The sequence below is a fragment of the Paenarthrobacter sp. NPDC057981 genome (assembly GCF_042886835.1).
In the GTDB taxonomy this organism is placed as follows: Bacteria; Actinomycetota; Actinomycetes; order Actinomycetales; family Micrococcaceae; genus Arthrobacter.
In genome coordinates this window covers 1-89,481 of record NZ_JBHVQI010000018.1, presented here as the reverse complement: position 1 = coordinate 89,481, position 89,481 = coordinate 1, and the positions used below count along the sequence as shown (strand labels likewise).

Here is an 89,481-nt window from a genome sequence, read left to right as displayed (position 1 = left end):
GGCGATACGCACACGCACGAACTGACCACGGCAACTTCTTCTTCACCATGACACCCTCCAACTACAGGGCGTTGCACTGGCCACCTGAAACCGCCCCGCTTTTAGGCGCGTTATGTGTACAAAAACTCAACCGTTGAGGACTTTATGGGCGAGGAACTCTCCTACGTGACCGATTTCCTGCTGGTTGATGCCATGCCACATCCCCGTGTAGAGCACCTTGGTGAGGTCCACGTGCTTCCGGACCCAGCCCATCGTGTATTCGATCTTGTCAGGGGTGATCACAGGATCCTGCTGGTCACGGCCCCAGAACAGCGGCACAGAACCGTCCAGTTCGTCGTCGCGGAACGCGGCGTCAGCACCGGCGTCGACCACAAAGCCTGAAAGCCCGACGACGGCCGTGAAGTCCGCGGGACGGTAGCGCAGCATGGTGGTCGCCATGGCCATGCCCATGGAGAATCCGAGCAGCGTCACCGAGGAGTGGTTGGCCTTGACGGTGTCCAGCCAGTCCAGGGCATATTCGGCGGCGAGCTTGACCGCGTCCAGGGAGTAATCAATGGACGCGGTCAGCGGAAACCACGTGAATCCCGGACCCGTGGGCATCGGCGCGCGAAGGGCAGCCACCACGAAGCCATCCGGGAGGAGTCCTGCCAGGCTGAAGAGGTCCTCCTCATTGGAACCGTAGCCGTGCAGCAGGACCAGCAAAGGTTTGCCGGCGCGCTCGGCTTCGTTGTGGGACCACAGGACTACGGGTGCGGGAAAAACGGGGGCTTCAGTCATGCCTCCATTCTTGCAGTTACCCCCAAGTAACAACCTACGGTGGCGTAGGTCGGGCGTCAGGGGGCAGGATATGAGCGTGAGTGAGAACAATCATTTAGTGGAACCTGGCGAACCTGTTCAAACGCACCCTTGGAGCCGTTATGTGGCGCTGGGTGATTCGTTCACAGAAGGCATCGGCGATCCCGAACCTGCAAATCCTGGTGGCAACCGCGGCTGGGCAGACCGTGTAGCCGAAGAGCTGGGGCGTGGACACGAGGATTTTGCCTACGCCAACCTCGCCATCCGCGGGCGGCTTCTGCAGCAGATCGTCGATGAGCAAGTGGGGCCCTGCCTCGAGCTGCAACCGGACCTCATCTCCATCTCGGCCGGGGGCAATGACCTCATCCGTCCCGGCGGCGATCCCGACCTCCTGGCCGAAAAACTCGACATCGCTGTGGGCGAGCTGAGCTCCGGCGGCGCCACGGTGGTGCTGTTCAATGGACCCGACACGGCTTCCTCTGTATTGGGCCGAATCCGGGGAAAAGTCGCCATCTACAACGAAAATCTGCGGACAGTCGCAGCCCGCCACGACGCCATCATCGCAGACATGTGGTCCCTGCGGCAGTTGTCCGATTCACAAATGTGGGATGCCGACCGCCTGCACTTTTCACCCCTGGGCCATCACACGATCGCCATGATGGTCCTGGACGCACTGAACGTTCAACACACCCTGGAGCCGCTGATGCCCAAGCCCCTCCCTCCCCGGACGTGGCGTGAAGCGCGTTCCTCGGATCTCGTCTGGGCCCGTGAGTACTTTGTTCCGTGGGTCATCCGACGGTTGAGGCACCAGTCTTCCGGCGACGGCATCACGCCAAAGCGCCCGACGCCGGGACCCGTCTTCGGCGCCGGCGGCACCTTGATGCCGCGCAGCTAGCGTGGAAAAGACAGGTACGGCAGGCAGCGTGGCCACTAGTCCTTCCCCGCGGCTGCAGCAGATCCGTCAGCTGCGTCTCAGGCTCCAGCAGTTAAGGCCACCCCTGGCTTTCAGCCCGGAGGACGCCGTGCGAAACCTTCTTGCCGTCCAGGCGCAGGAATTTCCCTATGCCCGGTGGACTGTGGCGCAGCGGACACCGGGGAGCACTGCCGCCGGCGTTGAGCAGGATGTGGCGGACGGCACCATCCTGCGAACTCACATCCTCCGGCCCACGTGGCATTTTGTTCACCGGGACGATCTCGGCTGGCTGATGGGACTCTCCAGCGACCGGCTACATATGGGCAACCGAGGAATGTATCGCCGGACCGGGGTGGATGAAGAAACTGCGGCGCGCAGCGGCAGGATCCTCGCTGCAGCGGTTGCGGGGGGCGCCCATAAGACCCGCGAGGAGTTGGCAGAGGCACTGGACCAGGCAGGCTTGCCCAGCAAGGGTTTGGGATTCATCTACCACCTCATGCACGCGGAAATCAGCGGCATCCTGGTCAGCGGTGCTCCTGTGCGTTCGGCGGGCGGTGCCCTGAAGCAGACCTACGCCTTGTTCGAAGAACGCGTGACCGGTCGGTTTGACGGGCCGCTCACCGGCGCGGAGCGGGAGCAAGCATTGGGGCAGTTGGCCCTGCGGTACTTCAGCAGTCGGGGGCCTGCCACAGTGAAGGACTGCTCGGCCTGGTCCGGGTTGACCATGAAGGACGTGAAGGTGGGCCTGCATGTCGCCACGGACGTCTCACCCGGCGCTTTGGCGGCGGTGTCCGTTGACGACATGGCCTTTTACGTGCCTTCAGCTGATGCAGAGGCTCTTAGGTCACTCCCAGGACCCAACGGAACCGCACCGCCCCGTGTCGACCTCATCCAGTGCTATGACGAGTACGTGATGGGCTACTCGCAGTCACGCCACTACCTCGGCGGAGCCGCCCCGTTTCTTCCCGAGGACAACGGTCCCATGCACGTGGTTCTCCTCGACGGAAGATTGGCCGGGTGGTGGCGCCACAGCTTCACAGGTGGCACCTGCGAGCTGGACGTCCGGATGAACACGCCCGCCACGAAGGAAGAACAGACGGCGCTGGAAGCGGAGGCAGAACGCTATGGCGTCTTCCTGGGCATGGAGACGAAGCTGGTGTGAGGCGGCGGGGCTAAGCTGGGATTGAGACTTGGGAGGCCTGCACTGTGAACAATCTGTTCTTTTGGATCATCGTCTGCTCGTGGCTGATTCCCATGGGAATCCGCATGTACAACCGCTCCAGGGCACGCCGCCTGCAGAACGGGAATTTCCCGGGTCCGGACTATCGGCAGCAGGGCTACCCGCCACAGAACTACCCTCCCCAGAACCACCCGGGCTACCCAATGGAGCCGCCGGTCATCCGGCCCGCGGAAGAGGCACCGCCGGCCGCTCCGCCGTCGAACCCTTCCAACCCGGGCGGTTCATACCAGCAGAGCGGTTCATACCAGCCAGAGGCCCCGACACCTGCGTCCCTCCCCGACGGCAATTCCGGCCCGCAGGGCTACCGGGCGAAGAAACTGGCCGAACTGGATGCGAAGTTCACCAACGGGCGGATCGCCATGGAGGACTACATGAAGCAGCGCCAGGAGATCATGAACGGCTGACCTCCTGGCGCACTGGACCTGCCGCAACCGAAACCACGGTGGATGCTCAGGAGAAGAAAGCCCCGCGAAGCTGCTCGGACAGCTGGCCGATTTCGGTGAGGAAGCCGTCGTGGCCGATCGGTGCGTCGATGGTGTGGACAGCAACATCACCCGGAAGCGCAGCCGCGAGTTCGTTGGACTGGGCCGGGAAATACAGCCTGTCCGTATTCACGGCAGCCACGAAGAAGTCGGCGGTGGCGCGGGAAAGAGCCTCCTGCAGCGTGCCCCGCCCACGGGTGACGTCATGGGACATCAGGGCTTCCGTAATGGCGATGTAGCTGTTGGCATCGAAGCGGCGGACAAGCTTTGTGCCTTGGTGGTCAAGGTAGCTCTCCACTTGGTAGCGTCCGCGCTCCCCCAGCACCGCAGCGGCGAGCGGGCTCTCCTGGCGCTGGGCCTCCCTGCCGAAGCGCAAATCCAGTTCCAGCGCGGAACGGTAGGTGATGTGGGCGATCCTGCGCGCCAGGGCCAGTCCATGCTCCGGTGCCTGGCCGTCGTAGTAATCACCGTTGTTGAAGTGTGGATCCTGTCGGATGGCAAGGGTTTGGGCCTGGGCGAACGCGATCTGTTCGGCAGTGCTGTAAGCCCCGACCGAGATGACCGCACACCGGTTGACCCGTTCCGGGAAAGTGACGGCCCATTCAAGCGCCCTGGCCCCTCCCATGGACCCACCCAGGACAGCGTGCCAGGCGTCGATCCCCAGGAGGTCCGTGAGCCGGGCTTCGGCCACAGTGCTGTCCCGCAGCGTGATCAGCGGGAAGCGGGAACCCCACGGCCTCCCATCGGGCGCCTTCGAGGACGGGCCGGTGCTGCCGTAGCATCCGCCCACAATGTTGATGGAAACCACGAAGTACCGGTTGGTGTCGATGGTGGCACCAGGCCCGACGAGTTGCTCCCACCACCCTTCCTCCTCGGTGGCCCCGCGGGCAACGTGAGTGCTGCCGGTCAAAGCGTGCTGGATGAGCACAGCGTTTGAGCGATCCGCGTTGAGCTGGCCCCACGTCTCGTACGCCAGCACGACGTCGGGCAGATAGCCGCCGGCTTCCAGGGCCAGTGGTCCTACGCCCGCGTACTTGACTGTTCCGTCGGCTTCACCGGATTTGGGAAGGGCTGTAGCAGTGATGGTCATTCCTTTGATACCTAACCTCGCGCTTGCCTGTCGCCTTGCGTGCGAACAGGCCAGGTCCTCACCCGGGGCACCCCACCGCGGAAGGAGGGTTGCCGGCCAGCAAGCCGGGGCTATCTGCTGGCACTCATGACCTAATACGTAGAGTCTAGGAAAAACTCCACTGTTCTGGCGAAGAATGTGACATCAGTGTGACGTTGGGTGCCGTTTTGATTCACCAAACAGCACCCGGGACTGCCGTCCGGCGAATAATCGTCGATCCGGACGGCAGTGCCGATGTATCAGCCCGTCGTGGAGGACGCCGGCTCAGGCGCCCTTGGCCGCCCGGAAGCCAGCTTCGAGGTCGGCGATGATGTCGTCGACGTGCTCAATGCCAACGGACAGGCGGACCAAGCCCGGGTTGACGCCCGCCACGAGCTGCTGTTCCGGAGTCAGCTGGCTGTGCGTGGTCGACGCCGGGTGGATGACAAGGGAGCGGACGTCACCAATGTTGGCGACGTGGGAGTGCAGCTCCAGCCCGTCCACGAACCGTTTGCCGGCTTCGACGCCACCTTTGATGTTGAACGCGACGATTGCACCCGTGCCCTGGGGTCCGTACTTTTGTCCGCGTTCGTACCAAGGGCTGGACGGCAGACCAGCGTAGGCGACCGATTCGACGTCGTCGTGGGCTTCCAGCCACTGAGCAACTTTGGTGGCGTTGGACACATGGCGTTCCACGCGAAGGCTCAAGGTCTCCAGGCCTTGGGCGATGAGGAAGGCGTTGAATGGTGCGACGGCGGATCCGAGGTCGCGGAGCAACTGGACGCGGGCCTTGAGGATGTAGGAGAGGTTGGCGCCCAGAGCCCCGTCCTTGCCAAGGTCGCGGGCGTAGACCAGTCCGTTGTAGCTGGGGTCCGGCGTGTTGAAGCCTGGGAAGCGCTCCGGATCCTTACCGAAGTCGAAGTTGCCGGAATCCACGATCACCCCCGCAATGGCTGACCCATGTCCACCCAGGTACTTGGTTGCAGAGTGGACCACGATGTCCGCGCCCCACTCGATGGGACGGATCAGGTACGGGGTGGAGAGGGTGTTGTCGACAATCAGCGGTACGCCTGCTTCATGAGCCACCCCGGCAACGCCTTCGATGTCCAGAACGTCCTGGCGGGGGTTGGAGACAACCTCGCCGAAGAAGAGTTTGGTGTTCGCCTGCACGGCGTCGCGCCACTGCTCAAGGTTGTCCGGGTCCTCGACAAACGTCACCGAAATCCCGAACTTCTTCAAGGTGTGGGCAAACAGGTTGTAGGTGCCGCCGTAGAGGCTGGGGCTTGCCACGATGTGGTCCCCCGCTTCTGCGATGTTCAGGATCGCAAAGGTCTCTGCCGCCTGGCCCGAACTGAGCAGCAGCGCACCCAGGCCGCCTTCAAGGCTGGCGATCCGCTGTTCCACCGCGTCCTGCGTGGGGTTGCCGATCCGGGTGTAAATCGGCGCGAGCTCAGCCAGGGCGAAGCGGTTGGCGGCGCTCTCAGCACTCGGGAAGACGAAGGACGTGGTCTGGTAGATCGGCAGCGAACGCGCCCCCGTGGCGGCATCCGGCTCCTGGCCTGCGTGGATTTGGCGGGTTTCGAAAGACCATCCTTGGGACATGGAGTTCTCCTCTTCGTGACGCATGTGATCGGCGGACTATCAGTGGGAAGCAAACTGCGGCCAGTCTAGGAAGTGTCCGGGCGGTTGGACAGCTTTATGACGCCACCTGAATTTTTGGGGTCTTTTGCGGAGATTCATGACGCCCTCGACAAGATCCCATCTTGGTTAGGCTTGACTTAGCTGAGACACCGATCACAAAGTGCCAAGATGAAGCCATGCGCATGGATCACGTCTCTTACGCCTGTGAACAAGATGGCCTTTTGGCCACTACCGAACGAATTTCCGCGGCACTGGGAGTGGACGCGGTCCGGGGTGGAGTGCACCCCCGCTTCGGCACCCGGAACATGATCATTCCCCTGGCGGACAACAAGTACTTGGAAGTTGTGGAGGTCCTTGACCACCCCGCTTCCGACAAAGCACCCTTTGGCCAAGCAGTCCGTGCGCGTTCAGCAGCCGGCGGCGGCTGGATGGGCTGGTGCGTGGCCGTTGACGACCTCGCACCTTTTGAGGAACGCCTCGGCCGGGCCGCAGTCCCCGGCAACCGCAAGTTCCCCGACGGCCGCGAACTTGTCTGGCAGCAGATCGGCATCCTCGGCTTGATCGCCGACCCCCAGGTGCCCTACCTGCTCAAGTGGGAAGGCGACCCGTCCCTGCACCCGTCCAAGGTGTACGAGAGCGACGTCAAGATGTCCAGCCTCACCATTGCCGGCTCGGCAGAACGCGTCACTGAATGGCTGGGTGAGCCGGTAGAGAAGCCGCTTGAGGACGTTGCAGTCCAGTGGATGGCTCCCCACGGCACGCCGGGAATCATGGCAGTCACGTTCGAAACCTCCTCCGGAGCAGTCACTATCTGACGGTTCCCTTGATCCGGGGTGATCCCGGCTTCGGACATCGTTGTCCGCACAAAGCTTCGGCCGCCATCAGCGGGTGCCAATGACGTCACCCACCGATGGCGGCCGAATATTTTTAAGCACCCACTCAGCCAAGCCCAACGGCCTTGCCAAACAAGCTGAATCCGACGAAGGCCACAATGTCCAGCAGGGCGTGCGCGATGACCAGCGGCATCACCCGCTTGGTCTTGGTATAGAGCCAGGCGAAGACCAGCCCCATGACCACGTTGCCCACGAATGGCCCGAAGCCTTGGTAGAGGTGGTAGCTCCCCCGCAATACAGCACTGACCAAAATCGCGATCGGAGTGCTCCAGCCGAATTTGCCGAAGCGGTCCATGAGGTAGCCCACCACTATCACTTCCTCCACGATCGCGTGACGTATCGCGGAGAGAATCAGGACAGGAACTGTCCACCAATAGGCGTCCAAGCCGCTGGGCACAATGGCCGTGGTGATCCCCAGTGCCCGTCCGGCGGCGTACAGGCCCAGGGAAGGAATACCGATCAGGGCCGCAAGCCCCAGCCCTTGGAGCAGGTCCTTGCCGGGCCGGGCCAGGTTGAAACCCAGCCGGGTGAAGGCCGAACCACCCTCGCCGTCACGGTTCGCATGGATATGAAGCGAGAGGAAATAGAACACCAATGCCACTGGCACCAGGGCGAAGAAGATGTCCAGGAGCTGGTACGTGAGATCGAAATACTCCCGCGTGCTCTGCGATCGGTTCAACGTCGAGGTGGCTTCAGATAGCGGCGCACGGCTCAACTTGTCCAGTAGTTGAACCACCGAGTAGACGGCCGACTGGCCCAGTGACAGGCCCAGCACGATGAGCACTTCGGCACGCAGGCGCCGACGGGAAGCAAGGAACATGTACCCACCCTATGCTTGGTGGGATGGGTGCCCCAGAGAGAATATTCATGATCCGGCACGGACAGTCCGCCGCGAACGCAGATACGTCCATTTACAACCGTGTGCCGGACTACCGGATTCCGTTGACGGAGCAGGGCGTGGAGCAGGCCAGGATCGCCGGGGAGGACCTGCGGCGGAAGCTCGACGGCCAGCAGGTCTGCGTGTACGTCTCCCCCTACCTGCGCGCCTACCAGACCCTTGAAGCCCTCAACCTGGGGCCCTTGATCGAGCGGGTCATCGAAGAACCGAGGCTCCGCGAACAGGACTGGGCCAACTTCCAGATCGCCGGAGACATCGAGGATCAGAAGGAGTTGCGGAACCTGTACGGCCATTTCTTCTACCGGTTCCGTGAGGGCGAGTCAGGCTCCGACGTCTACGACCGGGTGTCCTCGTTCATGGAGACGCTGTACCGGCACTGGCAAAAGTCCACGTATGCCCCCAACACGCTGCTGGTGACGCACGGGCTGACGATGCGCCTGTTCTGCATGCGCTGGTTCCACTGGACGGTGGAGTACTTCGAGTCTCTAAACAACCCTGACAACGCGGAGTTGCGCACGTTGATCAAGAACGACGACGGCCAGTACAGCCTGGATCTGCCGTTCAGCCAGTGGGTGCCAAGGGATATTGACGATTCGGTCCTTCACGCGCCGAGGATGCGCTTCTAGCCCCCGCCGTCAGCTTGCGGGCGCGACGATAACCTCGGTCCCCTTGGCTTCAAACGCGGCCTTGTCGTCCGGGCTGATCCCGGAATCCGTGATGAGGTGCCTGAAATCGTATCCGGCCATGGCAGCAAAGGACCGCCGACGCACCTTGGAGGAGTCGGCCACCACGTAGGATTCAGTGGCCCTGCGCGCCATGACGGTGTTCACCATGGCTTCGCCTTCGTCAGTGATGGTGGGGCCGAGGTCCGGATCCACGCCGTTGACACCGATGAAGGCGATGTCCAAAGCAACCTTCTGCATGATGACGTCTGTGTAAGGTCCCACGAGTTCGTAGGACCGGGGATTCAGGATGCCGCCGGTGACCATGATCTTGATGTTGGGGCGGACAGCCAGTTGGGAGGCGATATTGATCGCGTTGGTCACCACGGTCAGCGTGGGCCTGTTGGACGGGGCGTTGAGATCTTCACGGGTGGACAACAGCTGGGCGAGAGCCGTGTTGGTGGTCCCTCCGCTCAGCCCGATGACCGCACCGGGACGGATGAGCGCCGACGCCGCCACAGCGATGTCCTGCTTGGCCTCCGCGTGGTCGTCCCGGTTGTACCGCCCGGGAAGATCGTAGGCCACCGATCCTGTCGTGGCGCCGCCCCGGGTCCGGCTGAGCAACCGCTGCTTGGCCAGGCTGTCCAGGTCCCTGCGCGCCGTGGCAGGTGACACACCCAAGCGCGTCACGATGTCCTCTACTTCCACATGGCCGGACTCAGCCAGGAGATCGAGGATGGCGGTCAGCCGATCGGTGCGGGTCATGACTAGCCTTTCGCGGTTTCGACGCTATTTCGCTTTGGCGAACAGCGTCAGCATACGTGCCGACTCCAACACCAGGGCCTCCCGGCCGGCCTTGATGTACTTCCGGGAATCCACCACTTCAGGGTTGGCATCGAGGTACTCACGGACGGCGCGGGTAAAGAACCCGTTCAAATGTGTGGATACGTTGATCTTAGTCATACCAGCGCCGATAGCAGCTACGAGCATGTCGTCTGTGACACCGGAGGAGCCATGGAGGACCAGCGGTTTACCGACGGCGGATTTCAGCCGGGCGATCAGATGCAGGTCCAATGCGGCGCTGCGTTCGGTCATGGCGTGGGAGGAACCAACAGCCACCGCGAGTGCGTCCACTCCCGTGGCTTCCACGAATGCCTTCGCTTCAGCCGGGTCGGTGCGGACTCCCGGTGCATGGGCTCCGTCCTTGCCACCAACCTTCCCCAGTTCGGCTTCGACGTAGACGCCGCGTTCGTGGGCGTAGGCGGCCACGCGTCGGGTGACCTCAACGTTCCAGTCATACGGCAGGTGCGCGCCGTCGTACATCACCGAACCAAACCCCAGATCGACAGCGGCGAGCGCAAGGTCTTCGGACTCTGCGTGATCCAGGTGCAGTGCAACAGGAACCGAGGCCGCCCGCGCAATGGCCAGTGCCGCCGACGCAATCGGTTCCAGGCCGCCGTGGTACTTCGCGCAGTTCTCGGAAACCTGCAGGATCAGTGGAACGCCCGCGGCCTCAGCCCCGGCTACCAGGCCCTCAGCAGTTTCGATGTGGATGACGTTGAACGCGCCTTGGCCGATGCCCGCGGCGGCGGCCTTGTCCATGAGTTCCCGCGTATTGACCAGGGTCACCGGGTCTCCTTCCATGTAACGATCAGTTGGTCCTGGAGCTCCTGGTACCGCGGCGAAATCTCGCCCGCGGCCGGCATCAGCACCGCAGCAGCGGACCAGGCGGTGGCCCTCCTTAGAATTTCCCGGGGTTCGGTGATGCCTTCGGCGAGTGCGACGGCGGCAGCCGCCACACCGGCGTCGCCCGCCCCTGTGGGGTTGCCGGTGAGAGCCTCCGGCAAGCGCGCACTCCAGTAGCCGCCCGGGGCGGCGTGGTCGAAGGCGAGCATGCCGTCAGCTCCGGCGCTGACCAGCACCGTGCGGGCACCCATGTCGATCAAGGAGAGCGCCGCTGCTTCAAGGCTGGGCTCCCCCGTTGCCTCGGCCAGTTCATGATGGTTCGGCTTGAGGATGTCGGCGCCTGCTTTGGCTGCAGCGACGATCCCGGGGCCGGAAGTATCGATGATGGCGGGGACACCGGCGTCGTGGGCCATGCGCACGAGCTCCGGGTAGAAATCCGCCGGTGCGCCTTGCGGCAGGCTCCCTGAGCCCACCACAACGGAAGCGGGCAGGTTGGGGTTTCCGGTGACGGCCTCACTCACGGCGGTCCTGAGCGAACGCCATTCGTCGGGGAGCAGCGCCTGGCCCTCCTCGTTGAAAATAGAGGTTTCCCCGCCCGCTGTGTCCACCAGGGCGATGCTGCGGCGCGTCTCCGCCGCAACGCCCACCAGGATATGCGGCACACCGCTGGTCCAGAGCTCTGCGGCCAGCGTCTGGCCGGCGGCACCTCCCGTCGGTGCAATGGCGAGGACGGGGTATCCGAGTTGGTGGGTGACCCGCGCAACGTTGATCCCTTTGCCCCCTGCGCGGCTGATCGGGGTGGGAACACGGTGGCTCGCACCCTCAGTGATGCCTCGGACCGTGTAGGTCATGTCGATGGCCGGGTTGGGCGTCACAGTGATGATGCGGTTGAGTTTGGCCCGGTTCATCGTCCGGCTCCCAACAGCATCCGGGCGTTCAGCGCGGCACCTAGGAGGCCGGCATCCTGGCCCAGCTGGGCGCGGATCAGCCGGGGGCGGCGTTGGAAGTCAAGGATCTGCTCGACCCTTGCCCGCAGCGGCTCCAGGAGTTTGTCGCCGGACTCTGCGAGTCCGCCGCCGATGACCACTGCTTCGGTGCCGATGATGTTGACGCACTGGCAGATAGTGAAGGCGAGCGCATCGACGGCTTCAGCCCAGATACGTTGCGCTGCCGTGTCCCCGGAACCGGCGCGGGCCAGGACATCGCGGGCACCCTGTACGGGGTTGCCTGTTGCCCGCTGGTAGCGCTTGGCTATGGCCCCGGCCGAACCGACAGCTTCCAGGATGGTGGCAGCGGTGGTGCCGGGAACGGCGTCGGGGTCCGGAACCTGGGCATGGCCCAGTTCGCCGGCGAAACCACCCGCCGTCACGGCCTTGCCGCCTGAGAAGACCGCGGCCGCGATTCCGGTGCCCACCACCATGACCACCACTTCGCTGAACTCTTTCGAGCCACCCAGTGCGTGCTCAACGGCAGCGGCGGAGCGGACATCGTGGTCGAAGGCCACCGGAATGCCCAGACGCTTTTCGGCTTCCGCCGTGAAGGGAAAGTTCCGCCATCCGAGGTTGGCGGAGTAAACGCCCACCCCTGCCACCGAGTCGACTATGCCGGGGACGATGATGCCGGCGGCTTTGGCAGGGGTGTCCGGGAATTCGGCGGCCAGCTCGAGGGCAAGTTCGGCCAGCCGGTCAACGACGGCGTCGCCGGGCCGCGCCGGGTCCAGGGGCGTGGGAACCCGGCGCATGCCCAGGACAACTCCTTTGGCATCCACCAGGCCCGCTTTGATGTCCGTCCCACCAACGTCGAAGGACAGGACCGGTGATTCTGCGGCTCCGAGAACCATTGCGGGGGCCTAGGCGGAGGCGTCGAGAATGACCGAACGGGTCAGGTTGCGTGGCAGGTCCGGATTCAAACCGCGGACCCGTGCACGCTCAAGCGTCACTTTATGGACCCGGGCCAGTTCGGCCAGGGGGTGCTTGTCCGTCTGGATGTACAGGGCTCCGGTGGCCGCCATGTCCTGGTCAAGGCCCTCGGGCTGGGTGCCGAACAACCACGTGACCCGTCCCGGGGCAGCAATGGAAATCGGTCCGTGGCGGTACTCCATGGCGGGGTATGACTCGGTCCAACCTTGGACAGCTTCACGCATCTTCAACCCGGCTTCATGGGCCAGACCAACGGTCCACCCTGTTCCGAGGAAGGTGAACTGCTCGGCATCCAGGAGTTCCTGGGACACCGGGGCGCTCACGGCTTCACGGGCGTCCTCGATGGCCTGGCGCACATCGATGCCGAGGCTGGCCAGCAGGTAGACCAGCGCCGTGGTGGCGAAACGGGTCTGCACAACGGAGCGCTCATCTGCATATTGGAGACCGATCACCGTGTCTGCAAGTTCGATGATGGGCGAGGTTGTATCGCCGATGATGGCAATCGTGGGAACAATGCCCTTCAACCCGGCCAGGATCTCAAGCACCTCTGTGGTGGTGCCTGAGCGGGTGATGGCCACAACGGCGTCGTACTGGCGGTCGGCGCTGTTGCTGTTGAGGAAAGCCTCGGAGGCTGCGAAGGCGTCGGTGACGCCCTTGCCGGCGGACTCGCGGGCGGCAGCGTAACTCTGGGCCATGAACCAGGACGTGCCACAGCCGATGACCGCGATGCGCTTTCCATCGGCGGGAAGCAGCTGCTCGGCGTTCGCCTGCTCCACGGCGCGCTGCCAAACCGCCGGCTGGGAGAGCAGCTCTTCCTCCATGAAGGCGCCCAGTGTGTTCTCGCTCATCGTGTGTTTCGCTCCCGCTCATGTAATGACGTTTTTTGATCTATAGAAACACTAAACGATCATTTTCGATCTCACAAGGATCATCTACTGGAGAAGATCGCGCATTGGCGCCGTCGTGAGTGAAGCGCAACGATCACGCCGCTTTGGTGTTCCGCTATGTGCTTTTAAGTTAACTCTCTGTTAACTCTTGTCATCTTCTTGTTCGTGCAGCAGTCTTGAACAAGTCCGCAAGAAAGTGATTATTACTCCATCAGAATAATCAATAAGGAGCATCATGCCCCGCTCTACATCCCCTGGACGCCTTGCCTCGCTGAGCTTGGCATGCGTCGTCGCTTCGTCCTCGCTGGGACTGCTGGCCATCGAGCCCGCCGACGCAGTCCCGTTGTCCCTGCCCACAGATGTCGTCACCGCCGGCGACACCGCCACTCTCACCTCCGGCGCCCTCCGCGTAGATGTCGCCACTACGTTCCCCCAAGTTCTTGGCTACACCGACACCGCTTCCTCATCCCGCCTCGACGGCACCACGGCCCGGTTGAACACCGTAACCCTCAACGGAGTGGAGTACGGCGTCACGGGATCGTCCACTGCCAACGGAAAGGACGCACGCGACTACGTCCTCACCGTGCCCGACTTCGGCAACACCGTGATCAAGGCCCGGCTCTCCGTCACAAAGAGTGTGGTCTCCTTCAACGTCACAGAGATCAAGGACTCCGCAGAACACCTCATCAAGACCTTGCAACTCCCCCGCCTGAACCTGGTCACTGTTGGCTCCACACAGCCAGGCGCCCAAGTCTCCACGGCCAATCTGTCAGTCGACCGCAGCGTCAGCGGGGACGAATTCACGCCGATAACCGCCGCGACGCCCCTGGATACTGCACCCAAGAGCTCCGCGTACGCGCTGGCCAACACCGCCGCACTGGGTGCCGCCGTCGAATCCAACGCCCTTTACGACACCTCCTCCGGCCCAGGCGCAAAGGACAGGGGCCGCTTCTGGCGCCAAGCCGTCAGCGATGGCGCCGGCGGGGTGGCCATGGGCATTGCCAGCGGCCAGTGGCTGTACCGCGCCGATGGTTCCACCACCACGGAGGAACTTCCGTGGACCAGGGTTGCCATCACCGCAGACGCGAATGCCGATGGCGGCGTGGACTGGCAGGACGCAGCGATAGCCATGAGATCCATCCAGGTGTCCGCCAACAAGGGCGAACAGACCCCGGACAACGTCATCACCCACATCCCCTTCAACTTCGCATCCCAGGCAACCCACCCGTTTCTCCGCACGCTCGATGACGTCAAGCGCATCTCCCTCGCAACGGATGGGTTGGGCCAGGTGGCCATGCTCAAGGGCTACACCAGCGAAGGCCACGACTCTGCCAACACCGATTACGGGAACAACTTCAACACCCGTGCAGGCGGGCTGGAGGACCTCAACACTTTGGTGAAGGAGGGCAAGGACTGGAACGCCAGTTTCGGAGTCCACATCAACGCCACGGAGATCTATCCCGAAGCAAAATCCTTCAGCGAAGACCTGCTGCGGGCCGACAAGGGTCTCGGCTGGAACTGGCTGGACCAGTCGTACTACATCAACCAGCGCCAAGACATTAACTCCGGCAAGCTCGCCCAGCGCATCAAAGAACTCCGCGAGGCCACGGACAAGAACCTGGACTTCGTGTACGTGGACGTCTACTACGAATTCGGCTGGCTTGCCGAGCGGCTGCAGCAGGAACTGGTCAAGAACGGCTTCCGCGTGGGATCGGAGTGGGCCGACCACCTGTCCCGCAACAACACGTGGTCGCATTGGGCCAACGACGAAAAATACGGTGGCTCCACCAACAAGGGCGTCAATTCCCAAATCCTGCGCTTCATCAACAACACCCAATCAGACGTGTGGAACCCGGACCCCAAGCTCGGCGTGAGCCACATTGTGGAGTTCGAAGGCTGGACCGGCCAAAACGACTTCAACGCCTTCAATGAGAATGTCTGGACAGCCAACCTCCCGGCGAAGTTCCTGCAGCACCACCAGATCACCAAGTGGACACCCGACCGGATCGACCTTGCCGATGGCGTATCGGTGACGGGCAACACCGCCGAAGAACGCAACATTACTGTCGCCGGAACCTCCGTGCTGCAAGGCGGAAGGTACCTGCTGCCGTGGTCGTCAAAGGAAGACGGCAAGGCCGACAAGCTCTACCACTACAACCCCGCCGGTGGAGCCAGCACCTGGACGCTCACCCAGGAGTTTGCCAAGTCACGCTCGCTTGAAGTGTTCAAGCTGACCGACAACGGGCGCGTCAAGGTCGCTGACGTGCCGGTCGTCGACGGCCAGGTAACTGTCATCGCCGACCCGAAGCAGCCCTATGTTCTCACCACAAAGGACAACCCGCTTCCCAAGAAGGCAGGCTTCGGCGAAGGCACGCCCTTCAACGATCCCGGGTTCAACGGCAGCGACCTCTCCCCCTGGAACTCCACGGGCAACGTCACCCAGGTGCGCGACGACAAGGGGCGCCGCTTCGCCGAAATGGGGGCAACGCCGTCGTCGATCAGCCAGGAAGTAAAACTCGACGCCGGCACCCAATCGGTCAGCGCGTGGCTTGAAATCCAACCCGGCAAGGTCCGGCCCACTACCCTGTCCGTCGACATCAACGGCAAGACCGAAAGCATCACCGTCGATTCGTCCAACGCAGAAAACTACGTGGCCGGCGACGAGAAGCACGGGACGGCCTTCCAGCGCGTGCGGGTGTTGGTGGACGTGCCACGGAACAACACCAAAGCCACCGTTTCGGTCACAGCAGCCGACGGCGATGCCACCGTACGCGCGGACGACTTCAGGGCGGTGAAGACCACCCGCGTTCCCACCACTGGCGTGCTCAGCGAAGACTTCGAGAACGTCGACCAAGGCTGGGGACCCTTCGTCAAGGGCAACGCCGGCGGCTCCACGGACCCCCGGACCCACATCACCGAGCGCAACGAGCCTTTCACGCAGAAGGGCTGGGACACCAATGTGATCGACGAAGTCCTGGACGGCAGGTGGTCTCTGATCGCCCACGACGAAAACACCGCCCCTGACGGCGGACCGGGCATGGTGTACCGCACCACCGAAGCCACGGTGCCCTTCCTGGCAGGACACAAATACAAGGTGTCCTTCGACTACCAGAACTCGAAAGCCGGGCAATACGCCTGGGTTTCCGGTTACGACTCCCAGGCAGGCCCCGCTGTGACGGGCAGCCAGCCGACTGATGCAAAAACCACCACCGCCCGGTTCGAGCAGATCCTCGATACCGGATTCTGCGGAGACTACTTCGTGGGGCTGCAGCGCACGGGCAGCGCAAACGGCTCCGACTTCACCCTGGACAACTTCCTGGTGGAGGACCTCGGCGCCTCCGACGCCGTCCCGGCGTGTGGGCAACTCTCCGCCGAACTTCAAGGCGACGTGGTCCAGCAGGGCAAGGCGCAGGACTTGGTCACCACGTTTGTCTCCGACGAACCGGCGGCCATCAAGGATGTGTCCGTGGAACTCGCCCTCCCCGAAGGCTGGACGGCGACGCCGGCCACACCTGCCACTTCCGGCACCCTGACCGCCGGTGGAAGTCTCGCCACCACCTGGAAAGTCACTGCACCCGCTTCGGCGGACGGCGATTACCCCCTCACGGCGACGGCAAAGTACACCACCACCACGGACCCCACGGGCAGCCGCACCATCAGCGCCGCCACCACTGTCCGGACGCTCCCCAAACCGCCGCAGACAACGGTCTACGCGAGCGACCACCCCTGGGTAAGCGCAACGAATGGCTGGGGACCGGTTGAAAAGGACCAGTCCAACGGCGGAACCGGGGCAGGCGACGGCACCCCGCTGACGGTCAACGGCACCGTCTACGCCAAGGGCCTCGGCGCCCATGCCAACAGCACCATCCGCTACTTCCTGGGAGGCCGCTGCACCGCTTTCAACGCCACCGTTGGAATCGACGACGCCCAGCCGACGCGGGGCAGCGTGAAGTTCTCCGTGGTGGCTGACGGCACCACCAAGCTCACAACCCCGGTGCTGGGAGCCACCAGCGCTCCCCTGCCGCTCACCGTTGATGTCACCGGAGCCCAGTACGTGGAGCTCGTAGCTGACGACGCAGGCGACTCCAACGGAAACGACCACGCAGACTGGGCCGACGCGAAATTCACCTGCTCATAAAGCAACGCGGGGTCACTTATGGCCCATCCCACGAGGGATTTCCGGCCATAAGTGACCCCGCGTTGCGTTAACTAGACCGCGCGTACGCCCGCCCGCCAGACGGAATGCGTCATCGGGATCCCGGGGCGGTACGCCAGGTGGGTTGCCGACGGCGCCTTGAGCATGTGAAGGTCGGCACGATGTCCGACGGCGAGCGAACCCACCGCCCGTTCGCCGTCGACGTCGTTCCCGGACTCACGGCCCAACGCCAGGGCGCCGCCGTAGGTCGCCGCCCGAACGGCTTCGTGCACGCTCAGATGCATCTGGAGCACGGCCGTGGTCACGCAAAACGCCATGGAGCTGGTGTATGAAGTGCCCGGATTGCAGTTGGCTGCCAGCGCGACCTGGACGCCTGCGTCGATCAGTTCCCGGCCGGGCGCCAGGGGCTGGCGGGTGGAGAGGTCGCAGGCAGGCAGGCACGTAGCCACCGTGCCGCGCACACCCGCGCCAGTGGCGGGATCCCAACCGGCCCACGTTTCGGCGAGCGCCGCGACGTCTTTGTCCGAAAGGTAGTTCACGTGATCCACGCTTGCAGCGGCGAACTCCAGGGCCAGAGCCACACCCGGACCTTCGCCCAACTGGTTCCCGTGAACCCTCAGACCCAATCCGGCGTCACGGGCTGCCGTCAGGACACGGCGTGACTGGTCCTCGGTGAACGCACCCCGTTCACAGAAAACATCTGCCCAGCGGACGTGCGGGAGGACGGCATCGAGCATGGCGCCGCACACCAGGTCTGTGTACTCTTCCGGATCGGAGCCTGCGGGGACCAGGTGCGCGCCGAGGTAGGTGACCTCGTCCACTTCGGCTGAGGCAATGCGGGCGCTGCGGGCTTCGTTCTCCACATCCAGCCCATAGCCGGTCTTGCTCTCGAGGTAGGTAGTTCCCTGCGAAACAGCTTCAGCCACCCGGTCCCGAACGAGTCGGGTCAGCTCGTCGTCGCTGACGCTCCTGGTCGCCCCGGTGGTGACGGCTATGCCACCGGCACTGTAGCTCTGCCCGGCCATCCGGGCCTCAAACTCGGCGGTGCGGTCCCCGGCAAACACGAGGTGGGAATGCGAATCAACCCAGCCAGGCAGGACGGCGCGGCCTTCGGCGTCGATCCGGTTGTCTGCTGCCGGCGCCTCTGCAGTCGACCCGATCCAGGAGATACGCTCGCCCTCAAGGACAATCGCCGCATCCTTGAGGACCCGGTGCTCCAGGTCCTGGGTCATCAGCTCGCCGATGTTGGTGATGAGTGTGCTGGGTGGTGTGATTCCGCTCATAAGGCTATTGTTCAGCGCCGGATGGACCAGCGGGTGGCCGCCAGCTGCTCCGCTGTCCGGGATTCCGGACTCTCGGCGTCGACGGTCCCTAGAATGAGGGCCGCAGCCAACTCCGCAATGGCCGAGGACGTCTGGAAGCCGTAGCCACCTTGACCGGCCAGCCAGAAGAAGCCGGGTGCTTCGGCATCAAATCCCACCACGGGGATCCCGTCCGCTGCTTCGGTCCGCAGTCCGGTCCAGGCCCGGTCCACGGAGCGGATGCCCAGCGTGGTGAGGTGGTTGAGGTTGCCGATCAGTGTGTCGATGTCCCCCAGGTGGGGCTTGGCGTCCTCGGGCCCGCTGGGCACATGTTCCGACGGCGAGATCAGGACCTGGTTGCCTTCGGGCCGGAAATAGAAGGAATCATCGGCGGCGCACACCATGGGGGTTTGCAGCGGGAGCGGGTTGGCGACGTTGACGATCGCCGCCGTGCGGCGGTAGGGCTGGAGCCCAAGCTTTTCCACGCCGCTGATGACGGCCAGTTCGTCCGCCCACGCACCTGCAGCATTGACCACGACGCCGGACTGGAAGCCTTCGGTGCCTGCCCCCACCTGCCAGCCGCTTCCCAAGCGCTGGGCAGAGTGCACCTTCGCACCGGTGATGATGTCCACGCCCGCAACTGCGGCGCTCTGACGATGGTCCTCCAGCAAGAGCGGTGCGTTGCAGCCAAAGGAACCGTTATCAAGACCTGCTGCCGTGAAGGAACCGGGGTTGAGGGCGGGGCAGAGCTCCATGGCTTCTGCGTGGCTGATGAGGTGCATGTTTCCGCTGGCTTCGGCCCGGACAGTTTCCTCATCGCCCACCAGCATGAAGCCGCGCGGAGTGAGAATCGGCTCTGATGCCTGGGCGTCGCGGGCAGCAAGCAATTCCAGCGTCCGCACGGTGAGCTCCTGCACCACGGGTGGCCCATAGCTGGGGATCAGCTGCCGGGCCGACCTCGAGGAGGTGTGGAAAGCCAACGACTGCTCGGCCTCGACCAAGGCCACGGTACATTTGCCGGCCAACGCCGCCGCCAAAGACAGCCCTGCTATGCCGCCGCCAACGATTACTACGTCATAATTCGAAGCCATGGGTCCATCCTTCCAGACGCTCTCTCACCAAACAGCCCCTTCCCTGTGTCGCTCGCTCACATCCCAACCGTTAAACCCAAACGCTCGCTCACTCTCCCCAGGAAAGTGAGCGAGCGTCAGGCTCAAGCACGCGGGACGTGAGCGAGCGTTGGCCTTAGGCGACCGCGGCGCGACTCTTGACGAACGCCTGGACGCACGCTTCGACGTCGTCCGTGCTGTGGGCGGCCGAGAGCTGGACGCGGATGCGCGCGGCACCCTTGGGCACCACGGGGTAGCTGAACGCCGTGACGAAGACGCCATGGGAGAGCATCTCGTCGGCAACCTTCGCCGCAACAACTGCGTCACCAAACATCACCGGGATGATGGCGTGTTCGCCGTCGAGCAGTTCGAAGCCTTCTTCGCTCATGCGGCGACGGAACAGCGCAGCGTTCTCGAACAGGCGGGTGCGCAGTTCACCGGATCCCTGCACGAGCTCCAGTGCCTTGATGGTGGCTGCGACGATCGCCGGAGCCAGCGAGTTGGAGAACAAATACGGACGGGCCTTCTGGCGCAGCATCGCGACGATCTCGCCGCGGCCGGAAACATAGCCACCGGAAGCGCCGCCCAACGCCTTGCCAAAGGTACCGGTGTAGATGTCCACTCGCTCAGAGACTCCGGCGTGCTCGGGCGTTCCGGCACCGGTGGGGCCCATAAAGCCGACGGCGTGGGAGTCGTCCACCATCACCAAAGCATCGTGCTTCTCGGCGAGGTCGCAGATCGCCTCCAGGGGTGCGAGGTAGCCATCCATGGAGAAGACGCCGTCGGTGACGATGATCTTCCGGCGAGAACCGGAGGCCTCAACAAGCTTGGCTTCGAGGTCAGCCATGTCCTGGTTGGCGTAGCGGAAACGCTTGGCCTTGCTCAGACGGATGCCGTCGATGATCGAGGCGTGGTTGAGGGAGTCGGAAATGATGGCGTCGTCCGGGCCGAAAAGGGACTCGAAGACTCCGCCGTTGGCGTCGAAGCAGCTGGAGAACAGGATGGTGTCCTCGGTACCAAGGAAGGCCGAAACACGGGCTTCCAGCTCGAGGTGCAGGTCCTGGGTGCCGCAGATGAAGCGGACAGAGGCCATGCCGAAGCCGCGCTCGTCCATGGCGGACTTCGCGGCGGCGATGATCTGCGGGTGGTCGGCGAGGCCAAGGTAGTTGTTGGCGCAGAAGTTCAGGACCTGGTTGGCCGGCTGCCCGAGCTGGCCTGCGGCGATGTGGCTTGCCTGCGGGGAATCAATGTGGCGTTCGGTCTTGAAGAGCCCGGCACCGCGGATCTCCTCGAGTTCGCCTTGGAGTTGGTCTTTGATGGCTGAGTACATTGAATTGCTCCTGGGGTTCCTAGAGTTCAGTCCAGTCAAGGACCACTTTGCCGCCCACGCCGTTGCTGGCGATCTCGAAGCCCTTCTCCCACTCGGTGGCGGGCAGCTTGTCGGTGACGACGGCGGAAATGTTGCGGTGCAGCACAGGGTTCGAAGAAAGCATGGCGCTCATGGCGTACCAGGTCTCGAACATCTCACGACCGTAAATGCCCTTGAGCGTGAGCATGTGCGTAACCACTTTGCCCCAGTCGATGTCGATGGACTGGCTGGGCAGGCCGAGCATGGCGATGCGGCCACCGTGGTTCATGTTCTCGATCATCTCAGGCAGGGCCGTGGGGTGTCCCGACATTTCCAGGCCGATGTCGAAGCCTTCACGCATGCCCAGTTCCTGCTGTGCCTCGCGAACGCGCATCTTGGAAACGTCGACGGCGAGGTCCACGCCCATCTGCTTGGCAAGTTCCAGACGGGGCGCGGAAACATCCGTGATGGCGATCTTGCGGGCACCGGCGTGGCGGGCCACGGCGATGGCCATCAATCCGATCGGACCCGCACCCGTGATGAGCACGTCCTCGCCGACCAGCGGGAAACTCAGCGCAGTGTGTACCGCGTTTCCGAAGGGATCGAAGATGGCGCCGAGTTCGGGCGTGACGGATTCGTCGTGGTGCACCCAGACATTGGTCTCGGGGATGACGACGTATTCGGCGAACGCACCGTCGCGCTGCACGCCGACGGAGACCGTGTGGATGCACATCTGGCGGCGGCCGGCCCGGCAGTTGCGGCAGATCCCGCAGACCACGTGGCCTTCACCGGACACGCGGTCCCCCACCTTGACATCGCGCACGTCTTCGCCGATTTCCACCACTTCGCCGTAGAACTCGTGCCCGGCGATGAGCGGGGTTTCGATGATGCTCTGCGCCCAGGCATCCCAGCTCTGGATGTGGAGGTCGGTGCCGCAAATGCCGGTGGTCATCACACGGATCTTGACGTCGGACGGGCCTGTTTCAGGCTCGGGACGGTCGACGAGTTCGAACCCTGCGTGTGGTCCGGATTTGTAGAGAGCCTTCATGGGGTTCCTCACTGGCTTGGTGCTGCTTCGCTGCTGCTGACTTCCATTGAAAGCCCGACAACGATTTAGCACAACTAGATTCTTCTCAATCAACGATTTAGGATTTGCTAATGGAAATCCATCAATTGCAGATGCTGCGGGAACTCGGCGACCTCGGCAGCGTCAAGGCCGTGGCTGAGACCCTCATGGTCACCCCCTCGGCCGTTTCACAACAGCTCGCACTCCTGCAGAAATCAGTGGATGTTCCGTTGACGCGAAAAGAGGGCCGCGCCCTGGTGCTGACCGATGCCGGCCGCGTGCTCGCCGAGGCGGGTGCCGCCGTCGTCAACGCCATGGCGGATGCGCGGGCGGCCATCGGCGCGTACCACGACGCTCCAGACGCGCCGGTCAGCGTCAGCGCCTTTCACAGCGCGGGGCAAGCGCTGTTCGCCCCTTTGGCGGCGCTGTTGGCACCCGGAAAAGCGTCCGACGGCGGCACGTCGCCGGGGCTTCGCCTCTCCGATGAGGACGTGGCCCAGGAGGACTTCCCCGGGTTGGTGGCGCGCTACGATCTTGTCCTGGCGCACCGGATGGACAACAGCCCGCCGTGGCCGGAGGACAAGGTCGCGGTGATACCCCTGGCGGATGAGCCCCTGGACATCGCACTGCCCGCGGCGCACCCCTTGGCGTCCCGCGCCGAACTGGAGCCGGACGACGTCGTGGATGAACCCTGGGTGACCAGCCGCGATGGCTACTCCCCCGCTGACGTCCTGGCCGCCGTCGTTGCCGTCAGCGGGCGACCGGCGGAAGTGCTGCACCGCATCAACGACTATTCGACGGTGGCGGCGTTGGTGTCGGCCGGGGGCGCGATCGGCCTGCTGCCACGCTTTACGGCGCGGCGGGTGCTCGACGCAGGCGTGGTGCTGCGGCCGTTGGCGGGCGTGAACTCCGTGCGCAAGATCGACATCCTGGCCCGGCCCGAGACCCTGAAACGGAAATCGGTCATGACGGTTTGCGAGTCACTTCAAACCGTCATGACCGGGCTTACCTCACCCAACTAGGGGACAGCACATGCTCTACTGAGGGCTCAATGGAGCGTTATCTGTCCCCCAGTTGGGTCAGCGGCAGCGGGAGGTGCCGCCAGTCGGGGTCAGTCGCGGACCAGGGCGGGCTGTCCGGCGTCGAAGTACTCCACCAGTTCGGCAGGCAGCTCCGGGACCTCCCTCGCCGAACCGTCTCCGCGCAGCGATTCCGCGGCCAGGATTCCCGCAACTACGGCCTGCCGCGCCGCAATAGGGCTTGTCTGGGTAACGCCGCCCTCCGAAGCGAACCGAAGGAACTCCTCGATCAGCCTCGGATCGGCGCCACCGTGGCCGCCCTCTCCGTCCAAAATGGTGATGACCCGGTCCGGTTCCCCGCGCCCCGACGTCCGCGAGGTCCAGACGTTGATGGCCTCCCCCGGCCCGTCGCCGAAGTTCTCGATCCGGCCCTTGGTGCCGATGATGGTGTAGTTCCGCCAGTAATCCGGCGTGAAATGGCACTGCTGGTAGGAGGCCAGCACCCCGTTATCCAGCACCATGTTCATCATGGAGATGTCCTCGACGTCGATCACCTCCGCCAGGTCCTTCTGTTCAGTCGGCGGCCAGTTCTCCAGGGAGAACCAGTCCCCCATGCGCTTGCCAGCGTTATCGGAACGGTTGGCTACGTCGCCGTAGACGGCCAGATCGCCGACGGCGGCGACCCGCTTGGTATAGCCACCCGCCAACCAGTGGATCACGTCAATGTCGTGGGCACCTTTTTGGAGCAACAGCGACGTGACATTGGCCCGCTGCGCGTGCCAGTCCTTGAAGTAGTAATCCCCGCCGTGCCCCACGAAATGCCGGCACCAGATTGCCTTGACCTCGCCGATGGCGCCTTCTTCGATGAGTTGGCGCATCTGCACTACAACGGGCATATGGCGCATGTTGTGGCCAACGTACAGGCGTGTACCGGTGTCGTAAGCGGTTTTAAGGATCAGGTCGGCGGCCTCGACAGTGATGTCCAAAGGTTTCTCGCAAAATGTCGGAATGCCTGCCTTCAGGGTCCGGACGGCGACGGCGGCGTGCTGGCTGTCGGGGGTCAGGACCAGTACGGCGTCCAGGCCGCTTTCCAGCAGCTCCTCAAGGTTGTCCGTGATGCGGGCCGTCGGAACGCGCTCGGCGGCATCGGCGCGCCCGCGTTCACTGAGGTCGCAGATGATGGTGACCTCCGAGCCCTGGCCAGGCTTGTGGGCGTGCTTCCACAACCCCGCGCGCAGGCCAAAACCTACGATGCCGACCTTCAAATCCTTTTCCATGGTGTGCATGTTCCTTTGCTGGTTCTTATCTAAGTCTGGTGGCGGCGCTGCGGTGCGGCGCGGATTCGCGCACAAACAGGTGCCAGGGGAAGTCAAGGACGGCTGGCTCTACGTGACCGGTGGCCCGCTTCAGGAGCCGCCGGGCGAGCTTGTCGAAGAAGTCCACGGGACCGACAGTGCTCAGCGAAGGCGACATCCGCTCGCCTTCGACGGTGTTGCCCACACCGATGATGTCCACGTCCGAGCCGACCCCCAGGCCCAGGCGTTGGGCCGCGTTGATGGCGCTGACGGCGGCGTAATCCGTGGTGGCGTAGATGGCGGTGGGCCTGTCCGGCATGCTGAGGAGCCGCGTGGCAGCGGCATAGGCACCGGCGCTCGTACCATCGAACAGTCCGATGTAATCGTGCCGCTCCGTGATGCCCGCCGCAGCCAACGCCTCCGAATAGGCCCGGTAGCGCGTGCCGCCGGAAGTGCCGGCAGCGGTGGCAGGCGTCAGGCAGGCCACCTTTGCATGGCCGTGAAGCAGATGCTCCACGGCCATGCGGCAACCGGGGCCGGCAATGGAACGGACCACATCAAAACCGTCGGGTTCCACCTCTTCGTCAAAGACCACCAAGGTGGTCCCACGTTCCGCCAATTTCCGCAGGTCCTCCCGCTGGTCATGGCGGACAGCATCGACGAACACGGCGTCCGCGTTGTGCGTTCCGAGCACTTTGACCCAGTCCGCATCGCCGAGGATCATCGGGGTGATCCCGAGTGGTACGGCAGCCTTCTGCACGGCCTCGATGACGGACAACGACCAGGGATCCGAGAGCATGGTCAACGACAGGATCACTGTGTTGGTCCGGCCCGTCCGGATGGCCCGGGCTGCCTGGTTGGGGCGGTAGCCGAGCCGCTCCGCAGCGGCCTTGACTTTCTCCGCCGTCGGATCCGAAACGCCCGGTCCGCCATCGCCCCGGCGGCCTGAGAGCACGTACGAAACCGTGGCCGTTGACACGCCGGCCAGCTCGGCCACCATTCGGATGGTGGGCCGGATTCCGGTGCTGCCTGCTTTGGCCATGCTTCCCCCTGCTGGTTCCTGTAGTGCGTCGCGTTCTTTTGCTCGATCGTATTGCGTTGCGGGGCCTGCTTTGCGTGTTTTCGGCGAGCCAAAGTGCGCAAAGCGGGCCTCACAACGAGAGACTTAGCTCCGGAAGACTGGCGCGTTGGGGTCCAACGCGGCCTGGTACTCATCGCGCATCTTGTCCCCGCCTTCGCTCTTCCAGCGCTTGACGGCATCCTTGAGCTCGTCGATCTTGGCGCGGCCGGTGATGATGTCCACTACCTTGTCCCGGAGCTGCTTGGTGATCTTGGCGCCCACCTTGGCATTGGTGTCCGAGTAGGAGCCGTTGGTGGGGTTGCGCCAGGCGATCTCCAGGAGCTTCTTCTCCTGCTCACTGACGTAGCGTGTGTCGTCGTCGAATCCTGGGTTGAAGATGACGTTTTCGGGGCTGGCCATGATGTTCAGCGCCGAGACCAGGCCCGGGGCGTTGGTGCTTCCTGTGTCGGTGCGGGCCGGGTTGCCGGCGGCGTCGATGGTGTAGTCCTGCCCGAGCTCGCCGAAGTTCTTCTGCATGTACTCCACCGTGCCGAACGGCGCTGACAGGTAGTTGATGAGTGCCAGCAGCTCGCGGATCTTGCCTTCTTCGGCCTTCTTGAACGGTGTGAAGCCCACGGTGCCGTAGCCCATGTCGTAGGTGGGCTTGACCTTGCCGTCGGCACTGAAAGGAATGAGAACGTCAAAGCGGGCGGTCTTGTTCAGGGCACGGTAGCTCCGGAGGTCGTGAGGGCCCACCACTACCTGCGCCGCAACGCTGCCGTTGGCCACACGGGAACGGATGTCCGTGGCCTTGGAGTCCGGATAGAACACACCCGCAGCGAACATCTTTGCCGTGAACTCCACGCCGGCCATGTACTCGTCGGTCTCATACAGGTGGGTCAGCGTCCGGTCCTTGTTGACGGCCCAGCTGTTCGGCGCACCAAACCATTCGGTCACCATGTGCAGGGCGTTGATGTAGGCAGGTTCCAGGGCGTACTGCTGGTCACCCGGACGGGTCAGTTCCTTGGCTTTGTCCAGGAATTCATCAGCGCTGGAAGCCTCGAAGCCGCCCACTTTGGCCCACATGTCGTGGTTGCCCAGGTACACCTGGCCGAACGGGGTACTCGGGATGGGCGCTCCCCAGATCTTGCCGTTCACGACGGCGGTCTTCCAGGAATCGGGCTTAAGTGCGGCCAGGTTGGGGTACTCAAGGACGGCGTCGCCCGAAAGGTAGGGCGTCAGGTCCTGGAACTTTGCCTCCAGCATCGGACCCACGTTGGGAATGCCTTGGTTCGGCGGAACCCACATCATGTCCGGGAGATCATTGCTGGCCAGGACGGTGGCGAACTTGGCCGGGTAGCCATCCCCGATGTCCTCGGCGATCTGCAGTTCCAGGTCTCCGCCTAGCTTGGCATTGAGGCGCTGCCAGAAAGGGTTGTCCTTCAGGCCCGGGCTCATGGTGTCGAACGTTTCGGTCAGGCCAGTGACTTTCCCCTTCAGCGGGGGCGTCTTCACGGACTGCACAGGAGTGGGCAGTTTGAAATAGCCGGCCTGGAGGCCCTGGGCGTTTCCTGCGATGTCAGGAGTGACGCCGGTGAATTCCTTGTAGGTGGGCAACTTCACAGAGGCGGAGGCTGCGGCGCCTCCGTTGCTTCCGGCGCCGCCACCACCGCAGGCGGACAGTCCGACGGCGGACACGGCCAAGCCTGCAAGGCCAAGGAAACCGCGGCGGCTGAATCCAGCCTGTGAGGTAGTGCTCGTCATGGCATAACCCTTTCTGGTTACGTGCTTTGGTGTAGGTGGTTGTCGGGCTTAGCCCTTGACGGCGCCGGTGATGACGCCCTTGGCGAAGTGCTTTTGGAGGAAGGGGTAGACCATCAGGATGGGAACCAGCGCCACCACGACGACGGCCATCTGGATGGACTGCGGCGGGGGCGTTGTGGTGATGCCGAGCTGGTCTGCGGCCCCGCTCCCCTGCACCACGAAGTTCCTCAGCAACAGCTGGATGGGCCATTTGCTGTGGTCGTTGATGTAGAGAAGCGCGTTGAAGAACGAGTTCCAGAAGCCCACCGCGTAGAACAGGCCCACGACGGCGATCACGGCTTTGGACAGCGGCATCACGATGCGCCACAGAATTTGCCAGTCGTTGGCACCGTCAATCCTGGCGCTCTCGATGAGTTCACCCGGGATGTTCATGAAGAACGAGCGCATGACCACAAAATTGAAGGCTCCAAAGATTCCCGGAAGGATCAGCGACCACAGGGAGTCCAGCATCCCCAGTTGACGGATCATCAGGAACGATGGAATCAGCCCTGGCGCAAAAAGCAGGGTGAAGAGGACTGCCAGGATGACCGGCCTGCCGAACAGCACCGAACGGCTGGTGGCGTAGGCCATGGTGATGGTCACGAAGAGCGCCAGGATGGTGCCAACGGCGGTGATCAGAATGCTCACCCCGAGGGATTGCAGGACCATGGGGCCCTTGAAGATGGTGGCGTAGGCCTCCAGTGTTGGCCGCTCGGGCCACAGCACGAAACCGCCGGCTTTGACCAGTTGCTCCGTGTCCGCCAGGGACGTCGATACGACCAGGAGGATCGGCGTGAGGATGGACAAGCTGAAGACGATCAGGACTACTGCTTTGACCGTTTGGTAGAGGGCGGAAGGCTTTTCCTTCCACACCGGGCGCTTGGGGTTGTACGTCAGCTCCCGGGGCTTTCTTGCAAAAAGTGTTGTTGCCATGGGGTTCTCCTTGTGCGGCGGGCGCGCGGCTCAGCGTGGCTTTCAGCGCACTTGTTTTGCGAAGATTCCGTCTTCGCCGAAGCGGTGGGCAAGTTTGTTGGCGCCGTAGATCAGCAGGGCGCTGACCACACCCTTGGCCAGTCCGGCCGCAGCTCCCGAGCTCCAGCCGCCTCCAACCACACCGGTGTAGTACGTGAAGGTGTCCAGGACTTCGGCAGCACCTGCTCCGACAGCGTCCCGTTGCAAGATGAACTGCTCGAAGCCGACCGAAAGGATGTCTCCGATGCGCAGGATCAGGAGCAGGACAATCACGGGACGCAGCCCGGGGAGGGTGATGTGCCACATCCTCCGCCACCGCCCGGCGCCGTCGGCGGCCGCGGCCTCATAGAGCGAGGCGTCGATGCTGGCAAGGGCCGCCAGGAAGATGATCATGGCCCAGCCGGCGTCCTTCCAGATCATCTGGACAACTACCATCACGGGGAACGTTTCCGGGTTGGTCATGAACGGAATGGGATCCATGCCCCAGTCCCGGAGCAGGTTGTTGACGAATCCCGCCCCGCCGAGCATCTGCTGGAAGAACGCGATCACCAGCACCCACGACAGGAAGTGCGGCAAATAGGCGATGCTCTGGAAGATCTTCCGGACCCGGGTGCTGATCAGCGAGTCCACGATCAGTGCCAGTACCAAGGGCACGGGGAACAGGAAGACAAGCTGCCAGGCGGCCAAGTACAGGGTGTTCCAGAAAGCATGGATGAAGTCGGGGTTGCCGAACAAGTCCACGAAGTTCTGCCAGCCCACCCAAAGGCTGTCTCCGATGCCGAGGTACGGCTGATAGTCCTGGAAAGCGATGACATTGCCCAGGATGGGGATGTAGAAGAACAGCAGAAGGAACACCACGCCCGGCACCATCATGAGGAGCATCTGCTTGTCACGCCGCAGCCGGGACCGGAAGCTCTTCTGCGGGGCTTTGTTCTTCTTTCGTTTCTTCGCATCGGCTCCGAGGGCGTTTCCACCTGCGATGGGTGGGACTCGGCGGGCTTCGGGCAATGCCGGAGCTTGTTCCGTCGTCGAGTTCATGCTGTCTCCTCAAGTGCTGAGCGGAATCCGTCATTGTGATTCGCGCCACGCTCGTTAACCGTTTAACAAACCATAAGTGAGCTGGAGGCTTTTTGCAAGAAGATGATTGAAACTGCTCGCAGAAATCAGTTTTCATCACAACCGGAAAACCGAGCGGCCGTCATCGCGCCACTTTGCGCGGCGCGCACCTGTAACCGCGGGTGCGAAGGGCGCAAAAGGGCGCGAGGCTGATGAGCTACTGGCGCGTGCGGCGGAAAGGGGTGCGTCGCCCGTGAAAGCTAGCCCGTGAACGACTAGATAGGCCCGTGCCCGCGCTTCATGCCGTGGCCCTTGACGCCGGCCGGCAGTTCTCCGGAGACGATCCTGTCAGCGGTGACCGCGTCTCCGGCTTTCGTGCCGCTGATGTGTACGGCATCTCCCGCCTTCAGCTCGGCCGCAGTGGTCGACGGCAACGTGGGCTTGCCCTTGCCGTTCCGGAGTTGAGCCGGGTCTGCCGGGACTTTGCTGATCTTCGTGTCGCCATTGATGGCGTAGCGCTGCGTGAAGCCGTCTTCGCTCTTCACGGTGATGTCGGAGCCGCTGACTGACTCGATGGTTCCCGCCTGGGTCAGAACGGTACGGAAGCTCCCGTCCGGCTGCTTGACCACGTGCTCTCCGTGGATCCCTTGGCCGCGGCCCTGCTGGTGCCCGGCTTTGGCTGACGCGGAGGGGCTTGGCGCGGGGGTGCTGGAGGACGTGTCCGACGGCGTGGGGTTGGGCTGGGTGCCGGCCCACACGGCGGCGCTCCCGGCACCGGTCACAGCGACGGCAATCCCGCCGGCGAGAAGGGCCTTGCGAAGGCCCGGCGAAAGAGTGGCCATGACTTAATTGTGCGCCCGGACCAACGAAAAGTGGGTCGCAGTTGGTGCCTTTCTGAGGGCTCAGAAAGACAACAACTGCGACCCGGTTGGGTGTGCGGGTGCTTAGCCCTCCACCCCAAGCTTCTCGAGGATGAGTTCGCGAACGCGTCCTGCATCAGCCTGGCCTCGGGTGGCCTTCATGACACCACCGACGATGGCGCCGATGGCCTGTACCTTGCCGCCGCGGATCTTCTCAGCCACATCCGGCTGGGCAGCCAGAGCAGCGTCAATCGCCTCCAGGAGCGGACCGTCATCCGAAACCACGGCAAGGCCGCGCTTTTCGATGATCTCCTCAGGCGTTCCTTCGCCGGCAAGGACGCCGTCCAGGACCTGCGAGGCCATCTTGTTGTTGATCTTGCCGCCTTCGACGAGCTTGTTGAGCTCGACAATGAGCTGGGGCGTCACACCAAGTTCGGCGGGCTCGACGTCGGCAACCTTGGCGCGGCCCACGATCTCACCCATCCACCACTTGCGGGCGACATCGGCGGAGGCGCCGGCTGCGATCGTTTCCTCGATGGAGTCCATGACGCCGGCGTTCACGACATCGCGGAACTCCAGGTCCGAATATCCCCAGGCTTCCTTGAGCCGCTTGCGGCGCTCGGCCGGGGGCTCGGGAAGCGTTGCGCGCAATTCCTCCACCCACTCACGGGACGCTACAACCGGAACCAGGTCCGGCTCAGGGAAGTAGCGGTAATCGTCGGCGTCGGACTTGGGCCGGCCCGACGTCGTCGACCGCGTGTCCTCGTGCCAGTGGCGCGTCTCCTGGATGACCGGTTCGCCGGACTCGAGGACGGCGGCGTGCCGCTGGATTTCGTAACGGACAGCGTGCTCGACGGCGCGCAGCGAGTTTACGTTCTTGGTCTCCGAACGGATGCCGAAGCGTTCGCGGCCATGCGGGCGCAAGGAAACGTTGGCATCGCAGCGGACGTTGCCGCGTTCCATCTTGGCATCGGAGACGCCGAGGTTCTTCACGATTTCGCGAACAGCGGCGACGTAGGCCTTGGCCAGCTCGGGGGCCCGGCTTCCGGCGCCCTCAATCGGCTTGGTGACGATTTCCACCAGCGGCACACCGGAGCGGTTGTAGTCCACCAGCGAGTAGTCTGCACCCTGGATACGGCCTGCGGCACCACCCATGTGGGTCAGCTTGCCGGCGTCCTCTTCCATGTGGGCACGTTCGATCTCAACGCGGAAGACCGTTCCGTCCTCGAGTTCGATGTCGAGGTAACCGTCGTAGGCGATCGGCTCGTCGTACTGCGAGGTCTGGAAGTTCTTCGGCGTGTCCGGGTAGAAGTAGTTCTTCCGGGCAAACCGGCAGGATTCGGCAATCTTGCAGTTCAGGGCAAGGCCGATCTTGATGGAGGATTCGACGGCGGCCTTGTTTACCACGGGAAGGACGCCGGGCATGCCGAGGTCAACCTCGTTGACGTTGGTGTTGGGCTCATCGCCGAAGACGTTGGGTGCAGAGGAGAACATCTTTGTCTTGGTGTTGAGTTCCACGTGGACCTCGAAACCCAGGACGGGATCGTACTTCTCCATGGCCTCTTCGAAGCTCAGGATTGCGTCGACGGACATTAGTTGGAACCTCCGGCGGTTGTTGAGGCAGAACCCAGTACAGGTGCCTGTGCCAGCATCGGGCCGCCCCACTTCTCTTCAAGGACGGATTCGAGGACCGCACCCACGCGGTACAGCCGGGCATCCTCGCGGGCAGGAGCCAGCAACTGGATGCCGACGGGCAGACCGTCCTCATCGGCAAGGCCGCCCGGCAGGGACAGGCCCGGGATGCCTGCGAGGTTCGCAGGAATCGTGGCGACGTCGTTCAGGTACATGGCCAGGGGGTCATCCAGCTTCTCCCCCAGCTTGAACGCCGTGGTGGGCGCCGTCGGGGAAATGAGGACATCCGCCTGGGCGAAGGCGGCGTCGAAGTCGCGCTGGATCAGGGTGCGGACCTTCTGCGCCGAACCGTAGTAGGCGTCGTAGTAGCCGGCGCTCAGTGCGTAGGTACCCAGGATGATGCGCCGCTTGACCTCGTCGCCGAAACCTGCGGCACGGGTGGCCCCCATGACGCGTTCGATGGTCATGGGTCCGTCCTTGGGCAGGACGCGCAGACCGAAGCGGACACCGTCGAACTTGGCCAGGTTGCTGGAGACCTCGGACGGCATGATGAGGTAGTACGCACCCAGGGCGTACTTGAGGTTGGGGCAGGAAACCTCGACGATTTCCGCGCCGGCGTCCTTCAGGAGTTGAAGAGACTCGTTGAAGCGGTTCTCGACACCGGCCTGGTAGCCCTCGCCGTGCAGTTCCTTGATGATGCCGATCTTCGTGCCGGCAACGTTGCCCAGGCGGGCAGCAGCGACCAGGTTGTTGAACGGGTCCGTCAGGGACGTCGAATCAAAGGGATCGTGGCCGCCGATGACTTCCTGGAGCAGCGCGGAGTCCAGCACCGTGCGGGATACCGGGCCAATCTGGTCCAGCGACGAGGCCATGGCAATGGCACCGTAGCGCGAAACAGCACCGTACGTCGGCTTCATGCCCACGGTTCCGGTGACGGCGCCGGGCTGGCGGATGGATCCACCGGTGTCCGTGCCGAGCGCCAGCGGCGCTTCGAAAGCGGCGACGGCGGCAGCGGAGCCACCACCCGAACCGCCGGGGATGCGCTCCAGGTCCCAAGGGTTGCGCGTAGGTCCGAAGGCCGAGTGTTCCGTGGAGGAACCCATGGCGAATTCGTCCAGGTTGGTCTTGCCCAGGATCGGCATCTTTGCTGCGCGGAGCTTCTTCACCACTGTGGCGTCGTACGGGCTGTGCCAGCCCTCGAGGATCTTCGAGCCGGCAGTGGTCGGCTGGCCGATGGTGACGATGAGGTCCTTCACCGCGATCGGGACACCGGCAAGGGCGTGCAGCTCTTCGCCGCCGGCGGCGCGGGCAGCGTCCACTTCGGCGGCAACAGCCAAAGCCTCTTCGCTGTTGACGTGCAGGAAGGCATTGACCTGGCCGTCGACGTCGGCGATCCGGTCAAGGTGAGCCTGCGTAACCTCGACGGCGGAAACTTCGCGTGCGGCCAGCTTGGCAGCGAGGTCGGCGGCGGAGTGGTGGATGAGTTCGTTTTTCAGCTCAGTCATGGTGATCAGTCCTCATCCAGGATTGCCGGGACTTTGAAACGGTTCCCGTAGGCGTCCGGTGCGCCGGACAATGCCTGCTCTGCCGTGAACGTGTGCCCCACGACGTCCTCGCGGAACACGTTGGTCAACGGAATCGGGTGGGATGTGGCCGGGACGTCGTCTCCGGCAGCCTCGCTCACGCTCTTCACCGAATCCACGATGACGGCAAGCTCAACAGCCATCCTGTCCAGTTCTTCGGCACTCATTTCAATGTGAGCCAGACGCGCAAGATGCGCGACGTCGTCACGGTTGATCGCAGCCATGGATCTCCCCTGCAAAGTTCAATTGGTTTTCCGAACCAGTCTACTTGGCTGCGCGCCGGCTTCAGCGCCGGTTCAGGTGCTGCGCGTTCAGTTCCTCCAGTTGCTCGTCCGTCAGTTCATCGAAACCACGGGCCTCGCGTTTGTCGCTGCGGGCGAACCGGACGAACATCAGGATGATCAGGGGCAAATCCACGATTTCGCAGATGAACCACAGGGCATCTCCTGCCAGTTGCTGGTCGCGCAGCGGGTCCGGGAACCATGACGCCATGGCCTGGGTGGTCATGACGTGGTCCAGCACCTGGCCATTGAGACGGAGCAGGATGCCCGGGACGGCATCGAGCAGGAGCTCGATGAAAACAAACACGAACTCCAGGGTGATGTACGCGCTGGAGCGCTGGAAATCTACTTCTTCGATGATCGGCAGGGCCATCAGGAGGCCGAGCAGCGGAACACAGGCCGTCACCAGGGCATCGGCCCAGGGATCGGCCCGCAATGCGTGGAACGCCGGTGTCAGGAAAGTGGAAAAGAGGGCCAGTCCCAGCAGCGGGGCGGCCAGGGAATTGCTGAAGAAGCGCACAACACGGTGAGCCAGCACGGCGTTGAGCACTTCCGTGCCCCTGTCGGACAAGGCTGCGCGGGCAAGCGTGATGGGCCGGCCGAGTCCCAACAGAAGGGGTACAACAAACAGGAGCAGCGAGACCTTAATGGTGAACGCCCACCGCAGGTCCGCGCCGTAGACACCCGTGAATCCACAGGTGAGAACTGCCATGGATCCAAGGCCCGGACCGTAGAAGGCAATCGCGCGCCAGACTTGCCATCGATGGCCGTTCCTGGCCGCGGCCCTGATACCAATGCCATAAAGCACAGCGAACGTACTGATCATTGCGAGGGCTGCCCAGTCGATTCGCCAGGCACTGCCAAGAAGTTCAAGGGGCGGCACCGGGCCATGATATTCCAGCAAGCTGATAGGGGAAGTTCCCAGATTCGCTCAGTAACATAAGCCGCTTCTGACCCCTAGGAAAGGCCGGCCCCGTGCAAGGTCGTCACGAAAGTCCCGACCCCAACCGCCCCGATCCAGCTGCTGCTGCCTATCCCGGACAAGGAAAGCTGGTGGACGGCAGCCTCGCTTCACCACCGCGCAGGCGCCGCCGCTGGCTGAGACTCGGCGTCATTGTGGTGGCAGCGGTTTTACTCGGTGTCCTGTGCTTTGGCGGATATTGGCTGTGGCGGTTGCAGTCCAACATTTCCACGAGCGCCTTGGGCGCGGGAGGCTCCCGTACCGAAGGTCCGGTGGATGACCGCAAGGACCGCCTCCAGATCCTGGTCCTGGGAAGTGATACCCGCAGCGGCAAGAACAGCCAGTACGGCACCGCGGACCAATCGTCGGGCTATGGCCAATCGGACGTCATGATGCTGGTGGATATTTCCGCGGACAACAACAACGTCAACGTGATCAGCTTTCCCAGGGATCTCATGGTCGATGTCCCTGAATGCAAGGACCAGGCCACCAACCAGCAACATGCGGCCCGCGAGGACGCCATGATCAACAGTGCGATGGCCGAAGCCGGCATAGGCTGTGCGGTCGATACCCTGAACAAGCTCACGGGCTTGGAGATCGACCACTTCATGATGGCGGACTTCAATGCCGTCAAGGAGCTCTCCACCAAGGTGGGAGGCGTCGACGTATGCGTCAATTCCGCCGTCGACGATCCCGACTCCGGACTCCGGCTTCCCAAGGGAACCTCCCAAGTGCAAGGTGACCAGGCGTTGGCATTCCTGCGCACCCGCCACGCTTTTGCCGACGGCGGGGACCTCGGCCGGATCCAGGCCCAGCAAGCCTTCCTGGGCTCGCTGGTCCGGAAGCTCAAATCCGAAGGTACCCTGACCAACCCGCAAAAAGTGCTGGATATTGCGGACACGATGACAAGCAACCTCACCGTGGATACGGGGTTGTCTTCAGTTCCGTCCTTGCTGACCATCGCGGACCGTCTGAAGAACATCGACCCGGCCAAGGTCAACTTCATCACTGTCCCGACCGTTCCGGCGCCGTCGGACCCCAACCGGCTGGCCTTGGCAGAACCCGCGGCCTCCCAGCTTTTCTCTGCCCTGCAGCACAGCGCGGACCTCAGCCAGGGAGCAACCACTCCCCCGGACGATGCATCCAGCGCCCCGGCCAAGCCGTCCTTCGACAAGGCACTCCAGCCGGTCTCCGTTGCGAACGGTACCTCCGTGACGGGTCGCAGCAACGCCATTGCGGCCACACTGGCTGCTGCCGGTTACACCAAAACAACCCGGTTGCAGGCCCAGCCCCGGACCCAGACGATGGTGTACTACCAGGCCGGTTTCGATGACGTGGCAAGCGATATCGCCGCCCTGTTTGGCTTGCCGGCCACCAGCGTCCAGGAGGTCACCGGCATCGAGGGCGTCCAGCTCTACGCCGGCGAGGACTTCGCAACCGGCGACAAGCCTGCCCCTGCTCCGGCCGAGGGAACCATTCCCAGCCAAACAGCCAATGACCAGACCTGCCAGGCAACAAACCCGGCAGGCTGATCATGAGCTGTGATGTCACCGCCGCGTGGAAGTTCCCGCGCGGCGGTGGGGGCTGGCTGTCAGCCGATGCCGATGGCGCCCGTCAGGACACCGACGGCGAGCATGACGAGCGAGATGACCGCGGTGCGCCAAAGAACCTTCTTGTGGTGGTCGCCCAGTTCAACCTTGGCCAGTGAGACCAGCAGGAGAATGGCCGGAACCAGCGGACTCTGCAGGTGGAAGGGTTGTCCGGTGATGGAGGCCCGGGCCATGTCCGCCGCCCCGACACCGTAGTGTGCGGCAGTTTCGCTGAGGACCGGCAGTACTCCGAAGTAGAAGGCATCGTTACTCATGAAGAATGTCATGGGGATGCTCAGCAGGCCGGTGATGACCGCCATGAACGGGCCCATGTCCGCAGGAATGATCTGGACCAGCCATTCGGACATTGCCTTGACCATGCCCGTACCGTTCAGCACGCCGGTGAGGACGGCGGCGGCCATGACCATGCTGACCACGGCGACGATCGACGGCGCGTGCGCAATCAGCTGTGCACCCTGGTCCTTGACCTTGGGGAAGTTCACCAAAAGTGCGATGGCGGAACCGACCATGAAGACGAACGGCAACGGAATGATGTTGGCAACGAGGGTCACCATGACGGCAACGGTGAGTGCCAGGTTGAACCAGAACAGCTTGGGGCGCAGCGTGGCGCGGTTGGGGTCCAGTGCGGTGTCTGCCATGGCGGTGTCGTGTTCGTCCACCAACTCTTCGGTGCGTTCCAGGACCACGACGCCGGTGCCTCCGCCGGTGCCCGGTTTGCCTGCGGTTTTGCTTGGGCCGGCCTCGAACCGGGAACCGCCCTTGCCGGATCCTGCGGTACCGGTGCCGGCTGCCACAGCGCCGCCGCGGCCGTTGCCGCCGTCGAACGCCTCAGAGGGATCGGCGACGTCGCCCCAGATCTCCGGAGCTACGGCACGGAGGCGGTTGCGTTCCTGAAGGCCGAGCAGCCAGGAGAAGACCAGCACAACGATCAGGCCGACAATGAGCGAGGGGACCATCGGGACGAAGACGTCGTTGACGTCCAGCTTCAGGGCAGTAGCGGCGCGTGCGGTGGGTCCGCCCCACGGCAGGATGTTCATGGTTCCGTTGGCAAGGCCCGCCACGCAGGTGAGGACTACAGGGCTCATCTTCAGGCGCAGGTACACGGGAAGCATGGCGGCTGTGGTGAGGATGAAGGTGGTGGAGCCGTCACCGTCGAGGGACACAGCGGCAGCCAGGATCGCGGTGCCAAGGACAACCTTGGCGGGGTCGTTGCCCAACTTGCGGAGGATGAACTTGACCAGCGGATCAAAGAGTCCGACGTCGATCATCAACCCGAAGTAGATGATCGCGAACATGAGGAGCGCGGCCGTGGAGGTCATGGACTTCATGGAATCCATGACCATGGGCCCGATTCCGAGCCCGGCGCCGGCGAAGAGACCGAAAACGGTCGGGACGATGATCAACGCCAGGACTGGCGTCAGTTTTTTGGTCATGATCAGGACCATGAATACCGCAATCATTGCGAATCCAAGCAAAACCAGCACGGCCGGCTCCTTACTACTGTGAATGGCGCCACGTCGGTGTGATGCGCACTACAGACAATAGGGTGGCGTCCGTCACGGGCAGGGGTTTGTGGGAATTGATCGGACTACTGCTCGTTGCGAACGTTTTGCGCATTGTGCTCAGTGCTTCAATGGATCTGGAGGAAAGGAGTGACGGTGCGCCGTAGCAGCAGAGTCAGCATGCGCTTCTCCACCCAAACCCTTCTCCTTCAGCTTGGGGTAGTTCTGCTGGTGGTGCTGCTCAGCGGCGCCGTCCACGCATGGCTGGTCTACGAGCGGATCGGTGATGAAGCCGAAAACCAAGCCCTGACTTTGGCAAGGACAGTAGCCGCCGACCCGGATGTCCGGGCCGATGTCCAGGCCATCAGCAAGGAAGAGGGGACCCCGCCACCCGATGTCCTCGCTGCCGGTCCCCTTCAGGCGGCAGCGGAGGCAGCCAGGGTCCGGACCGGCGCGCTCTTCGTTGTCATCACGGACGAAACAGGACTGCGGCTTGCCCATCCGGACCTCGCACGACTCGGCGAAAGGGTCAGCACCGATCCGTCCGTTGCGTTGGCGGGCGAGGAAATCACCACGCGCAATACCGGCACCCTGGGGCCTTCAGCCGGGGCCAAGGTGCCGGTCTACTCCCCCGGCTCCACGACGATAGTGGGCGAAGTCAGCGTGGGATACTCCGTGGAGTCGCTGACGGAAAGCCTGGTCCGGGACATCGCTCCCATCGCCCTCACCGCCGGCGGGGCGCTGCTGGCCGGCGTCCTGGCCTCCTTCCTGCTCCGCCGACGACTCCAGCGGCTCACCCTCGGATTGGAGCCGGAAGAAATCAGCACCCTGGTCCACGATCAGGTGGCGGTCCTCCAAGGCGTGGACGACGGCGTGATCGGCATCGCTGCCGACGGTCGCATCTCCGTCTTCAACGCTGCCGCTTCCCGGCTCCTGGACATGCCTGACGCCACGGGCCAGGACTGGGTCTCGGCGGACGTCCCTGAACAACTCAAGCGGCTCACCAAACCCGCGGCGCAGGACGCCGAGGCCGTGGAAATCGTTGCCGGCGGGCGGGTCCTGGTAGCCAGCGCACGCAAAGCCTGGCACCGCAAGGAAGACCTCGGTTGGGTTCTCATGCTGCGCGACCGCACTGAATTGCAACAACTGACGCAGCAGCTCGATGCCGTGGGAACCATGTCCACGGCGCTCCGCGCCCAGCGCCACGAATTCGCCAACCAACTGCATACCATTGCCGGGTTCATGAGCATCGGCCAGTACGAATCGGCCAAGGAATATCTGGCCAGGATCTCGGCCACCGGGCCCCTGAAGTTTCCCGTGGAGCAAGCCGAACTCCTGCAGGACCCGTATCTGCAGGCCTTCATTGGCGCCAAGGGAGTCGAAGCCTCCGAACGCGGCGTGGCCCTGCGTGTCGGCCCCGAAACGCTGGTCCGTGGGCACGTGGCCGATCCCCAGGACGTGACCACAGTGCTCGGCAACCTGATCGACAATGCGGTCAGTGCCGCCGTCGCCGGTTCCGGGAATGAGCGCTGGGTGGACATTGAGCTGCTGGACGAGCAAAGCCACGACGGCGGCGCGCTCCACATCGTGGTGGCGGACTCCGGGGACGGTTTGGGAGAGCTGGACCCCGAGGAGGTTTTCACCGAAGGATTCACGACGGCGGACCACACGGCGCGCCCGGGTGCGGGACAAGGATTGGGGCTGGCCCTTGTGCGGCAGCTGGCGCGGCGACGAGGCGGGGACGTCCGTGTCCTGGAGTCGGGCACGATGGGAGGGCCGGGCGCAGTCTTCATGGCGAGTATCCCCGGAGTGATGGACACCGCCCGACCCGGTACCAAGGATGCGGGCGCAACAATGACGGAGGACAACCATGGCTGAGGATTTGCGGGTGCTGATCGTGGATGACGACTTCCACGTGGCAAGGCTCCACGCAGCGTATGTGGACTCCGTGGCAGGCTTCATGGCGTTGGCCCCGGCCGGTTCCGTATCCCAGGCGCTCCAGGCCATTCATAGCCTGCGCCCCGATCTGGTGCTGCTGGACGTCTACCTTCCGGACGGGTCCGGGCTCGATCTCCTGGGGCAACTCGACGTCGATGCCGTGATGCTGACTGCCGCTTCCGATGCCCAGTCCATCAAGGTGGCGCTGCGCAGGGGTGCGTTGGGCTACCTGCTGAAGCCCTTTACCGCCGAGTCCCTGTCGCAGCAGCTCAGGTCCTATGCGCGCTACCGCAGGATCCTCGGCCAGCAAACCGCCATTGACCAGACCACCATAGAGCGGGCCAAGCGCTCCCTGATTCCCGGGGACGTGGCCCCTGCCGCCAAACCGCGGTCCGCCACCGAAGCGGCGGTCCTCGAATCGCTGGTCCCCGGCGATCAGTACTCTGCCGCAGAAGTGGCCGAACGTGTCGGTGTCTCCCGCGCCACAGCGCAAAGGTACCTGTCCTCGCTTGCTGATGATGGCGCCGTCGAAATCCAACTGCGCTACGGAAGCACGGGCCGCCCGGAACACCGCTACGGCGTCCCGGGCTAACCCAACTGGGGGACAGCACGTGCTCCAATGAGCGGTCAGTGGAGCACCTGCTGTCCCCCAGTTGGGTGCGAAGAGCTTAGGCGGACTTCTGCGCCACGAGCTCGATTTCCACCAGCATCTGCGGATCCAGGAACGGCAGCACGTGCACCAGGGACAGCGTCGGGCGGATCTCGCCGAAGACCTCACCGTGCGCACGGCCTGCGTCTTCCCACTTGCTGATGTCCGTCAGGTACAGCTTCGACTGCACCACGTCGTCATAGGAGAAGCCGGCGTCCTCGAGGACCGTGCCGAGCTTTTCGAGGATGTACTTGGTCTGGGAGTAGAAGTCGTCACCGACGATTCCGTCAGGACCGCTGGCAGCCGTCGCCGAAATGAAGAGAGTGTTGTCCACCTGGACTGCGCGGGAGTAACCAAGGGTCTGTTCCCAGACCGATCCCGTGCCGAATGTCTTGCGCATGCCGCGCCTTCCTGTCGTTGCGCCCGGCCCGGTGACCGGCGCTTCGAAGGAAACTTTATGACTGCCCGAGCTCGAGCCTGTAAACGAACAGTTTTATGTCGGTGCCCGGAACGAACCAGTCACGCTCCGGAGCGCGGTCGAAGCCGGTGCGCTTGTACAGCGCGTTGGCACTTTCCCACGTCGCCCCGGTTGTCAGCGATACGGCGTTGATGCCGTCCATGGACTTCGCCTGGTCGACGACGGCCTGCACCAAGGCGCGGCCCGCGCCTGAGCGCTGGACGGCCGGATCTACCACGAGCGTCCGCAATTCCAACTCGTCCGCCAGGCCAATGTCGGAGAAACCACCGCCGGCCGGAGCTGCCGTGACAGAACCGATCACTTGGCCGTTGCGCTCCGCAACGAGGATCTCTGCGTGCTCCGCGCGCCCGGCGACGTCCTGGAGTTTCTGCAGGTACGGGTGGTCGGCGTCGCCGTAGTACCCCGCCGTCACGTAGGAGTCCTGCGTAATGCGGGCAACGGCGTCGTAGTCTTCAGGCAGGGCGGGACGGACGGTAATCGGCGAAAGCACCTACCAATGGTAGTCGCGACGTGGATGTCCCGGGCGCCAAATGCCCCTTTCCGTGATGGAACTATCACCTGGGCGGATCTATCACCTGCGCCGGCGGCCAGCCCCGCACGACGCCCGACGGCGACGGGCTGGGTTGGGTGGCTCCGGCGGCATGCTTTCTATTGCCTCCCGTGGCGTTGAATGCCGTCCCGTTTCGTCCGGTGAACCCCGGTTTCGCGCTGTTTCGGCCACATGTCGGGATGCTGGCGGTGGTCTTCGACGACGTGCTTAAGTTGCCACACACCCGCGCCGAACCGTCCCGAACCGAGGAGAAACCATGACCCCGCCAAAGCGCCAACTGCACCTTAACGCCTTCCTCATGAGCACCGGACACCACGAGGCCTCGTGGCGCCTTCCGGAAAGCGATCCTTTTGCTTCCACCAAGATCGAGCACTACCAGCACCTTGCCCGCACCGCGGAACGTGGCAAGCTGGACTCCATTTTCTTCGCCGACTCCCCCGTCCTCTTTGGCGAGGTGGGTCGTCGTCCGGCCGGAAAGCTGGAGCCCACGGTGCTGCTGACGGCGATCGCCACCGCTACCCAGAGGATTGGGCTGATTGCCACTGCATCCACGACGTACAACGACCCCTTCAACCTGGCACGCCGTTTCGCTTCCGTGGACTGGGTCAGCGGAGGACGTGCGGGCTGGAACGTCGTGACCACCGCAGGACCGGACGCCGCGCGGAATTTCGGCGTGGATGACCAGCCGGCACATGCTGTCCGCTACGAACGGGCAGCCGAGTTCATCGAGGTAGCCCAGAAGCTCTGGGACAGCTGGGAAGATGACGCAATCCTGGCGGACAAGGCCGAAGGCGTCTGGGGAGACGACACAAAGATCCGCGTCATCGATCACGAAGGGAAGCACTTCCGCGTCCGCGGCCCCCTGAACGTTCCCCGCTCACCCCAGGGCCACCCCTTGATCGTCCAGGCCGGTTCCTCGGAGAACGGAAAGAACCTTGCGGCCCAGTATGCCGAGGCCGTTTTTACTGCGCACCAGACCTTGGCCGGCGCACAGGAGTTCTACACGGATCTGAAGGCACGAACGGCAGCCGCAGGAAGGGACCCGGAAGGCATTAAGATCCTGCCCGGCATCGTACCTGTTATCGCTTCGACCGAGGCCGAAGCCCTTCGGCTGGACCGTGAGCTTGATGAACTGATCAAACCCGAGTACGCACGCGAACAGCTGGCCCGGACCTTGCGGCTTGCGCCCGAAGACCTGCCCTTGGACCGGCAGCTTCCCGCGGACCTGCCCTCCGAGGACGAGATCGAGGGAGCCAAGAGCCGCTACACGCTGATCGTTGAATTGGCACGCCGCGAGCAGCTGACCGTCAGGCAGCTGATTGGACGGCTGGGTGGAGGCCGTGGGCACCGAACATTCTCAGGCACGCCGGAACAAGTGGCGGACGCCATCCAGGAATGGTTCCAGGCCGGGGCAGCTGACGGCTTCAACATCATGCCGCCTGTTCTTCCTTCGGGTCTGGAGATCTTCGTGGACCAGGTGGTGCCGATCCTGCAGCAGCGCGGCCTCTTCCGCACCGAGTACACGGCCACCACCCTGCGGGGGCACTACGGGCTGGAACGGCCCGCCAACCGTTATGCGGGAAGCGCCGCCCAGGAGCTGACGTCGATTGGTTCCGCCTTCTAGGCCGACCCCGCAGGTGGGTTGATCAACGTTTGGGCCAGCTCCACGATGGCCCTTCGAGTGCTCCGAGGCCCTTGATCCTGGTTTCACCCAGCTCCTTGTAGAGCTCGTGCTCATGGGCAGACCCGGTCTCCCGCAATGCCGTGAGCAGCGCTTCGGAATGGGTCACGACAATCAGCTGGCTGTAGGCGCTGGCCTGGACGATCAGTCCGGCCAGCGCCGGCATCAGGTCAACATGCAGGCTGGTCTCGGGTTCGTTCAGCACCATGAGTTCCGGGGGTCGCGGAGTCAGGAGGGCGGCCGTGAGGAGCAGGAACCGCAAGGTCCCGTCGGAGAGTTCTCCGGCTTTCATCGGCCTGAGCATGCCCGGCTGTTTGAGTTCCACACTGAACCTGCCGTCGTTGACAGCGATGTCCAGCCGGCTTCCCGGAAAAGCGTGGCCGACGGCGGCATCCAGCTTCTTCTCGAAGCCCACCTCCCGCAGTGTCTGGAGGGCGGCGGCGAGATCCCTGCCGCTGTGGTGCAGGACAGGCGTGCGGGTCCCGATCTGCGCCTGGCGGGCGGGAGCGTCCGGGTCCGTGCGGAAGTGGTCATAGAAGCGCCAGGAACGCACTGAGTCCCGCAGCCGCAATACCTCTGGCGCACGGTCCTGATCCGAAACTTCCGTGAGCAGGCTTTGGAAGGTATCCAGACGCCGCGACAGCTCTGTCCACTCACCGTCGACACCACGGAGTTTAGCCAAACTGCCCTTGCGGTCCACCAACAATGATCCGGGCCTGGCCACCGGACCCGAAAAGATTTGCTCCCGCTTGATTTCGGGGTCCAGGGCGAACGCTGAGGGACGTGGACGGCCCGTCTCCTGGTCGAATCCTGTCCCTCCAGGAACAGGCATGCCCAGGTCCACCAAGTAGCCGAAGTCGTCCCCGGAGTAGCCCAGCTTCAGGTTCACGGAAGCCTGGCGGACAGTGCCTTGCACAGGCACCTCACCCCGGCGCATGGCGTGACTGATGTTCTCAGGTCCAGCCCAGAGCGTCGATGCCAAACCGCCATCCCGGGCCAAGGCGCCCACCACGTTACCCGCATCCCCTCCCCCGCACTCAGCCAGCAAGCGCAGCGCCCGGTACAGCGACGACTTTCCACTCCCGTTGGCTCCGGTCACCACATCCAAACCATGGAGCTCGATGGCAAGGTCCCGGATGGAGCGGTAATTGGCAATGGCCAGCGTCCTGATCACGGGTTGCCGGTCACAAAGGGAATTTTCCGGAAAGTTCGAGGGCTCCGGCACACATCCAGGCCGCGAGGCGATCCTCTGTGCTCGGGCCACCATCCAAGGGGCTGGTCAAACGGGGCCTTCGCACCCAGCAGCCGGCTTCTTCTGCTATCAGGGCACCGGCAGCGAAATCGTGCTCGTTCAGGCCACGCTCACCATACGCGTCAAAGGTCCCATCAGCCACCAGGCAAAGGTCCAGCGCAGCAGAACCCAGCCGACGAACATCCGCGAAACCTTCCATGAGCTGGGCCAGACCCGCTGACTGGTCTGCCCGGGTACCGGGGTCGTAGCTGAACCCCGTCGCCAGGATCAGGCCGGTCCGTCCGGGAACAGGGCCCACCAGCGCAGTGGTTTCACCTGCCGTTTGCAGGCGGGCTCCCTGGCCACGGGCTGCCGAATACACGCGCCCAAGGACCGGTGCGTGAACGACGCCGGCCAGCCACACGCCGTCGGAATCCGCCACGGCAACAGAGGTGGCGTAGTAGGCGATGTTGCGGATGAAGTTCGTGGTCCCATCCAACGGGTCAATGGACCAGCGATACCCCGAGGGGCTACTGGGCCGCGTGGTCCCGTGTTCCTCCCCCGTGATGGTGTCGCCGGGCCGTTCGGCCAGGATCGCTTCCCGGACCGCGTTCTCTGCAGCGACGTCAAAGGCCGTGACCCAATCGCCGGCCTCGCCCTTGTTGGTGGTCTCCAGGCCGTCGCCCGCAGTACCGCTGACGGATCGCCGGGCCAGCACGGCGGCTCCTGCGGCCGCCGCACGTTTGGCGATCGCAAGCAGTTCAGTGACGTCCGTCATTTGGCTTCGGCCTCCGCTGCTGCCCCGGTGTCCGCCGCAGCTTCTGTCCCAGTGTCTGATTCCGTTTTTGCCGGGCCGTTGGCCAGGAGATCGCGGAAGCCGTCCTCGTCCAGCACTGGAACGCCCAGCTGTTCAGCTTTGTCCAGCTTGGTCCCGGCGCTCTCACCCGCCACCAGGTAGCTCGTGTTCTTGGAGACGGAGCCGGAGGCCTTGCCACCACGGATGATGATGGCTTCCTTGGCTTCATCGCGGCTGAAGTTGGGCAAGGTTCCGGTGACGACCACTGTGAGGCCCTCAAGGGTCCGCGGAACGGAGGTGTCCCTCTCGTCCTCCATCCTCACCCCTGCCGCAGCCCAGCTGTCCACGATCTCGTTGTGCCAATCCACCGCGAACCACTCCTTGAGGGCAGCAGCAATGGTTGGCCCCACGCCGTCGACGTGCGCAATCTGTTCCTCGGTTGCGTTGCGGATGGCGTCCATGGTGCCGAACGCCGTCGCCAATGCCCGCGACGCCGTCGGACCCACGTGCCGGATGGACAATGCCACCAGAACCCGCCACAGAGGCTGCTTCTTGGCCTTCTCCAGTTCCACGAAGAGCTTCTCCGTGGTGGCCGTGGGCTTGGAAGGCGACTTGGCCGTTCCCTTGGTGTAGAAGTACGGCACGAGCTCGTACTGGCCTGTTCCCACCCCCTTGGACCGCTTTTCCCTCCGGATCAGAACGTCCGCGAGGTCCTCACGCGTCAGGCTGAAGAGCCGGGCCTCGCTGGTGAGGGGCGGGATCTCGGGCTCTGCAGGCTGGGTGAGCGCAATGGCCGCTTCCCAGCCAAGGGCCTCGATGTCGAAAGCACCCCGACCAGCCAAGTGGAAGACACGCTCACGGAGCTGTGACGGGCAGGACTTGGCGTTGGGGCAACGGATGTCCACGTCGCTCTCCTTGGCCGGTGCCAACGGAGTTCCGCAGGAGGGGCATTCGGTGGGCATCACGAATTCGCGCACCGGAGGATCTTGTTTGTCGCGCAACGCCAGCACGGGGCCCACGATTTCCGGGATGACATCGCCGGCCTTGCGGAGGATCACGATGTCGCCGATCATCACCCCCTTGGCTTTGACGACGTCCTGGTTGTGGAGGGTAGCCATCCCCACCGTTGAACCCGCGACCTTCACCGGCTCCATCAAACCGAAAGGCGTCACGCGCCCCGTCCGGCCAACGTTGACGGCGATGTCCAGGAGTTTGGTGTGCACTTCCTCCGGTGGGTACTTGTAGGCAGCGGCCCATCGGGGTACGCGGGAGGTGTAGCCCAAGGCGCGCTGGGTGGCGAAGTCATCGATCTTGACCACGATGCCGTCAATTTCATGCTGAAGGTCGTGGCGGTGCGCGCCGTAGTGCGCGATGAACTCCAGGACTTCCTCAAAGGTTCCCAGCACTTTGAGATAGGGGCTGACAGGGAGACCCCACTGTTCCAGCAGCTTGTACGTCTCGGACTGGCTCTTGGCGTCCAGTCCCTCACGGGCTCCGATGCCATGGACATACATGCTGAGCGGACGCTTTGCCGTTTCAGCCGGGTCCTTCTGGCGCAACGAACCCGCAGCAGCGTTGCGGGGGTTGGCCAGGGGGGCCTTGCCCGCGGCCACCAGGGTCTCATTGAATTCAACGAACGCCTTTGAAGGAATGAACACTTCCCCGCGGATTTCCACTTCGGAGGGGTACCCGGACCCGCTCAGTTCCCGTGGGATCTCCTTGATGGTGAGCACGTTGTGGGTGATGTCTTCACCGGTGGTGCCATCGCCACGCGTCGCCGCGCGGACAAGCTTGCCGTCCCGGTACAGGAGGTTCACGGCAAGTCCGTCGATCTTCAACTCCGTGAGCCAAGCGATGGGTGGGACGGAATCTCCAAGCTTTGCTACTGACGCTTCAGCCTTGCGGACCCAGGCCTCGAGCTCCTCCAGGGAAAAAACGTCGTCCAGGCTGTACATACGCTGCAGGTGTTCCACCGCGGCGAAAGCCGAGGAGACTTCACCACCCACTTCCTGCGTCGGTGAGTCATTGGTGACCAGTTCCGGGTGGAGGGCTTCCAGCTCTTCCAGCCGACGGTAGAGTTCATCAAATTCGGCATCCGAGACCGTAGGCGAATCTTCCTGGTAGTAGGCATACCGGTACTTGCGGACGAGGTCCGCAAGTTCCTCGTATTCCTCCCGAAGGGACCCCGACGGTGGGGTCCCTTCCTCTGCGACGATGGCCGCAGCCGCCTCTTGGGTTGTGGTGTCGACCGGATCCGGATTCTCTGGTGTGCTCACAGGTCTATCTTGCCGCAACCGGCCGACATTCTGGCCCAACAGACTCCTAGCTGCGGTTTTCCGGGGGCATGGCGATCTGCAGTTTGCGGACCTTGCCCCTGCCCACAATGTATCCGCGTCCGGGAATGAAGTCCTTGCTGATGCGGCCCAGCGAGGTATTGAGGAGGGTGTCGCCCTCCACGTCCCCGGGGTTGAGCAAGAGTCCTCGGCGTCCCGACTTGAAGGGCTGCGCCAAGGACCATGCCTGGGACCAGGTGGAGGTTTCGGACTCGCCCACTACCCATTGGTCTGCCTTGATGGCGGCGGTCACCAAGCGGCCCACTCCCGACTCTGCGAGGGTGTCCGTGAACTCGGTCAGACCTTCAATGAAGATTGCCATGCTGCCCGGGTTGTCGGACGCTTTGTCGATGAGGTCGTCAATGACATCGGAGACCTCATCGGGCCCTACCAGCGAGCGGCTCCATATGTTCAACGACGCCACGGCCGAGCGGCGTGAGCCGATGTAGATCAGGTCGGTACGCGGGTTCGAACGCCGCAAGGCGTACGCCAGGGTGACAAGCGCAACAGTCCGGCCGGAGCCGGGAGGACCTGCCAAGAGGAGCGAACCCTTGGCGGCGATGGCCGCAGAACCCAGCGATTCGTCGTCGACACCAATAACAGGGTTGTCCGGGGCCCCGGAGGGCAAGATGTCCAAGTCCACGAGCTCGGGAAGGCGCTGGATCTGCGGTGCCTGGTCCAGGCCCTGGCGGACCATTGCCTGGCTCAGCTTGGCCACCTCACGCGCCTGGAGGGCCAGGTTGGAGTTCCCTCCGAGCACGGCGAGCTGGACTTCCAGTCCGTCCAGCAGCCCGCGCCCGGGTGGCGAGGCAGCGCTGAGGACGTCCTTGGGGACATCCATGGTCATGTAGTCGTCCTCGGAGCTCAGCCGCAGCACCAACCGCTTCTGGATGGAGGCAAGGAGCGACGCCGGAACGGAGTTGGTGCGGTCACCGCTGACGACGAGGTGGATGCCGAGGGGACGGCCATCCGTGGCGAGTGTCAGGAAAATGTCCCACAGTGCGGACAGGTTGCTGTACTCGTAGCCTTCACGGAAAGCCGACATGCCATCCACCAGGACGAAGATGCGCTTCTCGTCCGGCCGGTTGGCCAATTGCCGGTATTCGACAATGGTGGAGGCCCTGACCTCGGCGAAGCGTGCCGCCCTGTCATCGGCCACTTCCTTGAGCCAGCGCAACAGGCGGCCAACACGCTCAACGTCGTCTCCATTAATGATTTCGCCAACGTGCGGAAGACCGTCCAGCATCTTAAGGCCTGAGGAACCACAGTCGATGCCGTACACGTGCACCGGACCACCGCGCGGAGTCACGGCTGCGGCGATGGCAATGCCCCGCAATGCTGCCGACTTGCCGGATCCGCCCGTACCGTAGACGGCCATGTTGCCGTCCTTGTCCGGCTCGTAGAACACAGTGGGCTGGTCCTGGTGGGCGGGATCGTCGGCGACACCCAACAACAGCCGCTCGTCGGTGCGGGGGTTGGGGAGCTTGGAGAAATCGTAGGTCATGGCGAGTTCGTTGAGCCACGGTTTCCGCGGCGGAGCAACGGACAGGACGTCGGCCGCACGGATGATGTTTGCCGTCATACGGGCGATGTCGTTGGGCCCGGCGGGCTCTTCTTCCACCTGCGCCTCCAGCGGCGGCTCCCACACCGCTCCGGAGCCGAAAGCCATCTCCACGATGTCGATCCGGGGTCGTTGGGGCTTCTCTGTGCTCCAGCCACCGGCATAGCCGGTTTGGAAGCCCTGGATCCGCCCGGGCCCTGTCTTGGCCGCTCCACGGCCGGGAATGGACGGATCGAAGTAGGCGGCAGTAGGGACACCCAGGATGTCCACCGCGTCCACTTCATCCGCCATGCGCAAGGCGACACGGAGGTTGGTGTTGGCCCGCAGGTTGTCTTTGATGACACCTGCAGGGCGCTGGGTGGCCAGGATGAGGTGCAGGCCCAGGGAGCGGCCACGGGCCGCGACGTCCACTACGCCGTCAACGAACTCGGGGACTTCGGTGGCAAGGGCGGCGAATTCGTCCACAATGATGATCAGGTACGGCGGAGCCTCAGGGTCGGCTTCGCGCTGGAGCGCCAGGAGGTCCTTGGCTTTTTTCCTGTTCAGTAGCCGTTCGCGGTAATGCAGTTCTGCCCGCAAGGAAGTCAAGGCCCTGCGCACCAGGTGCGGGGACAAGTCCGTCACCAGGCCCACAGTGTGCGGCAGACGCAAGCAGTCCGCGAAAGCAGCCCCGCCCTTGTAGTCCACAAAAAGGAAGCTCACGCGGTCGGGGCTGTAAGCGGCGGCCATGCCCATGACCCAGGACTGCAGGAACTCGGATTTACCGGCACCGGTGGTTCCGCCCACCAGCGCGTGCGGGCCCTCGTTCTTCAAGTCAAGGTAGAACGGCTCCACGCCTTTGGAACCCACCAGAGCACGGAGGCTGCCATTGTCCTTGCGGTTGGGAACCGCGGTGGCGTGCACGGAGTTGTTTTCCTGCCACCGCTCAGCCACGGCGTGTGGGTTGTCCATCAGTTCTTTGCCGATCAGCGTGGCGTAGGAGACGGCGCGCGGGAGGTCGGAGTCGTCCTCAAGCGGGTTTCCGACGTCGACCAGCGGCGACATCATGCGCGCCAGCTGGGTGGCGAGATCGGCGTCGAGGCTTTCGCAGCTTACCGGGTAGGTGTGGCGGCCCAAACGGACCTGGCCCGTCGTGGTGCCGTGGTCGCCGTCGACGGAGAGGAAGTCGCGGCATGCGGCAGGCAGCGACTGCACATTGGCCGCCACCCACATCACGTGCACGCCGTAATCGGGCCCACGCTCGACCAGCCTTGTGAGGCGGCCCCGGTCGACGGGGGCGTCGTCCTCCACGATCACCAGGACGGCCGGAACCATCGGGGCGGGAATTTCTTCACTTTCGTCCTTGAGTGCCGGACGCGGCTGCGGGCCGGGCTCCTTGGACAAGGCCTCGCGCTCTTCCACGAGGTTCTCCAGCCGGGACAACAACGCCGCGCCCGCGCCCGGGCCGGCGGCAAGATGGTCACCGGCGAGCGGGCTGTGGCCCGAACCGACATGCGGGAGCCACTGCAGCCAATCCCAGCGCTCACGCGAACGCGGCGACGTCAGGGCGGTAAGGACCACCTCGGCGGGTGAGTGGAGGGCCACCAGCTGGAGCACCACGCCGCGGGCCACATCGTCCACGACGCTGCGATCGCCGGCGACGCCGAAGGAACCGGAGGTACGCAGCTGCGACACGATCGGCACGCCCTCGATCACTCGGACCTGCTGCAGGCATTCCTGGATTTCGCGCATGTACTGCGGTTCTGTCTCATTGGCGGCAGGCTCATCGAAGGGGATGCGCGAAGGTGCGGATCCCAGGCCGAAGCGCACACCCAGGAAGTGCTGGTGTTCGGGGCGGTTGGTCCACAATAAGGGGCCCAGTTTGTAGATGGCGTCCACGGTGTCGCTGACCGACGGCGCTTCCTGCAGCCGTACGGCACGCTCGATGTTCTGCTGCCTGTCGATGTCCTCGCGGAAGGCCAACATTGAGGCCTTGAACTGCTTGTGGCCTTCCTTTACCTGGCGCTTGCTTTGCATCTTGTGGTCGACGTAGTGACCGACAATGAACAGCGGCATCATGGCCATGAAGAGCACAGACAACAGGTTCTGCGTCACGGCGAAGAGCACACCGCCCATCAGCAGTGGCGCAACCAGCATGATGTACGGGAACGGTTGGTGTTCAGGCCGCTTGGGGCCGGCCGGCGGGACCCGCTTGGGTGATGCGAACCGTGGCAGGACGCGCGGTGAGCGGTTGAAGTCAACCAGCGGCGAGGAGGGTCCGCCGCCGTGGTTGCGGGACAGCGAGACTACTCCCACCGTCGTATCGCCAAGGGTCACTGTGTCCGAGGACGCCAGCGTCGCCCGGGTGACCGGCAGTCCGTCCATGAGCAGTCCGTTGGCGGAGTTCGTGTCCACGATTTCCACGGTCTCCCCCACTGTGATGCGGGCGTGGCGCTTGGAGGTGAGCGGATCCGAGAGGCGGATGTCAGCGTCCCGGTCCCGGCCGATGTAGCTGGTCCCGAACGGCAGCGAAAATTCGCGGCCGACGTCGGGCCCTGACATCACGCGCAAGGTCGCCGCCGCGGGTCCCCTGTTGGTCCCGTGGCCGGTGGAGGCGAATTCCTCGCTGACGTGGGCCAGCGAAACCTTGGATCCCGGGCGAAGACCGGACTCCAGCAGGTTGTCTGTCGGTCGGAGAACGTGGCCGGAGAGGCCACCGCCGACGAACGCTTCGTCCACGCTGATGGACAGGTTCGACGGCGGTTCGGTCCCCTTGCGTGCGGGGTCGGCGGCCCATAGTTCGGTGGCAATGTCGGCCACGGTGGCACGGCCATCGACCGTTACGGCGAGGTCCTTTGCTTCCGCAGGGTCACGCCGCAATGTCAGGCGGAACTTCATCCTTCGTCGACTCCACTCATTTTCTCAAGAAGATGCAGGTCAGCCGGCGTTACCAAGTGGGACGTCACGGCGTGCTCCACCAGACGGGCCCGGCGGTTGGTGGCAAGTTTTCCTGCTCCCCCGCGCAGGCCCACAACGCCCACCCGGTCCAGTTTGTCGCACACGTTATCGAGCTTGCGGTTGAACCGGGTGAGGGCCCAGCCCAAACGCTTGGCAGCTTCCGCGGAGGACGGAATGGCACTGAAGCCGGTACCCTCCCGCCGCAGCATGGGTTCGGCCAAGGCAACAATGAGCGCCTTCTGCGAGTCAGTGAAAACCACAGGCCCGATGGTGGTGTCCCCGGCCTGGTCGTCGTCGCGGGCCTCGTGCCGGAAAGACGGTGTTTTCAGGTGCACCGCGAACTCGTAGGTGGTGGGGCCAGCGGTGAAGATGACGTTGGTGTGGCTGAACACCAGCGGAATCCTGGCACCGGGTGCAAGCCACGCCTGCATGCCGCCCGAGCCGTCCGCGATGGTGGCGGAGAGCATGCTGCCAACGTTGCTCAACCACCAGATCCCGTCGTAACGGGCAATCTGCAGGAAGCGGCGGTGCAGGTACGGGTTGTCGTCAACCTCGAGATCGCCTTCGCGGCCGATATCGAAGACGTCTTCGTCGGATGGTTCGTACCATTCCCCACAGAAATCTATTGCTAGATCCCCCATGATCTGTGCCTCCTCAGTGGGCGGTGTGACTTTTGCGTTGGCCGGTTGCTACTCCACACAGGCGATGGAGCCCTTCTCTCCCGGAGATGCCGAACCGTCAGCACGGACAATGATGACCTGGATGCAGAGCTTCTCTTCCTTGCCAAAATAAGCACGGGCCTTCGGCTCCTTGACGGACTCGTAATCGCCTTCGGGGATGAGGGCGGTCCGGTACCGCCATTTGTACGTGTCACCGGGCTTGGTTTGCGGATTGGTCCAGCTGAAGTTGGCGAAGTCCGGCTTGGCAGGGTCCCGGCTTCCGGTCAGGCCTTCCACCTCCGGTACTCCGCCATCGCCCAGGGGATCCGCGGGCTTCACGCTTGCTGCCTCAGTCGGTACGACCTTCGGCTGCGCGTTGGCGCCGAGGACAACCCCGACGACGATCGCGACCACCAGGACCGCGGCACCAGTCACCGCGAGCCACACGTTGCGCTTGCTGTGGTCAACAGCCGGTGCTTCTTCCTGGGTTTCGGATGCTGCCCTCGATGAGGTGCGGCTGACCGTGTCGTCGACGTTCGCCGTCCGGCCCGATGGCTGCCAGCCACGAAGGACCGTGGATTCGCCGGAGTCGGTGTCAGCCCCTGCTGCCTGCTGGGTATGGAACTGCGGAAGCGGCTGTTGTGGGGACGCCTGCTGGGCGGGCGCTTGCCAGGCAGCGGGCTTGTGCGTGGTCTGCGACGCGTTGGCAGCATGCGCCGTACCGCCTGGCACAGTGGACGGGAAAGTGCGTGCCGGGAAGGTAGGGGCGGAGCCGGCCGTGGCAGTGCCCGATGCGTCCGGATCGATCGATGCGATGCTTCTGACCCGTGTTTCCTCGACGTTGTCGTCAGGGTGTTGCTCATCCCCATGCCCGGGTTCTTCGAGCACCTCGAAGGGCGTCACCGACAGGTTCAGCTCGGCCTGGATGCGCTGCAGCGCCAGGGCGAAAGCATGCGCCGAGGAGTAGCGGGATCCGGGAGACTTGGCCATGGCCGTTGCCAGCGCGAGTTCCAGGGATTCCGGGACGTCGGCACGGCCAAGCCTGGGAAGGGGTGCGTTGGTGATGCGGGAGATCAGTTCGCGCTGCGAGTTGTCCTGCCCGGGAAGCACGAACGGTGAGCGGCCCGCCAGGAGCGTATAGAGCGTGGCGCCCAGGGCCCAGATGTCGACCGGAACACCGTCCACTGCGCCGCCGCGGAACTGCTCGGGCGGCGACCATGGAATGGACATTCCGGCGTCGTCCTCGGAGTCGGCACCGATGGTGCCGGAGATACCGAAGTCCGTCAGTGCCGGACGGTTGTAGTCGGTGACAAGAATGTTGGCTGGCTTGATGTCCCGGTGCACGATTCCGGCCCGGTGGGCGGTCTCGACGGCGGACGCCACCTGGATGCCAACGGCAAGGACCTCGTCTACACTGAAGCGCTGGCGCCTGTACCGCACATCGAGGCTGGGCCGTGAGCAGTACTCCATAGCCAGGTACGAGTGTCCGGTCTCGGTGATCTCCGCTTCGAAGATCGTCACGATGTAAGGGTGCGAGGACAGCTGCGCCATCAGGTTGGCTTCGGACTCGAATCGGCGGCGGGCACCCTCGGTCTTGAGGTCCGACAAAAGCACCTTGACGGCTACTTTTCGACGCGGCCTGTCTTGCTCGTAAAGGTAGACGTCGGAAAAGCCACCCGAGCCGAGCAGGCTGATGTATTTGAAGCCCGGGATGGGTGGAGGCGGCGCGGGGGGCCTCTTGGAACTCAAAGAATCTCCTCAAAACGCAATGAAATGTCGTCGCCGAGTTCGGCAATGTCGCCGTCCAGCAGGATTGCCATCTCATTCTGGGCAAGTCGGCGGGGTGCCTGGCCTTCGCGGATGAGCACGGTGCCATTGGTGGCTTTGAGATCGCACAGCATCACGTGCCACCCTTCCAGCCGGACCTCCACGTGGGACCGGGAGATGTCCCCGCCAGGGCTCTCCACCTGGACCAGCCGGGGCATGGTGCCACCTTGGACACGCGAAACCGAGGGCTGGCGGCCAATGATGAGCGACTGGTCCAGGTCGATCAGTTCCCCGGTGGAAAGCCGCATGCGGCCCAGGCGCGGCCGCGGAACATGAACGGCATCCCCGCTGATGGGAACGCCACACACCGAGCACAGCGGATAGGTGGGCGGATTGGCGTGCCCCTCTGAACAGACTCTGGCAAGGACGCTCGGGCCGCTGACAGCAGGGGCGTCACCGGATGTCGCGGCCTCCCCCACGTCATTGGTCCGGGGTAGGCTGCTTTTCATGATGGTCTGGCCGTCGTGGTCCGAGTCTTCATCCACGGCGCCGCCCGCGGGTGCCAGTGCCGGTGCAGGTGTCCAGGCAGCCGGAACCTGCGGTGCCGGCGGCGTGGACGGCGCGCTGCGGAGCCAGGGAACCGACTCGATCAGGCCGCCGGATGCGGCCGAAGCGGCGGATTGACCGACTTCCGGCGCAGGCACAAGCGTCAAAGGTTCCGGGGCGGGTTGTTCCGTTTCCGACGCCGGTTGTGGAGCCGACGGCGGTTGTGGAGCCGGTGCATGGGTGGCAGGGGCGTCGTGGTCATCAGCCTCGCTCTCCAGGCGGACTGCAGCGTCCTCGATATTGCGCATCACCGTCTTATCCCACAGGTGATCGTAGTTCGTGGTGTTTTCCAGCGAGGGGCTCAACGGATCCGTGGTGCTGGTGTGGACCGGGACCTCGTGGTCGTTCGCAACAAGGTCCTCAACGCTTCCGGCTGGAGAGGGATCCCCGGCAATGGAACCGACGTCCAGCAAGCCCGTTCCGTCCTCATCGACGTGGGATTCCGCAGCATCTTCGGCGGCATCGAGGTCAGCCGCCTCCGGTTCCTCGGATCCGGATTCGTTCCCAGAGGCGGATTCGTCGCCCGGAGCAGACGCGTCGCCGAGGTTCCCGTTAATGACGGGCGCTTGACCGGGTGCAATCGTCAGTCCAAGGTCGGTTTCGTGGTATCCGATCATGGTTTCGTCGGAGACAGAAACCGCAGATGCCGGCATCGGAGGCTCCGCCGCTTTCGGCGTGAGGGCAGGATCCGCACCTGCCGGCTCAGAAGCCGGTTGCGCCGTCGGAGGCTCCTCCAAGGGAGCGCCCTGGCCACGGGCTTCCAGGGACGCCAACAGCACCACGCCGTCCTTCACCGGGAGGGCATCCAAACGCGGGCGGTCCGTCGCGCCGGCAGCGTTTGCCCCGATGTGGATGCTCAAGGAAGTGGCTCCGACAATGCGGCGCTCAGTCCACGTGGTGACCTCACGGCCTGTGAGGTGTTCCTGGCGATCGGCCAGTTGCACTACCAATTCGAGGTCGCCCCGGAGGAAGACCCGTAGCGCATCCTTGGAATCAATAATTCCGAACGGCGGGATCCTGCTGAGCGAAACACCAAAAGCCTCGGTCACCTCGTGCAGGACCTCATGGGCTTCGGGCGATGAGGCCAGTAGTTCCCACACGGTGTCGATCAGGGCGTGAGGCGTTTCCGGACCGAGAAGTACAGCTGTTCCGTTGCGGATAACACCAAACCACCCTCCCTGCCGGTACCGCGTATGGGACAGGAGACTACTGCTTGCCATCGGTGTCTTCCTCGTAGTCAGTGCCGTTTACCCAGGCTTTGGGGAGGGTGTCCTCCTCCACGTCTGTCCCGACTTCCGGGCGGGGCGCCGTGATGGCGATACCGGCGTCGTTCAGTACGTTCTTGGCATCAACCACAATCACCGTGACGTTATCGCGTCCGCCGCTTCGCAGCGCCGCCTGGATGAGCGCGTCCACGGCATCCTGGGGGTGGGCCACTGTGCTGAGGATCCGGAACATGTGGTCATCGCCAAGTTCACCGTTGAGACCATCCGAGCAGACCATGATCCGGTCGCCCTCCTGGATGGGAAGGAGCCAAAAGTCCGCTTCGGTCTCATCCCCGGTGCCCAGGGCACGCGTGACCACGTGGCGGCGCGGATGGACGGCAGCCTGCTCCGAGGTGATGTCCCCGGAATCGACGAGCTCCTGGACTTCCGAGTGGTCTACGCTGATCTGCGCGAACTCACCTTGGCTCAGCCGGTACGTCCGGGAATCGCCGATGTTCATCACCAGCCAGTACGGCAAACCCATCTGTTCCACCACCACCACGCCCGAGAGCGTGGTCCCCGCGCGGGCTCCGGTGGCCTCCCGGATGGCGGCGTCGGCTTTCGAGAGGCATGCCTGCAGGTCCGCGGCAGAGGCGGTCCGCAGCCCTGAGGCGAGCTCGGGAGCGCTCCCGAGGGTGCGCACGCACATGCCACTGGCAATCTCGCCGGCCTCGTGGCCACCCATGCCATCAGCGACTGCGAACACCGGATCGGCAGCAATGAACGAATCCTCGTTCAGCTCCCGACGCAGTCCCCGGTCCGTTCCGTAGCCGTAGCTAAGCCCGAACGAGGACCCGCCGGCGGCTGGGACGGCATCGGCGTTGGCGTTGGTGGCCGGCTGTGAATTCATGCTTGTCCTAGGTGGAAGGAACGGTCCCCGAAATGAACGGTGGAACCTGGCCGGACGAAAGATGCCTCGCCGGGTGTGAGCCTGGTTTGCAAGCCATCAGGGGTGGTGACAGCGCTGCCGTTGGTGGAGTTGCGGTCCGTCACCCACACGCCATCCCCATCCACGCGCAGGTGCAGATGGGTTTTGGAAATCGACCTGCCGGGATCTGACACCGGCAGGAGCTGCTCGACGACTTCCCCGGGCTGCGCAGCGGGATTCCGTCCAAGAAGGACACTTCCGCCGAGCTGGACGTCCTGGCCGTCGTCGACCCGTATCCGCAGGACAGCCTGTGCACGGGCCGTACCAGGACGCATCTGGGTGCGCTCGACGTCGTCGTCAGGATGGGCGGCCAGGCCGGGCGCCGGAACCGTGGGAAGCTGCGGCGCGACCGGAGCTTCCTGCGCTGCTGGCGCCTGCTGCGTGAGAGGCGCTTGCTGCGGAGCCGGCACCTGTCGGGGCGTAGGCGGCCGCCACTGGTTGGGGTCATGGGAGGGTTGCACGGCCGGCGCGACGGACGACGCCGGTGCGGCCTGATGTGGCGAGGTGACCTGAGCGGGAGTCGCCTGGACGGGTGCAGGCTGGGTGGCGGCGACCGGGCCGGACGGGCGTCCCGACGGCACCGGGGAGATCACTGGTTGTACCGGCGGCAGATCCATGGGAGCGAAGCTGTAAGGACCTTGGAGACCTCCGGTCGTGACGGGATTGCGGCCGGCATTGACGTCGAACACCAGGGTCTTTGCCGCCTTGTCGTGCCAGCCGCGCACCTTGCCGTTGGAGTCCCAGGCGTTGGAGAGCACCACCAGGATGGCCCAGACAACCCCCAGCACCATCAGCGGCAACGCGATCCATAGCACAAGACCCAGGAGGCCCAACGCCGACAGGATGACAGCAGCCAGTGACCCCACGATCAGGACAGCACCTGTCAGGATGCCCCGGACAAACACTGCGCCGGCGCCCGGGGCGTAGCCATCGGCGTCAGCGCTGCGGATTCCCATGAGCTGGTTACCGATGGTGTTTCCGGACTTCGCCTCGAGGGCCAACAGCACGAAGACGTACACCACGGTCACGGCCAAGCCGATGCTGCCAAGGAGAACCAGCAGTCCGGTGTCGTAAACAATGAAGCCGTTCCGGCGCGTTTGGGTAATGCCCGCGATGCCGATGGCAAACGTTGTGGCGAGGACTGCCACAGGCCCCAGCCAGTCCAACACTGCCGCGCCCAGCCGTTTCCCGGCCGAAGCGGGCACGAGCTCGAGCTTGGTGGTCATAGTGGTCCCTCCCCCTGGCCCAGACGTCCGTTCCGGGACGGTGCTTGTCCCCGGAGGCGCCGGCGGCGCTGGCGCCGACACTACGGAGATACTACCGGGATCGGCCAGACCCTGCCGGGCAGCCGATTCCAGTGCAGCCCGCTGGGCATGGTTGATGTTGCCCTCCTTGCGGGCTCCGCGGTTGTTCAGCGGCGATCCGCACTGATTGCAGAAAGCAGCACCGGGCCGGACAGCGTGCCGGCAGGCCGGGCAAAGTTCCGTCTCACTGCTCATCGCTGCTGTCCTTCGTGAAGGGCAACTTCAAGCGCCGCGCCGCTGGTTCACCGGGAGTTTGGTTCCGGGCAGGACCTTGTTGACGACGACGAAGGGCCGCCCGGGCGTCGGCCAGCAACGACCGCGGTGAGAACCGCGCCTGCTGCCGCTTCCAGAACCCAACGCTTCCGGTGATGTCGGTCAGCGACGTGTCCACAATCTCCCAGTATTCCTTGACCTCTGTCTCACTCGGCTGACCCGCGCCGAACACTGCGGCGTCCGCGCGGTGGGCAAGCATGGTGGTGGTATTACCGGCGGTCGGGAACGCTTCCGCAATCACCGAGGCAGACTCGCGCCTGGTGGACTTGGTGTCGATCGAGGCACCCATGTCGGTGACAAGGCTCAATACCTCGCTCCATCCTGCGCCGACCCGCTGGGCGGGGTGCCCATCACGGAAACGTGCCTTCCGGCGTCGTGATTTCAACAGCAGAATCAGCAGCAACGGCACGGCGAGAATCGCCAACGGAATCAATGCCACGCCGATCGCGGCAAGCAGCGGCCCCCAGAAGAGCCACGGGTTGTTCTTCTTCTCGTCCGCGTCCAGGGCATCCGGAGTCGAGTCCGGCGGCAGATCCGCGGGCTCCTGCGGCGGGGGCGGCGGCTGCAGCACCTGGGGCTTGGGCTTGGACTTGTTCTGCGGGTCCGGGGGGATTGGAACGTTGTCCTTGGGCGGGGTTGGGTCGAACGAAACCCAGCCAACGCGGTCAAAAGCCACCTCTACCCAGGCATGGACATCCTTGCCGGTGATCTTGACGTCGCCGGCGCCGTTTTCAGGGCTCTTGGGATCCGGATAGAAGCCCATGACAACGCGCGAGGGAATGCCCAGATGGCGGAGCATGAGGGACATGGACACCGCGTACTGCTCGTCGTCGCCGAGCATCTGCTTGGCCGAGAGCATGTTGCGGATGCGGGCCGCGCTGTGGCCGGGGAGGCTCGGAAGCTGCCCCTCCGCTACCAGGCCGTTACTGAAAGCTCCGCTCTTTTGGAAGTGCGCCTCGATCTGCCGGACGCGGTCGATCGCGGTCGGTGCGTCCGCCGACAATTCGTTAGCCTGCGAAGCGACGATCGGCGGTACTTCCTCGGCGTCGGGCAGCGTGAGCTTGGCGAAGTCATACTGGGTCAGCTGCCCGTGCTCCAACGTTCCGGGATCGGAGACCTGGACGGTGTAGTTCTCGCCCTTGCCCAGGCCCTTGGTGGTCACCGCGGTGTCGGTGCCCGCATTGAAATAGAGCCCCGATGCTGCCCCGGAGGTGTCCGGGAAGCTCATTCCAGTGGTGTGGCGGCCGCCAGGAACAAAGTAGCCTTGGTAATCCTCAACCGTGATGTCCAGCGTGTAGTTGGTGCCTTGCACCGGGCTCCCGGCATCGGCCAGCGTGTTCAGCGACTTCGCATCGCCCACCTTGCTGAAGTTGCCGGAGCTGTTCGGATCCATGGTGTAGTTCAAGCCGTTGAACGCATCCAAGGCCGCCAACCGCACGCGGGCATCCTTTGGCAGGCCCTTGACGGTGAAGAGGGTGGTGTCCTTTTCGTCCTTGACGAAGTTGCGGAAGCTCGCCAGCGGAGTGATGTAATCCCTCGGATCGAACGGCGGGACGATGGTGTTGCGCAGCACTTTCCGGTCATCGCTGGCAGTCACCAAGGGAGAAGCAAGGGCCGTCACGCCCACTGCGACGGCGATGACGGCGGCAGCAGTCCCGAGGCGGCGCAGCTGACCACGGCGGGCCGTACCGGCGTCGGAATCGGGCCTGTTGGCCGAGACGGTCCTGGTGCTGCGCTGGCGGAGCACCTCGCGGCGGAACGTCGCCCAGACAATCGAGATGATCGTCAGGGAAACGCCGCGCTCCACGTTCAGGAAGCCCGAACTGGTACTGAAGGCAATACCGGTGACGAAGAGGACCAACACCGGAAGCAGCGGCCAATAGGGGCTCTTCAACCGCCAGGTCAGAAGTCCGGCGGCCAGGGCCATGATCAGCGCGCTAAGGAACGGCACAATCAGCGTTCCGTTGGCGGTGCCCACGGGAACCCCGACGGTGAGCATGTCCTTCCAGGAGAAAACGATGCCCAGCAGCAGCGTGCGCAGGGAATCCAGCGACGGCAGGACGCCCAGCACAGCAGAATCAGGAACCGCCAGCGCGGAACCGAACAGCATGTAGGCACCAAAAGTCGCAGCTGCCGTAATCAGCAAACCAAGGCGCAGGTAGGCATTCATGACGGCGATGCCGAGCCCAAGGACCACGCCGCCGAGTCCTGCGACCAGGAAGCGTGCGTCGCCGCCGAAGCTCAGCGTGAATCCGAGGACGCCCAGCAAAAGCAGCACCACCAGGGCGCCGCAGTCGACAAAGAAGTGCCACAAAGGGCGGTCGTCAGCGAACATGGATCCGCCTGCAGCGCGTTTGCGGGCATTGGCCTTCGCGGATTTCTCCGCACGCGGACGCACTCGGACGTTGGGCGCGGTGCTCATGCTGCCGCCTTTCGAAGAACGATGGCGAGATCGTCGAGGTCGCCAACGGTGAGGACGGTCAGGTCCGCGATATTGGCCCTCGACGGCGCAGCGCCGGGTTGGACGCGGACGGCCAGGCTGCGGACTCCCGGCGGGACCGAGGCCGCCGCTGAACGCAGTTGCGTGGCGGTGACGTGGCTGCCCACGACGAAGAACACCACGGAGGCATTCGGGACGGTATCGGACAAGGTCCGCGCAAGGTCGACGGCGGTCTTGCGCATGGGTGCGCCGATGATCCGTGTCATGTCGTCCAGCAGGTTACGGCCGGTTTCGCAGCGGAGCGGACCTTTTTGGGTCAGGACATCCAGGTCGCGTTGTTCGCTGATCGCCTGGCGGCCAATGGATCCGGCCACCGAGATCGCCATTTCGAATTCGGCTTCGGTGTCGTACTCATCGGTGTTGATGGACAGGGAGATAGCCAGGTGGGCGCGGCGCGTTTCCTCGAACTGGCGGACCATGAGCTTGTTGGTACGGGCCGTGGTCTTCCAGTGGATGTGCCGTCGGTCATCGCCTGGCACATAATCGCGAAGGGCGTGGAACGAAACATCGGCGCTGGAAAGTTCGGTGGTGGGCATGCCCTCAAGGTCGCGGATGAACCCTGCCGCTGAACCGCCAAGGGCCACCGTCCGCGGGTGCACGAACAGGTCCACGGGTTCGGTCCAGAGCACCCGGCGGCGCAGCAGGTGGAGGGGGTCGGCGCGCACCGAGCGCACGGGTCCGACGACGATCACGGCGCGGCGGGCCGTCGGGATGGTGAACAGGTCCTCATGCACCTGTGCGGGCTTCATGCGGGGCAAGTGGAACACAGCTGTGTTTGCACCGACAGGCAACTCCAGCGCTGCAGGCAGCAACGGGCGTGCCGAAACATTGGAGACCGCGATGCTTCCTACGGCGTCGTCACCTACGGCCACGCGGGTGCGGGCCAGGTCGAGGACCACACCGTACGCCGAGCGGCCCACAATAAAGCCAATGGCCAGGAGGAACAGCAGGAATGCCACCAAGGCCGCGGACTTGGCTTCCTGCCAGCCCCACGCCTGCCCCGCCCACCAGAGCCCGATTGACGCCGCCAGCACTACCCAGCCGAGCAGGCTGACAACGGAGAGGACCGGCCAGGCATAGCGCAGCCAGAGGGCGCGGAATTTTTCCCACACAGGGGCGAGGATCTCCCCCGCTGCTCCGGCCGCCTCGGACCACACGACCGCGGGGTGCAGTTTCCTGGTATTGCCGGGCCTTTTCGGGCCGCCCGGGCGTTTGCCCGCGTCGTTGCCGGAACCACGCGCGGAGCGCAGGGTGCCGCCAAGTGCTGACGTGGCGCGCTTAAGCGAATCAGCAGCCCGGCTCAGGGGTTTGCTGGAGGACATGTGGGGGCCTTTGTTCGAACTGGTGCGAGGAAGGGAAGTGCTGAGGCTGTGCTGGCTTAGGCCGTGGCGCGTTGCTGCGGTGCAGCCACCTCGGAGAGGACGCGCGCGAGCACGACCTCCGGTGTGGCGCCCGAGAATTCAGCCTCAGGATCCATGACCAAACGGTGCGTCCACACCACGGGTGCAAGTTCCTTGACATCGTCCGGCAGCACGAAGTTCCGGCCCTGTCCCGCTGCCCACACCTTGGCGGCACGGACCATGGCCAGCGCGCCACGGACCGAAACACCCAGCCGGGTTTCGGAGGCGTTGCGGGTTTCCTCGCAAAGGCGCGAGATGTACTCAAGCACTGCGGTATCCACGTGGGTTGTCGCCGCGAGGTCTGCCATGTCAGCCACAGCCTGGGTGGTGATCAGGGCAGCCAGGTCCTTCGACCGGTCCTTCAGGTTGGAGCCTCCCAGCAGCCGCACGGTGGAAGCGTGGTCCGGGTAGCCGATGGAGGTCTTGATCAGGAAGCGGTCCAGCTGGGCTTCGGGGAGACGGTAGGTACCGGCCTGCTCAATCGGGTTCTGCGTCGCCAGCACCATGAACGGACGGCCGGCGTCGTAGGTGGTCCCGTCCACGGTCACGCGGGACTCCTCCATGACCTCCAGCAGTGCCGACTGGGTCTTCGGCGAAGCACGGTTGATTTCATCGGCCAGAACGATGTTGCTGAAGACCGGACCCTTGTGGAACTCAAACTTCTGCGTCTTTTGGTCGTAAATGGTCACACCGGTGACATCGGAGGGCAGAAGGTCGGGGGTGAACTGGATGCGGTTGTGCGAACCCTGGACCGTAGCGGCCAAGGCCCGGGCCAGTGAGGTCTTACCGGTGCCCGGTGCGTCTTCAAAGAGGACATGGCCCTCGGCCAGCATCGCAGTGAAGGTCAGCCGAATGACGTGTTCCTTGCCCAGGACGGCCTGGCCCACGTTGGCAACGAGCTTCTCGAACGTTTCTGCAAACCACGCGGCCTGCTCGCTTGTCATAGTCATCGGTTGATCCTGTTCCTTGTGTTGGGGTGCGGAGATGAAGTTGTTGTTGGTGCTGGCCGGAAGTGGCTAGCAACCGCCAGGCTTGGTTCCGCGCAGATCCACAGTCGTGGACTTTACGAACCAGTCGGGGTGGCTGCCCTGGGTAACGCGGTACCAAGGTGTGCCGTTGTTGTAGATGTCCTTGGTGCAGTTGACGTTCAACCACCCTTCCGAGTTGGAGACCCAGCCAACGCCACAGCTTGGGCCGCTCGGGTTGTAGGTATCCGCCTGTCCCGGCTTACCGGGACACGTGTTGTTATGGGCCCTGACCTCGCCCGCCGGAGGCTGCGGCGGTGGCGGCTCGGCACCGCTGCGCGAGGTGTCGCTGCCAACGCGTCCTGCCTGCCCCCCGCTGACGGCACGGACCTGCAGAGTGTGCGTTTCGCTGAATCCGACAGTCTTGGAGAAACTCCGCTGGTCAGTGTTCTGCCAAGCGCCGCCGTCGAGGCTGTACTGGTAGCCGGTAACCGGCCGGCCGTTGCCGTTGGGAGCGTTCCAGGTCCAGGACACCGTCTTGTCCCCCACACCGCTGCTCTTGCTGCCGGTAACGTTCGGAGCATAGGCAAGGCCGTAGGGATTCACGGTATTAGACGCCGGGCTCCGGTCACCGGGCGTGGGGTTCCGGGAGGAGACCGCCCACACCACTACTGCCGTGTCGGCGCCGTTGGGAGCTGCCACAACCCCGCCACCTGCAGGGATCGCGCCGCTGCCGGCACCTGAAGTCAGGGCGTAGCGGTAGCTGATCTCGTTGGCGTTGGCACCGTTCCGTTCTGCCGCGGAGAGCGGGTTGAACGCAACACGGATCTTGCCGCCGTCGGCGTTGGTCTCCACCAAAGCCGCTGACGGAGCGCCCACCATTCCTGGCTTGCCCGCAGCACGAACGGCATTGGACTGCTGGCTCACGCCGCTGACTCCGGCCTTGTTGGTGGCCGATACCGTGAACGAGTAGTCGGCTTCCGAGTTGTCCACCGTGACGTTCTGGGAGGTAGCTGAAACAGCCTGGGAACCCACCACCGCGCCACCGCGGTACGTGGTCAACGTGTAGGAGGAGACGGCGTCGCCATTGTTGTTCGGTGCGGTCCAGCTGACCTGCAACTGGCTCTGGTTACCAACGGACCCGGCGCCCGCCACGGACGGGGCGGCCGGTGTCGCCGGAACTCCGGCCGGGGTCTCCGCGGCCGAGTAGGTGCTCCACTCCGACGGTTCCTTGGCGTCGTTGCGGGCCAGGACCCTGACCTTGTAGGCCACACCATTGGTCAGGCCGGTCCACACGTGGCTGTTACCCGTCAGGTTCTGGATCTGGGGATTCTGTCCTGCCGGGGCGGGGGAAATCTCAAGATCGTAGGACTTGATGGGTGAACCCTTGCTCGCCGGTGGGACCCACGCGACCGAGAGCTGCTTGTCGCCGAACTTCAACGTGGGAGCCACGGGGGTGTCGGGCTTGACGTCGGGACGAACCTCAGCCGAAACCGGGGAACGCTCTGATTCGTTGATGGCGTTCGTTGCCGTGACGGCGAAGTGGTACTTCACGTTGTTGGTAAGGCCAGTCAGCGTACAGGTGTTGGCGGGGCAATCCTGTTTGAAGCCGTTTTCGCCGTACACCGTGTACTTGGTGATGGGCGCACCGCGGTCAGCCGGGGCGTTCCAGGTGAGCAACGCCGTTTGGTCGCCCACGCTTTGGGCCAGAGGTGTGCTGGGCGCCGCCGGCTTGTCCTTGACGGTCAACCGGATGCGGGCCGTGGCGTAGCGGGAGAGCTCGCCCGTCTTGTCCTGCACTGTGTACGCGACAACCATGGTGCCGGTGAAACCACCAGCAGGAGTGACAGTGACGCTGTCACCACCCGGCTCGGCCGTGCCTTGGCCTGTCTCCGTGACGGCCGAAACGATCTTCAACGGCGTGTCCGGGAACGGGTTCGCGTCATTGGCCAGGACGTTGACCGTGACGGGCTTGCCGGACTGCGCGTCCGGCTCAGCGTCGTCGTTTGCCACGGGCTTGGGACGGTTCGACGCCGAAAGTGAGAGCTTGTAGGTGGCCACGGCTTCGAGCCCGCGGCGATCCTTGGCCTTCACCTGCACCGTGCCTGACTGTCCGATCTGGACGGAGTCGTCCGCGGAGGCCTTGAGGGTCTTCCCTTCGATGGAGACCCTGAAGCCTCCGGTGGCTCCCCCTGTCAGCTCATAGTTCATGTTCTGGACATCGTCCGCGTCAGGATCCGAGGTCAGTTTCCGCAGATCCAGGCTCGCTGAATCAGCCTTCGGAACGTCAACATCGCTGCCGAGCAGGACAGGCGGGTTGTTCTTGTTGGGATCCGGCAACACCTTGGTCCGGATGCTCAAGGTGGACTTCAATCCGTTGGGATCGTCCGGACCCGTGCCGTCAGTCACTTCGAAACTGATCGAGCCCGGACCGACGTACTCGGCTCCGGCGGTGTACTTCAGACCGGTACCGCCGTTGGCGACAGGATCTGCTCCGTCGGCGCCGATGAGTTTGATGCGGTCGGTCTGTGTCAGCCGGGGTGAGCGGCCGTCGCGGACCTTCACCCATTCGGCGAGGTCGACCGTTACCGACTGGCCCGAAACCAGCTCAATGACCTCGTCCTTGGCAAGGGTGGGGACCTGCTGGCCGATACCGGGAACCCAGATGATGGCGGTGGACTTTTGACCATCCACGTCTTCCACCGTGTAGGGAACCAGCTGCGGCTTTTCCGTGAGCTCGACGATCACGTTGCCGTCCGGCCCGGGACGTGCAGTGGTCACCTCGGTGCTGACCTTGAGGTTCTCCCCCACACCGTCAGGGTCTTCATCGTTCTTGAGCACGGGAACGTCCACGGCGGTTTTCCCGAGAGTCTGCGCAGAGGTCACGCGGTCGTCACGGGCAATCGGTGCCTGGAGCGGGATGTCGTTCTTGACCACCACGCGGATGCTGGCCTGTCCGACTGCGTCACGGTCGTCGGCCACGGAGTACCGCACGTTCACGGTGCCTTCTGCTGCCGGCGCCGTCACCAGCACGCGTCCGCTGGTCTTGCTGACGTGGGCGTCCAGGCCGGCATCGGCTTCGAGGCTGTCCGAGAGGATACGGATGATGTCGCCGTCGGGGTCGGTGTCGTTGGCGATGGCGTCTACGGCGATCTGCCGGCCGGGCCGTACCTTCACTTCGTCATCCACGGGAGCCGGTTTCTGGTTGTTCTCACCGCGGGGAGCGACGCCGACCGTCACTGTTCCGGTGTTGACCGCGCCCTGGCGGTCAATCACCTTGTATCGGAACGTATCCGTACCCGCGCCGTCGCCAGCGGCGACGAAGTCGATGAAGCTGCTCCCCGCCGTCGCCGTTCCCATGGTGGGTGTGCTGTCGATGCCGATGAGCTGGACCGAATCGCCGTCGGGATCGATGCCGTCCAGCGGAACCGGAATCCGGACGCTGCCGCCGGCCACAACGCGTGCCGTCAGGTTCTTCGGTTGCGGCCGCGAGTTCTGGGTACCTTCCAGCGGAAGGATGTGGATGGTCACCGCGGCCGCGCTCTTCTGGCCCTGCGGATCAACGGCGTTGTAGATGGCACGCACTGTCTTGGGCGTGGGACCGGCGATGAAGCGAAGGGTCTTCTCCGAAATGAAGGCCTTCCCGTCTTCCGCGGGGATGCTCTGCGCCAGTACGGGGTCGACGGAGAGCTCTTCACCCTGTGGATGGGTGTCGTTGTCCAGGACCGGAATGGTGACGACGTCGTTGACGCGCACGTTCACTTCGTCCGGTTTGGGCTGGGGAGCCTCCACGACGGCGGGGGCCGGCACCGGCACGACGCCCACCGTGCCGGTCGCTGAGGCGCGGCCGTTGGACATGGTGTAGCTGAAGACGAAGGGATCTTTGGAGCCGAGAACGTCCGTGACCCGCAGGACGCTGTGGTCAATCACGCTGACAGAGGCGGAGGAGCCATCCGGAACAGTGACGGACTGCAGGACCAGCACGCCACCGGAGGGATCGGAGTCGTTGGCCAGCGGATCCACCAGAACACTTCCGCCCACGGGCAGCAGCGCGACGTCATGGACGGCAACGGGCGCCCCTGCATCCTTGCCGGATTCCACATCGACCCGGATGAGTCCCTGGCTGCTTTGCGGGCCGTTGCTGGCGATGTACGTCAAGTAGATCGGCCCAGGCGTGGTGCTCCTGAACGTGAAGGTGCCGCCGTCGGTCACAGGACCGAGTTCCGCCGGTCCGGCGGCCTCGACGTGGGCCACGCGCAATGCGCCGCCGTTGGGATCGACGTCGTTCTTCAACGGCGCGATGACCAGGTCCTGGCCCACCACGGCTGTCACATGGTCGGCGTTGACCACCGGTGCCAGGGCGCCCGGCGGTTGCACGTTGACCACTATGCGCCCGGTCGTGGTGGCGCGGCCGTCCCACACGGTGATGGTGACATTCTTCTTGCCCGGCGCGGCGCCGGAATCCTGGTAGGTCAGCAGGCCGTCGCGGCGCACCTTCACCTGGTCCTGGTCGTTGTCGGTCTTGGCGTCCAACAGGACCAGGTCGTCGCCGTCAGGGTCCATCCAGTCGGTCAGGATATTCTGGCTGACCGACTTCCCTTGTTCCACCACCATGGTTGTGGGCTCGCCGCGCTTGAAGAACGGAGGCTTGTTCTCTTCGGGGGCCACCACGTGGAGGGTGACCTTGCCGCCCGCCGACAGGCTGCGTCCGTCCGCGGCGTTGTAGTCGAAGACTTCCGTTCCCGGTTTCGCGTCGGCTGGCACTTTGATCTGGAAGGCGGAGCCACCGTAAATGTTTTCCAGTGTGCCCAGCTTGGGGCCGTTGGGTCCCACGGACGCGGTAAGGACATCGCCGTCGGGGTCTGAATCGTTGTCCAGGACGCTCAAAATGGAGGTGCGGCCGGGGCGGACACCGAATTCGTCGGGTTTGGTTTCCGGCGGGCGGTTTGGCTTGGTGCGGTCCGGCAGGACGTTGATGGTGTTGTTGTCCGCGGACTCCTGGTCCTGGTCATCGGACTGGTTCTTCGGCGGGACAACATCGTCCCAGTTATTGACCAGTTGCATGTTCTGGTTGACCAGCCACACGCTGCCCGAGTTCACGTCGTTGAGGACCACGAGGTCACGGTTGACACGGAACACGTAGCTCGGCGAAGCACTGGCTTTGGGGACGTCGTTCTTTTTGTCGTCGGCGTCGTTGTCGCAGTCGCGGATGTATTTGTTGGCGCCCGCCCAAGCGGCGTGGACGCACTTGCTGACCTGGACCGGAGCCGCGGGGACGCCCTCACCCTCAGCGTTGACCGTGGCGGCCGTGGAGCCGTCCAACGGCTGCTTCAGCAGTGCCTTGCGGGTGGCGATGGCCACGTAGCTGCTGTCCTCGCTGGTCTGCTGGAGTTTGGCTTCCCGGGCATCCTGCAGCTGCAGCCTGCGGCCACCAGGAAGGAACAGGTTCCCGGAAGCCGCGTCCAGGACCACAGGCTTGTCCCCCACCACGGAAAGCTGGAGATCACCGGCACCTTTGAGCTCATCAACTTTGGTGACCTCGGAATTGGTGCGCTGGCCGTCGGCGTCGACAGTAATAACCGAAATTTCGCCCTTGCCGGGGTCTGCCGTGTAGATGCGGTTGTCCGTGCCCACCGCTGAGACCAATCCCTGGTCCCCGGTCAGCACGGGTTCGGTTCCCTCCTCATCAAAGCCGTTGACAGTCGAGGGAGAAAGCGCCCACACCTTGCCGCGGGCGGGGTCCGTCACGGAGAGGACGGTGGAACCGTAGCTCACTTGTGACGACGACGGGAGCTGCTTGTCGCCGCCGAGCTTCAGGTTGGCGGCCGAGACCTGGTTGATGGTGGAGCCGGACTCGTCATCGACGAAGACGTTGCCTTCGTGCTGCAGGACATCGAACGTGGTGGTGGCAGGTGTCACCGCGCCATCAAGGACACGGGACGGATAGTTCAACCGACCGACGGCGTTCTTGGTTTTGCTCACAACCCACACGCCACCGTCGTTCAAGTCCACTTCCGTGGTCTTGAAACCCGGGTACAACACTGCCCCCGCGATCAGCACAGCGCCCGCCGCAGTCGCAGCGGTGCCCGTGATGATTTTCTTGTTTTGACGCTTTTTCAGCCCCAGCTTGCCGAAGAAAGTTGTCACAGCCCCAGAATTCCCTTTGTTTTCAGCCGCCCCCACGTGGCTTCCAGGCCGGCCGGCAAGTGCCGACGGCCGTACAATCCGCAGTACCCCCGAACGGCGGCGGAATTTTCAGTCCCTAAGACTATCCCACGCGCCCCGCGGCCAGCCAAGGAAAACCGCGAGCGGGCTATCCATTGGCTATGGCAGCGTACAGTGCTGCCGCCGTGGGAGGCGATGGGGACAACTTCCCTGCGCCGCGCAGCTGATGGCCTCAGCATTGCGGAATCTGGTGGGGTCCGGGATCACCCAGGGTGGTGTTGCCCTGCGCGATGAAGCGGCCTGCGTTCGGCCCACTGGTCAGGCGGTACCAGGCAGCGTAGTTCAAGTACGGGGTACTGCGGTTGATGTAGCAGTTGACCGTAAAGGAGCCATTTGACTCGTACTGCCACGGGGCGCCATAGACCACACCGTCACAGCGGTGGCCCGGTGTGTTCGGGTCCCACGACGTCTGTCCCGATGCCGCCGTGTCCGTACAGGTACGGAAACTGCCTGCCGGCAACGTAGCGTCCCACGACGTCTTCTGCGGACCACTCTGGGCACTGGCCGAAGCCACTGGCCCACCCTGGCCCACGGAGTTGAACGTCTGGACTTCAATGGTGCGCGTCTGGTTGTAACCGCCCGTGTTCACCACACGGCTGCCGGAGGCGGATTCATTGACCCACCCGGTGTCCGTCCCACCGCCGGTGATCCTGATCTTGGTGGTCGCAACGTCGTTGCTTGCCGTGGAAGGCGAGGACCAGTTCAGGGTCAGGGTGGTCTGGTTCTGGCCGCCGTTGCTACCGGACGCCGACGGCGTACCCGGCGAGCCATACGGTGTGGTCGTGGCAGGGGCGCTCGCATCAGAGCTTGGAGCCACCGAAGAGACCGCGGTTACCGTGATGGACGTAGCCTGTCCGTTGGCGAACCCGCCCACGGTTTGCCCCGGAGTGATCGGTCCGGACTGCCCGGTGCTGGCGTTGTAGCGGTAGCTGACTTCGCTCTGCGTGGAACCATTTCGCTGGGCTGGAGTGAGCGCAGAGAAATTGATGGTCACTTGCTTGCCGGCCGCTCCGGTGTTGGCCGGCGTTGCGGTGACGTTGCTGACTGTTCCGAGTTTGCCGGTGGCACGTCTCGGTGCAGAGGCAGGGCTGACGCTACCCTTGCCCGCCTTGTTTTCGGCCTGCACTGTGAAGGTGTACGCGGCTTCGGAGTTGTTGGCAGTGAACGTTGCCGACCGCACGCTGCCGGCGACGGTCTGCGTTTGGGTGACCCCGTTACCACCGTTCATGGTGACGTAGTACGCCTTGATGGGATCACCATTGATGTCGGGTTCGGTCCAATCGGCGCGGATCTGGTTCTGGGTTCCCACGGACTGCACCACAGCGGTGGTGGGGGCCGCAGGAGCACCCGGAAGACCTGCAGGGTTGTCCTCAATGGAGTACATGCCCCAGTCGGAGGGACCGAGATCGTTCACCGCCTGGGCCCGTACCTTGTACTTCACGCCATTGGTGAGTCCCGGCCATGTGTAAGTCAGGCCTGTGACCTCGTTCTTCACGGCAATGCCGTTGGCAGGAGGCGGCGAGATTTCCAGGTTGTAGTGCTTCACCGGTGATCCCTCCGTCTTTGCAGGGGTCCAGTTAATGGCCATGTTCTTGTCGGCCGCCTTGACCGTTGGAGCATCCGGCGGCGACGGCTTCTCATCCGGCTTAATCTCGTTGGAGGCAGCCGATGCCGGCGAATCGCCAACCTCGTTCGTGGCGAACACAGTGAACACGTACTTCACATTGTTGGTCAACCCGGACAGCGTGCAGGTGGTGGTGGGGCACACCTGTTCAAAGCCTGCCGCTTTCACCGTGTACTTGGTGATGGCTGCGCCATTGTCCGACGGCGGTGTCCACTTGAGCACTGCGGTCCGGCTCCGTACATCCGTGGCAACCGGTGCCGACGGAGCATCCGGCTTGTCCCGCACTGTGATACGGACACGGCCCGTGGCCTGCCTTGAGGGGTCCTTGGTCTTATCCAGCACGGTGTACCGGACCACCATCACACCCTTGAAACCGTCGGCCGGGGTGACGGTGATCGAGTCACCGGAGACCGTCGGCTGACCGGCGGCAGATCCTGTTTCCACCGCCGCGTTTTCGATGGTCAAGGGCGCATCGTTGAAGGGGTTGAAGTCGTTGGCGAGGACATTGACGGTTTCCGAGCGGCCGGCGTTGGCTTTGTCCACGGAGTCGTCGTTCGCTACCGGGCGCGGCCGGTTGGAGGAGACCACGGTGGCGGTCACGGTTGCCCGTACGGCGTCGGAACGGCCGTCGGTAACCTTGAGCGGGAAAGTACCCACAGCACCGGGATTGAGGGAAAGATCGGGGCTGATCTTGAGGACGGAGCCTTCAACCTTCGCCTGGAAACCAGTAGGTTGTTCCCCGTCGAGCTCAAACTTGAGGTTGCCTTGGTCGCGCTCGTCCACGTCCTTGGCCAGGTTGGCCAGCTCGATATCGGTGGTCTCGCCCTTCGGCGCCTCCACCGAAGCGCCACTGAAGGTGGGCGGGTGGTTGGCGTTGGGGTCCGGGACCACCTTGGTCATGATGGTCAGCGTGGATTTCAGCCCTTGGGAGTCGTCCGGGCCGGAGCCGTCCGTGACCTCAAAGGTGATGGAACCAGGACCGACGTAGTCGGCCTGTGCCGCGTAGCGCAGCGCGTTTCCGTCGCCGGAAATGACGTTGGTGGGATCTCCACCCTGGACACGGATCTTGTCTGCCACGGTGATCCGGGCCTGACGGCCATCCCGGACGCGGACATATTCCTGCAGGGACAACGTGACGTCCTTGCCGGACATGACTTCCACGGGATCCGTCTTGGCCAGGGTCGGGTACTGCAGACCCTGGCCCGGAATCCACATCACTGCCGTCGCGGACTGGCCGTCGATGTCAGTGACGGTGTACGGAATGAGCTGCTCCTGCGGGACGAGAGTCACCACGACGTTGCCCGAGGTACCGACGCGTGCATTCGGGTTCCCGTCCGGCAACGTAATCGTGAGGTCTTCAGCCACCCCGTCGGGATCCGAGTCGTTCTTCAGGACCGGAACATCGACGGCGGTCTTGCCCAACGTCTCAGCCAGCGTGACGTGGTCGTCCACGGCAATCGGCGTGTGGAGGGGCGCCGTCGGGCTTGTCTGGACCCGGACCACAGCGCTGGCTTCGGCCTTCTTGTCGTCCTGGATCCGGTAACTGATACTCTCGACACCAGCTGCACCGGGTGCGGTCAGCAGGACCTTGCCGGAGGCAGCCTCCACCTGAAGGCCAGGGTTGGCTTCGAAGGAATTGACCAGGGCGATGGGGTCGCCGTCGGGATCGGAGTCGTTCTTCAAGGCATCCACCGCGATGCGGCGGCCCGGGCGGACATCGACCGCGTCGTCGACGGCGATCGGCTTTTGGTTGTTCGCCTCTGCCGGAGCGATGCCCACGATCACGGTTCCCGTGTTTTCGGCGCCGATGCGGTCGCGGACCCGGTAGCTGAAGGTATCCGTTCCAGCGGACTTTCCTCCGGCCGTGAACTCGATGTAGCCGTCCCGCACCACTGCGGTGCCCATGGCCGGTGCTTTGTCCACGCCGATGAGCTGCACGGAGTCGCCGTCGGCATCGATGCCATCCAACGGAACCGGGATCTTGACGGTCATGCCCGCCACAACCCGGGCCGTCAGGTTACGGGGCTCGGGCCGGGTGTTGGTGGCGTCGTCACGTGCGCGGATGCGGATGGTCACCTGCTGCGAGTCAGTCTGTCCCGAGGAATTGCTGACCTTGTAGATCGCATACACCGTCTTGGGAACCTCGCCCGCGATGAAGCGCAGGTAGTTGCCCGCAATGAACATCCTCCCGTCGGCGGCGTCCGGCTGCTGGGCCAGGACGGGATCGAGCTTCAGTTCGCCACCGTTGGGATCGGAATCGTTTGCCAGCACGGGGATGGTGACCACGTCGCCCACCCGCACTGACACTTCGTCGGGCTTGGCTTGCGGTGCCTGGAGTTTGCTGGGGGCCGGGACCACTTGCACGGAAATGTCACCCGTGGCCGAGGCCTTGCCATTCGAAATCGTGTACTTCAAGGACAGTTGGCCCGTGGCATGGATATCGGTGATCTTGACGACCGAGTGGTCAAGGACCGCCACCGAGACAGGAAGTCCGTCGGCTGCCGTCACGGATTGGACCACCAGCACGCCGCCGGCGGGGTCGGAGTCATTGCCCAGCACGTCCACCACCGTGCTGCCACCGCTGGGCAGAAGCGCGATGTCCCGGACCGCGACAGGAGCGCCATCGTTGCTGCCGGACACGACGTCGACGCGTACCAACTGCTGCGCACTCGCCGGGCCGTTGGTGACCATGTAGGTGACATAGTGCGGCCCGACACTGGTGGAATTGAACGTGAACGTCTGCTGGTCCGGACCTATCACTGCTGTAGCTTGCTCGTCCGGCTGTGCTTGGGCAAGACGCAGGGTGCCGCCCTGGGGGTCGGAGTCGTTCTTCAGCGGAGCGATCACCGTATCCTGGCCGGCGACCGCCACCACGTGATCGGCATTCGCGATGGGCGGCAGGGCTCCCGGGGCGCGGACATCGACGCTGATCCGGCCTTCGGTGCTCAGCGTGCCGTCGGAGACCGTAACGGAGATGGTTTTCTTGCCCGGGCCCGAGCCGGAGTCCTGGAACGTCAACAGCCCATCGGGCCGGATCCGGACCTGGTCCGCGGGATCGCTGCTGCTGGCTGCCACGGCGAAGAGGTCGTCGCCGTCGGGGTCGATCCAGTCGGTGAGGATGTACTGGTTGGCGATTTTTCCGGTCTGCACCACCAGGGCGTTGTTCCTGTTGGGCTTTTGTTGGGGAGCGGCATTTTCACCCGGCGGAACGATCCTGAGGTCCACGTTCGTCGAAGCTGTGCCGCCGCGGCCGTCATCCACGGAGTACTTGAACGATTCCGTTCCGGACTGTCCCGGAGGAACCGTGATCTGGAAGCCCGTCCCACCGTAGACGGGCGCCAACGCCCCGGATTTCAGCGCTTGGTCGGCAGAAACGGTCAGGACATCGCCGTCGGAGTCGGCGTCGTTGTCCAGCACCGGCAGGAGTGTCGTCTTGCCCGCCCGGACGCCATAGGCGTCCGGTTTCGCGACCGGTGGAGTGTTCGGTTTGCTGCGGTCCGGGAGGACCGTCTGCTGGACTTCATCGGCGGAGTCCTTTTCGGCGTCGTCCGAGGTTTGCTCCGGCGGGATGACGTCGTCCCAGTTGTTGACCAACTGCATGTTTTGGTTGACCATCCAGACGTTGCCCGAGTTGACGTCGTTCAGGACCACGAGATCGCGGTTGACCCGGAAAACGTACGACGGCGACGCACTCGCCTTGGGCACGTCGGCGCGGCGGCTGTCGGCTTGGTTGGTGCATTCGCGGAGGTACTTGTTGGCGCCGGACCACGCCCCGTATGTGCAACTTCCCAAGTGGACAGGCGCTGCGGGAACGCCTTGGCCCTCGGCGGAGATGGTCTTGGCTGTGCTTCCATCAAGTGGCTGGAGCAAGAGTGCTTTGGTGGTGGCAATGGCCACGAAATCGGCATCGGTTCCGCTGTGCTGCAGCTTTGCGTCACGGGCGTCGTCCAGGTGGACTGTCGCTCCGCCGGGCAGGACGATGTTTCCCGTGGCCTCGTTGAGGACCACCGCTTTGTCCCCCACTGCCGTCAACTGCAGCTCACCAGGAGCTTTCAAGGCGTCATCCTTGCGGACCTGCGAGTCCACCGACTGGCCGTTGGCATCGACCTTGGTGTCCGTCAGGCTCCCGGTTTCGGGGTCCACGGTGTGGATGGTGTCATCTACGCCAACCACCGAGACGATGCCGGTGGACTGCTCCAGCACGGGTTCGGATTCGTCACTGAACCCGCCCACTGATCCTGCCGTGAGTGCCCAGACTTTGCCTTTGGAAGTGTCAGTGACTGCCAGAACCCGGTTGCCGAAGCTGACCTCGGCCGATCCGGGAAGCTTTTGGTCGCCACCCAGGCGCATGTTGGCTGCGCTGACCGGGTTGATGGTGGCGCCGTCGGCATCGTCGATGAAAACGTCGCTGGCCTGCTGCAGGATGTCAAAGTCCTTGCTGGCCGGGGTGACAGCGCCGTCAAGGGACTTGGACGGATAGTTGAGCCGGCCGGCCGCACCCTTGGACTTGCTGACCACCCAGACGCCGCCGTCATTGAGGTCCACCTCGGTGGTCTTGAACCCTGGGTAGAGGATCGCGCCGGTCACCAGGACTGCGGCGGCGGCAGTGAAAGCGGTAGCCGTGATGACCTTCCGCCGACGAATCTTGACACGGCGATTCCCGGACCCATCGGTCAGAGCCATCCACATTCCCCACTAATAGGCAGCCAGCACCGAACTCCGGCCATCACGACACAAACAAGCTAAGAGTACCGGGTTAATCCATCGATTAGCCAAGGCCCCGCAACATGAAGCAGGACTCGCGCAACAGTTCCTGTGGTGCAACGCGCCGTTTAGTCCAGGACCAGGCCCTTGCCGCGGCCACGGGCCAGCATGACCGGGTGGATCTCGCCAAAACCGCGCACGTTCTCCGACTTCTGGGGCACCAGCACGAAACGGTCGTCCTGCCCCAAGGCCGCAGCGGTCATGGCATCGACCAGGACCGTGCCCGGCTGAGCCAGCGTTGTCAGGCGGGCGGCCAGGTTCACCGTGGGTCCATAGATGTCGCCAAGCCGCGAGAGGATGCGCCCCCACACCATGGACACCCGGCACTGAGGCAGGATTTCATCTTCAGTGAAGGCCTGTGCCAAAGCGAGGGAAATCTCGGCCCCGGCAGCCGGGGTCTCGGCAATGTACAGCACTTCATCGCCCACGGTCTTGACCAGTCGCCCACCGCCGACTGAGATGATTTCGGCACACTTGTTCTCGAAGCGCTGCACCAGCTGGGCCAGCGTTTTTTCGTTCATGCGCCGCGAAAGGCTGGTGTACGAGACGAGGTCGGCAAAACCGACGGCGCGCGCCAAGGGCAACGGGGAATCGTCCTCGTCACCTTCACGGCCTTCTTCGCTGGCCTGGAGCCCTGCTTCGGCGCGCACTGCCAGCCGCTGGATACCGGCATTGAGCTGTCTGCGGTAGGAGTAGACGAGGATCTCTTCGAGGGAGTCCACCAGGGACGGCAAGCGGCCCACCAATTGCTTACGGGCCACGGCGTCCGGAATGCCCTGCTCAGAGACCATGTCTTCCACCAGGGCCTCGATCTGCCAGACCACCATGCGGTCCGTCATCTGGCCAATGGACCGAGTCACGGAGATGGCGGCTTCTTCGGTCAGCAAGCCCGCCCGCACCAGGTCCAGGATGCGGGACAGCGCTGCTTGGTCGCGCTCAGTGAACGCTACGTCCTCGTCGTTAAAGTTCGGGAAACCCAGTGCCCGCCATACCTTGCGGGCGGACAGGATGGACACGCCCGCGCCGGCGGCCACCTCACGACGCCGAAGCTTGCGTTCGCCGCCCAGCAGTTTCGATTCCAAAGCTTTGATGGCGAGCCGCTCCGCCGACATCACGCCAGTCGGAGGACCTGTCGGCACGCTCGTCCGGACGGGGCCCGGCTCGGTGTCCTCGTCCTCTGGAGTCTCCGCTGCGGCGTCCGAAGGTTCGGGTGCGGCGTCGAACTCCTGGTCCAGGTCCTCGCCGGACTGCTGATCCTCAACGCTCATCCCATCCACCTTCTCTCAATTCCCACGGCAATTCTTCATAGTCGTCCAGCACTTCGCCCTCAAAAGGCTCACCTTGCGGGAGTTCGTCCATCGCGTCAAGAATGAAACCCCTGAATTTGCCTGCCTCAGGGACATCGGTCAGCAACGCTGCTCGGGAGTGCCCGGTATCCAAGGATATATTCCCTGAGTGCAATGACCGTTGGATCAGGCTTTGGTGGACTCCCACATTGCGGACGGACGCCAGGTTTACCTGCCAATCATTGCGCCGGAACATTCCGTATCTGGCAAGTATGCGCCGGCTGGTCAGGATGTACCGGATGGATCGCCACTTCAGGACGCGCTTGAGGCTGTACGCCGCCAGAAACCACGCCGCCAGCAGAACACACGCACCCAACAGCCAGGGCGTCCAGTCCGCTGAAATGAAAGGAACGAGGCGCTGTGCGTTGCCTTTGACGATCCAGGCGCACGCATACGCAGCGACGGCAGGAACAACGATGAAGGCCAGCACGGGAAAGAAGAGGGAGCGGGCCTGTTGACGCGTGATGGTGATGACCTGCTCCCCCGGAAGCAACTCTTTACGCATAACCGCTTTCTGTGGCGCGCAGATGCACCACATCGCCGGCAGTGATGACATGCTCCCGGCCACCATGGTCAACCACCAGCAAGGAGCCGTGCTCGTCCAGGCGGGATGCATGCCCCACCAGTTCAAGATCGCCGGGCAGATGCGCCCGGACTTCCCGCCCCAGAGTGACCATGGCCGATTCAACCCGCTTGTGCAGCGACGCTCCGCCGGCCAAACCCGCCGAAGGGTCTCCTTCGGAGTTGCAGAAGCTGCGGTAAAGGCGGGCAAAACGCGAAAGGTAGCTTTTCAGCAGCGCGGTGCGGTCCGTCGTCGTGGCCCCTTCGACGGCGAGGGACGTCGCGGTGGGAACCGGCAGCTCGTCCTCGGCGAGGGAGACGTTGAGGCCGACACCCAGGACCACTGCCGGCACGGAGCCGTCCCCGAGGGGCGTCATCTGGGCAAGGATGCCTGCGATCTTCCGGCCCTTGACCAGGACATCATTGGGCCACTTGATCTCGGCAGTCACTCCGGCCGTTTCCTGCAACGCTTCGCGCAAGGCGACTGCTGCCAGCAGTGACAACCACGAGTAGCTCTGGGTGGGAACCGGCATGCCCTGGGACGTGACGGGCCGCAGCACGATGGAGACGGATACTGCCGACCGCTCGGGCGCTTCCCAGTGCCGGTCCAGGCGTCCACGCGCCGCCGTCTGGTGTTCGGCCGTCAGTACGGCGAGATCGCCCCACTTCTTCGGCTCCACGCTCACCGCCCGCACGAGGTCCGCGTTGGTGGAGCCGGTCGAGTCGACGATTTCCAATTGAGAGATGCCGGTGGCGGACAGGAAGTCCGGCTGCTGCAACGATTCGCGATCCAGCGCGGGCCGTTCCACGCCCCTGGAGGGCACCTGCGGTTCGCTGCTGTTGGGCTGTTCGGCATCCATAGCTGAATCCTATCCAGTTGCGCCGTCCGGGAAGGCCCGCTGCCCTGAAAAGAACCCGTTAATAGGCTTAGAGGAAGATGTCCGGCACCAGTCGGTCTTCCGCAGCACCCAGGCTGTAGGGGGCGAAATCCGTGACACCGGCCGCGCGCAGGACTTCCTCATCGGTATAGAAGTTGCCAGTGGCTCCTGAAGATGTCAGTACTGCATGGGCCGCGTCGGCCATGATTTCCGGTCCACGCGCGGCTTGAACCATTTGCCGGCCACCGGGCATGTTCCGGATCGCAGCGGTGTCGATCAAAGTGCATGGCCACAGCGAGTTGACCGACACGTCGTCGTTCTTCAACTCTTCGGCGAGTCCCAGGGTGGTCAGGCTCATCCCGTACTTGGCCATGGTGTAGGCCAGGTGCATGCCCGCCCACTTGGGGTCGAGGTTCAGCGGCGGGGAAAGCGTCAGGATATGGCCGTTGCCGGACTCCCTGAGTGCCGGCAATGCCAGCTTCGACAACAGAAAGGTGCCACGGACGTTGATGTCCTGCATGAGGTCGTAGCGCTTCATGTCTACGGCGTCGGTGCGGGACAGGTCGATGGCCGAGGCGTTGTTGACCACGACGTCGATGCCCCCGAAACGCTCGACGGCGGCGGCAACCGCGGCGGCGACGTCGTCATCATTGCGGACGTCCCCGACCAGCGGGAGGGCCTGTCCGCCGGCGGCGGCCAGCTGCTCCGCCGCGGTAAAGACCGTGCCCTCGAGTTTCGGGTGCGGATCGCCGGTCTTGGCCATAAGGACGATGTTGGCGCCATCGCGTGCGGCGCGGGTGGCGATGGCCAAGCCGATGCCGCGGCTGCCGCCTGACATCAGGATGGTTCTGCCTTTGAGCGAACCCTTGGCGACGTAGGGGCTGCCGCTTTGGGAAAGTGTGCTGGAAGCATCGTTGCTTGAAGTCATGGGGACACTCTAACCCAACTATGTTACTGACGGGTAACATAGTGGTTGATTTGGCTACGGCGCGGAAAATTGTAGGGTTTCTACAGCGGTTCGCGGCAAACGCGTCACTAGACTGGCCTGCGGGGCCTGTTCTTTGTACGGAAGCTACTTAAGTCAGCTACATGTCCGCACTCAGGACTGCGCCAGCGAATATCAGCTACAGAGCCGGAGACACTTGATGAGCCACGATCTGACAACGACAGCGGGAAAGATTGCCGACTTCCGCGACCGCCAGGCACGGGCAGAGCAGCCTTCCGGCCCGGAAGCGATCGAGAAGCAACACGCACGCGGAAAGAACACCGCCCGTGAGCGCATCGACCTCTTGGTCGACCCCGATTCGTTTGTCGAGTTCGACGCCCTTGCCGTCCACCGTTCCACCGCTTTCGGCATGGAAAAGAAGAAGCCCCTGGGCGATGGCGTAGTCTCCGGATACGGCACCGTGGATGGCCGCCTGGTTGCCATCTACAGCCAGGATTTCAGCGTCTACGGCGGCTCCTTGAGCCAGGTCAACGGCGAAAAGATCGTCAAGGTCCAGGAATTTGCCCTCCGTAACGGCTGCCCGGTTGTCGGCATCAACGACGGCGGCGGCGCACGAATCCAGGAAGGCGTCGCCTCCTTGGCCATGTTCGCGGACATCTTCCGCAACAACGTCCATGCCTCCGGTGTGGTCCCGCAGATCTCCCTCATCATGGGACCCTGTGCCGGCGGCGCGGCCTACTCCCCCGCCCTGACCGACTACGTGGTGATGGTGGACAAGACCTCCCACATGTTCATCACCGGCCCGGACGTCATCAAGACCGTCACCGGCGAAGACGTGGACATGGAAACCCTGGGCGGCGCACGCCAGCACAACGCCACCACCGGCACGTCCACGTACCTGGCATCCGACGAAGCGGACGCGATCGAGTTCGTCCGCGAACTCCTGGACTTCCTGCCCTCCAACAATCTCTCCGAGGCTCCGGTCGTTGAGCACGACCAGGAACTGGAACTCGACGACGACGACCTCGCCCTGGATACGTTGATTCCGGATTCGGCCAACCAGCCTTACGACATGCGCAAGGTCATTGAGCAGATCGTAGACGACGCACACTTCCTGGAAATGCAGTCGCTGTATGCCCCCAACGTCATCATTGGCTACGGCCGCGTTGAAGGGCACACCGTTGGCATCGTGGCCAACCAACCCATGCAGTTCGCCGGAACACTGGACATCTCGGCGTCGGAAAAGGCTGCCCGCTTTGTCCGCCACTGCGACGCCTTCAACATCCCCATCATCACCCTGGTGGACGTCCCGGGCTTCCTTCCCGGCAAGGACCAGGAGTTCCAGGGCATCATCCGCCGTGGCGCCAAGCTCCTCTACGCCTACGCCGAAGCTACTGTTCCCAAGCTCACGGTCATCACCCGCAAGGCCTACGGCGGAGCGTACATCGTGATGGGTTCCAAGAAGCTCGGCGCCGACCTCAACCTCGCGTGGCCCACGGCCCAAATCGGTGTCATGGGTGCCCAGGGTGCCGTAAACATCCTGTACCGCCGCGATCTCGCAGCCGTTGCCGAGGCCGGCGGGGACGTTGAGGCCCGCCGTGCAGAGATCATCCAGGGCTACGAGGAAGAACTCCTCAACCCGTACCAGGCCGCTGAGCTTGGTTATGTGGACGCCGTCATCGCACCCTCGGACACCCGACTGCAGATTATTCGTGGCTTGCGTGCCCTGCGTGACAAGCGTGCGAGCCTGCCCACCAAGAAGCACGGAAACATCCCGCTGTGACCACCGCACAGACCCCTCCACCGGCCGACGAGCCCACGCAGCCCCTGTTCTCGGTGGTCAAGGGCGAACCGACGCCCGAAGAGCTCGCGGCGGTTGCCGCCGTCGTGGTTTCCCTTGGCGCCCCGCAGGAAGCGGAGCCGTCCAAGCCGAACGTCAGGCACTGGGTGCGCCGCCAGCAGTTGCGCCTTGACCCCACGCCGGGTCCGGGCGCGTGGAGGCGCAGCCGGGGCTGATTTTCCGCGGCGCACGGCGAATAAGTTCAACAACCCTTTCACGTGGCGTTCGTCACGGTTAGGCTCTGTGGGTGACTACTGCAAACACCCCCGTACGCCCGAAGTCTGCCATCGACGCCGTCGCTGACGCGTACACAGAAAAGCTGATCGAACTCAATCCCAGCTTCGCCACGACGCTTGGGCTGCCCGGCCACGAGACGGAGTACCAGGACTACTCGCCGGCCGGAGCGGCAGCCCACGCGCAGGCAGCGCGGGACGCCCTGGATTCCTTGGCCGCACTTGAGCCCGCTGACGAAACGGATGCCGTGACGCTCGATGCGATGCGCGAGCGCCTCGGTCTGGACCTGGAGATCCACGCATCCGGCTGGGACGCAGCGGACCTGAACAACATCGCTTCCCCGGCCCAGGACATCCGCGCCATTTTCGACCTCATGCCTACCGACACGGCAGAACAGTGGGAGCACATCGCCGGCCGCGCGGCCAATGTACCGGGCGCGATCGAGGGGTATATCGAGTCCCTCCGCTCCGGAGCCGCTGCCGGCAAAGTCTCCGCTGCCCGGCAGGTCCGCATCGTCATCGAGCAGACCAGCCGTTATGCCGCCGAGGACGGCTTCTTCGCCAAGCTCGCCGCCAATGCCCGGATTGGCGACGCCCCGCTGCCCACCGACGTCCAGGACAAGCTCGACGCCGGAACGTCGGCGGCGCGGTCGGCGTACAGTGCCCTGGGCGCCTTCCTCCGGGACGAGCTCCTCCCCGTGGCCCCGAAAAAGGACGCCGTTGGACGTGAGCGCTACGCCCTTGCCTCCCGGTCATTCCTTGGGGCCGAGGTGGACCTGGAAGAAACGTACGCCTGGGGTGTGCAGGAACTGGACCGGCTCATCGGTGAGCAGGAAAAAGTTGCGGGACAGATCAAACCGGGTGCTTCGATCGAGGAAGCCAAGAGCATCCTCAACAACGATCCTGCCCGGCAGATCAAGGGCACCGACGCCCTGAAGGCCTGGATGCAGGAACTCTCCGACCGTGCTGTGTCCGAACTGGCGGACGTACACTTCGACATTCCGGACGTCATGCGGACCCTTGAATGCATGATCGCCCCAACCGATGAGGGCGGCATCTACTACACCGGTCCTTCGGACGACTTCTCCCGGCCCGGCCGGATGTGGTGGTCCGTGCCGGCAGGCGAAGACACCTTCACTACCTGGTCCGAGACCACCACGGTCTTCCACGAAGGCGTCCCGGGACACCACCTGCAGGTGGCAACGGCAACATACCGCCGCGAGCTGCTGAACAACTGGCGCCGCAACGTCTGCTGGGTCTCCGGCCACGGCGAAGGGTGGGCCCTGTATGCCGAACAGCTCATGCTTGAACTGGGCTACCTCAAGGACCCGGGCGATCACATGGGTATGCTGGACGGCCAGCGCATGCGTGCGGCGCGCGTGGTCTTTGACATCGGCGTCCACCTGGAGCTGCCCATTCCCGAACGCTGGGGCTCCGGCACCTGGACCCCGGAGAAGGGCTTCGATTTCCTCAAGGCCAACCTTGATATCAGCGAGGGGCAGCTTCAGTTCGAATTCGCCCGCTATCTCGGCTGGCCGGGACAGGCACCCTCCTACAAGGTAGGCCAACGTCTCTGGGAGCAGATCAGGACAGACCTCGAGGGCCGGGAGGACTTCGACCTCAAGTCCTTCCACAGCAAAGCCCTGAACATAGGCTCGGTAGGCCTGGACGTGCTGCGGAGGGCGTTGCTGGGGTAGCCCGCTTGGGTACGCCCCCGGCGGGCGGGTCCGCACCCGTCCCCGCCAAGCGCGCCCCTTCGGCGTTGGCTTCGCACCCGTAGCCGCGAAATGCACCAGCGGTTACGGGTGCGATCGGCGTTACGGGGTGCGGACCACAACAACGACGCCGACGCCCACCTTTGGTACCGGTGCTTGCCGGAGAGCAACGTCACAAACGCACAGGGAATAACATTTGCGCACGTAACATTTCTCAACGTCCGTTCGCTATGTTATTTGGCAAGCACCTACCGTGTTCCGGTGAGCACCTCAATCCAAACATCCCCTTCAGCTGGAAAGACCGGCTTCCGGCTCCCCAAGTGGGCCGGTTCCTTCGGCGTCCAGATCATCGCTGCCCTCATTGTCGGCCTGGTTCTCGGCCTCATCGCCAAGTACACCGGCAGCACCAAGGCTGCCCCCAACGGCCTCGGCGCAACCCTCCAAACGATCGGCTCCAGCTACGTCTCGTTGCTGCAGACCGCCGTCGTTCCTTTGATTTTCACGGCCGTGGTGAGCTCCATCGCGAACCTGCGCCAGGTTTCCAATGCAGCACGCCTCGCGTGGAACACCCTGCTCTGGTTTGCCATCACCTCTCTCATTTCCGTGCTGATCGGCATTGGCTTGGGCGTGCTCCTGCAGCCGGGCGCTGCCACCGGCATCACCCAGAAAGCTGAATATGCCGGCAAGACCGGTGACTGGTGGGCCTTCCTGATCGGCCTGTTCCCGAAGAACTTCCTGGGCTTGGGCGCGAGCTCCACTGTGACAGAGAGCGCCAACGCTGCCACCACGGTGAGCACGTCCGTCAGCTTCAACGTCCTCCAGATCCTGGTGGTTGCGATCGCCGTCGGAATTGCTGCCCTCAAGGTGGGCAAGCAGGCTGAGGCTTTCCTGACGTTCAACGCATCCGCACTGGCCGTCATCCAGAAGGTTCTGTGGTGGATCATCCGCATCGCCCCTCTGGGAACCATCGGCCTGATCGGCAACGCCGTTGCCATCTACGGCTGGGACACCATCGGATCGCTGGGCAAGTTCACGGCCGCCATCTACATCGGCCTGGCCCTGGTCCTCTTTGTGCTCTACCCCATCCTGGTCCGTGCTCACGGCCTGTCGATCAAGCAGTACTTCTCCGGCGTCTGGCCTGCCGTCCAGCTGGCCTTCGTCTCCCGTTCCTCGATCGGCACGCTGCCGCTCACGCAGCGCGTCACTGAACGGAACCTCGGCGTTCCCTCCGGCTACGCTTCCTTCGCCGTGCCGCTCGGAGCCACTACCAAGATGGACGGCTGCGCCGCGATCTACCCGGCTGTTGCGGCGATCTTCGTGGCACAGTTCTTCGGCATCAACCTGGACTTCAGCCAGTACTTGCTAATCGTGCTGGTTTCGGTCCTCGGCTCCGCAGCTACGGCAGGCACCACCGGCGCCGTCGTCATGCTCACGCTGACCCTGTCCACGCTGGGACTGCCGCTGGCCGGCGTCGGCCTCTTGCTGGCCATCGACCCCATCCTGGACATGGGCCGTACCGCCGTCAACGTGGCCGGACAGGCCCTGGTTCCCGCGATTGTCGCCAAGCGTCAGGGCATCCTGGACGAGTCGCTGTACAACGCGCCGCGCAACGGTGCAGCGTTCGCCGACGAGTACGCAGCCGACAAGGCCGCAGCGGAAGCCGACGAGCGCGAGTTGGCCGACTCCAAAGCCTAGCGTCAGCCGATTGTGAACGGTGTTGATCCCCTGGGGAGTTCTCCCCGGGGGATTTCCCCGTTAAAGGGCCGAAAGCTGGATAGGCTCTGACCATGTTGATCGTCACCTCCAATGAAATCCCGGGCCACCGTATTGATGCCGTCTTCGGCGAAGTCATGGGCCTGACCGTCCGATCGCGCGATATCGGCTCACAGATGCTCGCCGGCTTCCGCTCACTGGGCGGCGGCGAGCTGCCCGAAATGACCAGAGCGCTCTACGAAAGCCGCCAGGAAGTCATGGCGCGCATGGTCAACGAAGCACAGCAGCGCGGCGCCAACGCCATTGTTGCCATGCGCTTTGACACCTCCGAAATGGGCACCAACTGGACCGAAGTGTGTGCCTACGGGACCGCTGTTTATGTGCTTCCTTTGGGCGAGGGCGAGCCCGGTGCCACCGGTCAGTCGATTTACCTGACCAAGCAGCCGCAGGCATCCCAACCGGCACAGCCGCAGCAGCCGCCCGCGCCGCCGGTCCAGCCAGCACCTCCGGCCCCGCCGCAGCAGTTCTGATCCTCCTTCGGTCCGCTGGTCCCGCTTCCTCCCGCTTTTGCCCGCTCTCCCTGCCGTTCTTCGGTGAGGAGAACGGGCGAGGGCGGGATCTTTTTCCCCCATAGGAAAAAGCAGTTTGCGCACAGTGCAAAGTTGCACTTAGTGTAAGTATGTGACTTCCACCAACAAGCAGGAGCAAGGGTCCGCGCTCCCATCAACCGGGCAGGGCACCCCTTCACGGCGCGAACTGAACAAGGCGGCTACCCGCAGTTCCATTGCTTCCGCCGCCCTGGATCTCCTCCGCAGCAGAGGGTCCGGGAACTTCACCGTCGAGGACATAGCCGCCAGCGCAGGCGTTTCCCGGCGCACGTTCTTCAACTACTTCCCCAGTCTCGAAGCTGCCCTCGCCTCCGTCGCGGACGGCTTCATGGACCGGGCGTTGGAGCAGTTCCGGTTGCGGCCAGCGGACGAGTCGATCCTTGAATCCGCCCAAGCCGCGCTGATGGCCCTCGCCGACCCCATGTCCGTTGCCCCCATGGCCGAGCTGTTCAGCCTGACCCAGGACAACCGTTCCCTGGCCCGCTCCGAGCTCGAAGCCTGGGACCACTGCACCGAGCAGATCATCGACGCCGCCCGCTACAGGCTGGGCGCAGGCGTCAGCGAGCTCTACCTGCATGCACTGGCAGGCTCCGTCATTTCCTGTGGCAAAGCTGCCATGAACGTCTGGTTCGCCGAGCGCGGACCGGACCTCTCCCCCGACTCGCTCGCTGTCCTTCGCCAGCACCTCATCGACGCGATGGGGCTGCTGGGAGGCGGCTTCGCGCCGTCGTCGGGCGCTTCCGCTCAAACCGCACCCGCTCCTTCCATCACAGATCGGTTCTGACATGGCTTCGTTCCTCTACCGCCTCGGCAAATTTTCGTATCGCCGCCGCTGGCTGGTCATTTCCATATGGCTCGCGGTGCTGGTGGCCGTGGGCGGCTCCGCCGCCGCCTTCCACGGCACCATGTCCAACAACTTCACCATCCCCGGCACCGAAACACAGCGCATGGCTGACAAGCTCAAAGAAGCCCTGCCGGACGCATCCGGCGGTTCCGCCAGCGTCGTGTTCGACGCCGGTGATGCTGGTTTCGACCAGGCCAAGAAGGACGCCGTCGGTGCGGCGCTGGAGAAGCTGAAGAGCATTCCGGAAGTCCAGTCGACAGTGAACCCCTTCACAACGCAGGAGCAACTGGACAAGGCAGCCGGTGACATCGCCGCGGGCGAGGCCCAGGCAGCCGCAGGCAAGGCCCAGCTGGACGCCGGACGTGCACAGCTCACCGCAGGCGAAGCCCAGCTCGCCGCCACCGAACAGCAGCTTGCCGCTTCCGGCCTCTCGCCCGCCCAGATTGACGCCCAGTTGGGTGCGCAGCGCGCCCAGCTGGCCGCGACCAAAGAAAAGCTCGACGCCGGAGACAAGGAAGCTGCCGAGGGCGCCGTCAAACTGGCGCTCGGCAAGCGTCAGGCCGAGGCCTCCGAAGGGCTGCGCTTCGTCTCCAGCGACAACAAGGCCGCTGTGGCCCAGGTCCAGTTCAAGACCTCCATCAATGCCGTAGATCCCGCGGTCCGGGAGGAAGTACAGGAGATCGTCCACGGCGTGTCTTCCGCAGGCGTCACCGCCTACGCCAGCAAGGAGATCACCGAAGACGTCTCGGAAATTTTCGGCATCGCTGAAATTGTTGGTGTCGCTGTTGCAGCCCTGGTCCTGATTCTCATGCTCGGCACATTGATCGCCGCAGGTCTGCCTCTCCTGATGGCGCTGATCGGCGTGGCCGTGGGTGTCGGCGGGACCTTTGCCCTCACCAGCGTGATCGACATGAGCTCCATCTCCCCCATGCTTGCGCTGATGCTCGGCCTCGCGGTGGGAATCGACTATTCCCTCTTCATCGTCAACCGGCACCGCACTCAACTGCTGGCCGGGATGGACGGGGAAGAATCCGCAGCCCTCGCAACGGGCACTTCGGGCAACGCCGTGCTGTTCGCCGGCCTCACGGTCATCATCGCGCTGGCTGCCTTGGTGGTGCCCGGCTTGCCCTTCCTTGCCGTCATGGGTGTTGCCGCCGCAGCGACAGTCGGGGTCGCCGTCGTCGTCGCTTTGACCCTGACGCCCGCCGTCCTGGGGTTGATCGGCCGCAGGCTCATTTCCAAGCGCGCTTGGGCAAAGTCCGCCAAGCACAACGCCGAACCGGGCCACGAAGCCGCCGACCGCGAGCGTGACGAGAAGCGCAGCAGCGGTGGCTGGGGTGGACTGGTAACGCGTCATCCGTGGGTTTCCCTTATAGCGAGCGTGGTCCTTTTGGGCGCTTTGGCACTGCCCGCTTCGCAGCTGCGCCTGGCACTGCCCGACGGCGGTTCGGAACCTGTCGATTCGCAGGCCTACAAGGCCTACGACCTCACCCGCAGCAGCTTCGGCGAAGGCATGACCGGCCCGATCATCGTGGTGGCTGAGTTCCCCGAGGGCCTCAACGAGAACGACGCCAAGAACAAGCAGTACGACGTCGCCGGGCAGCTCCGCAGCGTCGAGAACGTCACAGCGGCGGTCCCCGTGGCCATCAGCGGCGACTACCGCACCGCCGTCTTCCAAGTCATTCCGAAGGAGGGCCCTGCCAGCGCCGGAACCGTGCAGGTGGTCTCTGATCTTCGCGCCAAGGGCAAGGCCATTCAGGACGACCTCGGCGTCACCATCGGCCTGACCGGACAGACTGCCGGCAACATCGATGTCTCCGCAAAGCTGGGCGCTGCGTTGCCGCCGTACTTGGCCATTGTGGTGGGGCTTTCCTTGATCCTGCTCCTGCTGGTGTTCCGCTCGATCGTCGTGCCGCTGCTGGCCACTGGCGGGTTCCTGCTCTCGCTGGCCGCCGCGTTCGGTGCCGTGGTTGCCGTGTACCAGTGGGGCTGGCTGGGATCCGTCTTCGACGTCGCGAACCCGGGCGCGGTCCTGAGCTTCCTGCCCATCATCCTGATCGGCGTGCTGTTCGGCCTTGCCATGGACTACCAGGTGTTCATTACCTCCGGCATGCGGGAATCCTTCATGCATGGCGAGTCCGCCAAGCACGCCGTCCGCACGGGATTCAGCCACGCAGCTGCAGTGGTGACGGCGGCCGCGATCATCATGGTCAGCGTGTTCTCCGGCTTCATCTTCAGCCACCTGACCATGGTCCGGCCGCTCGGCTTCGCGATGGCGTTCGGCGTGCTCATCGACGCTTTCGTGGTCCGCATGACGATCGTGCCCGCCATCATGTACCTGCTCGGCGAGAAGGCCTGGTGGCTGCCAAAGTGGCTGGGACGGATCCTCCCGGACGTGGACGTTGAAGGCGCCAAGCTGGAGCGCAGCGACCGTTCGAAGACAGGTTCCGAGGAACTGGTCCACTAGACGCTCACTCACATCCCCGGGCATAACCCACTGACGCTCTCTCACTTTCTCCACGAAAGTGAGTGCGGTCGTATGGTTTTTTGAGACAGCTTGATGGGAGATTCGTTTCAGATGACCACGCCCAGAAGAAAATATGATGCCGCGTTTCGTGAGGAAGC

General features: G+C 64.0%; 62 protein-coding genes and 1 riboswitch. Of the genes, 18 read left to right on the top strand and 44 right to left on the bottom strand.

The window, feature by feature from the left end; genetic code table 11:
- Positions 1 to 126: 126 nt before the first annotated feature.
- Positions 127 to 777: an alpha/beta hydrolase gene (locus ACFVSI_RS15985; protein ID WP_387825638.1), complete on the bottom strand. Its 651-nt coding sequence runs from the start codon at positions 775 to 777 to the stop codon at positions 127 to 129.
- A gap of 70 nt (positions 778 to 847) precedes the next feature.
- Here ACFVSI_RS15985 and ACFVSI_RS15980 point away from each other — a divergent pair, with 70 nt between their 5' ends.
- Genes ACFVSI_RS15980 through ACFVSI_RS15970 form a run of 3 tightly spaced genes read left to right on the top strand, consistent with a single transcriptional unit; the run spans position 848 to position 3,352 of the window.
- Positions 848 to 1,690 (top strand): SGNH/GDSL hydrolase family protein, encoded by an 843-nt coding sequence (locus tag ACFVSI_RS15980; protein ID WP_387825635.1) that lies wholly within the window; start codon positions 848 to 850, stop codon positions 1,688 to 1,690.
- 28 nt (positions 1,691 to 1,718) lie between these two features.
- Positions 1,719 to 2,870 (top strand): winged helix DNA-binding domain-containing protein, encoded by a 1,152-nt coding sequence (locus ACFVSI_RS15975; protein WP_387825632.1) that lies wholly within the window; start codon positions 1,719 to 1,721, stop codon positions 2,868 to 2,870.
- A 44-nt stretch (positions 2,871 to 2,914) separates the two neighbouring features.
- Positions 2,915 to 3,352 (top strand): hypothetical protein, encoded by a 438-nt coding sequence (locus tag ACFVSI_RS15970; protein ID WP_387825629.1) that lies wholly within the window; start codon positions 2,915 to 2,917, stop codon positions 3,350 to 3,352.
- A gap of 46 nt (positions 3,353 to 3,398) precedes the next feature.
- Here ACFVSI_RS15970 and ACFVSI_RS15965 read toward each other — a convergent pair whose 3' ends face one another.
- Complete coding sequence (locus ACFVSI_RS15965) at positions 3,399 to 4,520, bottom strand: homoserine O-acetyltransferase (protein ID WP_387825627.1); 1,122 nt, start codon at positions 4,518 to 4,520, stop codon at positions 3,399 to 3,401.
- A gap of 14 nt (positions 4,521 to 4,534) precedes the next feature.
- A riboswitch (SAM riboswitch) is annotated at positions 4,535 to 4,652 on the bottom strand.
- 171 nt (positions 4,653 to 4,823) lie between these two features.
- Positions 4,824 to 6,164 (bottom strand): bifunctional o-acetylhomoserine/o-acetylserine sulfhydrylase, encoded by a 1,341-nt coding sequence (locus tag ACFVSI_RS15960; protein ID WP_387825624.1) that lies wholly within the window; start codon positions 6,162 to 6,164, stop codon positions 4,824 to 4,826.
- Positions 6,165 to 6,355: 191 nt separating this feature from the next.
- Here ACFVSI_RS15960 and ACFVSI_RS15955 point away from each other — a divergent pair, with 191 nt between their 5' ends.
- Complete coding sequence (locus ACFVSI_RS15955) at positions 6,356 to 6,994, top strand: VOC family protein (RefSeq protein WP_387825621.1); 639 nt, start codon at positions 6,356 to 6,358, stop codon at positions 6,992 to 6,994.
- A gap of 124 nt (positions 6,995 to 7,118) precedes the next feature.
- Here the strand turns inward: ACFVSI_RS15955 and ACFVSI_RS15950 are convergent, their stop codons facing one another.
- Entirely contained in the window at positions 7,119 to 7,892 is a 774-nt protein-coding gene (locus ACFVSI_RS15950; protein ID WP_387825618.1) for a CPBP family intramembrane glutamic endopeptidase, read from the bottom strand.
- 47 nt (positions 7,893 to 7,939) lie between these two features.
- On the opposite strand from ACFVSI_RS15950, the gene ACFVSI_RS15945 reads away from it, so the two are divergent.
- Positions 7,940 to 8,596 (top strand): histidine phosphatase family protein, encoded by a 657-nt coding sequence (locus ACFVSI_RS15945; protein ID WP_387825615.1) that lies wholly within the window; start codon positions 7,940 to 7,942, stop codon positions 8,594 to 8,596.
- Between the two features lie 9 nt (positions 8,597 to 8,605).
- On the opposite strand, the gene ACFVSI_RS15940 is transcribed toward ACFVSI_RS15945, so the two are convergent.
- From ACFVSI_RS15940 to ACFVSI_RS15920, 5 genes are read right to left on the bottom strand one after another with little or no spacing between them, the layout of a single operon-like run.
- The gene (locus ACFVSI_RS15940; protein WP_306841460.1) at positions 8,606 to 9,397 is read right to left on the bottom strand and encodes a DeoR/GlpR family DNA-binding transcription regulator; all 792 of its coding nucleotides are present in this window, start codon (positions 9,395 to 9,397) and stop codon (positions 8,606 to 8,608) included.
- 24 nt (positions 9,398 to 9,421) lie between these two features.
- The gene (locus ACFVSI_RS15935; protein ID WP_387825612.1) at positions 9,422 to 10,276 is read right to left on the bottom strand and encodes a ketose-bisphosphate aldolase; all 855 of its coding nucleotides are present in this window, start codon (positions 10,274 to 10,276) and stop codon (positions 9,422 to 9,424) included.
- Positions 10,258 to 11,226, bottom strand: coding sequence for a 1-phosphofructokinase family hexose kinase (locus tag ACFVSI_RS15930; RefSeq protein WP_387825609.1), 969 nt, complete (start codon positions 11,224 to 11,226; stop codon positions 10,258 to 10,260). The genes ACFVSI_RS15935 and ACFVSI_RS15930 overlap by 19 nt, the downstream gene beginning before the upstream one ends.
- Positions 11,223 to 12,158, bottom strand: coding sequence for an ROK family protein (locus ACFVSI_RS15925; RefSeq protein ID WP_387825606.1), 936 nt, complete (start codon positions 12,156 to 12,158; stop codon positions 11,223 to 11,225). Before ACFVSI_RS15925 ends, ACFVSI_RS15930 begins: the two co-directional genes overlap by 4 nt.
- Positions 12,159 to 12,167: 9 nt before the next feature.
- Positions 12,168 to 13,085: an SIS domain-containing protein gene (locus ACFVSI_RS15920; RefSeq protein WP_387825603.1), complete on the bottom strand. Its 918-nt coding sequence runs from the start codon at positions 13,083 to 13,085 to the stop codon at positions 12,168 to 12,170.
- Between the two features lie 274 nt (positions 13,086 to 13,359).
- Between ACFVSI_RS15920 and ACFVSI_RS15915 the strand changes: the two genes are divergently transcribed.
- The gene (locus tag ACFVSI_RS15915; RefSeq protein ID WP_387825601.1) at positions 13,360 to 17,262 is read left to right on the top strand and encodes an endo-alpha-N-acetylgalactosaminidase family protein; all 3,903 of its coding nucleotides are present in this window, start codon (positions 13,360 to 13,362) and stop codon (positions 17,260 to 17,262) included.
- Between the two features lie 71 nt (positions 17,263 to 17,333).
- Here ACFVSI_RS15915 and hutI read toward each other — a convergent pair whose 3' ends face one another.
- From hutI to tdh, 4 genes are all read right to left on the bottom strand, one after another.
- A complete protein-coding gene (gene hutI, locus ACFVSI_RS15910) occupies positions 17,334 to 18,563 on the bottom strand; it encodes an imidazolonepropionase (protein ID WP_387825598.1) in 1,230 nt (409 codons plus the stop codon).
- Between the two features lie 11 nt (positions 18,564 to 18,574).
- Positions 18,575 to 19,672 carry an NAD(P)/FAD-dependent oxidoreductase gene (locus tag ACFVSI_RS15905; RefSeq protein ID WP_387825595.1) on the bottom strand — a complete coding sequence of 366 codons (1,098 nt, stop codon included), beginning with the start codon at positions 19,670 to 19,672 and terminating at the stop codon, positions 18,575 to 18,577.
- Positions 19,673 to 19,826: 154 nt separating this feature from the next.
- On the bottom strand, positions 19,827 to 21,020 hold the full coding sequence (locus tag ACFVSI_RS15900) for a glycine C-acetyltransferase (protein WP_387825592.1): 1,194 nt from the start codon (positions 21,018 to 21,020) through the stop codon (positions 19,827 to 19,829).
- A gap of 19 nt (positions 21,021 to 21,039) precedes the next feature.
- Positions 21,040 to 22,086, bottom strand: coding sequence for an L-threonine 3-dehydrogenase (gene tdh, locus ACFVSI_RS15895; protein ID WP_387825589.1), 1,047 nt, complete (start codon positions 22,084 to 22,086; stop codon positions 21,040 to 21,042).
- 110 nt (positions 22,087 to 22,196) lie between these two features.
- On the opposite strand from tdh, the gene ACFVSI_RS15890 reads away from it, so the two are divergent.
- Positions 22,197 to 23,126, top strand: coding sequence for a LysR family transcriptional regulator (locus ACFVSI_RS15890; RefSeq protein ID WP_387825586.1), 930 nt, complete (start codon positions 22,197 to 22,199; stop codon positions 23,124 to 23,126).
- Between the two features lie 89 nt (positions 23,127 to 23,215).
- Here the strand turns inward: ACFVSI_RS15890 and ACFVSI_RS15885 are convergent, their stop codons facing one another.
- The 10 genes from ACFVSI_RS15885 to ACFVSI_RS15840 all read right to left on the bottom strand — a co-directional run bounded on the left by ACFVSI_RS15885 (position 23,216) and on the right by ACFVSI_RS15840 (position 34,548).
- Positions 23,216 to 24,409 carry a Gfo/Idh/MocA family protein gene (locus ACFVSI_RS15885; protein ID WP_387825583.1) on the bottom strand — a complete coding sequence of 398 codons (1,194 nt, stop codon included), beginning with the start codon at positions 24,407 to 24,409 and terminating at the stop codon, positions 23,216 to 23,218.
- A 16-nt stretch (positions 24,410 to 24,425) separates the two neighbouring features.
- Positions 24,426 to 25,460, bottom strand: a complete 1,035-nt coding sequence (locus ACFVSI_RS15880; protein WP_387825580.1) for a LacI family DNA-binding transcriptional regulator — start codon at positions 25,458 to 25,460, stop codon at positions 24,426 to 24,428.
- 123 nt (positions 25,461 to 25,583) lie between these two features.
- A complete protein-coding gene (locus ACFVSI_RS15875) occupies positions 25,584 to 27,242 on the bottom strand; it encodes a sugar ABC transporter substrate-binding protein (protein ID WP_387825577.1) in 1,659 nt (552 codons plus the stop codon).
- A gap of 48 nt (positions 27,243 to 27,290) precedes the next feature.
- Complete coding sequence (locus tag ACFVSI_RS15870; RefSeq protein WP_387825574.1) at positions 27,291 to 28,214, bottom strand: carbohydrate ABC transporter permease; 924 nt, start codon at positions 28,212 to 28,214, stop codon at positions 27,291 to 27,293.
- A gap of 42 nt (positions 28,215 to 28,256) precedes the next feature.
- Positions 28,257 to 29,291, bottom strand: a complete 1,035-nt coding sequence (locus ACFVSI_RS15865) for an ABC transporter permease (RefSeq protein ID WP_387825571.1) — start codon at positions 29,289 to 29,291, stop codon at positions 28,257 to 28,259.
- 293 nt (positions 29,292 to 29,584) lie between these two features.
- Positions 29,585 to 30,151, bottom strand: a complete 567-nt coding sequence (locus tag ACFVSI_RS15860) for a hypothetical protein (protein ID WP_387825568.1) — start codon at positions 30,149 to 30,151, stop codon at positions 29,585 to 29,587.
- A 102-nt stretch (positions 30,152 to 30,253) separates the two neighbouring features.
- Complete coding sequence (gatB, locus tag ACFVSI_RS15855) at positions 30,254 to 31,762, bottom strand: Asp-tRNA(Asn)/Glu-tRNA(Gln) amidotransferase subunit GatB (protein WP_387825565.1); 1,509 nt, start codon at positions 31,760 to 31,762, stop codon at positions 30,254 to 30,256.
- Complete coding sequence (gene gatA / locus ACFVSI_RS15850; protein ID WP_387825562.1) at positions 31,762 to 33,306, bottom strand: Asp-tRNA(Asn)/Glu-tRNA(Gln) amidotransferase subunit GatA; 1,545 nt, start codon at positions 33,304 to 33,306, stop codon at positions 31,762 to 31,764. Before gatA ends, gatB begins: the two co-directional genes overlap by 1 nt.
- A gap of 5 nt (positions 33,307 to 33,311) precedes the next feature.
- Positions 33,312 to 33,608: an Asp-tRNA(Asn)/Glu-tRNA(Gln) amidotransferase subunit GatC gene (gene gatC, locus ACFVSI_RS15845; RefSeq protein WP_387825559.1), complete on the bottom strand. Its 297-nt coding sequence runs from the start codon at positions 33,606 to 33,608 to the stop codon at positions 33,312 to 33,314.
- 61 nt (positions 33,609 to 33,669) lie between these two features.
- On the bottom strand, positions 33,670 to 34,548 hold the full coding sequence (locus ACFVSI_RS15840) for a cytochrome c oxidase assembly protein (protein WP_387825556.1): 879 nt from the start codon (positions 34,546 to 34,548) through the stop codon (positions 33,670 to 33,672).
- 92 nt (positions 34,549 to 34,640) lie between these two features.
- Here ACFVSI_RS15840 and ACFVSI_RS15835 point away from each other — a divergent pair, with 92 nt between their 5' ends.
- Complete coding sequence (locus ACFVSI_RS15835; RefSeq protein ID WP_387825553.1) at positions 34,641 to 36,158, top strand: LCP family protein; 1,518 nt, start codon at positions 34,641 to 34,643, stop codon at positions 36,156 to 36,158.
- Between the two features lie 59 nt (positions 36,159 to 36,217).
- Here the strand turns inward: ACFVSI_RS15835 and ACFVSI_RS15830 are convergent, their stop codons facing one another.
- Positions 36,218 to 37,720, bottom strand: coding sequence for a CitMHS family transporter (locus ACFVSI_RS15830; protein WP_387825550.1), 1,503 nt, complete (start codon positions 37,718 to 37,720; stop codon positions 36,218 to 36,220).
- A 198-nt stretch (positions 37,721 to 37,918) separates the two neighbouring features.
- On the opposite strand from ACFVSI_RS15830, the gene ACFVSI_RS15825 reads away from it, so the two are divergent.
- Positions 37,919 to 39,616: an ATP-binding protein gene (locus ACFVSI_RS15825; protein ID WP_387825641.1), complete on the top strand. Its 1,698-nt coding sequence runs from the start codon at positions 37,919 to 37,921 to the stop codon at positions 39,614 to 39,616.
- A complete protein-coding gene (locus ACFVSI_RS15820; protein WP_387825547.1) occupies positions 39,609 to 40,268 on the top strand; it encodes a response regulator in 660 nt (219 codons plus the stop codon). Before ACFVSI_RS15825 ends, ACFVSI_RS15820 begins: the two co-directional genes overlap by 8 nt.
- A 76-nt stretch (positions 40,269 to 40,344) precedes the next feature.
- Here ACFVSI_RS15820 and ACFVSI_RS15815 read toward each other — a convergent pair whose 3' ends face one another.
- Both ACFVSI_RS15815 and ACFVSI_RS15810 read right to left on the bottom strand, forming a co-directional pair.
- A complete protein-coding gene (locus ACFVSI_RS15815) occupies positions 40,345 to 40,725 on the bottom strand; it encodes a RidA family protein (protein WP_144662015.1) in 381 nt (126 codons plus the stop codon).
- Positions 40,726 to 40,780: 55 nt separating this feature from the next.
- On the bottom strand, positions 40,781 to 41,293 hold the full coding sequence (locus ACFVSI_RS15810) for a GNAT family N-acetyltransferase (RefSeq protein ID WP_262277927.1): 513 nt from the start codon (positions 41,291 to 41,293) through the stop codon (positions 40,781 to 40,783).
- Between the two features lie 316 nt (positions 41,294 to 41,609).
- Here ACFVSI_RS15810 and ACFVSI_RS15805 point away from each other — a divergent pair, with 316 nt between their 5' ends.
- Positions 41,610 to 42,977, top strand: a complete 1,368-nt coding sequence (locus tag ACFVSI_RS15805; RefSeq protein WP_144662013.1) for an LLM class flavin-dependent oxidoreductase — start codon at positions 41,610 to 41,612, stop codon at positions 42,975 to 42,977.
- A gap of 22 nt (positions 42,978 to 42,999) precedes the next feature.
- Here the strand turns inward: ACFVSI_RS15805 and ACFVSI_RS15800 are convergent, their stop codons facing one another.
- From ACFVSI_RS15800 to ACFVSI_RS15715, 18 genes are all read right to left on the bottom strand, one after another.
- Entirely contained in the window at positions 43,000 to 44,208 is a 1,209-nt protein-coding gene (locus ACFVSI_RS15800) for an AAA family ATPase (RefSeq protein ID WP_387825540.1), read from the bottom strand.
- Positions 44,209 to 44,218: 10 nt separating this feature from the next.
- Complete coding sequence (locus ACFVSI_RS15795) at positions 44,219 to 45,043, bottom strand: inositol monophosphatase family protein (RefSeq protein WP_387825537.1); 825 nt, start codon at positions 45,041 to 45,043, stop codon at positions 44,219 to 44,221.
- Positions 45,040 to 47,337 (bottom strand): NAD-dependent DNA ligase LigA, encoded by a 2,298-nt coding sequence (gene ligA, locus ACFVSI_RS15790; protein WP_387825534.1) that lies wholly within the window; start codon positions 47,335 to 47,337, stop codon positions 45,040 to 45,042. Before ligA ends, ACFVSI_RS15795 begins: the two co-directional genes overlap by 4 nt.
- 46 nt (positions 47,338 to 47,383) lie before the next feature.
- Positions 47,384 to 51,832, bottom strand: a complete 4,449-nt coding sequence (locus ACFVSI_RS15785; protein WP_387825531.1) for an FtsK/SpoIIIE domain-containing protein — start codon at positions 51,830 to 51,832, stop codon at positions 47,384 to 47,386.
- The gene (locus ACFVSI_RS15780) at positions 51,829 to 52,533 is read right to left on the bottom strand and encodes a hypothetical protein (protein ID WP_262277921.1); all 705 of its coding nucleotides are present in this window, start codon (positions 52,531 to 52,533) and stop codon (positions 51,829 to 51,831) included. The genes ACFVSI_RS15785 and ACFVSI_RS15780 overlap by 4 nt, the downstream gene beginning before the upstream one ends.
- A gap of 48 nt (positions 52,534 to 52,581) precedes the next feature.
- The gene (locus ACFVSI_RS15775) at positions 52,582 to 54,300 is read right to left on the bottom strand and encodes a serine/threonine-protein kinase (protein ID WP_387825526.1); all 1,719 of its coding nucleotides are present in this window, start codon (positions 54,298 to 54,300) and stop codon (positions 52,582 to 52,584) included.
- Positions 54,297 to 56,144: a hypothetical protein gene (locus tag ACFVSI_RS15770; protein ID WP_387825523.1), complete on the bottom strand. Its 1,848-nt coding sequence runs from the start codon at positions 56,142 to 56,144 to the stop codon at positions 54,297 to 54,299. Before ACFVSI_RS15770 ends, ACFVSI_RS15775 begins: the two co-directional genes overlap by 4 nt.
- Positions 56,131 to 57,039 (bottom strand): PP2C family protein-serine/threonine phosphatase, encoded by a 909-nt coding sequence (locus ACFVSI_RS15765; protein WP_387825520.1) that lies wholly within the window; start codon positions 57,037 to 57,039, stop codon positions 56,131 to 56,133. Before ACFVSI_RS15765 ends, ACFVSI_RS15770 begins: the two co-directional genes overlap by 14 nt.
- On the bottom strand, positions 57,036 to 58,616 hold the full coding sequence (locus tag ACFVSI_RS15760) for an RDD family protein (RefSeq protein ID WP_387825517.1): 1,581 nt from the start codon (positions 58,614 to 58,616) through the stop codon (positions 57,036 to 57,038). The genes ACFVSI_RS15765 and ACFVSI_RS15760 overlap by 4 nt, the downstream gene beginning before the upstream one ends.
- Positions 58,606 to 61,116, bottom strand: coding sequence for a transglutaminase domain-containing protein (locus ACFVSI_RS15755; protein ID WP_387825514.1), 2,511 nt, complete (start codon positions 61,114 to 61,116; stop codon positions 58,606 to 58,608). The genes ACFVSI_RS15760 and ACFVSI_RS15755 overlap by 11 nt, the downstream gene beginning before the upstream one ends.
- Positions 61,113 to 62,516, bottom strand: coding sequence for a DUF58 domain-containing protein (locus ACFVSI_RS15750; protein WP_387825511.1), 1,404 nt, complete (start codon positions 62,514 to 62,516; stop codon positions 61,113 to 61,115). Before ACFVSI_RS15750 ends, ACFVSI_RS15755 begins: the two co-directional genes overlap by 4 nt.
- Positions 62,517 to 62,572: 56 nt before the next feature.
- Entirely contained in the window at positions 62,573 to 63,544 is a 972-nt protein-coding gene (locus ACFVSI_RS15745; RefSeq protein WP_387825508.1) for an AAA family ATPase, read from the bottom strand.
- 66 nt (positions 63,545 to 63,610) lie between these two features.
- Positions 63,611 to 69,706 (bottom strand): Ig-like domain-containing protein, encoded by a 6,096-nt coding sequence (locus ACFVSI_RS15740; protein WP_387825505.1) that lies wholly within the window; start codon positions 69,704 to 69,706, stop codon positions 63,611 to 63,613.
- 250 nt (positions 69,707 to 69,956) lie between these two features.
- A complete protein-coding gene (locus ACFVSI_RS15735) occupies positions 69,957 to 76,091 on the bottom strand; it encodes an Ig-like domain-containing protein (protein ID WP_387825502.1) in 6,135 nt (2,044 codons plus the stop codon).
- A gap of 149 nt (positions 76,092 to 76,240) precedes the next feature.
- The gene (locus tag ACFVSI_RS15730; RefSeq protein ID WP_387825499.1) at positions 76,241 to 77,440 is read right to left on the bottom strand and encodes an adenylate/guanylate cyclase domain-containing protein; all 1,200 of its coding nucleotides are present in this window, start codon (positions 77,438 to 77,440) and stop codon (positions 76,241 to 76,243) included.
- A complete protein-coding gene (locus tag ACFVSI_RS15725; protein WP_387825496.1) occupies positions 77,430 to 78,023 on the bottom strand; it encodes a PH domain-containing protein in 594 nt (197 codons plus the stop codon). Before ACFVSI_RS15725 ends, ACFVSI_RS15730 begins: the two co-directional genes overlap by 11 nt.
- Positions 78,016 to 78,939 carry a biotin--[acetyl-CoA-carboxylase] ligase gene (locus ACFVSI_RS15720; protein WP_387825493.1) on the bottom strand — a complete coding sequence of 308 codons (924 nt, stop codon included), beginning with the start codon at positions 78,937 to 78,939 and terminating at the stop codon, positions 78,016 to 78,018. Before ACFVSI_RS15720 ends, ACFVSI_RS15725 begins: the two co-directional genes overlap by 8 nt.
- 67 nt (positions 78,940 to 79,006) lie before the next feature.
- Positions 79,007 to 79,885, bottom strand: a complete 879-nt coding sequence (locus ACFVSI_RS15715; protein ID WP_387825490.1) for an SDR family oxidoreductase — start codon at positions 79,883 to 79,885, stop codon at positions 79,007 to 79,009.
- Positions 79,886 to 80,102: 217 nt separating this feature from the next.
- Here ACFVSI_RS15715 and ACFVSI_RS15710 point away from each other — a divergent pair, with 217 nt between their 5' ends.
- The 7 genes from ACFVSI_RS15710 (at position 80,103) to ACFVSI_RS15680 (ending at position 89,323) form a co-directional block, all read left to right on the top strand.
- Positions 80,103 to 81,686 (top strand): acyl-CoA carboxylase subunit beta, encoded by a 1,584-nt coding sequence (locus ACFVSI_RS15710; protein ID WP_262277908.1) that lies wholly within the window; start codon positions 80,103 to 80,105, stop codon positions 81,684 to 81,686.
- On the top strand, positions 81,683 to 81,919 hold the full coding sequence (locus tag ACFVSI_RS15705; RefSeq protein WP_387825486.1) for an acyl-CoA carboxylase subunit epsilon: 237 nt from the start codon (positions 81,683 to 81,685) through the stop codon (positions 81,917 to 81,919). Before ACFVSI_RS15710 ends, ACFVSI_RS15705 begins: the two co-directional genes overlap by 4 nt.
- Positions 81,920 to 81,990: 71 nt before the next feature.
- Positions 81,991 to 83,673, top strand: coding sequence for a DUF885 domain-containing protein (locus tag ACFVSI_RS15700; protein WP_387825483.1), 1,683 nt, complete (start codon positions 81,991 to 81,993; stop codon positions 83,671 to 83,673).
- 279 nt (positions 83,674 to 83,952) lie between these two features.
- A complete protein-coding gene (locus ACFVSI_RS15695; RefSeq protein WP_387825480.1) occupies positions 83,953 to 85,386 on the top strand; it encodes a dicarboxylate/amino acid:cation symporter in 1,434 nt (477 codons plus the stop codon).
- Between the two features lie 92 nt (positions 85,387 to 85,478).
- On the top strand, positions 85,479 to 85,934 hold the full coding sequence (locus ACFVSI_RS15690) for a YbjQ family protein (RefSeq protein WP_387825477.1): 456 nt from the start codon (positions 85,479 to 85,481) through the stop codon (positions 85,932 to 85,934).
- A gap of 151 nt (positions 85,935 to 86,085) precedes the next feature.
- Positions 86,086 to 86,796 carry a TetR family transcriptional regulator gene (locus ACFVSI_RS15685; protein WP_387825474.1) on the top strand — a complete coding sequence of 237 codons (711 nt, stop codon included), beginning with the start codon at positions 86,086 to 86,088 and terminating at the stop codon, positions 86,794 to 86,796.
- 1 nt (position 86,797) lies between these two features.
- Positions 86,798 to 89,323, top strand: a complete 2,526-nt coding sequence (locus ACFVSI_RS15680) for an MMPL family transporter (protein WP_387825471.1) — start codon at positions 86,798 to 86,800, stop codon at positions 89,321 to 89,323.
- Positions 89,324 to 89,481: the final 158 nt, after the last annotated feature.

What these genes read in the sequence shown, in the direction of transcription:
- ACFVSI_RS15985 (WP_387825638.1), bottom strand. Translation starts at nt 777, where the DNA reads ATGACTGAAGCCCCCGTTTTTCCCGCACCCGTAGTCCTGTGGTCCCAC.
- ACFVSI_RS15980 (WP_387825635.1), top strand. Translation starts at nt 848, where the DNA reads ATGAGCGTGAGTGAGAACAATCATTTAGTGGAACCTGGCGAACCTGTT.
- ACFVSI_RS15965 (WP_387825627.1), bottom strand. Translation starts at nt 4,520, where the DNA reads ATGACCATCACTGCTACAGCCCTTCCCAAATCCGGTGAAGCCGACGGA.
- ACFVSI_RS15960 (WP_387825624.1), bottom strand. Translation starts at nt 6,164, where the DNA reads ATGCGTCACGAAGAGGAGAACTCCATGTCCCAAGGATGGTCTTTCGAA.
- ACFVSI_RS15955 (WP_387825621.1), top strand. Translation starts at nt 6,356, where the DNA reads ATGCGCATGGATCACGTCTCTTACGCCTGTGAACAAGATGGCCTTTTG.
- ACFVSI_RS15950 (WP_387825618.1), bottom strand. Translation starts at nt 7,892, where the DNA reads ATGTTCCTTGCTTCCCGTCGGCGCCTGCGTGCCGAAGTGCTCATCGTG.
- ACFVSI_RS15945 (WP_387825615.1), top strand. Translation starts at nt 7,940, where the DNA reads ATGATCCGGCACGGACAGTCCGCCGCGAACGCAGATACGTCCATTTAC.
- ACFVSI_RS15940 (WP_306841460.1), bottom strand. Translation starts at nt 9,397, where the DNA reads ATGACCCGCACCGATCGGCTGACCGCCATCCTCGATCTCCTGGCTGAG.
- ACFVSI_RS15935 (WP_387825612.1), bottom strand. Translation starts at nt 10,276, where the DNA reads ATGGAAGGAGACCCGGTGACCCTGGTCAATACGCGGGAACTCATGGAC.
- ACFVSI_RS15930 (WP_387825609.1), bottom strand. Translation starts at nt 11,226, where the DNA reads ATGAACCGGGCCAAACTCAACCGCATCATCACTGTGACGCCCAACCCG.
- ACFVSI_RS15925 (WP_387825606.1), bottom strand. Translation starts at nt 12,158, where the DNA reads ATGGTTCTCGGAGCCGCAGAATCACCGGTCCTGTCCTTCGACGTTGGT.
- ACFVSI_RS15920 (WP_387825603.1), bottom strand. Translation starts at nt 13,085, where the DNA reads ATGAGCGAGAACACACTGGGCGCCTTCATGGAGGAAGAGCTGCTCTCC.
- ACFVSI_RS15915 (WP_387825601.1), top strand. Translation starts at nt 13,360, where the DNA reads ATGCCCCGCTCTACATCCCCTGGACGCCTTGCCTCGCTGAGCTTGGCA.
- hutI (WP_387825598.1), bottom strand. Translation starts at nt 18,563, where the DNA reads ATGAGCGGAATCACACCACCCAGCACACTCATCACCAACATCGGCGAG.
- ACFVSI_RS15905 (WP_387825595.1), bottom strand. Translation starts at nt 19,672, where the DNA reads ATGGCTTCGAATTATGACGTAGTAATCGTTGGCGGCGGCATAGCAGGG.
- ACFVSI_RS15900 (WP_387825592.1), bottom strand. Translation starts at nt 21,020, where the DNA reads ATGTACTCAGCCATCAAAGACCAACTCCAAGGCGAACTCGAGGAGATC.
- tdh (WP_387825589.1), bottom strand. Translation starts at nt 22,086, where the DNA reads ATGAAGGCTCTCTACAAATCCGGACCACACGCAGGGTTCGAACTCGTC.
- ACFVSI_RS15890 (WP_387825586.1), top strand. Translation starts at nt 22,197, where the DNA reads ATGGAAATCCATCAATTGCAGATGCTGCGGGAACTCGGCGACCTCGGC.
- ACFVSI_RS15885 (WP_387825583.1), bottom strand. Translation starts at nt 24,409, where the DNA reads ATGCACACCATGGAAAAGGATTTGAAGGTCGGCATCGTAGGTTTTGGC.
- ACFVSI_RS15880 (WP_387825580.1), bottom strand. Translation starts at nt 25,460, where the DNA reads ATGGCCAAAGCAGGCAGCACCGGAATCCGGCCCACCATCCGAATGGTG.
- ACFVSI_RS15875 (WP_387825577.1), bottom strand. Translation starts at nt 27,242, where the DNA reads ATGACGAGCACTACCTCACAGGCTGGATTCAGCCGCCGCGGTTTCCTT.
- ACFVSI_RS15870 (WP_387825574.1), bottom strand. Translation starts at nt 28,214, where the DNA reads ATGGCAACAACACTTTTTGCAAGAAAGCCCCGGGAGCTGACGTACAAC.
- ACFVSI_RS15865 (WP_387825571.1), bottom strand. Translation starts at nt 29,291, where the DNA reads ATGAACTCGACGACGGAACAAGCTCCGGCATTGCCCGAAGCCCGCCGA.
- ACFVSI_RS15860 (WP_387825568.1), bottom strand. Translation starts at nt 30,151, where the DNA reads ATGGCCACTCTTTCGCCGGGCCTTCGCAAGGCCCTTCTCGCCGGCGGG.
- gatB (WP_387825565.1), bottom strand. Translation starts at nt 31,762, where the DNA reads ATGTCCGTCGACGCAATCCTGAGCTTCGAAGAGGCCATGGAGAAGTAC.
- gatA (WP_387825562.1), bottom strand. Translation starts at nt 33,306, where the DNA reads ATGACTGAGCTGAAAAACGAACTCATCCACCACTCCGCCGCCGACCTC.
- gatC (WP_387825559.1), bottom strand. Translation starts at nt 33,608, where the DNA reads ATGGCTGCGATCAACCGTGACGACGTCGCGCATCTTGCGCGTCTGGCT.
- ACFVSI_RS15825 (WP_387825641.1), top strand. Translation starts at nt 37,919, where the DNA reads ATGCGCTTCTCCACCCAAACCCTTCTCCTTCAGCTTGGGGTAGTTCTG.
- ACFVSI_RS15820 (WP_387825547.1), top strand. Translation starts at nt 39,609, where the DNA reads ATGGCTGAGGATTTGCGGGTGCTGATCGTGGATGACGACTTCCACGTG.
- ACFVSI_RS15815 (WP_144662015.1), bottom strand. Translation starts at nt 40,725, where the DNA reads ATGCGCAAGACATTCGGCACGGGATCGGTCTGGGAACAGACCCTTGGT.
- ACFVSI_RS15805 (WP_144662013.1), top strand. Translation starts at nt 41,610, where the DNA reads ATGACCCCGCCAAAGCGCCAACTGCACCTTAACGCCTTCCTCATGAGC.
- ACFVSI_RS15795 (WP_387825537.1), bottom strand. Translation starts at nt 45,043, where the DNA reads ATGACGGACGTCACTGAACTGCTTGCGATCGCCAAACGTGCGGCGGCC.
- ACFVSI_RS15785 (WP_387825531.1), bottom strand. Translation starts at nt 51,832, where the DNA reads ATGAAGTTCCGCCTGACATTGCGGCGTGACCCTGCGGAAGCAAAGGAC.
- ACFVSI_RS15780 (WP_262277921.1), bottom strand. Translation starts at nt 52,533, where the DNA reads ATGGGGGATCTAGCAATAGATTTCTGTGGGGAATGGTACGAACCATCC.
- ACFVSI_RS15770 (WP_387825523.1), bottom strand. Translation starts at nt 56,144, where the DNA reads ATGGCAAGCAGTAGTCTCCTGTCCCATACGCGGTACCGGCAGGGAGGG.
- ACFVSI_RS15765 (WP_387825520.1), bottom strand. Translation starts at nt 57,039, where the DNA reads ATGAATTCACAGCCGGCCACCAACGCCAACGCCGATGCCGTCCCAGCC.
- ACFVSI_RS15760 (WP_387825517.1), bottom strand. Translation starts at nt 58,616, where the DNA reads ATGAGCAGTGAGACGGAACTTTGCCCGGCCTGCCGGCACGCTGTCCGG.
- ACFVSI_RS15755 (WP_387825514.1), bottom strand. Translation starts at nt 61,116, where the DNA reads ATGAGCACCGCGCCCAACGTCCGAGTGCGTCCGCGTGCGGAGAAATCC.
- ACFVSI_RS15750 (WP_387825511.1), bottom strand. Translation starts at nt 62,516, where the DNA reads ATGTCCTCCAGCAAACCCCTGAGCCGGGCTGCTGATTCGCTTAAGCGC.
- ACFVSI_RS15745 (WP_387825508.1), bottom strand. Translation starts at nt 63,544, where the DNA reads ATGACTATGACAAGCGAGCAGGCCGCGTGGTTTGCAGAAACGTTCGAG.
- ACFVSI_RS15735 (WP_387825502.1), bottom strand. Translation starts at nt 76,091, where the DNA reads ATGGCTCTGACCGATGGGTCCGGGAATCGCCGTGTCAAGATTCGTCGG.
- ACFVSI_RS15730 (WP_387825499.1), bottom strand. Translation starts at nt 77,440, where the DNA reads ATGAGCGTTGAGGATCAGCAGTCCGGCGAGGACCTGGACCAGGAGTTC.
- ACFVSI_RS15725 (WP_387825496.1), bottom strand. Translation starts at nt 78,023, where the DNA reads ATGCGTAAAGAGTTGCTTCCGGGGGAGCAGGTCATCACCATCACGCGT.
- ACFVSI_RS15720 (WP_387825493.1), bottom strand. Translation starts at nt 78,939, where the DNA reads ATGGATGCCGAACAGCCCAACAGCAGCGAACCGCAGGTGCCCTCCAGG.
- ACFVSI_RS15715 (WP_387825490.1), bottom strand. Translation starts at nt 79,885, where the DNA reads ATGACTTCAAGCAACGATGCTTCCAGCACACTTTCCCAAAGCGGCAGC.
- ACFVSI_RS15710 (WP_262277908.1), top strand. Translation starts at nt 80,103, where the DNA reads ATGAGCCACGATCTGACAACGACAGCGGGAAAGATTGCCGACTTCCGC.
- ACFVSI_RS15690 (WP_387825477.1), top strand. Translation starts at nt 85,479, where the DNA reads ATGTTGATCGTCACCTCCAATGAAATCCCGGGCCACCGTATTGATGCC.
- ACFVSI_RS15680 (WP_387825471.1), top strand. Translation starts at nt 86,798, where the DNA reads ATGGCTTCGTTCCTCTACCGCCTCGGCAAATTTTCGTATCGCCGCCGC.